The organism is Paraburkholderia sp. HD33-4 (genome assembly GCF_021390635.1).
Taxonomy (GTDB): Bacteria; Pseudomonadota; Gammaproteobacteria; order Burkholderiales; family Burkholderiaceae; genus Paraburkholderia.
This window is the reverse complement of record NZ_JAJEJS010000004.1, coordinates 114,528-229,870: the sequence shown is the minus strand read 5'-3', so window position 1 is coordinate 229,870 and position 115,343 is coordinate 114,528. Positions and strand designations below refer to the sequence as shown.

Below are 115,343 nucleotides of genomic sequence, written 5' to 3'. Positions count from 1 at the left end.
ATGCCCGGATCTCGGTAGCCGGCATCGCTTCGCCCTCTAAATGGTCGCCGCTTACGATTCGCTGCTACGCGGCGTGGCGGACAAGCACACCATCGAGGGCTCGATTACGATCGGCTCGACCGTTTCATCGATGGGCTTTCTCGCGGCCAACGTGATCCGGCTGAAAGTACCGTATCCAGGATTGAACGTGCGACTCACCCATGACAGCAGCCCCGAACTGGAGCGACAGGTGCGGGCCGGCGAGATCGATGCGGCGGTGATCATCAGCGAACCGCGCGTGACTACGCTGCCGGAATCGTGGGAGCGCCTTTATGAGGAACCGCTCGTACTGCTGGCAAACCCGGCGATCGCTCCAGCCGATGCGTCGGTCACGTCGCTGCTCAAGCGCTATCCGTTCATCGGCTTCGAGAAGGTGTCGATCACCGGCAGACATGTGATCAGTGTTTTGCGACGCCTGCGTGTCGACGTGAGCCCCGTGCTGGAGATGAACTCGATTGCCGCGATTGCCGATCTGGTGCGCCAGAACGTCGGCGTCTCGATCGTGCCGCGCCTGAGGCACGCCGCGTGGGAAGACGATCCTCAGTTGTCCGTCAAGCCGATTCCTGGTGAGACGTGGCGCCGGCACGTTGCATGGTATGAGTTCGGCCGTCAACCGCGGGCGACCGCGATCGTCAAGAACCAGTTGCTCGCGGCGCTGGCGGAATAGGATCGGTCATTGAAAATCGAACGCAGCATTGTGTGAAATAAAGTCCCGCGACTTTTCGTTAACGCCAAAGGATTGCCGAGACGATGAGCGCAAAGCCGTTTGCGCTTGGCCGGGACCGTATCGACCCGTTGCTGCAACAGAAAGCCAGGATCTGCCCGATGCCGCCCGCCGGGAAGCAGGCCGCTCAGGTCGAAAAGATGCGCAAACGGCCGAAACCAGACGGCCGCGGAGAAACTGGGTGCCGCTGGGGATCCGTTCATCGATACCGACATTCCGCCACTCGAGCAGGAAACCGCCGAGCGGCGAGGTAACAAGGTCCGCGCCGGCAGCGCGGCGTGTTCGGCCGGCGCCAGTATGGGCCGGCACTTTTTGGCTGGACTGCCAGCGCAAACGGTTCCTGGTGCCGAGCAGCTATCACCGGCCTTGATAGATGATGGATACGAGCGTGGCAGCCGCGGGCCTCGCGGCCGTCGTCGTATCTGTTGACGAGCAGCGGCCACCGGTGGTCGCCGGGCCCCTTCCATCTTCGCCGCAAGACATCCAGCAGGATGACGCCGCCGTATACTGCTGCATCGACGGCGCGCGGCGAGGAGCGTTCCATGGCCACTGACATCGAGGTTGACGATCAAGGGCGGCAACTGTTGCCGTTTCGCGAGTCGGTGCTGGCGATGCTGGGCGTCGCGTCGGTGTCAATGCTGATCGCGCTCGACCAAACCATCGTTGGCACCGCGATGCCGCGCATCGTCGCGGAGCTCAAGGGTTTCGACCTATATGCATGGGTCGCGACCGCCTACATGCTCGCGTCCGTCATCACGATCCCGATCTTCGGCCGTCTTGGCGATCTGTTCGGCCGCAAGCCTTTCATGCTGGCCGCCATCCTCGTCTTCACCCTTGCATCGGTGCTCTGCGGGGTGGCTACCACCATGTTGTTCCTCGTGCTCGCGCGCGGCCTGCAAGGCATTGGCGGCGGCATCATGATGGGAACGGTGTTCGCCTGTGTGGCCGACCTGTTCCCCGATCCGAGGCTGCGCCTGCGCTGGCTGGTGTTCGTCAGCTCGGCCTTCGGCCTGGCCAACATGGTCGGGCCGACGCTTGGCGGCTTGCTGACCCAGCATGGCGGCTGGCGGCTCGTGTTCTTCGTCAATGTGCCGGTGGGGGTCGTGGCGTTCTTCTTCGTGCGTAGTTTTCTGCCCCATCTGCGCCACGCCCGCGACGGCGCGCGACTGCATCTCGACTGGCTTGGCGCTTTCGTCGTCGCCGTAACGTTCAGTGCGCTGCAATTGACGATCGAGCTTCTGCCGAGACAAGGATGGACTACACCGACGATCGCGCTTGGCGCCATCGCACTGGTCTGTTCGTTGACGCTGTTTTTCTGGGAAAAACGCATGGGCTATCCGATCATCCCCGTCGACATGCTGCTCGACCGCAAGCTCGGTGTGCTCTTTGCGATGTCGGTGCTCGGTGGGTTCGCGCTGTTCTCGCTGGTTTTCTACGTGCCGTTGCTGTTTCAGGGCGGCTATGCAATGTCGCCACACGCCTCGGGCATGCTCATCACGCCGCTCCTTCTCGGGACGACGATCGGAAGCGTTGTGAACAACCGCCTGATCACGCGCATCCGGCGCGCCAACGCGGTGCTCTACATCGGCTTTGCGTTGTCCGCTTTCGCGAGTCTCGCGGTGATCGCCCTGCGAGGCAACGAGCCACATCTCGTGTGGATGGCGTGCATGGGCGCCAGCGGCCTGGGGTTAGGCCTCGTGGGAACGAGCCTCACGGTCTGCTCGCAGCAGATCGTCTCACGAGACCATCTCGGCGCTGCCACCGCGCTGCTGCAGTCGCTGCGTACGTTCGGCGGCATGCTGGGCACGGTGATGACAGGAGCGCTGCTCGGTCATCTGTACACGATGGGCGTGCGTCGCTCGCTGGATTCGTATGAGGCGACACAATGGTTCAAGTCGTTTGCCAGCCCTGAGCTACTGGTGGACCGCGCCGAGCAGGCCGCGCTCGTCAATCGCCTCGTAAGCGCTGGCCACGCGGGCGACGCGATGATCAGCTCGGCGCGCAGCGCGCTCGTCGATTCGATCCACGTAGGCCTCACTATTGCGTCTGTGGCTACGCTAGTCGGTCTGTGTCTCGCGTGGTTCGTGCCGCCGGTGCGGGTTGGCTATCCAGAGGTGCAGCCGCAAAACGGGTAACGAGAGGCGCATTTGCGTCGACTACTAGCTACCAGGTCGTGCGTTGGCTCGTGAGCATAAGACTACCCATCAGATCGAATTGTGCGCCGAACATTTTTCGTTGCGTTCCCTGCATCGTTGACAAACGCCCGCGAGAAACAGTCGCGCGCCGGGGATTGTCAACTTGTTAGCCTGCGCGCGACGGAACACGAAGTACGTAAGGATAGCTAACCTATTCGGCAAGACGCTCCAGCATCGGAGCGCTCGCCACGCTTTCCCAAGCCTCGAAGGCCTGGGTGCGTAGCGCCCGCTTTTGCTTTGCCTCGGTGTGGTAACGGCAATGCGTGAACAGATTGGCTACCTGATCGTGGACCGAAGCGAAGCGTTGCAGGTGACGCGCCGACTTGAAGCGGCGCATCACCTTCTCGCGCACCCGGGTCGGCTGGTGCGAGTTTTCTGCCCGGTTGTTCAGCCCCTTGTGCTGGCGGTGTTCGACGTTGATCCCCAGATCCCGGTTCGCCGCCGCGTAGCTCCTGAGCTTGTCGGTGATCAGTACAGGTGGGGCGCGCCCATGCTTCCTGAGCAACTTGCGCATCAGGCGCCTGGGTTGTGTCGCAATAACAGATATAGGATGAGAAAACTCCCACAAAGAGCAGGACTACTTACATTGCAAGAGAATAGAATTGATCGGCGACGGTCTTAGCGACGCCATCGTGACGCATCTGCCCCTTTCGGATCATGTGCATGATTTCGATGCCAGACAGGATGATGCGCGCGCACCGGAAATCCTTGAACCCCATCATCGGTTTGATGATGCGTTTGACGGCCCGGTGGTCCTGGTCGGGTAGCCGTACCGCATTGCTGCGATACGGCCCCCTAAGAACCGTACGTGCGCCTTTAGGAGCATACGGCTCAAGCCTCTACAAAGGCATCTATCGACACCCGGTGGTGCAACTGCTTTTTCAGGCGTATTACGGATTTCTACGGCAACTGAGATGGTGCACTTGAAGGTTGCTTGCTGCATCCGTCCCGCCGTCGGTTCGCTTCACAATATGCGTGACATCCCAGCGGGTGTCCAATGTGAGGGGCTGCTGACAGTTGGAACACATGCCATCTTGCCTTAGCCATACACGGTACAGCTTACGGCGACCTCGCGCTGAGTTCAGCATCTTCTGGCCCGATCGGGATTCGAAGTACCGCGCCCATTGAGGATCGTGCGGATTGGCGCCCGCCTTGATCTTGACATGCCGTTTTATCGGCGTGTCCGAGGCCTTCAGCAAGGTGACCTCTCTTGTCGTGCCATCCTCTTCTTTTTCTGTGGCGGCAAATACCCAGTCCCGGAGACCCTTGGCCTTGAAGTATTTGATTTTTATCCATCGGGCGCCTTTGTTAGGGTGCCGTCTTGCCGCCCATCGCCATAGCATTGACCAGACCTCGTGATCGACCCGATTGAAGGCTTTCTTGGCGACTGCATGGCTGTGGTAATTCGCCCATCCTCGCAAAACAGGATTGAGCAGCCTTATCAGGTTCGCCTGTTTAGCCGTCTTGTTGGCCTTGATGATTTCACGGACTTTGTCAAGATGTGCTTTGACGTTCGCTTTCGACGGTTTCATCAAGAGCTTTCCGTTGTACTTGCGAATGTTCCATCCGAGGAAATCAAACCCGTCCTTGATGTGCGTTATCCTGGTCTTTTCTGGCGACAGGACCAGCCCGCGTTTCGCCAGAAATTCTGTTACTGCCGGCCTGACCTCATGTTCCAGCCACTCTTTCGAACGGCCGGTGATAATGAAATCGTCCGCGTAACGCACCATGTTCACTTTCAGTCCTCTCTGCCGGGCTCGCGGGAATCTCTCCGCGAGCATCGCTTCGAGGCCATCAAGCGTCATGTTGGCTGCCACCGGTGAGATGATTCCCCCTTGCGGGGTGCCGGCGTCAGTGGGGAAGAGTTCGTTTTGATACACGTAGCCCGCTTTGAGCCACTTCTTTAGGATCACCTTGTCCGTAGGGATATTGGCGACCATCCAGTCGTGGGAAATTTTGTCGAAACAGCCTTGGATGTCGGCCTCCAGCACCCATTCCGCACTCGCCTTTTTCGCCAGGGAGATGAAGCATTGTCCTCCCGCGTCAGCAGTTGAGCGTTCCGGCCTGAACCCATAAGAGTTCGAGTCGGCAGTGGTTTCCGCAACCGGCTCCAGAGCAAGCAGATGCAACGCCTGCATCGCCCTGCAGCGCATCACGGGTATGCCGAGCGGCCTCGTCTTGCCGTTTTTCTTCGGAATCAACACTCTCCGAAGCGGAAGGGACGAGTAGCCCCGCCTCTTCAACGACATAATCGCGTTGGCCTTTGCCGCCGGTGTTTTCCACATTACCTTGTCCACACCGGGGGTGTTCCTGCCTTTGTTTTCAGTCACCCGCTTGACGGCTAATGCACGGCCGCTGAACGAGTGGGTCAGCAGCCATTGCAGGGCTTTCACCCTGTTATGGCGACCGGCCTGTACCGCCTTCACCATACGCGACTGCAGCCTTCTTACCTGACGTTGAACATCGGCCCAATTGATGCCGTCCCACGTCACGCCAGAAGGTGCACGCGCCCGTGTTGCTGCACTCATTTGCTTTCCTTCCGTATAGATGGTTCTGCAAACTCTCTGGTGAGGAGAGACCACGAGGAAGTCTGCCCGCTTTCGCGTCGGGTGATGTTGCAACCCGTATCCCGTCCATTACAGCCGGGCATTCGCTTTTTCCCCAATCCTGTGCCCGCACCGCCATGGGCAGACCTCGCAGCCTGCTGTCCCCGAAGGGAGCGATACGGGGTTTCCACGTTCCGCTTATGGAAGTACGTCGGGTTAGGTGCCTGCTCTGGGCCGGGAGGTATATGGGTCACGACCGCGTAATCGAAAGACGCTGTTCCCACCCTTGTAATTACCCACATCTTCGCCGCGAAACCTGGTAACCTGGCACACGTGGTGTCCCACGTGCAAGCGAGATGGCCGGCAAGCGACAGGCGGATGATCGGTCGTGGTTCGATCTGGAGGTCCAGGGGAGCGAATTCCCGGACACCAGGTTGCGCCGCCGTTTCGCCTCCCTGCTGGAAAAGCTTTGGGAGGGCATGGGGCAGACTATCCCGTTCGCGTGTCAAGACTGGGCTTCGACCAAGGCTGCCTACCGGTTTCTGTCAAACGACCGCGTGAGCGAACGCGAAATCCTGAGCGGTCATTTCCAGGCGAGCGCTGCACGTGTCAAGGCCACCGATGGACCGGTGCTCATCCTGCAGGACACGACCACGTTCTCGTACCAGAGGGAGCGCCCCGAACTCATCGGCTACACGGGCAAGACGTCTCTCGGAACGCGAAAGAATGGCCGGCGCCTGCAACAGCCGCTCACACAGTGCGGCATCCTGATGCATTCGAGTCTTGTTGTCACTGCGGATGGCTTGCCTCTTGGCCTGGCTGCGGTGAAGTTCTGGACGAGAAAGCAGTTCAAAGGGTCTTCGGAGCTCAAGCGCCATATTAATCCCACTCGCGTACCGATTGAGGAAAAGGAAAGCTGGCGCTGGCTGGAGAATATGCGCCAGTCGACTGAGCTTCTTGACGATCCTGTGCGCTGCATTCACATCGGTGACCGGGAAAGCGACAGTTACGAGCTGTTCTGCACAGCGTATGACCTGTGCACTCACTTCCTGGTGCGCACCTGCGTCGACAGGCTCGCGGGAAATGGCCAGCACACGATCTCCAAAGTCATGCAGCAGGTTCAAGTCAAGGGGCTGCATCGCGTCGAGCTTCGCGACGTGAAGGGGCGTCCGATGACCGCGACACTTGAGTTGCGGTACCAGCGAATGACTGTGCTGCCGCCCATCGGCAAGCAGAACCGCTATCCTGCGCTACAGCTGACAGTCCTTCACGCCCAGGAGCGCGACCCGCCGCCCGGGCGTCCGCGTATTGAATGGAAACTGATTACGAACCTGCCGGTCTGCTCTCGTGCCGAAGCAATCGAGAAGCTGGACTGGTATGCGATGCGCTGGAAAATCGAGACCTTTCACAAAATCCTCAAATCGGGCTGCAAGGCAGAGGAGTCCCGGCTTCGTACAGCGGATCGGCTAGCGAACCTGATTGCAGTCTTCTGCGTCCTAAGCTGGCGCATATTCTGGCTCACAATGCTCGCACGCACGGCACCGCAGGCTCCCGCCGAGCTGGCGTTTACACGCACCGAAATTGAACTGCTCGACCGCGTCGTTCATGACGCGTCTCACAACGCTCAGGCACCGCCACTTCTGCGCAACGTGATAAGGCTCGCTCAACTCGGCGGTTACCTTGCACGCGTCAGCGACCCTCCGCCAGGCAATACCGTGATGTGGCGCGGGATGCGACGCCTGACTGATATCCAGCTCGGCTATGAGCTCGCGCTAAAAAGAAGTGGGTAATTGCAAGGTTCCCACCTCCGGTACCGTTTTGGTTCGAGCGTATTAGCCATTTCCGCTCGTTCAACATAACGACCCTATTGCAGATTCAAATGTTTTCACCATACCGACTATCTGGCACTCATCCGGCTTATGGCTGCCAGAAGGGTACGCCTCTCGCGATTGATACCCCGCACCTTACGGCGCTTCGTTACGTTGTCAGAGCCGCTCTTGATTCAGGCTCCTAGATTCACCGGGTGACACCGGTGGTTCACTCCTTCTATACGGCGAGAAGGGCGAACAACTTCTGTAAGCGACTTCGTGTCGCACCTCGATGATGTTGTTCAGATACTTGTTCTGCCGGACCTTGACCGGTGTTGACCGTTCGGCGTTCAGCGCTTCGAGCGCGGCCAGGTTGGCGCCGCTTTTGTCCACGGTAATCGTCTCCAGTTCGCCGTTCCGGTCGATCGCCCTCTCGAAATAGCTGCGGGCCGCAGCCTTGTCACGTCGGGCACGCAGCAGGAAATCGACTGTCTTGCCAGCCTTGTCGACGGCACGGTACAGGTATTTCCATTGGCCTTTGACCTTGATGTAGGTCTCGTCCATCCTCCAGCTTTTTCCCACCTCGCGCTTGTGCCGGCGAAACGCCTTTTCAAACAGCGGCACGAGTTTGATCACCCAGCGGTGCACCGTTGAATGGTCCACGTCGACTCCGCGTTCGGCCATCATTTCTTCGAGGTTGCGCAGGCTCAGCGAATACGCTACGTACCATCGCACACACAGCAGGATCACATCCAGCGGGTAGTGCAGGCGTTTCAACACGTTACCAATGCCTGCGGGCACTGTCTTGCGCAGTGTCTTCTTCGTCGTGGCCATCATGTTCGCCATCGGTGTCGGACCGCAGATTTTACAGCAGGGCCTTATTGCGACACTTCCACCTGATGTCCCATTTCAATCAGCCGCCGGGCCCAATGCTGCGATCCGCTGCACGCTTCCATCCCGACAAGGCATTTCTCCCGATTCGCGAAATACTCGAGAAACGCTGTCCTCTTGATCGCCCGGTTCACAATCTCTCCGGTACCCGGATTCACCCAGTGGACCTGCATCACGTTCTTGGCAATGTCCACACCCACAATCGTATCCGCCATGACAGATCCCCTTGGGTTAGCTGAGCGACCAGTATGACCAGCCGGCTCGGTCGAAGGCTTTGCTCATAGCATCGCACCGGCCGCGCCAAGCCCGCGACTAGGTGGGGGCGTTCATGTCATTCAAATTGACTACCGGCGACATTAACGGATGAGCAAAACGCCCGAGTTTCTGTTTCCCGCACCGCGCTTCAATGACACCGGGTAGGAAACAGGCCGCCTGGAACTGTACGCTGGCGATCGCCGACGAAGGCCTGCCGCGCTGGCCGCGCAACCGAGATGAATGACGCCGGGTACTGGTTCAGTCATCTGCGACGTTTCAACATTTGGTACAGGACACAGTGGCACGGCATCAAGAGAAGTGGTGCCGGGCTTTAAAACTGTGTACTTCCGAGACACGCCACCGGTTCGGTAGCGTGTCTACGAAACCTCTCACGAATTGGACCCGGCGCTATGTGGCAAATTCGGTTGCCAAGGTTCGGTAAGTCGGTTCGTTGTCGCGGCATACATTGAAATCGACGCGTTTTCACTAAATTGGGAATCAGTTCGCGGTGCTCCAGTCAGTGCTCCCCAGTAGTAAACACAGAGAGCAAGAATAGAGACCACAAGCGTGTCGTATGGATGCGCAATCAGGCCAATACCGTCGAACGGCCCGAGATATGACGCCACCATCGTCAGCAGATAGTACCCAACAAGCCATAGCGAACTACGAATTTGCTGGCCGAACTTGAGATGACCCACGAATGCATTCCTCATCGCAACCAAATAAATCACATAGAGCACGACTTGCACGCCGAGCAACCAGGACAGGTTTTTCCAGCCAGTCCAGTAGACGATGAGAGTCGCCACGACGAAAGACAGAGGCCCCACGAAACCGAGCGCTCTTACTCGGAAGGGTCGGGCCATCTCCGGATGGCTTCTTCGCAACGCTGCTACTGAGACCGGAGCGACGGCGTAGCTCACGACCAGTGCTGCAGACACCACTGAAATCATTGCTTCCCACGACGGGAACGGCAGCGTCCAAAAGATTGAAAGCGCCAAAGTAAGCCACGTTGCCCGGCGCGGGATACCCGATTTCTCGTCGACCTTTGAAAATGCACGGAAGAACGTGCCCGAGTTCGACCACGCAAAGATTGCACGCGGGTTGGCGCCAAAGAAGATATTTCCACATCCGGAAGGCGATATCACGGCGTCAATCGCGACTATGACGCTCAACCACACGGCGCCGAGCAACATCGCAATGTCGTAAAAGGGAAGCGAAAGGCTCTGGCTAACCACGTGCCATCCCTTACCTACCAGCGACGTGGGAACTGCTCCAATGAAGGCAACCTGCAAGAGGATGTATAGCAAACCGGCGAGAACGATTGACGAAACCAGCGCAATAGGAATCGAACGCTGAGGATTTCGAACCTCACTCGCGACCGCAACAATGGGGGTGAGCCCGAGAAAGGCAAAAATCACGCCGCCCTTTGACACGGCTGCTTCCACTCCAGCGAAACCAGCGGGCGCGAATCCTGCGACGTGAAAATTCGCGGGCTTGAAGTAGACGAGCAAGGTTACGATGATTGTCGCCGGCACCACGAACTTGATGACCGTGACGATGTTGTTCGCCAATGCGAAGGTTCGCACGCTGAAAAAATTCAGTGCAAAGAACACCAGTATCAGAGCTAACTGAAGAAACCATCCCAGGGTGCTCGAGTTGCTGGTGCCGGGTATGTTGAGCGCAGGCCACCAGGCCGCCGCGTACTGTCGCGCGGCCACGACTTCCAGACCGACGATGCTCGACATGTAGATTGTCGTCATCAGACCTATAAGGTATGTCACCATTGGTCCGTGCGAGAGTTCGAGATAGCTGATTGCGCCACCTGGACTCGGAATTGCCGCACCTAGTTCGCAATAGACAACGCCAAGGCTCAGCACAGCAATTGCGGCAAGGACCCACGAGAAGATTCCCGCTGGACCTGCCATCGAAGCGACATTGCTCGCAGCAAACAACCACCCGGAACCGAAAACCGTACCAAAGCCTATTAGCGTCAAGTCGAAGGCCGTAAGGCTCTTCTTGAAATGAGCAGAATCTGACACTTACTTGTCTCCTTAGACCATTGTTATCACCAACCGCGTGGAGCATACGCGGGGGCAATATCGAGCCAACGCCGCTGTGCGACGTGTCTCACATAACCAATTCGCTTGATTGAGTATGGCGGCTGCTCCAACACCGCGGCAAACGAAGTATGGGGTTCGAAAATCGGCCTTCGATGGCTCTTGTCTGCAGGGAATCTTTATTGATAAAGCTGTGGAGACGGCGACATCGGTGTAATGCTGCACAGAAGCTGTAGCCTTCTCGAAAGAGCTTCTGTTGTACACATCTTCGTGTGGTCTTCAATTCTGCCGCTACGGTCTCCAAACTCCATGCGTACCCCGGAAGCCGAAACATCGCTTGCGTCAGGGCCAGTCCAAACCCTCGCGAATTCGCCGATAGCGCCGTGGCGAGCGACTCCCAGCCTGGCTGTGACCCGCGCGCGGGCATATCGACCTCAAGCTCGATAGTTCCCGCTACCGCTCCCGTATGGTCTGGAACGAGGTAGATGTGGAACAATTCCTCGGGCCTGATGCGAGCACTCTTGTCCTTCTCCAGAACCTGCCCGCCAAGGCCTCTTTGAATGTGGTGCGCTCCACGCTCGGCATGCCACTCCATCAAAAACGGAAAGCGTATGCCCTTCAGTTCGGCCGGCTGCGTGGATGAAAACTGATATGTCAACATTTTGGAATCGGCTCGACGGCGACCTAAAGACGACGACCGGCTCAAACGGACGTCCTAATGTGAAGTGCTCAGCAGACACCGTTTGAATCAGCCGGTCATACCATAGCCAGGGGTATTCCCAGTCGGTCAGACCCGATAGTTTCCGCCGTCACGGTCCAGCAGCCGCAGCAATGCCGTCCATTCGCGGTCGAGATGAACCGTGCCCAGGTACGCATAGTCGTCATGCTGCTTGGCTGCGTGCTCGCATACTTCCGGCGACGGGATAACGACTTTCTGGCCAGCCGAGAGTGTTGCGACCTGAATCTCGCAGGCCTTGTTGAGATAGTACATACGCGTGAACGCCTCAGCGACCGAGCGGCCCGTGGTGAGCAGTCCGTGATTGCGCAGAATGAGGTAGTCCTTCTTCCCAATCGACTTCACGATGCGTTCGCGCTCATCGAGTTCGAGCGAGATACCCTCGTACTCGTGGTACGCGACACGGTTATAAAATTGCATGCTGATTTGGTTCAAAGGTAGAAGCCCGCACTCCATTGCCGCTACAGCCATACCGTAGGTAGTATGAAGGTGGACGACGCACTCGACGTCGTGCCGCGCTTGGTGCAGCGCGCTGTGGATGGTGAAGCCTGCCGCATTTACCTCGAAGCGGTCATCGCCAATCGGATTGCCACTCACATCGATTTTCACCAGCGACGACGCGGTAATCTCGTCGAAGAACCAGCCGTGCGGATTGATGAGAAACTGGTCGTCGGTTCCTGGAACTCGCGCGGAAATATGTGTGTAAATCAGGTCCGTGAGCTGGAACTTCGCCGCAAGTCGATATGCGGCGGCCAGTTGTACGCGGGTTTCCCACTCTGCCTGCGATATGTTGCGCGGCTTTCGATTGATGTGCGGGTCGGTAGTGGAAATCATTTTTCGAGGTTCTCCGTGTTTGGGACTCGACGATTCACAAGTGTGCGCTGAGCGGTCGTCGAGGGTTATGAGTAGACGACTTGCTATCAGAGCGATGCAACAAGAGCAGGAACGAGTTCAAACAGGTCACCAACGACCCCGAAGTCCGCCACACCAAAGATAGGCGCCTCTGGGTCCTTGTTGATTGCAACGATGACCTTGCTGTCCTTCATACCGGCCAGATGTTGAATCGCCCCAGATATACCGACTGCCACGTACAATTGAGGGGCGACAATCTTTCCGGTCTGGCCTACCTGGTAGTCGTTCGGTACATAGCCAGCATCGACCGCCGCGCGCGACGCACCAAGGGCGGCGCCAAGCTTGTCGGCGAGAGGCTCGAGAAGCTTCGTATAATTCTCTGCGGTTCCAAGCCCCCGCCCGCCTGAGACGACAATCTTGGCGCTCGTCAGCTCTGGTCGGTCCAGCTTCGTGATTTCGCGGCGTATAAATTGCGAGACTTCCGCATCCGCCGCGGCCTCAATTCTCTCGACAGAAGCATTGCCGCCTTCTGCTGAGACTGGGTCAAAACCGGTCGCGCGCACAGTGACGACTTTGATGCGGTCGCTCGACTGCACTGTTGCAATCGCATTGCCTGCGTAGATTGGGCGCTCGAACGTATCGGCACTGCCGACGGCCGTAATGTCGCTAATCTGTGCGACGTCCAGATGCGCCGCAATGCGCGGTGCGATGTTCTTGCCGTAGGCCGTCGCCGGTGCGAATAGGTGCGAATAATCATTAACGATGTTCAACGCTGTGCGTTCGACATTCTCGGCGAGGCCATCTGCAAGCTGAGGCGCATCAGCCAGCAGCACTTTAGACACAGCCCCTATCTTCGAAGCAGCCTCTGCCGCGCCTTGCGCGTTCGAGCCAGCCACCAGAACATGAATCTCACCGCCTACCTGCGCAGCGGCCGCAATCGTATTCAACGTCGCGGGTTTAATCGACACGTTGTCGTGCTCCGCAATAACCAGAATTGTCATCTCGCGCATCTCCTTACAGCACTTTCGCTTGGGTCTTGAGCTTTTCGACAAGCGTCTTTACGTCAGGCACGATAATGCCGGTGCTACGCTTGGGCGGCTCGCAGACCTTCAATGTCTTCAGACGCGGCGCGACATCGACGCCGAGGTCAGTGGGCTTGATGGTTGTGAGGATTTTCTTCTTCGCCTTCATGATGCTGGGAAGCGTCACATACCGCGGCTCGTTCAAACGGAGGTCGGTTGTGACCACGGCGGGCAATTTGAGCGACAGGGTTTCAGAACCTCCGTCAACTTCGCGTGCAACCGTGACGCGGCCGTCGGCTACCGTCACCTTCGATGCGAATGTCGCCTGAGGCAGTCCAGTCAGCGCAGCAAGCATCTGACCTGTCTGGTTGGAGTCATCGTCGATGGCCTGCTTGCCGAGGATAATCAGGCCCGGCTTTTCCTGGTCAACAAGCGCTTTGAGAATCTTGGCAACCGCCAGCGGCTGCAAATCCTCAGTAGACTCGACCAGAATCCCGCGGTCCGCACCGATAGCCAATGCGGTACGCAGCGTTTCCTGGCACTGCGGCACCCCACAAGAGACCACGATTACCTCTGAGGCAATTCCTGCTTCCTTCAAGCGAACCGCCTCTTCGACGGCGATTTCACAAAAGGGGTTCATCGCCATCTTCACATTGGCGATGTCCACAGCGGTGCAATCCGACTTCACGCGGACCTTAACGTTGTAATCGACAACGCGCTTCACCGGTATAAGTACCTTCATCGTCTTTCCCTTGATATGTGTCTCACAAGCTGGCCAGGCGGGGTTGCGCGCAGCTTCAACGTCTGCGTGTTGCGCTCAGCTGATAGCTCGGTGCAGGTGGTCCAACCGGGTCCTTGCTGAGCTTTCGCGCTCAATGAGCACGCAAATCCGACCGCCACCAATCACTTCGTCGGCTCCGGAGCGGGTGGCAACCGTACGGCCTCATTTTTCGTCCAAAAAACAAAAAAATCCAGATTTTTCTGAAATTTCTTCGCGATTTCCTGGCCCTCCCTCCGGCGCCTATCCAGCGCCACCGGGTCAACCAATATCGGCGTTAGTCCTTATAAAACAGCGCTTTACAAGCCAATGCCGTTGATGAAGAATGCTGTCAAACGGCGAAAAAATTTTATCCGCTTGACTTCAGATTACGACGTCACTCATCATATGTCAACGAACAAAACCAAGGCCTCCGGCGACTTGAAGGCGCGGGGCTGGACGAAGACTGATATATCAACCGGGCGCCGCACCGCCCTCAGCAAAAATGTTCGTCTGTTATCGGGAATCCGCGTTGAGCAGTCGCTCGGCGCATGTCATGGTTTACAAGGAGAGTCATGGTGGCCAGTCACGACAAAGCACGAGTTGGTGTCGACATCGGTGGGACCTTCACCGATGTCGCGCTTGAACTTGGTGGAAGCCTCTTTTCCACGAAGGTGCTGACGGATTACGAGGCGCCCGAGCGCGCCATCATCAAAGGCATCAGCGTCGTTGCAGAGAAGGCCGGCATCGAGCTTGAGGACATTGGGGTCATCATCCACGGGACGACGCTTGCAACGAACGCGCTCATCGAGCGACGCGGCGCAAAGACTGCCTTCATCACCACCGAAGGCTTCCGAGATACCATCGAGATGAGGACCGAGAATCGGTTCGAGCAGTACGACCTGAACATCAAGCTGCCGCCGCCGCTCATAGAGCGCGCTGACCGCTTTACGCTCAGCGAGCGCATTGATGCGCAAGGCGGCGTGCTGCTCGCACCCACCGACGCGCAGATTCAGCTCATCGTCGAGCGCATCGAGAAGGGCGGGTTCGAAAGTGTCGCCATTGGCTTCATTCACGCCTATGTCAACGGTGCGCATGAGCGTCTGATGCGTGATGCAATCCTGAAGAGACTGCCGAACGTTTCGGTGTCCATCTCGAGCGAGGTGTCGCCCCAGATTCGCGAATTCGAGCGATTCAATACGGTCTGCGCAAACGCGTATGTTCGGCCCGTCATGAAGTCGTATCTGGACCGCCTTTTGGGCAAGGTTCGGGAAGCAGGAGCCGTTTGCCCCATTTTCATCATCCATTCTGGCGGCGGAATCGTTTCGGTCGAGAGCGCTTCCGAATTTCCTGTACGCCTGGTCGAGTCGGGCCCGGCGGGCGGTGCAATCTTCGCCGCGCACATCGCGGCCCGCTATGACCTCAACACGGTGCTGTCCTTCGACATGGGTGGCACGACCGCCAAAATCTGTCTCATTGACGACCTGACGCCCAAGACTGCCAACACATTCGAAGTCGCCCGCACCTATCGCTTCAAGAAAGGTAGCGGCATGCCCATCTCCATTCCGGTCGTCGAGATGGTCGAAATTGGTGCAGGCGGCGGCTCTATTGCGTCGCTCGACGTGATGCGCCAGATTCGCGTCGGCCCCCACAGCGCTGCATCGGAGCCGGGCCCCGCCTGTTATCAACGCGGGGGTACTCAGCCAACCGTCACGGACGCAGATTTGCTCCTGGGTCGCCTGGACCCGGCGAACTTCGCGGGCGGCTCCATTCCGCTATCGACGGACAACGCGGCGAGCGCAATGGTGTTAGAAGTCGGTGGCCCCATCAGCCTCAGCGCGGAAGAGACCGCATATGGCGTAGCCGAAGTCGTTGACGAGAACATGAGTAACGCCGCGCGGGTTCATGCAGTCGAAAGTGGAAAGGACATCGGCGATTACACGATGATTACCTTCGGCGGAGCGGGCCCGCTACACGCCGCGCGTCTCTGCGAAAAGAGCGGCATCAAAAAGTTTATCGTCCCGCCGGGCGCCGGAGTCGGCTCGGCTATCGGGTTCTTGCGCGCGCCCTTCGGATACGAAAGTGTTCGCAGCGTCAGCATGCGGTTCGCCAAGTTTGATGCCGAGGCGCTCAACGAAATCGTCGAGCAACTCACCGAGGAGAGCGTTCACTTCGCTCGGCAAGGTTCGGGCGACGCAGAGCCCATCGTCGAAATCAAGGCTTTCATGCGTTACGTCGGACAAGGCTGGGAGATTCCCGTCGCGCTTCCGCGTCGGCGCTTCACTGGTGATGACCGCAAAAACTTCGCCGAAACTTTCACGATGGCGTACACCCAGTTCTTCGGCCGCCCCATCGACGGGCTGGACATTGAAATTGTCAGTTGGGCGGTCAAAGCAAGCTCGCCCCTGCCCCCGGTCGAACGCCTCAAAATGGTGACTTCACGCGACGCGGCAAAAGTGAGTACGACGCGCAAAATTTTCGACGCCGCATTGAGCAGGTTCGTGGACGCTGCCATCGTTGAGCGTGGCAGCTTGAAAGTGGGCGAGACCGTGAGCGGCCCCGCCATCATTGTCGAGCCGGAAACGTCCACCCTCGTCACGTCATCGTTCAATGCGACGGTCCAACCCGACGGATGCCTTCTCGCGGTTTCGAAAGCACTGAACGCAGCAACTGCAAATCAGGAGTAACAGAATGTCACTCAGCAACCTTGACACCATCCACATGCAGGTCATGTGGAATCGTCTGATTTCCGTAGTCGAAGAACAGGCGATGGCCCTGATTCGTACCGCGTTCAGCACGAGCGTGCGTGAAGCGGGCGACTTGTCTGCGGGTATCTTCGACAAGCAAGGCCGTATGCTGGCCCAGGCTGTCACAGGCACACCCGGTCACGTGAATACGATGGCCGAAGCGGTCGAACACTTCATGAAGGACATCGGCGTCGAACGCATGTACGAGGGCGATGTGTACCTGACCAACGACCCCTGGAAAGGTACCGGCCACCTTCACGACTTCACTGTCGTGTCGCCATCGTTTCACAATGGCGAGCTGATTGGCTACTTTGCCAGTACCGCCCACGTGGTCGACATCGGCGGCCGAGGCTTTGGCCCGGACTCGCGCGAAGTGTACGAAGAAGGCCTCTTTGTGCCAATTATGAAGTTGATTGAGCGAGGCGAAGTCAATCGCGACCTGGTCAATATCCTTCGCCACAACGTTCGTGAAGCCGACAAGGTCATAGGCGACCTGTACGCCCTGGCCTCCTGTAACGAGACCGGTCACAAGCGTCTCATCGAGATGCTCAAGGAGTTCGACCTGAAGGACATCGAAGGCATCGGCGAATTTATTCTCGCGCGCAGTCGCGAAGCCACCCTCGAGCGCATCGCGGCACTGCCGAAGCAGACGCAGACAAACGAAATGACGCTGGATGGCTACGACACGCCGGTGAAGCTCAACGTTACGCTGACCATCGCAGACGACCACCTCCTCGCGGACTTTGCCGGTTCGTCGCCCGCGAGTCCTTTCGGCATCAACGTTCCGCTTCTCTATGCGAAGGCCTATGCCGGTTACGGCCTGAAATGCATCATCGCACCGGAAGTTCCCAACAATGCAGCCTCGCTGGAGCCCTTCCGCGTCCAGGCTCCGGAAGGTTGCATCCTGAATGCGCAGCACCCAAGTCCAGTGGCTGTTCGTCACGTTCTCGGGCACTTCGTTCCTGACCTGGTATTGGGCGCACTTCACAAGGTCGTTCCGAACCGCGCCCCTGCCGAAGGCTCTGGTGCCCTATGGAACCTCCATGTCAGCGCGCGTCCAGTGCGCGAAGACTCGGGGCTCAAGGGCAGCGAAATTCTGATGTTTAACAGCGGTGGCACTGGCGCCCGACCGGAACTGGATGGCTTGTCCGCAACGGCATTCCCGAGTGGCGTGCACGCGATGTCGGTCGAAGCGACCGAACAAGTTGGCCCGATTGTCGTGTGGCGAAAGGAGATGCGTTCGGGTTCGGGGGGTGCTGGTGAACATCGCGGCGGCCTCGGTCAAATCGTCGAAATCGGCCCGCGCGAAGGCTATCAGTTCCGCTTCAACGCGATGTTTGACCGCATCGACCACCCCGCTCGGGGACAGTCTGGTGGCCAACCGGGCCAAGCCGGAGCAGTCACGCTGTCTGACGGCACCAAGATGCGAGGCAAAGGTACGCAAGCGGTCGGCGAGCATGAGCGCGTGACACTTTCCCTGCCGGGCGGCGGCGGAGTCGGCTCACCTCAACAACGCTCGAAAGAGGCGTTGCTTCGTGACATCCGCAACGAATACATCTCCGAGGCGCAGCTTCGCGCGGACTATGGCTTGTCGTTGGACGAGCTCAACGCAGCCGCGGGTAGATAAGGAGAAACAGATGACAGCAATCAGCAAGCTTCCGTTCGAGAATATTCTCATTACCGGTGCCGCTGGCGCGCTGGGCACGGTGCTTCGTGAAGCACTGCGCCCCTATGCAAACAAGCTTACCCTGAGTGACCGCGCCTCGATGGGCGCGCAGCGCGAAAACGAGGCTCTTCACGAATGCGACCTCGCGAATTCCGATGCGGTCTTCGAAATGATGAAGGGCGTCGATATGGTGATTCACCTCGGGGGCGCCCCCCGGGAGAACACCTTCCAGGTCATCCTGGATTCGAACATCGTTGGCAGCTATAACGTCTATGAAGCCGCGCGCCAGTCCGGCGTCAAGCGCGTCGTCTACGCCAGTTCCGTCCACGCCATTGGCTTCTACGAGTCGGCGCAGACCATCGATGCGAATGTGCCCCAACGTCCGGACAGCCTTTATGGTGTAAGCAAAACGTTCGTCGAGAATCTGTCGCGCTACTACTACGACAAGTTTGGTCTCGAGTCGGTGTGCGTACGCATCGGTTCCTGCTTTCCTAAGCCCGTGGACCGTCGCATGCTCGCCACGTGGCTCTCGTATGACGATTTCGCGCGTCTTTGCATTCGCGCGTTGATGACACCAAGCGTTGGTCACATGATTGTGTACGGCAATTCGAACAACAGCGCGAACTTCTGGGACAACACAGAGGCAGCGTATCTCGGATACCGTCCGCAGGATTCAGCTGACGAGTTTGCTGCGGAAGTCTACGCGAATACGCCTTTGCCGGACCCGAAGCATCCCGCCGTCAAGTATCAAGGCGGTCAATTCGCGGCAGATGGCCACTACGAAGACCCGAAAGCCAACTAGGCGGCTCGGACCTAAACGTCTTTCCTGGACAGCATCAAGATGGCACAGCAAGCAGAAAAGTCCCACTATGACGTCGTCATAGTGGGCGGCGCAGTGGTCGGAAGCGCGACCGCGTACTTCCTCGCGAAGAACCCGGATTTTTCGGGTTCAGTCCTCGTCGTGGAGCGTGACTGGTCGTACGCCCAATCGGCAACAGCACTTTCGAGCGCCTCGATTCGGCATCAGTTTTCCAACCCGCTGAATATCAAGATTTCCCAGTTCGGCACAGAGTTCATCCGCAACTTCCATGAACTCGTCTCGGTCGACGGAGATGCACCTGAACTTGGTTTCAAGGAAAACGGGTACCTGTACCTGGGCGATGTGACGGGTGCGCCAATGTTTGAGCGCAACTATGAGACCCAACGCGCGAATGGCGCAGATGTCGTGCTGCTCGACCCGCGGAAGCTCGCTTCGCGCTTCCCCTGGCTTAACACCCATGGGCTGGTCAACGGTGTGTACGGGCAAACAGGCGAAGGCTGGTTCGACAGCTACGGCCTGCTCCAGGGCATGCGGAAGAAGGCACGCTCGTTGGGGGTTGAATACATCGAAAACGAAGTCATCGACATTCGACGCGAAGGCTCCAAGGTTACCGGCGTCGTCCTGAAGAGCGGCGAAGAGATTGGCTGCGGCGTTCTGGTCAATGCTGCAGGTACCCGCGGTCCCGCAGTGGCTCGCAAAGCCGGTCTCGAAATTCCCGTCGAGCCGCGGAAGCGATGTCTCTTCGTGTTCGACTGTCGCACTCCGCTCGAAGGCATCGTCCCGCTCACCATCGATACTACGGGCATTTTCTTCCGCCCGGAAGGCAAGTATTACCTCACCGGCTGCTACCCGGAGCCAGACCCCCTTGCCGATGTGGACGACTTCGACGTCATCCATTCGGAGTTCGAGGAAGTGATTTGGCCGGCGCTCGCTGAGCGCGTACCCGCTTTCGAGGCGATTAAGGTCGTGAGCTCATGGGCAGGACACTACGATTTCTGCATGCTGGACCACAACGCAGTCGTGGGCCCCCACGACGAAGTGACGAACTTTATGTTTGCCAACGGCTTCAGTGGCCATGGATTGCAGCAGTCTCCCGCTGTCGGCCGAGGCCTGAGTGAGCTGATTACCTACGGTCAATATCGGTCTCTCGACCTCACGCCTCTCGGATATCAGCGTGTGGTCGAAAACAAGCCCTTCCTTGAGGAAGGGGTCATCTAAACGGTCATAAGCGTCGCCCCCCTCCCCTTAAACAATGAAAGCTATCCAGTATCGAAACGCGTTGGTAACCGGTGCGTCTAGCGGCATTGGACGGGCCATCGCAAAGCGGCTCGTCGAGGACGGTCTGCATGTCTACGCCGTTGGGCGCGATGCAGGCGCACTCGACGAACTCGCAGCGGGAGGTGGCGTCACGCCCATTCCGCTCGACCTACGAGACCCCACTCCGTTACGGGAAGTCTTCGCCCGTACGGAGGTCGACGTCGTCGTGAACAACGCCGGCCTGTTGCCTGCTGTCAAGAAGTTCGATGCGTGTTCCACTGACGACATCGACAGCATGATTGATATCAATCTTCGCGCTCCGCTTCGTCTGGCCCATATGGCACTCGAAGGAATGATGCAGCGCAAGCGTGGACATCTCTTTTTCGTCGGGTCAAGCGCCGGACGATTTCCACATCCCAACACCGCGGTTTACGGTGCAACGAAGGCCGCAATCAGTATGTTCTGCGACTCCTTGCGCTGTGACTTGCTGGGCAGTCGCGTACGCGTAACCGAGATTGCTCCCGGCCGCGTTCAGACGAGTCTCTACCGCACCGCCCTCGGTGAACAGGTAGCCAGCGAAAAGCTGTATGACGGCTATCGCTCGATTCAACCGGAAGACATCGCGGAACTCATCTCGACGGCTCTTAGACTTCCGGACTCGGTGGACGTCTCAAGGCTTGAGGTATTTCCAACTGACCAGGCACCGGGCGGTTCTCAGATTGTCGCCGTAGAGGCGTAACCAGGTCATTTTGAGAGGTTAACTGGATGAAGAATCAGAGAGTGGTTATCGTAGGCGGCGCGACAGGGCTCGGCTTGACCATTGCCAAGCTGATGCTAGCGGACGGAGCCGAGCACATTGCGTTGATTGATAAAAATGGAGCACTGCTGACGGAAACTGTCGGCAACCTCAAGGCTCAAGGCCACAACGTGACTGGAGTCGAAGGTGACATTACGCGTCGTGAGACCGCTCACGCGGCCTTCGCGCAGGCACTGGATAGACTCGGACGGGTCGACTGTCTCATCAACAGCGCCGCCATCTATCCGCGCAAGCCGATACTCGAAATTTCCGACGACGATTGGGACATCGAGAACGCGGTCAATATCAAGGGCACTTACCATATGACCGTTGCGGCGATTTTGCATATGCGTAGCCGTCAGAAGGTTGAACCGCATATTGCTGGACGTATCGTCAATATCACATCCGTGGATGCCTTCAAGGCACATCCGCAGAACGCGCACTATGCGGCAACAAAAGCCGCCGTTGTCAGTTTGACCAAGTCCTTTGCTCAGGAAGTGGCCAAGGACGGGATTCTCGTCAATTCGGTTGCGCCTGCCGGATTTGCAACGGAGAAGGCAAAGGCGGCAGGCTTCCTCGGTGAACTTGCCGCCGCAAATCCGCTTGGTCGCGCGGCAGAGCCAGAGGAAATGGCTCAGTGGGTAGTCATGATGGCCAGTGCTCGGAACACCTATGCGACCGGCGAGAACGTTATCGTGAGCGGGGGCTACATCTACGCCTGATGCTGCTCGGACACATGCGCGCAGTCGCAGCGGGCGACTGTCGCCTCACTGTGATAATGTCGTAATATGTCATACGGCGCAGGTCTGACGGCCTGCGCCCCCGCGGCACACATTCGAAGGTCGCGGTGCAAATTGTCCGGTGTGAGGCACTCGTAATGACTTTGGACGCGGAAACATTACTCAAGAATGCGGCAAGCTCTGGAAAACGCCGGAGTCTGACTGAACTAGTCATCCAGGCCTTGAATGACAGAATCGAGCGGGGCGACTACCCTCCCGGCTCCAAGATGCCGACTGAACCAGAACTGTGCACAGAGTTCGGCGTGAGCCGCACTGTCATCCGGGAGGCCGTCGCATCGCTCAAGCTCGGTCGGAAACTCATCGCGAGACACGGAATCGGCGTCTTCGTTGCGGACGCGCCTGGACAATCTGATGGCTCCAGCTTCATCGACTCCACAACGTTGAACAACTCGATGCATGTGTTGGAGTTGCGCAGCGGTGTGGAAACAGAGTGTGCTGCCTATGCGGCCCAGCGACGGTCCGAAGCGCATCTGCGCGCGCTCAAGGAGGTCTACGCACGTATGGAGATAGTCGCGGTCGACGATGACGCCGAGTGCGCACGCGCTGACTTCGAGTTCCACCTAGCCGTTGCAACGTGCTCGGAAAATCCGCATTTTTCCTCTATTCTCAGGTCGCTCGGACAAGAAATCATCATCGACCTTCGCCTGAAGCACGGTAAAGCGAGTACGAAGGAGCGCAAGACCTACATCCGACGTATTCAGCGCGAACACGGGGACATTCTCGATGCCATCGAACGCCAGGATGTGAGCGGCGCTCGCCGGGCAATGAGAAAGCATCTCAACGAAAGCCTGGACCGCTACCACAACCTCACAAGCACCCGCGAAGCGCCTTGACCGACCTCAACACCGAAGCGCCAAATATATTCGCACCACCAAAGAGCGCAGCCATTTTAGCTGCGCTTTTTCGCTTTCAGTTGTTCGGCTGGTCTCCTCGCATCGGCCCTCCTGTCCGGTCTCTGCACGCGAGCAACGCGATGACGCCAATGGCTGCTGCAGCAATCAGATAGTAGGCCGGTATCAGGCGGTTTCCAGTTACTTGAATCAGCCAGGAGTTAATCATCGGAGCCGTTCCCGCGAATAAGGCCACGGACACGTTGTAGCTAATCGCCATCCCGGTAAAACGCACCCCTGTATTAAACAGGGAGGGAATCTTCGAGTAGATACACGACAGCAGCGCGGCAAGGCAAAAATTCAATCCCAGCAACGCCAGCAATCGCACAAGCTCATTGTCGACCGTCAGTATATTGAAGCAAGGAACAGCGAGCACCATCAGGGCGACGCTGCCCGAGAGCATCATCGCCTTGCGCCCGGTTCGGTCAGCCACCCATGCCAGAATCGGAATTGTGACAATGAGAAAGCCCTGCGAAACCAGTGCGATTGTAAATCCGGTGGCCGCCGTGAGCTTTAACGTACTGACCAAATAGGTCGGAATGTACGTCACCACGATGAACAACGTCACGTTCGTGACAATGATGATGCCGCTTGATTGCAGCAGCGCCGCCGAATGCGTCGAGACAAGTTCGCGGAAGCCGCCTTTTCGATGAGCCGCCTTGAACGCGGGCGTCTCGTCGAGGCGATAGCGAATGTAAAGTCCAACCGCGCCCAAGGGCAACGCAAGAAGGAACGGCAGGCGCCACGCCCATGCGTCAATCTGCTCCGGGCTGAATACGTGCGCAAGCACTGCGGCCACCAGAGCTCCAAAGCAAAAGCCACTCATACACCCGACTTCAATCCAGCTCGTGATGAGCGTACGGTTCCTGTCGGCGCAGTATTCAGCCACAAAGATAGCCGCCCCGCTCGCCTCGCCTCCGGCGGAGGCCCCCTGGAGCAACCTCAAGAACAGCAACAGAAGCGGGGACGCGACGCCAATCGTCCGATAGTCGGGAACCAGGCCGATGCCAAACGTGGCGAACGCCATCAGGATGATGGTTACGGTGAGAACGCTCTTTCGCCCGTATTTGTCGCCAATGGGCCCGAATATCACACCACCGAACGGACGCGCGAAGAAAGCAATGGCGAACGCAGCCAGCGACGCGATGAGTTGCGTGCCGGGCTCGCTCGCGGGGAAGAAGACCCTCCCCATGACCGCTGCCAGATAACCGTAGACCGAGAACTCAAACCATTCTACGAAGCTTCCTACGACAGATGCCAAGACGACCCGTCGGAGCTCATCCTTCCCAACCAGTCGCTGGGTGCTCGAGATGCTCGAACAGTGCACTCCTTTGAAAATCATCTAGCGGGCCTCCCACCGCCGCCCCATGGGGCGGCGGGGTAAAGTGAGTCTGCACGGAATCACTTAACCAGAAGGAGGCTGAAGTGAAATATAGCGGAATTGACCTGCATTCGAACAACAGCGTGGTGACCGTGATCGATGAAACGGACAGAGTGCTCGCCGAGAAGCGTCTGCCCAATGACCTGACGAAGATTCTGGCCTTGCTCGCGCCTTGGCAAGCGGAGCTGGCGGGCGTCGTGGTCGAATCGACCTTCAACTGGTACTGGCTCGTCGACGGCCTCCAGGCGGCGGGCTTCACGGTGCAGCTCGCGCACACTACCGCAATCAAGAAATACGACGGACTCAAGCACAGCGGAGATGAGACCGATGCGCGTTTCCTCGCTCACCTGCTGCGATTGGGAATTCTCCCCACGGGCACCGTCTTGCCGGCACAGCACCGCGCCGTGCGCGATCTGGCCAGGAAACGCATGCAACTGGTACGCAGCCGAACCAGCCACATCCTTGCGGTTGAGAACATTACAGCGCGTCAATACGGCAACCGGATCACGAGTAATCAGGTCAAGCGACTGGACGAACAAGCCATCAATCAAATGCACCTGCCAGACGACGTGGCACTTGCAGTTCGGGCAAACGTCGCGGTCGTCACAACGCTCTCCTCACAGATTGACGTCGTGGAAAAGCGTCTTAATGAAAAAGTTGCACCGAACCCTGACTACGCATTGCTGACCACCGTGCCCGGTATCGGCCAGATTCTGGCAACTGTGATCCTGCTGGAATCCGGGACCATCGAACGTTTCGCCAGCCCCGGCAACTTCGCCTCCTACGCGCGGTGCGTGGACAGCCAGCGCATGAGCAACGGAAAGAAGAAAGGCGAAGGCAATACGAAGAATGGGAATCCGTACCTGTCCTGGGCGTTCGTCGAGGCAGCCGGTTTCGCGCTGCGCTATTGCGACCCGGCAAGGCGATTCTACGAGCGCAAGAAGGCCCGAACTAATCCGGTTGTGGCACGCAAGGCCCTGGCACACAAGCTGGCCCGCGCATGTTTCCATATCCTAAAGGAGCACAAACCATTTGATGTGACGCGCTGCTTCACATAGTTCTGATGACGGCGGCCGGCAAGCCCTGCCGACCCATTGGTGCTACAACCTAGTCACTTGAATGGGATGTCGTGCCGCCGTCCCCGATGAGCACTCAAAGCGGATCGCCCGCAATGCGAACCAGCCACCGATTGGTCCCTCCGCGTTTGGGGGTAGCCCGTGCACTTGTGCAACCACATGGGCGCATTGCGGTACCAACGTTCTTCTGGGGCGGCATGCCCGCCAGGGCGAGGGGCAGCTTGCATCGCCACTCGCTTGATCCTCATGGGTGTGTGGCATCCCTCGCAGCCACGATTTGAAGAAACGGGCGCGCTCAGCTGCTGCCATCGGCATTCGGAAATTGCAACTGGCCGCTAGCGCAGCCATGTTGTCGGCTGCTCGCTTGACATTGGCCCGCTAATGGGTGTGGGCCGAGCGAGAGGTGTTCGGGGCGATGCCGCTGACGCTTGCTGGAGTTTCCATAGGGGGCTTTTGACAGCGCTATATGCACGAATGCACATGGGGGAGCTCGCGAAGAATGACATCCAGCCGAGCATCGGGGCGGAAAATGTGGGCACTCGTCAAACCTGGATGCGTCCGCACGATTCGAGACGCATCCGGTTGTCCTGCTACTTGAGCGGCTTACTTGGTGATGGGGTCAACCTTGTCGCCCACCGCGACCGCTTGTGGCACCCACTTACCGTCGACGACCTTATAGAAGGTTGCAGTCGGGTCTTTCATGTCTCCGTTGGGCAGGAACGCGATGCTTCCGGAGACACCTTCAAATGACACAGATTTGACGAACGGACCGTAGACTTTCGGGTCCGTGGAGTTCGCCTTAATCATTGCGTTGATGAGCACCCACGTTGCGTCGTACGCCGCAGGCGCATAGGCAACCACGCCTTCGTTGTACTTCTTCTTCATCTTCTCATCGAACTCGCGGCCAGTCTTCATTCTCGACAGGGGAATTCCATAGTCCCACGACGTCGCGCCTTCGGCGCTAGGGCCTGCCACCTTCAGGAACGTTTCGTTCTCGAAGCTGCCCCCGCCTGTTGATGTTCACGCAGAATTGACCCACTAAGGGGCGTAATTTTCATCGAATTTTGACCCACGTGATTGAATGTCCTGCTCAATCTTTGAGCAGGGGATACAGAGGTGATCACGGTGGGCATATTGGCCAAGATCAGGCGGATGTATTTCCGCGAGCAGGTCCCGCTGCGCGAGATTGCGAGGCGTACGGGCCTGTCCCGAAACACGGTGCGCAGCTGGCTGCGGCAGACCGATTCTGTCGAGCCGAAGTATCCAAAGCGCGTCAGTCCGAGCGTTGTTGACGAGTGGGCCGCACAGCTGACGGGCTGGCTGCGGGCGGACAGTCATCGCCCGAAGCGCGACCGGCGCACCGCGCGATTCATGTTCGAGGCGATCCGCGGCGAGGGTTACGCGGGCAGCTACGGCCGCGTCAGCGCGTTCGTGAGGCGCTGGCATGAGGAACAGGCCGAAGCGCCGCGCAGAAAGGCCTACGTGCCGCTCGCCTTCGAGCCCGGCGAAGCCTTCCAGTTCGACTGGAGCTGCGAATACGCCTTCATCGGCGGGCTGCGGCGGCGCCTCGAGGTTGCCCACGTCAAACTCAACGCCAGCCGCGCGTTCTGGCTCGTCGCCTATCCCACCCAGAGTCACGAGATGCTGTTCGACGCGCACGCCCGCGCATTCGCCGCATTCGGCGGTGTGCCCAGGCGCGGCATCTACGACAACATGAAGACCGCCGTGGACAAGGTTGGCCGCGGCAAGGAGCGCGCGGTCAACGCACGCTTCGAAGCGATGTGCAGCCACTATCTGTTCGAGCCAGAGTTCTGCAACCGGGCGGCAGGCTGGGAGAAAGGCATCGTCGAAAAGAATGTTCAGGACCGCCGACGGCAGATCTGGCACGAAGCGGCGCTACGGCGCTGGGAGACGCTGGAGATTCTGAACGAATGGGTCGCCGGCCAGTGTCGCGAAGCCTGGCACATGCGGCACCCGCAATGGCCCGAGCTGACAGTCGAGGACGTGTTGCAGGACGAGCGCACCCGGCTGATGCCCAACCCACGGCCGTTCGACGGCTACGTCGAGCAGACCCTGCGGGTTTCGTCGACCAGCCTGATCCACGTCCAGCGCAACCGCTACAGCGTGCCTACCGAGTACACGAACCAGCTGGTGAGCGTGCGCTGCTATCCGGCGTATCTCAGCGTCGTCGCCGACGCGCACGAGATCGCCCGCCACGAACGCAGCTTCGAGCGGCACATGACCTTTTACGACTGGCGACACTACATCACGCTGGTCGAGCGCAAACCCGGCGCACTGCGCAACGGTGCGCCCTTCATCACGATGCCGCAACCGCTGCAGCTATTGCAGCGGCACCTGCTCAAACACCCGGGCGGCGATCGCATCATGACGCAGGTGCTCGCCGCGGTGCGCGAACACGGACTCGATGCTGTGCTGCTCGCTGTGCAGGCTGCGCTGGATTCAGGGCGCCCCAGTGGGGAGCATGTCCTGAACGTGCTGAGCCGGCTGAAGGCGCCTGTCACGAGTGCCAGTCTCGCCACCACGAAACTCCAGCTCAAGGAAGAACCGGCGGCTGACGTGAATCGCTACGAGACGCTACGCGCCAACCCACCGGAGGATCGTCATGTCTAACGACATCATTGCCCAGCTCAAGGGCCTCAAACTGCACGGCATGGCGAGTACCTGGCCGGAGCTACTGGCACAGGCGCGTCACACTGACTTCGAGCCGGAGCGCTTCATGAAGCAGCTGTTGATGGCGGAAACCGCCGAACGGCAGGTCCGCTCGATCGCTTACCAGATGACCGCCGCACGCTTCCCGGCTCACCGCGACCTGAAAGGCTTCGACTTCGCACAGGCACAAGTTGATGAAGCGCTGATTCGTGAACTCAGCGAACTGTCGTTTCTCGCAAGCGCACACAACGTCGTGTTCATCGGCGGCCCCGGGCACGAGACATAATGCTCACCTCCCTATGTCATTGAAGATCAATGGATAATTGATTTGAGTTATCTGATTGCGGACGGTCCGCAGCTCGTCGCTCCAGATAATTGTCGACGTCCACCTGCTGGATGATCCATGGCGCACCCAGACAAGCCTGTGACGCCGGCAACCTCCCGACTCGAATCAGGCGGATGACGGTTGGCGCACTGATACCCAGCAGGGTGGCTACTTCTGTAACCGTCAGTTCGCGGCGCTCCTGCCGTTCGCCTTCGCGATATGCAGGGATTCGATGGTCCTTCCGCAGCGTGCAGATTCGCGCGGCGGTCCAGGTGTGGCCCTTCGCCGTCCGTTTGCCTAGTCGATTGATGACCGCCGCTACGCCTTGATCTGCCAACGTTCTCGCCAACGCGCGAACGATGTCTATCGTTGCGACATCGGTGGCCCAGCGATGCTCACCTGTGTGGTTCTTCTCGAACACGATCTCGGTGTGATCGCCTCCTTGCCAATGCACGAGTGCACGAATCGTGTCGTCCTGCTTTGTGGCAACGATCTCCTTGACGACCGTCCTAAGAATGCGTTTCTTGATCTCGACCGAACTGGCCGGGTGGTGCCATAGCCGGGGCAGGTCTTCACCGAGTCGCAGAAGTTCATCACGCGCGCCCGCACTCAGCGCCCTCGATGACTGTTCGCGCAGGAGGTCGAGTTCGGTCTGTATTTGCACCTGCGTCTTCAGCGTTTCATTCCACCGTCGCTCAAGTTCCGCCGCAACCAGCCGGTTCTCAGGATCAATCGCATCGTATTGCCGACGTGCTCGCGCAGCTTCATACCGCGCCTGTTCAAGTGCCAGCTCCTTGTGCCGCACGCGTTCGTCCTGCTCTGTTCGTGTACGTTCAATGGCCTCGAGTGATGCACGAATACCTAACGGTTGAAGTTGGCGCAAAACTTCTTCAGTAACGCGTTGATCAACACGAACCGCACCAAACGAAATGCAGCGAGGGCCACCATGATTGATCATGCTGCCCTGACAGTTGTACCGCGCGACGGTGCCTTTGGTGCCGGAATACGCAACGTGCAGCTTGCGCCCGCAGTGACCGCAACGAAGCAGTCCCGCCAGAAGCGAGCTCCCGCGCTTGACAGCGCCGCGGACCATGCTGCCCTTCATGTTCGCGTTATTGGTAATCAATTTGCGGTTCGCCTCGTACTCGTCCCAGCTAATGTAGCCCGCGTGGTGCTCGATGATCAAGGCCTGCCATTCCTCGCGCTGAAGGGGGTTGCCCGCAAACACTCGCTTGCGTCCGTTCACAATGCGAGCAATAGTCCGGGTCTTGCCAAACGCGTATGCGCCGCCATAAGTCGGATTCGTCAGGATGTGCAGAAGGGTGTTATAGACGGGAAGCTTCCATACAATGTGGCGACCGTCCGGGCCGTAGTTCACCGCGGGTAGCTCAATGCATTCCTGTCGAATCCATAGGAGGACCTGCCTGACGCTACCAAACTCGCGAAACTTCCGGAACGCCAGATCGAGCGCTTCCCGGACGCGGGTATCAGGATCCTTCTCGATACGATTTCCTTGTGCACGCACATAACCGATTGGCACCGACGTGAACAGTTCACCGCGTTTGGCTTTCTGATCAAGAGCCGCCTGTGAGCGTTGGCGAAACGTCGAAAGCTCCATCTCGGAAAGCGTGCCCTTCATGCCTAACAGGAGGCGATCGTTAGGCTGTCTCGGATCGTAAATTCCATCTTCGTCAATCAGCAGGCATCCTACAAGACGGCAGAATTCCAGAAGCGTGTGCCAGTCACGACCATTGCGCGCAAGACGCGAGGCTTCGATGCAGAATACGGCACCCACTTCGCCGCTGCACAGTGCCACCAATAGGCGCTCGAATCCGGGACGATGATTGCCAGAGCCGGAGCGACCCAGGTCGTCATCGATAACCGTCGCATCTGGCCAGCCAAGTCCGCGTGCGCGATCGGCAAGCCCGTATTGGCGCAACTGGCTCTCGCGATTGTGGTGGACCTGATCCAGCGTTGACTGACGGACGTACACGTATGCACGACGGGAAAGGTGTTCAGCGCCGATCTTGCTCATCACGCGCCTCCGCTTCGATGACGTCGATCAACGCGAACATCAGCAGCGCCAGTTGCGTCACCAGCTCGGCTTGCATCTCCTCTGATACTAACGCCTCCGGCACAGTTTCCTCGAACAGATCCTTCTGCCTCGTCATCTGGTTGCGCATCTTTGCCTCCCTCAGGTGTTACCGCCGCAAAGCACGATAACGCCGTGTCGACCAGGCGCAGAAGTTCGATCAGCACCGCATGAGGCAACTCCGGCTGGACGACGACAGACATGCGGGCAGCATCCTCGCCTGCCATCCACGGCGGAAGATGCGTCAGAGTGCCATCGGGCTGCCTGATAGTCAGATACGACTCGCCCCGGTAATTGTTCATCCCGATGACGGTTATCCGTTCACCGCAGCGAGGGTGAAACGGATAGCGGATGATCACATCATCGCAATGATGATGGGCAGTGTGTAGTGGGTTCGCCGGGCACTGGCAAGACGCACCTTGCCTCGGCAATCGGAATCGAGGCCGTACAGCGCCACGGCAAGCGTGTGCGTTACTTCTCAACTGTCGAGCTGACCAACGCCCTGGAGCAGGAGAAATCGGCGGGCAAACAAGGCCAGATCGCACACAAGCTGATGTACGTCGATCTGGTGATTCTCGATGAACTTGGCTATCTGCCGTTCAGCCAGACCGGTGGCGCATTGCTGTTCCACCTGCTGTCAAAGCTGTACGAGCATACGAGTGTCGCGATCACCACCAATCTCAGCTTCGGCGAGTGGGCAACGGTGTTCGGGGATGCAAAGATGACGACAGCGCTGCTGGACCGGGTTACGCATCATTGCCACATCGTCGAGACTGGCAACGAATCGTGGCGCTTCAGGACCAGTTCTGCCAAAGCGAAGGCAACGAGAAAAAGGGCAGCAAAACCGGCTGGAAACGAAGAGTTATCCACACCGGAATAGATGTACTACGCTGTCTCGAGGTGGGTCAAATTTAGATGAAAACGGTGGGTTAAGACTCCGTGAAAATCAACACGCCCAGCTCATCGACGGATCGAACTGCTCGGCAGTCCATGAACTCAAAGAGGTCAAATCGCCGACGCCTTTCGCATGTCCCACAATGTTGCCGAAACTGTGACGCTTAGTTCCGAGCATGCCGAGGCACCAGCGCGGCTTCGTTGCGAGGTTAATAAGGTTTGCAAGCGTAGGCTTCGGCGGTGCCGACAAACCATTTTTGATGTCCTTGTGGCGTTGCCCGATAATCTGTAAGTCCAGCGTGAGCATCAAAGCGCTACAGCGTGCTGCCCGGGCTCGTTCGATTAGCCGTGCGATGAAGTCTCGGTCACGCATCATATATAGCTGGAACCAGAACGGTTTGGTGGTACTCGCAGCCACGTCCTCAATTGAGCAGATACTCATCGTCGATAGAGTGAAAGGAACGCCGAATTTTTCTGCTGCGCGCGCGGCCAGAATCTCGCCGTCGGCATGTTGCATTCCGGTCAGCCCGGTCGGCGCGATTGCCACAGGCATCGCAACGTCTTGCCCAATCATCTGGGTACGTGTACTGCGGTCGGACATGTTGACTGCAACGCGCTGACGCAATTTGATGCGCTGAAAGTCGCTTTCATTTGCGCGATAGGTGCTCTCCGTCCACGATCCGCTGTCGACGTAGTCATAGAACATGCGCGGTACACGCCGCTCTGCGAGAATGCGCAAATCTTCAATACAGGTAATCGTGGACATGAACTTTCTCAAAGCGGCGATAGACAATGACGAACAGCTTCATGAAACCACTGGTCATTGCGCGAAATTTGGGACTGATGTCGCCCGTAGCTTGGACCGCGGATGCATGAGGAGGAAATCGGAGGCCGCGCCCGGTTAGCCGTCAGGTGTACAAGTGAACCAAGCGTCAGACAGCTAACTCTCCATCGACCTAGACATCGATAATATTCGGGGGGTGACCGGCATTAACGCCTTCTCCTAATGCGGCAATAAGATTCTCAGCAGCAAGATCTGCCATCCTACGGCGAGTGAATTCGCTTGCAGGAGCCATGTGGGGAGTCAGGACGACATTGTCCAGCGTGAGAAATCCTGGATTGAAGCGCGGCTCGTTCTCGAATACATCTAGTGCGGCCGCCCCTATCCGTTTGTCGATGAGGGCATCTAATAGGGCGTCGTCGTCTACGATGCCTCCTCGCCCTATATTCGTGATGGTTGCGGTGGGTTTCATTAGCTGTAACTCGCGTTCTGCGATAGTGTGATGAGTGTCGGGCGAGTATGGCAAAACTAGCAGTACATGATCGGCGTTTTTCAAAAGCTCGTCCTTTGCCACATATCGGGCGTTTACCTCTCGTTCCACTTCCACGGGACAGCGACTGCGGTTGTAATAGAGGACGTTCATGTTGAACCCGACGGCGCGCCTGGCTATCGCCCGTCCGATCCTTCCCATGCCGATGATGCCCAGCGTCGATCCGTGTACATCGCCACCGAGGAACATGTCGTACGACCAGCCAGACCATGCTCCTTTTCGAGTCCATCGGTCAGCTTCTGCAACGCGGCGGGCCGCGCACATCATCAGTGCCCAGCCGAAGTCCGCAACCGTCTCGTTGAGTACGTCCGGGGTGTTCGTGGCCACGATTCCACGTTCGCGCAATGCCGGCAGATCCAGATTGTTGTAGCCGACCGACATGTTGCTCACCGCTTTGAGAAGTGGCGCTCCAGCGATTGCTTCCGCGTCAACGCGCTCACCTGCCAGAAACACTCCATGGGCCCTTCCGAGGCGGTCGCAGAATTCCTCGCGGGTCAAATTTCGATCGTCGCTGTTCGCGTCGACCTCAAAATACTCGCTGAGTCTAGCGATCGTTTCCGGAAAAATGGCACGCGCAACAAAGACTTTCTTTTTCATCGGTATTCTCTTGCAAAGTAATTAGTCTAGCTATGCGGTTTAACCGACCCGTTTCGGAAGTCGCGCAAGGAAGAAGTAGATCAGCGCTCCAGCCACTGCGACCGCGGCACTTATGAGAAGCGCCCCGCTAAACGAGTGTGTTCGTTCCACGACAATACCCGTGATTGTTGGGGCAAAAGCGCCGCCGAAATACCCGCCGAAATTTTGAATGCTGCCAAGAGACGCGACCATTCGCGAGGGTACGGCCACGCTAACAAGCGACCATGCGCCGGCAATCGACACGTTCAGCGAGAACAACGCACCGGAAACGCAGAAGACTGCCATCGGAGTGCTCGCCGTGAAAGCCGCCGGCACGATAAAACATGCGCTCGCCAACATCCCCAAACAGATTGGGATGCGTCGACTCGCCCCCACACTGACACCATGCCGTGCGAGAAAATCGACAAAAAATCCGCCGCTGATGACGCCAACCGCACCGGCAAGGAAAGGGATGCTCGCGACCCATCCGGCGTGGGCAATGCTTAATCCCCGGTCGTGCTCGAGATACCCCGGCAGCCATGTGAGAAAAAGCCAGAACATGTAGATAATGCCGACGTAACCGAGGGTGATGCCCCACGTGACCCTCATGCCAAAGAGACTCTTCCAGTCAGCGAGCGTGAGCTTCTGGTGTGCGTCCGACGCGGGGATCTGCCCGTCGAGATAGACCAGTTCCTCATTCGTCAGATGTACGTCACGGCGGCTTCGGTAGGCGGCATACCAGACGGCCGCGACAACGATGCCCAGGACTCCCATCGCAACGAACATGTGCCGCCATCCAAAAGCGAGCAACAGGCCGGTCAGGATCGGTTGAGATATCGCCGGCCCGAGTGACGAGGACAGATTGAAGATTCCGGACGGAAGCCCACGTTCCTTGACGCTGAACCATTCACTGACAACCTTGGCACCGGCCGGGAACTGAGGCGCCTCGCCGAAGCCAAGCGCAATTCGCGCACCCATGATTGCGGCAAGACTGTGCATGAAACCTATGCATCCCTGCGCAATCGACCATACGAACAGCCCCACCCCCAAGGTTACGCGGGCCCCGAAACGGTCAAGAATCCCGCCTATTGGTAATTGAGCGAGAGCATAAGCCCACGAAAAGACTGACAAAAGAAGCCCCATTTGCGTGGGTGACAGCCCTAGCTCTGCACTGATCGAATGGTTGGCGATGGAAAGCGTGCTTCGATCGAGGTAGTTGACAAGGCCGGCGGCGACTAAAAGGCCGAGTGCGATCCACTGTGTGGTCCTCAGTCTTTTCGATTTCTGGACTCGCCCCACAGGCGGGTTGCCAGGCGTCGACAACGGTGTCCCTGAAATCGGTAAGTCTGGGATTGGGGGCAATGATGACTTCATTTCCGTTCGTCTCCTGTGTTTTATGTCGCCACTCAAGTCAGGCTCATTAAGCGTGGAACCTGATGCCCAATCAATCCTTTATTGGCATCGTCCGATGCTAAAAGCGCAAGGGTCGCGTCCAACGCACCCAGCCACCGTTCTCAGACCCACGCGACGCCTTGCTGGGCGGGACACGGCTCGACGCGCGAACGACCATCACATGCAGATTTGCTATCGCTCCCTCTGATAATCGGATTGTTTGGCTTTCACCTCGCATCTATATTGATCAGGCCGAATCACGATAGAACCTAGGAGACACGGAATGAAATTGGTACGTTTTGGACAGTCGGGCAGCGAAAAGCCAGGGATCATTGACCAGCAGGGGCGTATTCGCGACCTCTCCGCACACCTACCCGACATCGCGGGCAATTCGCTCTCAGTGCAGGCACTCCGCGAGCTTGCCGACATAGACCTGGAAACGCTGCCGTTCGCTCAGCCCGACGCACGTTTGGGGCCCTGTGTCGGTGCGATAGGCAAGATGATTTGCGTCGGACTCAACTACTCCGACCATGCGGCGGAGTCCGGTATGGCGGTCCCAACCGAACCGGTCCTGTTTATGAAGGCGACAAGCGCCATCGTCGGGCCCAACGACGACGTCCGCATTCCACCCGGTGCGAAGAAAGTCGACTGGGAAGTGGAACTCGGAGTAGTCATCGGCGAAGAGGCGCGCTATGTGAGTCGAGAAGACGCGCTCAAATACGTCGCCGGCTACTGCATCGTCAACGACGTATCTGAACGTGCATACCAGATTGAACGCGGCGGACAGTGGGACAAGGGCAAAGGCTGTGACACCTTCGGACCGGTCGGTCCGTGGCTGGTGACGCGAGACGAAGTTCCGGATCCTCAGTTGCTCGACATGTGGCTTGAAGTTGACGGGAAGCGATACCAGAACGGCAACACGCGCACGATGATCTTCGACGTTGCCACCCTCGTGTCGTACATCAGCCAGTTCATGAGCCTGCAGCCGGGCGATGTGATCTCGACGGGGACGCCCCCCGGTGTCGGGATGGGACAAAAGCCCGAGCCAATCTACCTCGCAGCCGGACAAACGATGCGGCTCGGCATCGCCGGCCTGGGAGAACAACAGCAGCGCACGATTGATACACCTGTGAAGGGGGAATGATGAATCAACTCGATCTGAATAACCGCGCCGTCGTTATCACCGGCGGTGCACGCGGAATCGGCTATGCGGTGGCTCAACGTGCGTTGCGTTCGGGTGCGTCCGTGGCCCTGTGGGACATCGACGGAGAACGTCTTGAGCGCAGTCGCGCCGAGCTCTCGGAACTTGGCCAGGTCTCGACGGAGATTGTCGAACTGACCCAGGAAGAATCTGTCGCCGCCGCGACGCAGAATACGATCGAACAGCATGGGTCCATCGATGTTCTGATTAATAGCGCAGGAATCACTGGTGGCAATGGCACGACCTGGGAACTGGCTCCGGAAGTCTGGCGTCGAGTCATCGATGTAAATCTCGTCGGCACCTATCTGACGTGTCGTGCGATCGTCCCGCAAATGCTAAAGCAAGGCTATGGCCGGATCGTCAACATCTCGTCCGTCGCAGGCAAGGAAGGTAATCCGAACGCGTCGCACTACAGCGCCTCAAAGGCGGGGATGATCGGGTTGACCAAGTCGCTGGCCAAAGAGCTTGCAACCAGGAACATCCTGGTCAACGCGGTAACGCCGGCAGCGGCAAAGACCGAGATCCTCGCGTCGATGACGCAACAACATATCGACTACATGTTGTCCAAGATTCCGATGAATCGCCTGTTGGAGCCTGACGAGGCCGCATCGCTGATCCTTTGGCTGTCCTCCGAAGACTGTGCATTCAGCACCGGCGCGGTCTTCGACCTGTCCGGCGGACGCACCACGTATTAGTTGCACTAAAACAGGCCTGTCCCGACAGGCCTGTTTCGATAGAACCGACGATCAAGCCGGTCAACACCAGGAGACGAAAGTGGACATCACCTTGCGGACGTCCGTCGAGGAGAAAGTCGTTAGCAAAGCAATGCGGCACATCCTGCCCTTCCTGCTGCTGATGTACGTTCTTTCTTTTCTCGACCGGGCAAATATTGGCTTCGCGCAGAGAGCGCTCCAGCAGGACACGGGCCTATCCGACGCCGCGTTCGCATTCGGCGCCGGCGTCTTCTTCGTTGGTTATGCGTTCCTGGAAGTGCCAAGCAATCTATTGTTGCATCGGTTCGGGGCGCGGGCGTGGATGTGCCGGATCATGGTCACGTGGGGCCTGGTTTCCGCAGCAATGTCGCTTGCGCACACCCCGACCATGTTCTATGTGTTGCGCTTCCTGCTCGGCGTAGCGGAAGCCGGCTTTTTCCCCGGCATCATTTATTACCTTACGACTTGGTTCCCACAGTCCGCGCGGGCACGCGCCGTCGGCCTCTTCTATTTCGGTGCGCCACTCGCGTTCATCTTTGGCAGCCCGCTCTCGGGGCTATTACTTGATCTCCATGGAGTCATGGGGCTCGCTGGCTGGCAATGGCTGTTTCTGGTCGAAGGGGGCTTGGCTTCAGCTGTGGGCGTGTGGTCGTACTGGTACCTTGACAATAAGCCCACGGACGCGCGCTGGCTCAGCCCGTCGGAGCGTGACGCCCTTGCCGCGGCCGTGGCACGTGACGCGCGTGACGCGGGAGCGCATAGCCCGCACAGCGTCCTCGCAGCATTGACGGACCGGCGTGTGCTTCTGCTGGGGTTCATCTACCTCCTGATCCAGATGAGTGTTTACGGGGTCATTTTCTTCCTCCCGCAGCAGGTCGCAGCTCTGCTGGGCACCAAGGTGGGTATCAAGGTTGGCCTCGTCACTGCCCTGCCCTGGGTATGTGCCGTTGCGGTCACCTGGGTTGTGCCCCGGCGCGCTGATCGCACCGGCGCTCACCGAACCTGGGCCGTGCTGCTTCTGATATTGGCCGGATTCGGTATTGGACTCTCGGGCGCGGTCCACAGTCCCCTGCTAGCGATGCTCGCATTGTGCTGTGCGGCAAGCGGCTTCATCGCGGCCCAGCCACTATTCTGGACCTTTCCGACGCAATATCTCGCGGGTGCGGCGGCCGCGGGAGGAATTGCCCTCATCAATTCACTTGGCAGTATCGGAGGTTTCCTGGCGCCGAGCTTGCGCACGGCCGCAGAGCGGTGGTTCGCGTCAAGCGCAGCAGGGCTTGCAGTGCTCGGATGCGTCAGCCTTCTAGCGGCGCTCTTTATCGCGTTCTTCGTTCGTCGCCCGCCAGTCCGTGTCACCAGCCCTTTAAACCAAGCGGTTAACCGCGCGCCATAACGGCGTCTTTATCAACGGAGCAACAACATGGCTATGCCCACCATTCGGCACGTGCGCGCCTTCATCGTTCGTGGAGGCGGCGCCGATTATCACGACCAGCCTGACGGTCACTGGATTGACGACCATATCTCAACGCCAATGTCGCGTTACCCCGAGTATCGACAGAGCCGACAAACGTTCGGCATCAATGTGCTCGGCACACTGGTCGTCGAGATCGAAGCGAGCGACGGCACCGTTGGATTTGCGGTAACCACCGGCGGCGAAATCGGGGCGTTTATTGTTGAAAAACATTTGGCACGGTTCCTCGAAGGTCAGCTTGTCACGGACATCGAGAAGATGTGGGATCAGATGTATTTCGCGACCCTCTATTACGGCCGCAAGGGCATCGTCTTGAACACGATTTCGGGCGTCGATCTCGCGCTTTGGGACTTGCTCGGGAAGGTGCGCAAGGAGCCCGTGTATCAACTGCTCGGCGGTCCGGTACGTGACGAGCTCCAGTTTTACGCGACCGGCGCGCGTCCCGACCTCGCGAAGGGGATGGGCTTTATCGGCGGGAAGATGCCGTTGCAGCACGGGCCGGCAGAAGGCGAAGAAGGACTGGCGAAAAACATCGCGAAACTCGCCGACATGCGCTCGAAAGTCGGCGACGATTTCTGGCTAATGTTCGATTGCTGGATGAGCCTCGATCTAACGTACGCGAAGCGCCTCGCGAATGCCGCGCACGAATACGGCCTCAAGTGGATAGAAGAGGCACTTCCTCCAGACGATTATTGGGGTTACGCGGACCTGCGCCGCTCTGTGCCGCGCGGCATGATGGTGTCGACTGGCGAACATGAGGCGACGCGCTGGGGCTTCCGCATGCTATTGGAGATGGGGTGCGCAGATCTGATCCAGCCGGACGTCGGCTGGTGCGGCGGCATTACCGAGCTCATCAAGATTTCGGCTCTCGCCGATGCGCATAACGTTCTGGTCGTGCCACACGGTTCGTCGGTGTACAGCTACCACTTCGTAGTCACGCGACACAACTCGCCGTTTGCTGAGTTCCTGATGATGGCGCCCAAAGCCGATGAGGTCGTGCCAATGTTCACGCCGCTGCTGCTCGATGAACCGGTGCCGGTGAACGGACGGATGAAGGTTCCGGAGACGCCGGGGTTCGGCGTGCGGCTCAATCCCGACTGCGCATTGGCGCGCCCCTATTCGCATTGAGGACGACATCGTGTTGCTCGAAAACAAGGTAGTAATCGTGACCGGCGGCTCGCGCGGTATAGGACGCGCGATCGCGATTGCATGCGCAAGAGAAGGCGCCGATATCGCACTGAATTATTGGGGCGACAACGACAAGTCGTATGGGCGGATCTCGGCGGTGGAGGAAGTCGTCGGCGAGATCGAGGCACTAGGGCGTCGCGTGATCGCAGTCGAAGGCAACGTAGCCCATCACGACACCGGTGTGCAGCTGGTAAAGCGCACTGTCGACGCTTTCGGCCATGTCGATGTGCTCGCAAGCAACGCTGGCATCTGCCCGTTCCACGCGTTTCTCGACATGCCCGCATCGCTTTACGAGACGACCGTCGCAGTGAACCTGAACGGAGCGTTCTTCGTAACGCAGGCAGTCGCGAACCAGATGAAACAGCAAGGTACGGGCGGCGCAATCGTCGCAACGAGCTCAATCAGTGCGCTCGTCGGGGGCGGCATGCAGACGCACTATACGCCCACCAAGGCGGGAGTCCATTCGCTCATGCAGTCGTGCGCGATCGCGCTTGGACCCTACGGCATCCGCTGTAATTCGGTGATGCCCGGCACGATCGCGACAGATCTGAACGCTGACGATCTGTCCGATAAGGCGAAGCGCGCCTATATGGAAAAGCGCATCCCACTTGGTCGTCTCGGCGAGCCTGACGACGTCGCGCAATGCGTGATATTCCTCGCCTCCGACCGCGCACGCTACGTCACAGGCGCGTCCATCCTCGTGGATGGTGGACTTTTCGTCAATTTGCAATGAACGAATTCGCCGAGTATTTACGCAAAAGAGCGATGAAGTATTCGGCGGGTTCGCTGAGCGTTTCGTTTTTGCGTCGTAGAAGGCCGAAACCCGCGAGACTCTTGCCGATCTCGACGGGCAGTTCAATCAGCAGTTCCGCGCGCAGGTAATCGCGCACCACGGATTCAGGCAGCATCGCGACGGCGTCGCTGTTTTGCAGCAGTTGCAGAGTGGCAAAGATCGACGCGCATTCGACCACGTTCGACGGCGTCGAAAGTCCGGCACCTGCGAGCTCGCTTTCGAAGAGCGCCCGCGCAGGGCTCGTAATTGGCTGAAGAATCCAGGGCCAGGCGGTCAGCGCGTCGAGAGTCATTACCACTTCTTCGGCAAGCGGATGTGAAGCGCGCACGACAAGCCGCATCGCTTCGCGCGCGAGTGGTTCGAAGTCGAAGTCGTTATGTTGCAAAGGTGTGGTGAGGCGTCCAAGCGCGAGATCGACATCGCGCCGGTGCAGCAGTTGCACGACCTGATCACTCGTTTCGCCGAGGATGCGTACGTTGAGAAGGGGGCGCTCCGCCTTGAGTTCAGAGACCGCCATCGCAAGGACGTCGGGCGCGGCGCCCATTATCGCACCCACGGTCAACTGGCCGTGACCGCCGCGCCGCTTGCTTTCGAGATCGGCGGCAAATCGGGTGAGGTCCGCGAGCGAACGACGTGCATAAGCGAGCGTGACCGCACCCAGAGCGGTCGGCAGCATACCGCGCGCGTTGCGCTCGAAGAGCAGGAAACCGAACGCTTCCTCGATGTCCGAGAGCATGCGGCTTGCGCTCGGCTGCGCGACGTTAATCGCATCAGCGGCCTGATGCAGATTTCGAGCCTCGTCGAGCGCCACCAGGAGGGCCAGGTGCTTGAATTTAAGCCGATTCACGAGTGCAAGATGAGCTTGGTTCTGATTCATTGCAGTCCCGTTCAAGCGATACGGTTTTGCGATTGACCAATCCCGCAATCGGATTGTGGTGCTATCGGTCCGCGAATTATAGTCTCAACACACAGAGCCTCAAAGAGGCGGTTTCGACTACCAAAAAGGCAGGCCCCGATGGAGACAATTGCGTTTCGGATGACCTTGAAGTCAGGGATGCGCGACGAATACGAGCGGCGCCATCGTGAGATATGGCCCGAACTCGCCGGCGCGCTGCGCGAAGCCGGCATCGGCGATTACTGGATCTTTCTCGACGAATCAAATGGACATCTGTTTGCGACGTTCAAGCGAGACGCAACACATTCGACCGATGCATTGCCCTCGCTTCCGGTCATGCGTAAATGGTGGATCTACATGGCTGAGTTGATGGTGACGAACCCGGACAATTCACCCGTCACCACGCCACTCGCGCCCGTCTTTCACCTTCCCTGAATTCTTTTTCAGGCACGAGGCGCCGGCAAGCAGGTTGTTCGCATCGAATTTTTCATTCAATGGTTTGGTCAGGTCGTCGACGTTGTGGCATGCGTACGCGTCGATTGTTGACGACGCACGCGACATCGAACGAAACACGCCGTTCCAGCGCAATGCGGAAAACGTCTACCGGATCTGAATACAAGCGGCACTGAAGGAGACACGTATGACAAACACACGACAATCGCCGTCCGGACTGTGGCATGCAAGCAGGTTATCGGAGCGCGTGCGCGCACTGATGGACGCAATGATTAACGACTTGTTCACGACTCCACTGTGCGTCGCGAGTGGCCTCCGCTTTTTCGGCGCGTTCGGCTATCTCATGAACGTCGGCAGAAACAGGCATCTTTCGAATGACGACCGCTCCACTTCCATTTCCGAGCGCAGCACCCCCTCACCGGTATGAACAGCATGTCCACCATTGCCAACGATCATTCCGTGATACGGCTGCATCTCAACGACGATGTCGTGATTGCGACGCGACAACTGATGTCCGGAGCGCGCATCGCGTCGGAAGGCTTGCTCGTGACCGGGCTGATTCCGCCCGGTCACAAGGTCGCGACGCGCGCGATTGCGAAGGGCGAACCCGTCAAGCGCTACAACCAGATTATCGGTGTTGCGTGCCAGGCGATTGCACGCGGTCAGCACGTGCACACGCACAACCTGGGCATGGCCGAGTTTGCACGCGAGCACGAATTCGGCGTCGACGTGCGGCCAACCGTGCCGGCCCGCGATCCGGCGCATTTCATGGGGATCCGCCGCGCCGACGGCCGCGTCGCGACGCGTAACTTCATCGGCGTGCTGACGAGCGTGAACTGCTCGGCGACGGTCGCGCGGGCAATCGCGGATCGCTTCCGGCGCGACGTGCATCCAGAAGAACTCGCACGCTTTCCGAACGTCGACGGCGTGGTCGCGCTGACTCACGGACTCGGCTGTGGAGTCGATACGCGCGGCGACGGGATGAAGATCCTGCGCCGCACGCTTGCGGGTTACGCGGCGCACCCGAACTTCGCGTCAGTGCTGTTCATCGGGCTGGGTTGCGAGGCGAATCAGATCGACGGCGTGCTCGAATCCGCTGGTCTCGCCGACAACACCGCCCATTTGCGCAGCTTTACGATCCAGGACAGCGGGGGCACGCGCAAGACCATCGAGCGCGGTGTGGCGATGGTGCGCGAGATGCTCGTCGACGCGAACCGCGCCGTGCGGGAAGAGGTGCCTGCGTCGTATCTGACGGTCGGGCTGCAATGCGGCGGCTCGGATGGCTACTCGGGCATTTCGGCGAATCCGGCATTGGGCGCGGCCGTCGACCGGGTCGTGCAGCATGGCGGTGCGGCGATCCTGTCGGAGACACCGGAAGTCTACGGCGCCGAACATCTGTTGACGCGCCGCGCGGTGAACCGCGAAGTCGCCGAAAAGCTGCTTGCGCGCATCGCGTGGTGGCAGAACTACTGTGAGCGCAACGGCGCAGCGCTCGACAACAATCCGTCGGCGGGCAATAAAGTTGGCGGACTGACGACGATCCTCGAGAAATCGCTCGGTGCAGTGGCCAAGGGCGGCACGACAAATCTCGTCGAAGTGTACGAATACGCGCAACCGATCCGCGCAAAGGGCTTCGTGTTCATGGATTCGCCAGGCTACGACCCGACGTCGGCAACGGGCCAGGTCGCGTCGGGTGCAAACCTCATCTGCTTTACGACAGGGCGCGGCTCGGCATACGGCTGCGCACCGTCGCCGTCACTGAAGCTCGCGACCAACACGTCACTGTGGGAGCGCCAGGAAGACGACATGGACTTCAACTGCGGCGGAGTCATTGATGGCACCGCGACCATCGATCAACTCGGCGAAGCGATTTTCCGCAGGATGCTGGATTGCGCGTCCGGCGCTGCATCGAAGAGCGAATTGCACGGATATGGACAGAATGAATTTGTGCCGTGGCAAGTGGGCGTGGTGACTTGATTGTCAATGTTTCAATCTGGAGAAGATGCAAGTCGATTGCGGATCACGCGTGACGCGTCATCGTATGTTCGTCGATGGGTCATCGGCGTCGCGCTACCGCGACATGGCGCGATGACATGCGCGCGCACGGCATGCGAGAACGTCGCCGTGAAGCAAGAACGCGCTAGATGGCGCAATGTGCGACGCCTTTACCAAATCTGAAAACAAGCTGTTTTGAAGGAGACATGTATGACGAACACACGACAACCGCGGTTGGAGTTGCGGCATGCGAGCAAGTCATTCGGGCGCGTTCAGGCGCTCGGGGACGCCAGCCTGGAGCTGTGGCCTGGCGAAGTGCATGCCCTGCTGGGCGAGAACGGTGCGGGCAAATCGACGCTCGTAAAGATACTCGCAGGAGTCCACGCACCGGATACCGGAGAATTGCTGGTGGACGGCGTCCCTCGCCAGTTTTCGAATCCGGCTGAGGCGCGGGACGCAGGACTTGCCGTGATCTATCAGGAGCCAACGCTGTTCGCCGATCTCTCGATCGCCGAGAACATCTTTATGGGTCGACAGCCGCGCGACAAGCTACGACGGATCCGTTACGACGAGATGAATCGCGAGGTAGATGCCCTGCTCTCGTCCCTAGGTGTGAATCTGCGTGCAGATCGGCTAGTGCGCGGGTTATCGATCGCGGACCAGCAGGTGATAGAGATCGCGAAGGCGTTGTCTCTTGATGCCAACGTGCTCATCATGGACGAGCCAACGGCCGCCCTGTCGCTGACCGAAGTCGAACGCCTCTTTGTAATTGTGCGCGCTCTGCGGGAGCGCGACGTAGCGATTCTCTTTATCACGCACAGGCTGGAGGAAGTCTTCGCGCTCACGCAGCGCATGACGATCATGCGTGACGGCGTCAAGGTGTTCGACGCCCTCACCGCCGACATGACCATCGATGCAATAGTAAGCAAAATGGTTGGCCGCGATCTCGACACGTTCTATCCGAAGGCTGATGTCACGCCGGGCGAAGTTCGGCTGGCCGTACGCGGACTCACCCGTCACGGCGTGTTCAAAGATATTTCGTTCGATGTTCACGCAGGAGAAATCGTCGCTCTGGCGGGACTCGTTGGCGCGGGACGCAGCGAAGTAGCGCGTGCGATCTTCGGCATTGATCCGGTCGACGCTGGCGAAGTGAAGATCGCGGGCCGGCAGCTTTCGCTGGGCAAACCAACTGCCGCCGTTCGGGCAGGCCTGGCTCTGGTGCCCGAAGATCGTCGGGCGCAAGGCCTCGCGCTCGAACTGAGCATCGCCCGCAATACATCCTTAACGGTACTCGGAAGGCTTGTGAAGCATGGCCTGATCTCGGCTCGCAGCGAATCCGCGCTCGCCGCCGACTGGGGGAAGCGTCTTCGCCTGAAAGCAAGTGATCTGGAAGCGCCGGTCGGCACCTTGTCTGGCGGCAACCAGCAGAAAGTCGTGCTCGGCAAGTGGCTCGCAACCGATCCAAAGGTATTGATCATCGATGAGCCCACACGCGGGATTGATGTCGGCGCGAAAGCAGAGGTATATCGAACGCTTGCCGAACTGGTACGAGAGGGAATGGCAGTGCTGATGATCTCGAGCGAGCTGCCCGAGGTACTCGGCATGGCCGACCGTGTGCTCGTTATGCACGAAGGCCGCATCAGCGCAGACATCGCGCGCGAGGATGCGAATGAGGAACGGGTGATGACCGCTGCACTAGGCGCATCGCCACACATCTTGGGGCGGGCAGCATGACACGACACACTCCCACAATGCCGGCGATGGGCCGGCCAGGCGTCTGGCGGCGTAATGTCGTTACCGGGCTCGCGAAGAGCCGTGAAGCGACGCTCTTCGTCGTCTTGCTCGCGCTGATTGGTGCAACGACCGCCGCGAAACCCGAGTTTTTCAATCTTCAGAACCTCCGAGACGTGTTGCTCAACGTCTCGATCATCAGCCTGCTCACGGCTGGCATGACAGTTCTGATGTTGATGCGGCACATCGATTTGTCGGTAGCGTCGGTTGTCGGGGTCAGTGCCTATGCGGTCGGCAGTCTTTTCCTGATGTTTCCGCAGATGCCCGTGATGGTGGCAATGCTTGCGGGCATAGGGATCGGTCTTGCAGCCGGAGCAATCAATGGCACGCTCGTTACTTACGGTCGGGTGCCGTCTCTGGTGGCAACCCTTTCAACGCTATACATTGTGCGCGGCGCCGATTACGCATGGGTTCATGGCGGCCAGATAAACGCAACGAGTCTGCCTGATGCCTTCGCGCAGATAGCGACTGGATCCTTATTCGGTGTGCCAAATCTCGTGCTGATCGCACTCGTCGTCCTTGTCGTACTAGCGATCTATCTGAAACAGTACCGTGGCGGCCGAGAGCATTACGCAATCGGCTCAAATCCCGAGGCCGCTCGTCTCGCAGGCATTCGAGTCGAACGACGGGTGATGATTGGATTTTTGTTATCAGGCGCTATCGCGGGATTTGCGGGGGTGTTGTGGCTCGCCCGTTTCGGCACCGTCGATGCGAGTACAGCAAAGGGGATCGAACTCCAGGTCGTGGCTGCAGCTGTCGTCGGAAGCGTCGCAATTACTGGTGGAGTTGGCACGATAATGGGCGCGACGCTCGGTGCGCTTGTGCTTGGCGTAATCAACATCGCTCTCGTGGTTCTGCGCGTGTCGCCCTTCTGGCAGCAGGCGATCCAAGGTGCGCTGATTGTTGTCGCAATCACGCTCGATACTGTTTTGGCACGTTCCGTCGCCAAACGCATGATGAGGAAACGCGATCATGGCTAAGCCCGATTCTGCACTCTCCACGACAAAGCGGCGTCATATGAAATGGGAAGCGATGCTCGCGATAGTGCTCCTCCTTTCTGTAGTCGGCGGCCGCATTCTCTCCCCGGTGTTTCTCTCCGGCGCAAACCTTTCGAATATGCTGGCCGACTTCACCGAAATCGCGCTTATCGGCCTGCCGATGACTCTGATCATCATTGCCGCCGAGATCGATTTGTCAGTTGCATCAGTCCTCGGCGCTTCAAGCGCGCTGATGGGGGTGCTATGGCACCTGGGTCTGCCGATGCCACTTGTCATCGCGATCGTCCTGGTTGCAGGCACACTCGCGGGTCTCTTGAATGGACTTGTCATCGTGCGCTTCAACCTGCCGTCGCTCGCCGTCACCATAGGCACGCTTGCCCTGTTTCGTGGACTCGCATATGTCCTGCTCGGGGATCAGGCCGTCGCGGATTTCCCCGCTTCGTACACGGCGTTCGGTATCGATACCATCCCGGGTACGTTTCTGCCAATGCCGTTCATTCTGGTCATCGTCGGTGCAATTGTATTCACCGTGTTGCTGCAGGCAACGCCTTTCGGCCGCAGTCTTTACGCGATTGGTTCAAATCCTGTGGCGGCGCAGTTCTCTGGGATCGAGGTGCTGAAAACCAAGCTGAAGCTCTTTATGTTCTCGGGTGCTATGGCCGCGCTCGCAGGCATTGTATTCACACTGCGTTTCACGAGTGCTCGCGGTGATAACGGCGAAGGGTTCGAACTCTCGGTGATAGCAGCGGTGCTATTCGGCGGTGTCAGCATCTTTGGCGGGCGGGGATCGATGATAGGCGTGTTGCTGTCCTTGCTTATCATTGGAGTGCTGCGCAATGCGCTGACTCTCGCCGACGTCTCGAGTGAAACGCTCACCATCGTCACCGGCGGCCTGCTGCTCTCGTCGGTGCTTATCCCGAATCTCGTCGCCCGCTGGCGGGCGGTCCGGGAGAAACGGCTCATGGCTCAAGCGCTGTGACACAGTTTTATAACTGGCGTGCGGATCATTTCGATCCGGAAAGCCGTGCGCCTCAATCAGGAGACGGAAAAATGTTCAGAACAATTCGATCGGTTCGTCCACCGGTCCTCGCATCAGCGCTGTTGGTCGCAAGTATTGCACTGGGTGCAGCGTTTCAGGTCGCCGCAGCTGACGTGAAGAGCGGGCTGAAGATCGCATTTGTACCGAAGCAGATCAACAACCCCTACGAAGTTATCGCGGACGACGGCGGCATGGCCGCCATCAAAGAGATGAACGGACAAGGCAAGGTAGTCGGGCCATCCGATGCCGGTGCGTCATCGCAAGTGTCATATATCAATACACTGATCACGCAGCGTCAGGACGCCATCGTGATAGCCGCGAACGATGCAAACGCCGTAGTGCCATATCTTAAAAAGGCAATGGCGCAAGGCATTAAGGTCGTCGCGTTTGATTCAGACACCGCACCGGATGGGCGTCAGGTCTTCGTAAATCAGGCGGACGCCGAGTCGATCGGACGTGGCCAGGTACAGTTGCTTTCCAAGTTGACCGGCGGTGAGGGCGAGTTCGCGATTCTTTCCGCCACGCCGAATGCGACGAACCAAAACACGTGGATAAAATGGATGCAGGAGGAGTTGAAAAAGCCCGAATATGCAAAGCTCAAACTCGTGAAGATCGCCTACGGCAACGACGACGATCAGAAATCTTTCGTTGAGACACAAGGCCTGTTGCAGGCGTATCCGAACCTCAAGGCAATCGTTGCGCCGACGTCAGTCGGGATTGCTGCCGCCGCGCGGTACATCTCCACGTCGCCGGCAAAAGGCAAGGTCACGGTGACCGGTCTCGGTACGCCGAACCAGATGCGCTCTTTTGTCAAGAATGGCACAGTAAAGGCGTTTCAATTGTGGGACCCGGGTCAACTGGGCTATCTCGCTGCGTATGCTGCGGCGAATCTCGCATCGGGCAAAATCACCGGCAAGGAAGGCGATTCGTTCGACGCTGGCAAGTTGGGAAAACGCACCGTCGGCAAGAACGGCGAAGTCATTCTTGGACCGCCGACAACCTTCGATGCCAGCAACATCGACAAATTTAACTTCTGATGCATGAACGGTCCCCGAATTTTCATGAAGCCTGTGGGCACCAGCGCGAGTTTCACTGCGAGTGAAATGAATCCAGCTTCGGCAAGGCTGATCGTGCCCCCCGTTGACCCGGCGTGTTTTTGGCCGGAATTATTATCGGCTCGGGGACCGTTGCTAACGTATACAGACGTGTCGGGGCAGCCTGCAAGCGAGCGTCCATTCCATTTGACGTGCGACGGTCCCTCACGCGCCATCGTGCGCGGCGACTGGACACCGGATAAACGCCGGCGACTGAGGCTCGATCGCCGCAGAACGCAGCAAAGTCGCCAGCCGATGCGAAGTCAAGTCTTCAGGCGGATCAACACTTGGAACGGCGACTCCGAGGCGTGGATACGAGTAACTAAGCCGTCAACAGCATTCAATGTCAAGAAACGAAGGGTCGGACAGCTGCAGCTATCGGCCCCTTCAATTCCGTCCACGGCTTGTTCGGCCTACGTCCTACCGCGCGATCCCATCGTGATGACCTGCGAACGCGGAACGGTCCACGAGCCTCAATGGCGATAAGTCATAGTATCACCATCGCGTTTAAAGGCTGGCGACAAACAGATTCGGATACGCCCTTTCGACAACGGCGCGATCGTGTAAGTGCACCGACGGTGACGTGGACTTCCGTCTCTTGCGATTCGCACTCTGTCGTGTATCTTTGACGGCCCACGCGCGGTAGCCAGCTCTGATGTGATCGACGACTCCCGCTACCCCGCGAGAGTTTTATGCCAATCTATGGTCCACCCCATTTTTGCAACCCTGATTTTCAATGTCGAGTTTGGCTTGCTTAAATCTATTCGGCGTCGTTGTGGGGATTGTTCCCCGCGCCATGATGAGATTCGCGCCTGACGATCCTTAACAGTGGATCGGCTTCGAAAAGCCTCTTGGGCATTCAGGTTCTTCGTCAGGCCGGTAGGCCGTTCACGTCATCAATTTTCAGTTGTCGCAAAACCAGTTGGATGCTTTGTAAGCAATGGTAAAGCTGTACGCGTTCAGAGTGGATGGCTTGAGAAGCCTGCGTCAAATGTGGTTTGGCGCGCAACAATGGCCCAGGCGGTCCGGGCCAGCCTGTTGGCCAGCGCACACGCCACCACGTTTGAATGCCGCTGCGCGAGCATTGCGCGAACGCAGTCTGCCAGGCGACCGGTCCGTTTCTCCAGGCCTCGCATGTAGGCTCGGGCGCACAGGACGAGCAGGCGCCTGACATTTTTGTCGCCGCGTCGGCTGATCCCGAGAAGATTGTTCTTGCCGCCCGTGCTGTATTGCCGGGGAACGAGCCCAACCGATGCCGCAAAATCGCGACTGCAGCCGTACTGCTTTGCGTCGCCCATTTTCGCGGCCAACGCGCTTGCAGTGACTGGGCCGACTCCCGGGATGCTCATCAGGCGCTGTCCAACCTCGTCCTCCGCGAACTGACGTGCGAGCTCCTGGTAAATCTCTGTTCCTCAAGGTACTTGAAGTGCCCGTGGAGGCGTTCGAGAATCGCAATTAGTCGGGGCGGCAGTTCCTGCATGGCGAGCACGGCCGGCAGACGTGCGACGGTGGCCGTGCCCACTGGCAGACTGATACCAAACTCAAGGAGAAAGCCATGCATCTGGTTGACGGCTTTGGTGCGCTCGCGCACCATCGATTCACGCACACGATGCAGCACCGAAAGAGTCTGTTGCGATTCCGTCTTCGGGGTTACGAATCTCATCGCTGGGCGTGATGATGCTTCGCAAATCGCCTCGGCGTCGACGAAATCATTTTTGTTTGACTTCACGAATGGCCTGACGAACTGCGGCGAGATCAGGCGCACCGTGTGCCCGAATTCGGCCAGCTTGCGGGCCATATGATGCGAACCGGCGCAGGCCTCCATAACGACGGTACAGGCATGGAATGTCGCGAAGAATTCGATCAGTTGTTTCCGGCTCATCTTTTTACGGAACACAGCGTTGCCTTTAGCGTCCTGTCCATGAAGGTGAAAGCTGTGTTTGCCCAGATCGATACCAACGAGCGTTACGTCGTCCATGAGCGTCTCCAGTTCGGTATGAACACGGCCAGCCTAACCTATCCGGTGGGGCGGGGTGGACCATCCCATTAGTGGGCAAGTCGTGATGCCCACGGCAAAGGAGCGTTCATCACATCATAGCCATTTTTCCTAGATCTCCAAGTTAAATATAGGACTGCGATATTATTTAAAAACTGCTGCCATCAAATCCGACCTTCTAACTTCGGTCGTTTTTCTTATGAGACATCTGCGACCAGCGAGCGCCCAACAAGCGGACTGTCCTGAACGGGACCCGACTCGCGCTTCTCGCGCGCAAACTACGGTGCACGGATGATCAGTTCACTTTGGCTTTGATTCCACGGGTTGCCGCCGCGACAACAGGGATGTCGGCTGCCTCAAGCCAACCCCCACAGACCGCTTCAAACGCTTCGTCGAACCCGCCTTCGCTTGCTGGCCTTGAGCTTGCCTTATGCTGCTCGCAAGACCATGCTCCAATATAACCAGTTAATTCTGTGGCCTGATGCTAATTTCTGAGGCTGGACGGCGGGTTGTTGAAACGAAACGATCGAAATCGCCGCACAGGCAGAACGAACGTTTCTCTCCTCGTTTTTGTTAGGGTTTCTGCCTAGAGCGACAAGCGGTGAATCGCGCAGCAACCTCCTACTGGATTGCAATGCTTCACACACGAGGGCGGGATACGACACCGTGTCTTCGGCTGGCGTCTATTGTTTTTGGGACACCCGCCGTGCATTGGGGGTATCTCGTACGAAGCTCGTCTGGTCGGTCGAGCGAATCCGCCCCGGCGCCCGAAAAAAGCTTAGCTTGCGAGCGCCATGGCGCTGTCCTCACGCGGGCGGCGCGACCTCGGCTTTGATCTCATGAAGGATGAAGGACGTATAGATTTCGCCGACGTGAGGCAGGCTGTTGATGTAATCCATCGAATACCTTCCATAAGCGTTGAGATCCTTCGCGACTACCAACAATTGATAGTCGTACTGTCCGGACATGCGATAGCAGGACAGCACTTCTGCCAGTGAGCGAACCGCCTTCTCGAAAGCGTCGGGCGCTGGCCTGGCAAGGCGATCAAGCTTCACGAAGACGGAGGCTTTAACAGCATAGCCCAGAGATTCTGCATTCACTTTTGCGTGGTAGCCACTAATCACACCCGCGTCTTCCAGTTGCTTGACGCGACGCCAACATGGCGATGCGGTTAGCGAGACACGTTCAGCCAGTTCCGCACTTGAAAGACGCGCCTCGTTCTGGAGCTCTCGAAGGATCTTGATGTCAATGACATCCAGCTTGGGAGGATGAGCTGAAAACTGTTTTTGCGTCATGTTCGTGTACATAAGACGTAGGTGAGACCGTGGATGAGCGTGCGACCCAGCGGCAGCCGCGCTTCAATAGATGTCGTTCGCGTGCGCGAAGAATTGAAATGTACGTTCCAAAAAAGTGGATTTCGAGCCTCAATGTTAGCAAACTTTCGCTTTATTGCAGCCGTATCATTTCACTCATGGTTCAGCCCCGCGCTCGCTTAATGATCGACCGCAACCGGGTAACTTGCGTGTATAGAACGTCAAGGCAGCGGTCGGCTTTAGGAACGCCTGAGGCGTCCGAGCCTTCTGACCGCGGTAAAGCCGCCGTTGTCGGACGGTCGCGTCATCAATACGTTCTCGGAGATTCCAGCATGTCCAATGCAGATAGCGCAGGCTCCTTCCCTGCAATTGCACGCTCAACCGTCCACAGCCTACGTGCCTCCAAGATTCGCGAGGCCGCCAATGCCGGGATGGGACGTGAAGGCGCCGTGCCTTTCTGGTTCGGCGAGCCGGATGTTCCTACGTCCGAGGAGATTCGCGTCGAGGCTATCCAGAGCCTCCAGAACGGCGAAACCTTCTACGTTCAGACGCTCGGTCAGCCACAACCACGCGACGACATCGCCGCATTCGTAAGTCGACTACACACGCCACGCTCAGCAGAACATGTTGCGGTGACTGGGGCGCCCTTCAGCTAGTGTCCCGAGTTAGAAGTTCGCAGTAAAACGTTGGGTGCAAAGCCCTCGCGCCGTCGCGGTTCACCAAGGCGCATTCGGATGATTTCGAAGCAGGGCAAACGCTTTTGGGCCAGGCCGTCGCTTGCAAATGGGCATGGCAGAACCGGGGAACGTAGTCGAAGGAAAGTCAGATGAACACTACTGAGATGTCTTTACGTTTGATGGTTGAGAAATGGTTTGCCGCAAATTTGACCACAACGTTGCGGGTAACACGGTTCAGCCACGCACGCTGCGCTTACGGACGATACGTGCGGGTCGAAGCGGCGCGGCGGGAGGGTGGTACGTTTGCACTCTGCTTCTTTCGACACGCAGATGGTGCGTGGCGTGTATTTCCGCCTGATCGAGGCCGCGCAAACCCTATGCCTTCTTTCGGTCTATTCAACCAGTACGTCGCCAATTGGTGAAGCGAAATACTGAATCGAATTTCTAACTCGGGACACTAGCCATGCACCTCCGAGGAATCGTGGTCGGCTTAACAAATTTCCTGGTCGACAGGGAGCTTGAAGTAAAGCGGTATCTTAATCGTGAGGATTAGGACGTTCTGTAACGAAGTACATCAATTAAATACATTTTGGCGTCCTGAACGGAAGGCCGAACAACCTACTAATGTTAGGAGACACACCATGATCCGCAAGCTTGCGACCACCGTAGCCATTTTACTTGTCAGCAGCGTCGCTGTCGCAGCCGACATTAATGTGGCCGCCAACACAGCCAATGTGCCGTTTGAGTTTCAAGACGCCTCAGGCAAGTTGGTTGGCTTCGAGATCGATCTGCTCAACACCATCGGAAAGCGCCTCAACAAGTCGATTGAATTTACGGAGATGCCGTTCAATAGCCTGTTCGCTGCGGTGCAGTCGGGGCGAGCAGATATCGCGATCGGCTCGATCACGATCACGCCAAAGCGCCTTGAATCGGTTTCGTTTACCCAGCCATTTTTTGATGCGAACCAATGTCTGACTGTCGGCAAAGCGAGCGGCATCAAGGGCGTCGAAGGTCTTGCCGGAAAGCAGGTCGCCGTCGTCACGGGTACCACTGGTGAAATGTGGGCGACGCAAAACGATGCCAAATACAAGTTCGGTGGGATCAGCCGATACGACGACAACGTGAGTCCGATGCTGGACATCGCTACGGGTCGCATCGGCGGTCTCGTACATGACTGCCCTATCGACGCGTACTACATCAAGGACAAACCTCAGTACGCGATCGTTGCCACCATCCCCACAAACGAACAGTTTGGGCTGATGCTTCGCAAGGGAAGTCCGCTGTTGCGAGATGTGGATACTGCAATTGCGAGGCTCAAGCAGGATGGTGAGCTTGCGCGTTTGTACACGAAATGGTTTGGATCCTCAGCGCCCACTGGTTCCAGCACCGTCACCGTCACCCAAAGTCCCCAGCCTTAATCTCGGGACATCGGAATTTTTGCCTAACGAACCGCGCGCACGACGCTCATTTCTCGTTGCGCGGGCGGTTCGCATCCTGTCGCGCATGAGACTGTATATGGACATTGTCACCACATTTTTCAACATCGACGTTCTGCGGAATGCTTTCTCACTGCTTCTGGAAGGCTTTGGTTTCACGATCCTGCTTGGCGCGGCGTGTCTGTTCTTTTCAGTCTTCGGCGGGCTTCTACTGGCGCTTTCAAGGATGTACGGCGCCCAGCCCTTGCGTATGCTGGCGATGGCCTACATTGATGTGTTCCGCGCCATACCTCTTCTCGTACTCCTCGTTCTTGTGTACTACGCCCTTCCTTTTGTAGGGATCCGGCTAAGCCCATTCTGGGCGGCTACAACAGCGCTATCTGGAGTAGCCGCGGCGTACATGGCCGAAACATTCCGCGCGGGGATCGAAGCCGTACCGTGGGGCCAATTTGAGGCCGCGCAAGCGTTAGGTTTCTCGTGGTCGAGGCTGATGGTCGATATCACGTTGCCACAGGCCATGCGCCTTGTGATCCCTCCCGCAACGGGAGTCGGTGTTGGCCTCATTAAGGATACCGCCCTTGCGTCGGTTGTCGCCATGCCAGATTTGCTCAAACAGGCTACCCAGGCTCAGGCCTTCTATGCTAATCCGTCTCCGTTAATTGGTGCTGCGATTCTATATCTCGCTCTCCTGTTGCCGCTGGTCCGTTTGGTCGGAGCGCTTGAGAAACGCCGCAAGCGTCGCCGGTAAAGCGAGTCTTTCCAAGTACAACACACGGAGGCAATCAAATGAGTCGAATTTATCAGATCGAGCCCGGTGCGCCGGCGATCGTCAGCATAAAAAACCTCAATAAGCATTATGGGCCTTTCCATGCGATTAAGAGTATCAACCTAACAGTGAAGCGCGGCGAAGTTCTTGCGCTGATCGGTCCCTCCGGGTCGGGAAAGTCCACACTGATTCGATGCATTAACCTGCTGGAGGAGTTCTCGTCCGGTAGCATCGTGGTGGATGGCGTGAACGTTGAAAAAGGGAAAAACCTGGCAAAGGTTCGAGCTGAAGTCGGCATGGTGTTCCAACAGTTCAACTTGTTCCCGCACATGACGACGCTGCGCAATGTCGCGATTGCACCGGTTCGAGTGCGCGGAGCTTCATGGGTGGAGGCTGAAGTTCGAGCAAAGCAGCTTCTAGAACGCGTTGGGCTGGGGGAGCACACCCACAAGTTTCCTGACCAGCTCTCAGGGGGTCAGCAGCAACGTGTCGCGATTGCCCGTTCGCTGGCGATGGAGCCGGCTGTCTTGCTGTTCGATGAGCCCACGTCGGCCCTTGACCCAGAAATGGTTGGCGAGGTTCTCGACGTCATCCAAAGCCTCGCCGCGACTGGCGTGACGATGCTGGTCGTGACCCACGAAATGGCATTTGCTCGGAAGGTGGCGGATCGCGTCATCTTCATGGAAAAGGGAGAGCTGATTGAGCAAGCACCTCCGGAGAATTTCTTTGACAACCCCCAGACTGAGCGCGCGAAAAACTTCCTTCGATCAATCGTTCGAACCCCTGCAGAGGTACCAGCAACCGGGGCGGGACTGTAAACCCGCAGCGACGTCAGCGAGTTGAATATGAATATAAAACCGACAGATGAGGCGGTCCTGATCGGGCTCGACTGGGGCACTTCGTCTCTGCGTGCCTATTTGTTCAATGCAAATGGCACTGTCCTCGATTCGAGGCAGTCGTCGCAGGGCATCATGCATTTGCGAAGGACAGCAATCGAAGGCGGGTTCGACGAAGCGTTCGAAGCGATCTGTGGAGATTGGCTCGACGTGGCCGACATCCCTGTTGTCGCGGCAGGAATGGTTGGAAGTGCTCAAGGTTGGCTAGAGGCACCATACGTCCCTGCGCCGGTAGACTGTGCGCCCCTCACGCGGGCATTGGAGACGCTCAAGACGGCGCGTGGGACAACTGTTTTCATCGTGCCTGGGATCATCCAGAACGGTCCCATGCCAAACGTAATGAGAGGTGAAGAAACTCAGATCTTCGGCGCATTCGCGGCTTATCCGGAACTTAAAGAAGCCAGGAGGACGTTGATTGGCTTGCCCGGCACACACGCGAAATGGGCCTTTACATTCGACGGGGAGTTACAGCGTTTTCTTACCTTTATGACGGGAGAGGTATTCGCAGTCCTGCGCGACTATACCATCCTAGGTCGCACGATGCACCCGTCCAGCAACAATCTGGACGCGGCGTTCCTGCGCGGCGTGGACACGGCCATACGACACAGTCATCTCGGGGTTCTAGCGACGATGTTCAGTGTGCGAACGCTCGGACTGACGGGAGAGATTGGGCCAGAACAGCAATCAGACTATCTGTCAGGCTTGCTCATTGGACACGAACTCTGTGGACTATCTCATCTTCTCGTTGAGGAAGAGTCGACGCTTAACGACTGGACCGTTGGACTGATAGGTGATGAACGACTCTGCCGTCGCTATCAGCTCGCACTTTCGCAGATGGGTTACGCCGACGTACGAATTCTGCAAAAGACGACTGAATATGGCCTTTTTCAAATAGCGTGGGATGCGGGTCTACTCGCTGCCCCGTCCGCGCAAGACTAAACACTCGGGAACTCGGCACATGACAATTACCTCGCACAGGTCGAACAGTACGACACTGAAAACTCGTTTCGGATCTGCCTTGGAGAGATTTCCGTTGATTGCGATCCTTCGCGGGATCAGTCCAAGTGAGGCGGCCAGCCACGCAAATGTTCTGTATCAGGCTGGATTTCGGATCATCGAGGTGCCGCTCAATTCCCCGAGACCGCTCAACAGCATCGCGGCAATCAGAGGATCTCTTCCAAACGATACAATCGTTGGTGCTGGCACGGTTCTGAACCAATCGGAAGTGAAAGACGTAAAGGAGGCAGGTGGCGAACTCATTGTGATGCCTCACAGCGACAAAGATGTCATTGCTGCCGCGAAGAAGCTTGAGATGACCACGGCGGCAGGAGTGGCTACACCGAGCGAAGCTTTCGCAGCGCTCAAGCACGGTGCAGACGTTATCAAGATGTTTCCATTTGAACAGTTGGGAGGACCGGTGTTGAAGGCTTGGCGCAGCGTCATGCCATCCGGCGTCGCACTTATTCCAGTTGGCGGCATCGGTCCCGAGGACTTAGCTGATTTGACGTCTGTTGGAGCGACCGGTTTCGGTTTGGGGTCTGGTCTGTACAAGGCAGGGCAAGATCTCGAAACGACAAGGATGAGGGCACTCGCATATAGCGCGTCGCTACGCGAGTTAATTTTTCGGAAGGACGAGGAATCGAAGCCAGCGTGAGCCGATCTTGCGGTCGCCCCTTTCTCCGTACGGGCGGTCGTAAGCAAGAGCAGCCCAGATGGTTAACGTCGCGATATCGCTGGTGAATCACGCGGAGAGTGACGCTGGGCTAGCGGACCTCTCGTCATGCATCGAAATCCTGCGCGAGGACGACCTTCAATTCGACCATGTTCGATTTGCGCTGTCACTAGCACGGTCGGATGCCCCACTTGGTGTTGAAATCGAATGCGTAATTTTCGACGACGGCTCGCGCGTTACGATTTCATAGTAGCGCTCCGGAGAGACAACTCGACGGTCGGCGGTCGCGCCCGCGTGTAAGGTTCACTCCCGATAAAACAACCGATGGAGAATGGACCGTGAGCCAAGAGTTGACCTTCACATCGCCAACCGTTGTACCTGGTGACGGTGTGCGCTTTTCTGCGTACGTTGTTGAACGCGCATTTCACGCTCTCCTGCTGTCAGTTGACGCGGCGTGCTCCAAGTTGGGACCAGTAAACACCGAACCGCGGCAACTACTCCTCGCGCTCAACGTGAATCTGCCTCGCATCGCTCGCGCCATTGACGCCAAAAAGTTGCCCTCTGACGGACGCACCGTGGTGCTGCATGCAAGGGATTTTGTCTGACGTACCTGTCGCCAGCGCCAGCAAACACTGCGTATCGCGGCCATTGGGAGCACGGCGTCGGCGGACTCACGGCTCTGAGTTCGTCTGTCAAACTGCCGTCCCGATGTTCGACGATGATGCAGCTGTGGAAACATCAGACTTCGAGGTTGCAGTCAATCAGCTAGCTGCGGCGGCCGACTTGCTTGCAGCAGGTGTTCCGATAGACGAGCACATGAGCGCACATCGGATGCGAGCATTCTTCCGACTGCAACAAGGGCGCTCTAGCGAGCCCGATATTTGGCGAACAGCCGACGACGAATTCTTCAAGTCGACCGCTCTGCCGCGCTCACCATAGCCGGCCGCGAAACAGTGACGGATTTACCCGGTGGATGCAACACACTGGAGGCTGCGTGCGCAGTGGTAGTGCTGCAAATGAAACAGCGACGCTGGATTTACTACACTGAAGCCCGAAAGGCATTCATGTGGCACCGTAGGCAGAAACGGTGAATCTCTGCAGAGGATTGCGCAAGCTTTTGATCGGAACCACCTGTCAGTACCGAAACAATGGCTTGACTATGCCGTCAGTCAGCGCAAACGCAAATACAAATGCATCGACGATGCCCTTGGCTGGAGCATAGAGTCTGAAGGATTCGACCAGCGATGTATCGGATTCTGGAGCGAGTCGACCAGCCCTTTCTCCTGACTCAGCCGGCCTATAGCTAACGCACACGCGACGCTTGCCGTTCGCGCAGTACGAACGCGTAACAGGGAGAAGTCTCGACGCTAAGGAAACGCTGATTTATTCGGCTCGGTGGTCATCGCTGGCGTAGCTGAGGACGTTATAGGAGGCAACTCACGGAACAGACTCACAATGATGAAGAGGCAGATCGGCTTCGCGGAAGCGGAAGTTGCAGGCAAGAAGCGAGTGACGAGGCGCCAACGCTTCCTGGCCGAGATGGAGAAGGTCGTTCCGTGGCAGCGTTTGCTGTTGGCAATCGAGCCGCACTATCCGAAGGGCACGCGAGGCCGCCCGCCGATTGGCCTGGAGCGCATGCTTCGAATCTACTTCCTGCAACAGTGGTATGGACTTTCGGACGAAGGACTGGAGGACGCGCTGTATGACAGCATCGCGCTGCGAGCCTTTGCCGGCATCGATCTGGCAGTCGAGAACGTGCCTGATGCAACCACGCTGTTGAAGTTCCGGCGCCTGCTGATCGAACACGAACTGACACGGAAGTTGTTCGACGAGATTGGCATCTCGCTCTGCGAGCGTGGGCTGATGATGAAGGAAGGCACGCTGGTTGACGCGACGATCATTGAAGCGCCGCCGTCGACCAAGAACGCACGGAAGAGTCGTGCCCCGGAAATGCATCAAACGAAGAAGGGAAACGAATGGCACTTTGGGATGAAAGCCCACGTGGGAGTCGATGCCGATTCGGGCCTGATCCACAGTGTGGTTGGCACGGCGGCCAACGTGTCGGATGTATCGCAAGCGCATGCCCTACTGCACGGACATGAGGAGCAGGCGTTCGCCGATGCGGGCTACATTGGCGTAGATAAGCGCAAGGAAATGGCGGGCAAGACCGTGAAGTGGCACGTCGCTGCCAAGCGGGGAAAAATCAAGGCGATGCAAGAGGGAGTGCTGAAGGACCTGGTGATCGCGCTTGAGCGAACCAAGGCGCAGATCCGTTCGCGGGTTGAGCATCCGTTTCATATCGTCAAGAACCTGTTTCACCATCGCAAGACACGATACAAGGGCTTGGCCAAGAACACCGCGCAACTGTTCAGCCTGTTCGCTCTGGCGAATCTGGTGATTGCGCGAAATCTGTTGCGAGCGGTCCATGGGAGCAATCCGTCATGCGTATGAAAAATGCGACCAGGGAGGCTCGTTTACGCGTCCCATTCACCGAATTGAGCGTCGAATCGCTTCGTCATCCAGAAAATTCGACGCCATCTCGCCTACAACTTGGGCAGGTGGTCCATTGATCAGCGTTTCCCTAACAACACCTGAGTCACCGAGCTTTGCGCGTCAGTCATGTGGGATCCTCCATCACACTACTATTTCGAATGAGCGAGCGTGTCACGAAGGGATATTTGAACCGCCTGCCCGACGCAAAAGGATCAACCCACCTTCGACCCGTCAAATCCAGTGTGCTGTTTTCTGCTGAAGCCCTATTTTAGACCTGCGCAATCACAAGCCGAAATTGCGGACACTCTCGAAACAAACTTTCCAAAAATAGTACGACAATCCCGTCCATACGGCAAAACTTCCCGAGGCCTACCCGCTACCATTCTACATGCGAGCCGTAATTTCGGTGGCGGAAATGTCATCGCGAACACGAGCCACAGGTGTGATCGACAGCGCATTCGACATTCTCGTTGCTCTAATACACGGTCTCAAATCTCTGAATGGGGCGAGAATTCGCAAATATCGAAATAAGGATTCGTCATGAATAGCACTCCGATTGTTTCCGACTATCCTTCTACTGCGCGTGCAAAAGTACACGAGCTTCAATCATCCAAAATCCGGGAGATTGCAAACGCGGCTATGGGACGGCCCAACGTTCTTCCTTTCTGGTTTGGAGAACCTGATGTCCCGACATCTGACGAAGTATGCGCTGCGGCAATCAGGAGCCTTGAGGCGCGTGAAACGTTCTATGTGCAGACGCTCGGCCTACCGGAACTCCGCGAGCAGGTTGCGACCTACGTTAGCAACCTTCATAGTCCACGGTCAGTCGAGAATGTAGCCGTCACGGGATCTGGGACGTCCTCGCTGATGCTTGCGCTCCAATCTATCGTTGATGTGGGCGATCGTCTAGTTGCGGTTGTTCCGCTGTGGCCGAACTTGTTGGAAATGCCCCGGGTGTTGGGTGCGCACGTTACGACGGTTAGCCTTGATTTTTCTGCGGCAGGATGGCAACTAAATCTTGAAAGACTCATTGACGCCTTGATTCCTGGTACCAAGGCACTTCTTCTCAACTCGCCAGGAAATCCGACGGGATGGGTCTTGCTTCCCGAGGAGCGCAACGCCCTGCTAGAGCACTGCCGCAAGCATGGAATTTGGATTATTTCGGACGACGTATACGAGCGAATTTACTACGAAGGCAATGTTTCCCCGACGTTTCTTGATGTAGCCGACCCTGAAGATCGTGTCATAAGCTGCAACTCATTCTCGAAGGCATGGCGGATGACTGGCTGGCGCGTAGGCTGGATTGTGGTTCCCAAAACAATGGGAACCGACATCGGTAAGCTTATCGAGTTCAATAACGGCGGAGTTCCAGCATTTGTGCAACGCGGTGCCCTCCATGCAATGGCAAGAGGAGAAGCCGATGTTGCTAGTACTGTTGCACGACTTAAGACGTCTCGAGATCAACTCGCCGAAGGACTAGCCTCCATGCCGCGTGTTCAGACACCTCCGGCGGCTAAAGGGGCTATGTACACACTGTTCAAGGTTGACGGAATGACAGATAGCTTGGCGTTCGCGAAGGACTTGATCGATAAGGTGGGATTGGGCCTTGCACCCGGCTCTGCTTTTGGCGCTGAAGGCGAGGGTTACCTCAGGTGGTGTTTTGCAAGCAGTAAGCAACGAATTGACGATGGGCTCGACCGGTTCCGCCGTTACTTGATGACTTGATGCGATAAGGTCGTGAGTAAAACGAAACGGTTCTATGGATCTAAACATAATTAAGGTATTCTGCAATGCTGGATTCACAGACATCGTTTCACTTTCTGTGTCGCTGACTTTATTGTGGGCGAGTATGGTTTGCTCGAGTGAAGTCGGCCAACGCTCTTTCAGTTCGTCCTAGGCTCCCTCCACGTCTTCTGGCAGCGGCGTACTCTCGACCTTCTCCGCAAGGCGATCAATAGGAGTGCCCCCCTCCCAGAGAGCCGTGGGGGCGACGCCTGAACCGCCCCGGGAATCGCGGAGGCTGGTTGGTTTGTTTAAGTTGATACGGGCGCAGCAGCGGTACTACTGAGTTGCCTGTAGTAGTTGCCTCAGCTTCAGCGGGCGGGATATAGCCGAGCGGTTCCATGAGCCTATGATGGTTAAACTAGGCCACCCATTCCAGCGCCGCCAGTTCGACGGATTCTCGCGTGTGCACGGTGCACGACGATGAATCAGTTCGGCCTTGTACAGGCCGCTGATCGTTTCCGCCAGCGCGTTATCGTAGCTGTCTCCCCGGCTCCCGACCGACGGTTCGATACCTGCTTCGGCCAGCCGTTCGCTGTAGCGAATGCTGACGTATTGCGAACCCCGGTCGGAGTGGTAGATCAACGTCCCGTCATTTCCCGGCGGGCGAGCGTACAGCGCCTGTTCAGGTGCATCCAGAACAAAGTCCGTAGTCATCGACGAGCTGACGCGCCAGCCGACGATGCGGCGGGCGAACACGTCGATCACAAAGGCCACATACAGCCAGCCCTGCCACCTCGAAACGTACGTGAAATCAGAAACCCAGAGCTGGTTCGGACGGTCTGCCTTGAACTGACGGTTGACCCGGTCCAGCGGGCGCGGAGCCAACACCTTGGGAACGGTCGTGCGTACTCGCTTGCCGCTAATCACGCCGCACAATCCTTGTTGCCTCATCAGACGTTCGACAGTGCAACGTGCCACCATGATACCGTCCCGGTTCATCTGCTTCCAGACCTTGTCCGCGCCGTAGACCCGCATGTTGTCCTGCCAGACACGCTTGATCTGCGTCCGCAAAAGCTCATCACGTTTCGCGCGGGCACAGCGCCGCGACGGATCGCGAAGCTGTGCGGCATGACGTCGGTAGCCCGACGGGGCAATCCGCAGGACCTTGCAGGTCGGCTCGACCCCGAAGGTGTCGCGATGCTGATCGATAAAGGCCTTCAGGACTTCAAGCGGCGGTCGAGCTCCGCCTGGGCGAAAAATGCGCTCGCCAGCTTCAGGATCTCATTGGCAGGACGCAGTTCCTTGACCTCGCGCTCCAGTGCCTTGAGGCGTTCGCGTTCCGACGTGGTCGCGCCCTCGCGCTCGCCGCTATCGACCTCTTCTCGTTTGACCCACCCCAGCAATGTCTGGCTCTTGCAGCCGATCTTGGGGGCGATGGATTCGATTGCCGCCCACTATCACGGATATTCGCCGCGATGCTCCCGCACCATGCGGACGGCACGTTCCCGGACTTCAGCAGAAAATTTGTTCGACTTGTTCATGGCTCCATTTTCTCAAGAGTTGGAGCCTCCACCAAATCCGGGGCGGTTCATGTCTGAGCGCCCCGATCCTACGCGCCACCAGTGAGCGATCCCACACGCCTCGCGAGCGAGTCGACCGGCGGGACACCGTGCCAGATGCGTGATCAAGTCGTCACAGACGAACTGGTTATCCACGATGTCACCGGCTTGAGCGCCAACCGGTCAGCTGGAACACTCCTTTGCGATACAAGTCCATATGTCGTAGCATTCATCTTGGGGCCTCCGTTCCTAGCTCTCTTCCGCGGAGGAAGGACGGGATCCATTCTATCTTGTTGTACTTGCAAATCAGGAAGGTTCCGAAATGGATAGTTCCCTTTGTAACTTAGATCGCTTCGACCACGAGATCCTGCTGGCTCTACAGGCAGACGCCAGGCTATCGAGTGCCGAACTATCGGAGAAGGTCAATCTAACAACTTCGCCCTGCTGGCGCCGCGTCAAACGACTTGAATCGCTTGGCGTGATAACGGGATACCACGCCCGAGTCGACCTGAAGCGGCTTGGCTATGAAGTGACAGCATTGGTTATGGTCGCATTGCTTCAAAAGTCAACGGAGCAGATGAAAACATTCGAATCGGAGGTTTGTTGTTTGCCAGAAGTTGTGTCGTGCTACAACATATCCGGACCCTATGACTACCAACTTACAATCGTTGCCAAAACGCTTTCTTTAGCGGGCGAATTCCTGCGCCAGCATGTTAACGGCTGCGCAAGCGTCAAAGAAGTGTTCACGTCGTTCGTTGTAAATGAGGTAAAGGCTCCAGTATGTCCGCCTGCTTGAGGGAAACACGGGCGGTTCATAATATTTACCCGCTTATCGACTGACGTTTCGCCATTTGCAACTCACTCACCAAGATATGCGGCGCGCACTTTCGGATCATCAAGCATCTGCTTCGCGTCGCCCGACATCGTGACCAGACCCGAATCCATCACGTAGCCGCGGTTCGCCGCATGCAACGCGAGGCGCGCGTTCTGCTCGACCAGCATCACGGTGATGCCTTCCTTCGAGATCTCGCGCACCACTTCGAAGATCTTCTCGACCATGATCGGCGACAGACCCATCGACGGTTCGTCGAGCAGCAACAGCTTCGGCTTGCTGATGATCGCGCGCGCCATCGCCAGCATCTGCTGTTCTCCGCCCGAGAGCGTGCCGGCATACTGCGTCGCACGTTCCTTCAGGCGCGGGAAGAAGCCGAACATGCGATCGACGTCCGCCTTGATGCCATCCGTGTCGTTGCGCAGATACGCGCCCATCTGCATATTCTCGACGATCGACATGCGCGCAAAGATGCCGCGCCCTTCCGGCACCATCGCGAGACCGCGCTTGAGCAGTTCGTGTGCCGGGACGCCCTTGATCGACTGGCCCATGTATTCGATGTCGCCCGCCGAATACGGCTTCAGACCCGTGATGGCCTTCATCGTCGTGGTCTTGCCCGCACCGTTCGCGCCAATCAGCGTCACCAGTTCGCCCTGCGCGATTTCGAGGTCGATGCCCTTGACTGCCTGGATGCCGCCGTAATTGACCTGCAGGCCCTTGATTTTCAACATTGCCGTAACCATTAGTGGACCCCCGCACCCAGATAAGCTTCAATCACCTTCGGATCCTTCTGCACGTCTTGCGGCAGACCGTGCGCAATCACCTTGCCGTAGTCGAGCACCGTCATCTGGTTGCACAGACCCATAACGAGTTTCACGTCGTGTTCGATCAGCAGGATTGTCTTGCCGTCCGAGCGGATCTTGTCGAGCAGCTTGGTCAGCTCGACCTTTTCCGTTGCGTTCATGCCGGCAGCCGGTTCGTCCAGCGCGAGCAGTTTCGGATCCGTAGCCAGCGCGCGCGCGATTTCCAGACGGCGCTGGTGACCGTACGACAGATTGCGCGACGTATAGTCCGCGTACTGCGCAATGCCGACGTACTCCAGCAGTTCAATTGCGCGCTCCTTGATCTCGCGCTCTTCCTTGCGCTCGGCCGGCGTCTGGAACACTGCGCCCAGCAGGCCGTGCTTCGTGCGCACGTGACGGCCGACCATCACGTTTTCCAGAGCGGTCATCCCGCCGAACAGACGGATGTTCTGAAACGTACGCGCAATCCCCGCCTTCGCTACCTGGTAGACCGCAGTCGGCGTATAGTTATCTCCATCGAGCTTGAACGCGCCCGAATCCGGCGTATACAGGCCCGTGATCACGTTGAAGAAAGTCGTCTTGCCGGCGCCGTTCGGGCCGATCAGGCCGTAGATCTGGCCGGACTTGATTTCGAGGCCCACGTCGGACAGCGCCTGCAGGCCGCCGAAGCGCTTGTTGACGCCCTTGACGGACAGTCGAATGTTATCGCTCATAGTTATTCACCTCGTCCGTTAAGCCCGTACCGGCTTCTTGCTGCTACGCTTCGACAGTTTCGCGATCTTGTCTTCGTGCTTCGGCGACGGCCACAAGCCTTCCGAGCGGTACAGCATGATCAGCACCATCGCGAGTGCGTAGACCAGCTGACGGATCACTTCCGTGTCGACGATTTCATGGCCGAAGATCGCGTTTTGCAGCGGGCCCATCGTCGAACGCAGGAATTCCGGCAGCACCGCGAGCAGCACCGCGCCCAGAATCACGCCCGGAATGTGGCCCATACCGCCCAGCACCACGCACGCCAGCACCACGATCGACTCCGGCAGCGTGAACGATTCCGGCGACACGAAGCCCTGGAACGAACCGAACATCGCGCCCGACAGGCCGCCGAACGACGCGCCCATCGCGAAGGCCAGCAGCTTCACGTTGCGGGTGTTGATGCCCATGGCCTTGGCGGCGATTTCGTCTTCGCGGATCGCGGCCCATGCACGGCCGATACGCGAGTGCTGCAAACGCGTACACACCCAGATCACCAGCAGCGCGGCCAGCACGAACAGGTAGTAGTACGAGTACACCGACGGGAACTGGAGGCCGAACAGCGAGTGCGTCTGCGAGAGGCTGAAGCCGCCCACCTGCACCGGATCGATCCCCGTGATCCCCTTCGGGCCGTTGGTGATGTTCACCGGGCGGTCGAGGTTGTTCAGGAAGATCCGTACGATTTCCCCGAAGCCCAACGTCACGATGGCGAGGTAGTCGCCACGCAGACGCAACGTCGGTGCGCCGAGAATCACGCCGAAGAACGCGGCGACTCCCATCGCGCAGGGCACGATGATCAGGAACGGCACGTGCAGCCCGCCCGGCGCGAGATGCGTGATCCACTCGAACTGCGACGCGAGGTGCGGCGAGGAGAGCAGCGCGGACGTGTAGGCGCCGACCGCGTAGAACGCGATGTAGCCCAGATCCAGCAGGCCGGCAAAGCCGACCACCACGTTCAGGCCGAGCGCGAGCATCACGTACAGCATTGCGAAGTCGAGCACGCGGACCCAGTAGTTGCCGCCGGCCGCGCCGATGATCATCGGGGCCGCGATCACGAAGATGGCCGTGATGATGCCAACGGTCAGCGTCTTCGCCAGATTTTTCTCAGGGATGAGCGTCGTGGACGGCTCGATCGGTTGAATTGAGGTCATGTCTATTTCTCCCTGTATCAGGCGCGATCCGCAACGCGTTCGCCGAGCAGGCCCGACGGACGGAACACCAGCACGATGATCAGCACGATGAACGCAAACACGTCCTGATAGTTGCTGCCGAATACGCCACCCGTCAGGTTGCCGATGTAGCCGGCGCCCAACTGTTCGATCAGGCCGAGGATCACCCCGCCCACCATTGCGCCGCCGAGGTTGCCGATGCCGCCCAGTACCGCCGCGGTAAAGGCCTTCAGGCCGGGAATGAAGCCCATATAGAAGTGTGCGTTGCCGTATTCCGACGCGATCATCACGCCGGCCAGTGCGGCCAGCGCCGAGCCGATCATGAAGGTGGCCGAAATCACGAAGTTCGGATTCACGCCCATCAGGCTGGCGACGCCCGGATTCTCCGCGATCGCACGCATCGCGCGCCCGAGCTTGGTCTTGTGCACGAGCAGCAGCAGACCTGCCATCACCAGGAACGCCACCACGATGATCACGATTTCAGTCATCGAGATCACGGCGCCCGGCGTCGTGTCGGTGGCCTTGATCACGTTGATCGGGTCGGTGGGCAACAGCTGCGGGAACGGCAGCGGATTGCGCGACCAGATCATCATCGCGAGCGTCTGCAGCAGGATCGAGACACCGATCGCGGTGATCAGTGGCGCGAGACGCGGCGCGCGCCGCAACGGCCGGTAGGCCACGCGCTCGATCGTGTAGCCGACCACCGAGCAGACCACTGCTGCGATGAACAACGCGATGACGAGCGTCAGCGCATTGCCGAGGCCCGGAAAGTGGTTCTGCAGCACACCTATGGCGGAGAGCGCAACCATCGCGCCCACCATCAACACATCGCCGTGAGCGAAGTTGATGATGCCCAGAATGCCGTAAACCATGGTGTAGCCCAGTGCGATGATGGCGTAGACGCTGCCAAGCACCAGTCCGTTGAGGACCTGCTGGATGAAAATATCCATTTAATGCTCCTTAGCCCGCGCTTCTACCCGAAATTCAGATTTCCCAGCGACAAAGGAACTATTCGCATAGTGGCGGCGTCTTGTGTATGAAAGAAGGGAGTCATTGCACCCGGTTGAGCGCAAGGCCGCCAGGAAATCATGTAGCGATCTTGCACTCACTTCAGTCGAGGGTTCTCTTCTGAAAACTAGCCAGTTATGGACCGCCGGCAGTTCGTGCAAACATGTTTTATTTCTTCGATTGAGCACCAACGCGTATATTCGATCCCGACCGTACTGAGACACTTACATTTTAAGCACGTCGACAAGAGTCTTCTTCTTATCCTTAAACGTGTAAATCGAGATGCTGGTTTGTTTCAAATCTCCATTGGGAAAGAACGAAATATTCCCAATTACGCCACTGTACTGCGTCGATGGCATCTCCGCGAGAATCTTCGCAGGATCCGTTGAGCGTGCTCGCTTCATTGCGTCCACGACAACATAGACGGCGTCATACGCAAACGGCGCATAGCTCAAAATCGGTTGTTTAAACTTCTCCTCGAATTTCCTCTTGAACTCCTTCCCACCGGGCATCATGTCCAAGGGTAGGCCTGCTTCGGAACACGTTAGATTCTTCGACGCATCCCCAGTGCTCTCCCCCATTGTTTCCATACACATTCCATCGCCAGAAAGAATCTTTGCGCGAAGCCCCAGTTGCGCCGCCTGCTTCACCATGAGCATACCGGACGCATCACTGCCTCCATACATGATTACGTCCGGATTCTCGCCCTTTATCTTCGTAAGGATGCCTCTAAAATCAAGGGTTTTGTCCGTGGAAGCATCTCTGGAGACCACCTTGATATCGTGGATCTTGGCAGATTTCGCAACTTGGTCGGCCAAGCCTTGTCCATATGCGGTTGCATCGTCAATGATCGCCATTGTCTTTGCTCCCATATGTTTCGCGGCATATTCAGCCAGCGCCGGGCCCTGCTGAGCATCGGTTCCGATCATTCGGTAGGTTGTCTTGAAACCTTGCTGAGTGTATGCAGGATTGGTCGCCGAGGGTGAAATCTCGATAATGCCCGCGTCTCGGTAGATTTGTGACGCGGCTATTGAGGTGCCGGAGGACTGGTGGCCAATAACCGCAACCACCTTTTCGTCGACGAGCATTTGTGCGATCTGTGTCGCTGTTCGTGGGTCCTGGGCGTCGTCCTCCTGAAGGAGATCAAGAACAACCTTTTTCCCGCCAACGACAAGGCCCTTTGCGTTGATTTCTTCAACGGCCAATTTGGCGCCATTTTCCGAATCCCGGCCTTGGTGAGCTACCCCCCCGGTCAGCGGAGCAGCGGCACCCAACTTCACGGTCACGGTCTCTTGAGCACAGACAAGCGACGAGGCATCAATAATCAGTGACAGCAACAAAATCGATGTGTTTCTTACGGCACAATTCTTCATGACGAAACTCCGATAGGTATCTAGTTTACTCCGCTAGCAGCGTTCAAATGCACTAATTCTCCATGGGTTTTCGCTGTGGACAAATTTGATGAATCAGGTCCGTAGTCAGATAGCGGGCTGACCCGTACTCCAGACCGGAAATATCGGATTGACTAGGAGCGACCGCGCACTCGCGTTCTAACCCACGTTTCTATGACGATAGTAGTCGTCTATGCACATGAAGCAGCTTTACACCCTGCAGCCAGTCAGTGATCGGAAGCCGGGTCATTTTCCCAACTTCAGATTCCCTTCCCCGCAAAATTCCGACTCCATTTTGAATAAAAGGGTTTCCAAGCCCGCGTCAAAAATATCTTGCGCGAGGGAAAACGAAGTCAACGACACACCCGTTGACCGGGGCCCTTGGTGCCAGCAACTGGTATTTATTTCATCGTCCCATCCCCTCTCCTAAGATAGACATCCACACCACTAGACGAGCCTACTTGCAGTCCTATGATCAGGCAAATGCGACGGACGTTCGCCAGGGGACTGCTGGGTGCAACCTGTGAGCCGAGTAATCGCAGAGTGCAGCGGCGCCCGGACCGCCTCTTTGCCGACCTATCCGGACATAGAAACCAGCGCGCAATAGGTCTACGGTGTATCGAGCGTTTCCCATCAATGTGAAGACTATATGTGGACGAATTTGCGAAGCTTTGCCCATTTGGACCCTGCAAGCGCCTCGCAGCGACAAAAATTCCAGTAAGCCACTGTTTCGACGAAACATCTATTTCGACCGCTTGAGACAAACATACGTATCGGCTTTATTCACGGCACTAGCTAGTTTGGACGGACACGAGCCGTTGATTAAGGCTGTCGTCGGATGAAGTGGGCAACAGCAGAAATGTGCTGCTGCGCGAAACGGTAGCGCTCGAACTCGTCCTGGAAGAACGACTTGAGCGACGCGTTCGGCAACACCCGCGTATCAACCTTCGAAGTCAACACATCGTGAGGAACCTCCGCGAAACCTTCAAACAAGCCCAAACCGACTAATGAATAAAGCGCAGCGCCAGCAGAGGAGTCGGCGTGAGATATAGGGGTGACTGGGCAGTCAAAGACGTTGGCAACGGTTTGTGTCCACAGATCGCTGTGAGCGCCGCCCCCTACGATCTTGACCTCATCGAGATGCACGCCTTCGGCCTCTAGCACTCTCGCGGCATCGCGCAATGAATAGGCGGTTCCTTCATAGACGGCTCGGGCCATGTCACTTTTTGTTGAGTGCAGGCTAAGACCGGTAAACGAGGCTCGCAACTCACCGTCCCAATACGGACAGCGCTCACCTGAGAGATACGGATGAAACATCACGCCGCTGGAACCAGGTGACGACTTCGCAGCCAGAACGGACCATTCATTGAAATCGGGAATCTCCTTCTCTGACGTTAGCGATCTGCGCGCCCACGCAACGGCCGACGCACAAGTATTTGTGCCTGCTTGTGACAGCCAAAAGGGTCCATCACAGTACGGATAAGAGATCAGATTGCGCCTGGCTAGGGCCGGGTCGGCAATTACATGAATGCCGCCCGCACTTGCCAAGCGGATAACAAACTGACTGGAAGTGCGGACACCTGCGGCAAACGTCTCTGCGGTGCTATCCATCGACCCGTTGAAGACACGGGCTTTCTCCGAGATGCCAAGGATCTGCGCACCCCAGTTGGTGATCGTCCCAATCTCATCCCCGGTCGGCACAATCTCAGGAAGGACGGAAACGTCAAGATCGATCAGATCACAAAGCTGCTTTGACCATGTCCCGTGATCGACATCCATTAGCATCGCAGATACCGCAGCCGACGGATCAGTGACCATCCTTCCGGTCAACAGAAAGCCAATATAGTCCTTTGACAGAAGAACATAGCGAGTCTCGCGCATTACCTGTGGCTCTTTTTTCCGAAGCCACGCGAGATGCGCCAGCGACCACGTCGACGTTGGCCAATTGTTCGAGAGACGCAAGACTTCGTCACCGGCGTTGTCCGCTATTTCTTTGGCCTCGCGGGCGGAACGCTGATCGCTCCATAGAATCGCATTCCTCAATACTTTCTTTTCTGAATCGAGCAATACTGCGATGTGTGCCGCGCTCGTGATCGCCAGGCCCCTTGCATTTTTTCCCATAAGCCCAAGGCTCGAGACCAGCTTTTTCGACGCTTTGCCGAGGGCCGCAATCCAATGAGAAGGGTCCTGTTCAGCCCACGATGGTTGGGGAAAAACAGTCGGGTAAGACTCGGTTTCGGTACCAAGGATTCGCCCGGACACGTCCAGGGCACATACTTTGCACGAACTCGAGCCCAGGTCTAGCCCTAGGACAAAGGCTTCAGATGCACGATCCATGGGAGTGGGTCTCACGCTTTGCTCTGAGTGGTTCGCTTCATTGCTTTGAGAAGTGAAGCAGAGAGGTCGCCGCCAGCTTTCTTGAGCAGGCCCTGATCATGGCTGATTAAATAGAAAGCCGGGGCAAGCTCTTCCACCGTGGCGATGTCAGAGACTTCGCCGATTGCGGTACCAACGGGTACATTCGCCTTTCTCCCTGCATTGATGACTTTTGCTAGTGCCTGTTTAATCTCAGGACCATTGCGCTCACATCCCATGTCGTAGGCAAGGTCCGAGGTCCCGATTAGGCACATGCCCACTCCGGGGACTGCCAGAATTTCGGCCGCGTTTTGCACCGCCTCCTGAGTTTCAATCATGACAACCAGCAAGATTTGATTGTTCGCGTGTGTGGCGTAGTCGTCCCCAAAAATAATGGGGGCCGAACCGCCTTTGGAGCGCTTGCCATCGGGCGCATAAAACGCTGCACGTACCGCCCTCTCCGCATCGTCTCGGGAGTTGATCATCGGCACCACAACGCCCAAAACCCCTGCGTCCAAAAGATCATTGATCGCCCCCGGTGCGTTATCCGCAACGCGTCCCAATGGAACTGTGCCTGTCGCTGCGATAGCGCGGACGCTATCGGTCGCCGACGCTTTATTGAACTCGCCGTGCTGCAAATCGACCATCAGGAAGTCAAAATTCGACCGCGCAAGGATTTCGGTCACCCGCGTCGAACCGCACATCAGGGTGATGCCCGCAAAGGGCGTTTTGTCGGAAAGCAGGTCGAGCAGCTTGTTTTTCATCGCAAAATCCTCTTGTCGCCAAATAGCTGTTATTTGGCGACAAATTAGAACATGCAGGAATGTACGTCAACTCAGTACTAACCCTGTAGTCGACTATGTGTGGTCCCGCGATCCGCTGTAAGCTATGATTTTGCGTCAACAGGCCGATTGGCCTATCAGTTGGACTACCTGCACCACAGGCCAGCCGGCTTGCAGCAAGATCAATTCGCTTATACGAAGAAGCAGCCTCACCCAATCCAGCAAGTGCCCCAAGCAACGCTTAGATACAGTTGGATCAGCTACGCAAGGGCTTTGCCGGCTAATTATCGTGGTTTCGTGATGGAAACAAGTATGGAAGACACCTTGGACGACGTCGATCTTCTTACAAAGTTGAAGAGGCATTTGATCGGCGCAGGGCTCAAACCGGGTGACAAGATCGAGACCGAGACGGAACTCGCGGCTCGCTTTGGTGTTTCGCGGCACCACGTGCGTCAAGTGCTCGCAGTGATGGTCCAAGCCGGGATACTTGATCGGGCTCCAAGGCGCGGCACCGTGATTCGCGATTTCGATTCTGTCACGCTCAGCGACCACATCCGCTTTCAATTCGAAGTCGCTCAGTTTGACATTGCAGAATTCAAAGAAGCGCGGGCCGTCATTGAACGAGCAATAATACCCTTGGTGGTGCGAAGAATTACTCCAGCACAATTAGACAAAGTCGAAGAAACGATCGAAAAGATGTTAGAGAACGTGGATCACCCGGAGGTCGCGGATTCTTACGATCTAGCCTTCCATCTCTCGCTCCTTGAAGCGTCCGGCAATCACGTGCTACAAGCATTCTCCGGAGTCTTATCAACTCTTTTCAAGAGTGCTGATTATCGCCGCAGATATTGGAATCAAGAACGAATTCTCAGGATCGCGGCGGAGCACCGTGCGTTATTGGACGCAATCAGGATGGGCGACACCGCAGCGGCCATAGCGGCGCTCGATAACCACCTCAAGTCGTCGCAGATTGGTATTTCCAGCTAGGACCGAAGGCCACGAAGTACAGTACCTGGTTCTGTTGCAATAAGGCGGTCCGCTATGATGTGTGGCGTTGTCAGTTCGTGAATCGCTGAGTCGCCGACCGTTCTGAACGACCAAGTCACAGACTGTAGAGAGGGCAAGAGACTGCGCAGTTCTGAGAGACCGAGCGTCGTTCCGTGAGCTAGCGACCGCAGCGGAGGGGGTTACCGGGTGTTGCGTGCACCTCGCGCAGCGCGAGTCGGAGCCACGTTCCGACGATGGGCGCGATACGCAGATGACGCCGCGCGTGCGCCTCGATCGGACCGAATGCGATGTCTGTCTCTTTGCGGTAGTCCATTGAATTCAGCCGGAGTCTCCCACCTATTCTTTGTGCCAGTGATCGCCGTCCATGATCAACTTCATTTGCATCTTCATGTGGTCCTGACCTTGAACGGTTCTGTCGCAGCAAGACAGTCTGATATGCTGAAGCTATGAAAATCTGAAGCGGCGAGAGCGATGAAGGAAGGTCTGAACGTGACACTCCGGCGGGTGCTCAAACGCCTGCATTATCCGCTGGACGGGCGATACTTGTACCGGGCCGTGGACAAGGACGGCGCCACGGTAGATTTCCTGCTGCGCGCTCATCGTGACAAGGTCGCGGCGCGCCGGTACTTCGAGAAGGCGATCAGGCACAACGGCGAGCCCGGTACGGTAACCATCGACAAAAGCGGAGCCAACCTGGCGGCGCTCGAGAGCATTAACGCCGGCCGGGAGCAGCCCATCAAGGTTCGTCAGGCGAAGTACCTGAACAACATCGTGGAAGTGCGACACGAAGTCGCTTACAGAAGTTGTTCGCCCCTCTCGCCGTATAGAAGGAGTGAACCACCGGTGTCACCCGGTGAATCTAGGAGCCTGAATCAAGAGCGGCTCTGACAACGTAACGAAGCGCCGTAAGGTGCGGGGTATCAATCGCGAGAGGCGTACCCTTCTGGCAGCCATAAGCCGGATGAGTGCCAGATAGTCGGTATGGTGAAAACATTTGAATCTGCAATAGGGTCGTTATGTTGAACGAGCGGAAATGGCTAATACGCTCGAACCAAAACGGTACCGGAGGTGGGAACAGCGTCTTTCGATTACGCGTTCGTGACCCATATACCTCCCGGCCCAGAGCAGGCACCTAACCCGGCGTACTTCCATAAGCGGAACGTGGAAATCCCGTATCGCTCCCTTCGGGGACAGCAGGCTGCGAGGTCTGCCCATGGCGGTGCGGGCACAGGATTGGGGAAAAAGCGAATGCCCGGCTGTAATGGACGGGATACGGGTTGCAACATCACCCGACGCGAAAGCGGGCAGACTTCCTCGTGGTCTCTCCTCACCAGAGAGTTTGCAGAACCATCTATACGGAAGGAAAGCAAATGAGTGCAGCAACACGGGCGCGTGCACCTTCTGGCGTGACGTGGGACGGCATCAATTGGGCCGATGTTCAACGTCAGGTAAGAAGGCTGCAGTCGCGTATGGTGAAGGCGGTACAGGCCGGCCGCCATAACAGGGTGAAAGCCCTGCAATGGCTGCTGACCCACTCGTTCAGCGGCCGTGCACTCGCCGTGAAGCGGGTGACTGAAAACAAAGGCAGGAATACCCCCGGTGTGGACAAGGTAACGTGGAAAACACCGGCGGCAAAGGCCAACGCGATTGTGTCGTTGAAGAGGCGGGGATACTCGCCCCTTCCGCTTCGGAGAGTGTTGATTCCGAAGAAAAACGGCAAGACGAGGCCGCTCGGCATACCCGTGATGCGCTGCAGGGCGATGCAGGCGTTGCATCTGCTTGCTCTGGAGCCGGTTGCAGAAACCACTGCCGACCCGAACTCTTATGGGTTCAGGCCGGAACGCTCAACTGCTGACGCGGGAGGACAATGCTTCATCTCCCTGGCGAAAAAGGCGAGTGCGGAATGGGTGCTGGAGGCCGACATCCAAGGCTGTTTCGACAAAATTTCCCACGACTGGATGGTCGCCAATATCCCTACGGACAAGGTGATCCTAAAGAAGTGGCTCAAAGCGGGCTACGTGTATCAAAACGAACTCTTCCCCACTGACGCCGGCACCCCGCAAGGGGGAATCATCTCACCGGTGGCAGCCAACATGACGCTTGATGGCCTCGAAGCGATGCTCGCGGAGAGATTCCCGCGAGCCCGGCAGAGAGGACTGAAAGTGAACATGGTGCGTTACGCGGACGATTTCATTATCACCGGCCGTTCGAAAGAGTGGCTGGAACATGAGGTCAGGCCGGCAGTAACAGAATTTCTGGCGAAACGCGGGCTGGTCCTGTCGCCAGAAAAGACCAGGATAACGCACATCAAGGACGGGTTTGATTTCCTCGGATGGAACATTCGCAAGTACAACGGAAAGCTCTTGATGAAACCGTCGAAAGCGAACGTCAAAGCACATCTTGACAAAGTCCGTGAAATCATCAAGGCCAACAAGACGGCTAAACAGGCGAACCTGATAAGGCTGCTCAATCCTGTTTTGCGAGGATGGGCGAATTACCACAGCCATGCAGTCGCCAAGAAAGCCTTCAATCGGGTCGATCACGAGGTCTGGTCAATGCTATGGCGATGGGCGGCAAGACGGCACCCTAACAAAGGCGCCCGATGGATAAAAATCAAATACTTCAAGGCCAAGGGTCTCCGGGACTGGGTATTTGCCGCCACAGAAAAAGAAGAGGATGGCACGACAAGAGAGGTCACCTTGCTGAAGGCCTCGGACACGCCGATAAAACGGCATGTCAAGATCAAGGCGGGCGCCAATCCGCACGATCCTCAATGGGCGCGGTACTTCGAATCCCGATCGGGCCAGAAGATGCTGAACTCAGCGCGAGGTCGCCGTAAGCTGTACCGTGTATGGCTAAGGCAAGATGGCATGTGTTCCAACTGTCAGCAGCCCCTCACATTGGACACCCGCTGGGATGTCACGCATATTGTGAAGCGAACCGACGGCGGGACGGATGCAGCAAGCAACCTTCAAGTGCACCATCTCAGTTGCCGTAGAAATCCGTAATACGCCTGAAAAAGCAGTTGCACCACCGGGTGTCGATAGATGCCTTTGTAGAGGCTTGAGCCGTATGCTCCTAAAGGCGCACGTACGGTTCTTAGGGGGCCGTATCGCAGCAATGCGGTACGGCTACCCGACCAGGATCATCGGGCGGTCGAACGCCGGACGCGACCCATGATGGGCTTCAAGGATTTCCAATGTGCTCGCATTCTGCTCGGAGGCATAGAGTTGATGCATATGATCGCCAAGGGGCAAATGCAGACCGACGGTCTGAACCAGACACCTGCCAACCAATTTTACTCGCTTGCCAAATAAGGAATCCTATTTGCTAAGGAGCGCCGCTCCTCGCAACTCCTTATTGCGACAAAACCATTCATGATCGTGCGGCAGCGGAAAAGTCGGTACATGTCCTCGAGATTCGTGAGCCTCGCGCCGGTGCCCTGGTCGCGCGAATCCGCAATGAACCGGTACGCCTGAACATCAACGGCAAGAATGGACTCGCGTGTCTGACCAAGATGCAGGAATTGCCGAAGCACATCGCGCTGCGTCCGCTGCCGGGCTTGCCGGTGATTGGTGACTCCAAGATTGGCGGGCCTATCTACTGCGCGCCTCACTCTATCGCAAACAACTCGCCGCACGCTTCGACGTGTGGCATCGCTTCACTGAGATTACCCGAGATCCGTCCGCTTTCTGAGCAAAGGCGCGTCCTCTTCGCTATTGCGTCGCAAACGCTTTAACGTGACAATCTATGGTCACCCCCGTTTTTGCAACCTCGATTTTCGAAGTGGTGATGGCTTGCTTCAATCTATCCGGCGTCCTTGTGGAGATAGCTCTCCGCGCCACGATGAGAGTCGCGCCTGACAATCCTAAAAACGCCGGCGGCTTCGCAAGCCATGTCACGTTACAGGTTGTTTGTCGGGCCGGTGTGCCGTTCACGTCATCAAATTTCAACGGTCGCAAAACCAGGTGGTCAGACTTCGGTATGGCAGAATCCTGGCACTGCATTCAGGCCGGCATCGCGGCCAGTCCCTGATCAAATTCCGTGTGGTGAACGGCGAGCGCCCAGGCGGTGCGGGCAAGCTTGTTCGCAAGCGCGCAGGCAACGACGTTCGAATGACGTCGCATCAGCATGGCACGAGTCCACTCGGCCAGGCGGCCGGTTTGTCGCTCCAGTCGCATCATGTAGGATCTCGCGCATTGGACTAGCAACCTGCGCACACTCTTGTCCCCTCGCTGATATGACTTTTATATGAACACCTCCCTTTTGCGAGGCTATTGTGTGCTCCGACGTCACCTAGGTTTGGCTGCGGCTTTATATTCGGCCTCGTTGCAGCCTGACAGGCTGCGGGCCCCGATGAAATCCGCTGACTTGCCCCTCATTTCCCGTAAGAGCTCGACGCTCCGAGTCATATGCAGGTTTAGCAAGTCACGGTCTAACCTGGCTCGTCATCACACTCAATTGCCAACGCAACCTTTCTGTTCGAGTTGTCTTCCCATAGTGGAGGCGCTCTCCGTGTGGTCTGGGGCGCGGTTCACGCAGGTTTCACGCTCATGAAGCCCGCTTCGTATGGCCGATCATGGGCAAGTATCGCCCAGATTGTCCGGGCCATCTTGTTTGCCAACGCTACAAGTACTACGTTGGGCGGTCGCCGCTTCCCGAGACGTTCGACCCACGCTCCTGGGTCCTTCGAGTTATAGAGCACCCCGCGAGCGCCGTGAATCAGAAGGGTTCGCAGATAGGTATCGCCCCTCTTGCTGATTCCCAGCAGGACCACCTTGCCGCCGGAGCCCGTTTGTCGGGGTACCAAGCCGAGCCAGGCCGCGAATTCGCGGCCTGATCTGAACGACTTTGGGTCTCCCATGGTCGCAACCGCCGCGGTCGCCGTGAGCAGGCCTACGCCGGGTATGGCAGCAATGCTCTTGCTCGCCTTGTCCTCTTTCATCCACGCCCGCAAACGTCGCTCGATCGTGGCAATCTGTTCATCAAGTTTGTTCAAGCCGTTCCACTGCTCTCTGAGTGTGTCGATCAGTACTGCCGGCAATCGCTCGGCGACTGTTGCCAGCACCATTGGCATGGCCTTATCGAGCGCACAGCGACCTTTTCCCATCACCTCGCCGTATTCGGCGAGCAAACCCCGCAGACAGTTCACTTGCATTGTGCGGAACTTGACTAGTTGTTGCCGCATGCGATGCAGCGCCAGCACGGCCTGCTGACCTTCGGTCTTCACGGAAACCGCTTTCCCCGGCTGCTGCACTGCAAGCCAGATGGCACGCGCATCGGCCGGGTCGCTTTTGTTGCCGATATTGAAGGCTTTAACGAATCTGGCCGCCATCAGCTTCACCTGGTGACCCATCTTCGCAAGCTGTCTCGCCCAGTGGTGCGCTCCGCCACATGCCTCCATACCGATCAAACAAGGTTCTCGGTTTGCGAAATGCTCGAGGAACTTTGCTCGCTTGACACGTTTGCTGACGATCTCACCGGAATTCGGGTCGATCCAGTGCACCTGAAAGATGTTTTTGGCAATGTCCACTCCCACTGGCGTGAGTTTCATAACATCCTCCGATTGATGATCGGTTACCGTCGCAAGAATCCACCGCGCTTCGTAGCTTCGACGGTAGGTGGGAGGCGTTCATTCCATTTCCCGGTGTCAATCGGGATCGATTTTTCAAGATCTCTTTCATGGTTAGAGCAAATTTCCTGAGGGCGGCGTAGCAGTAAATCTCGACGGTGGATCAAGCTGATATTCGCGGGTTGGTTACCGCATTACAGAGGTCCGTCTCATGAGCCTGCCGCTTCCTTACTACGCAAGTCGACTTATGCCGTTGCCAAACGAGGTCGCGGATTACTCGAATACCGGGCTGCGCCGCCTTCAGGAAACTCTTGATATCTGTATTTTTCTACCGTACTCCCCTTCGTTCAGACCGCTTGCCCGTCAGGCGGCAGAGCGAGCGACATACCCAGTCGACCGACGTCCCAGATGAAGCCGGCCAGCTCACGGGCAACAGCAATAATGGCGACATGCGCGGTTTTCCCTCTGGTGACGAGCTTGCGATACCGTCGGCACAGCCTTAGCTGCGCGTCCCAGGCACGATCAACTATTGGCTTGGGTAGACTTTCATGCCGGCGCTGGATGTCGATGCTTACACGTGCAGGATGCCGGTAGCTCCATGCGGATTCAACCAGCAGCTTACGTGCGTAGCTGTTGCCGGTCTTGGTAATGCTTCCCTGCCGTCTTTTTCCACCTGAGGAATGCTCAGAAGGCGTTACTCCAATCCACGCCATCAGTTGTCGGGGATGTTCGAAGCGTCTCAGATCGCCAAGTTCGGACACGAGACCAATTGCCGACGTGAAGTTGATCCCACGCATGGCCTGCAAGGCAAGTACGACCGGATAAAACCGCCAGCTAATCACGGCTTCGCGTAATGCCTGCTCAAGCCGCTCGCATTGCGCGAGCCGGTCCTCGATCGTGCGCCGGTGTTCATTGAACGCCAGTTGCTGCCAGGCACTGTCAAACGAGAATGTACTAACCCAACGTCTGTGCGTCGGCCCCCAGTTGGGCCGCCCGAGATAATGGACGCCGTGGGCGAGGAGAAACGATTTGAGCCGGCAGCGTGCTGCTTTCAGGTCTTCCCTAGCAGCCGACCAGGCGCGGGCCAGATCGCGAAACGCTTCGTCTTCAACCGTCGGTACATGTACGGCCGACAGATCGCCAGCGCGCAGCGAGCGTACCAGCTTGATCGCGTCGCGGCGATCTGTCTTAACGCGATCACCCGGCTTGCGTGGAATGAGCGATGGAGCGCAAACCATGCAGTCGAAACCTTTATCCAACAATCGTCTGTACAGGCCGTAGCCGCAAGGGCCAGCCTCATAGACAAAACGGATGTGCCGCGCCTTCGACTGCAGCTTTTTGCAGAGCCGGTCAACGTCAATGTGCATTGTGCCGATCTTGCCGAACAGTTCCACTTCGGCCATCCCGATCGAGTAGGCAACCGTAATCGAATCCTTATGCACATCCAACCCCACGTACAACGTGTTACCGTCTTCCATGCTAGCCTCCGTGCCGGAACGAGACCGTTGAATGGCGGTTCCGTCGCCACTCAATGCGGCTCTGGCAGCAATGCTAACCCGCGCTTATATCCGCACGGCGGCTAGCCTCGCCTCACGGGAGTCATACTGACTTGCTGATACCGAGCAGATTGGGCCGCCCGCCGGTACTGTACTGACGTGGTACGAGGCCGATCGACGCTGCAAAGTCCCGGCTGCACCCATACTGCTTGCCGTCTCCCATCTCGGCCGCCAGCAGACTGGCCGTGACCGGACCCACCCCAGGAATCGTCAGTAGACGTTGGCCAAGATCGTCATCGGCCAGTTGCCGTGCGAGGTCCTTGTCGAGTTCACCGATCTGTTCACTGAGGTACTTGAAGTGGGCATGCAGACGTTCAAGGACCGCAATTAGGCGTGGTGGTAGCGGTTGCTCTGCCAGTACGGCAGGCAGGCGTCTGATCACGGCCTGCCCGATCGGCAGGCTGATGCCAAATTCGAGCAGAAATCCGTGAATCTGATTGATAACCTTCACGCGATCGTGCACGAGCGATTCACGGACCCGATGCAAGGCAGAAAGCGTTTGCTGTGATTCAGTCTTCGGTGTGACGAACCGCATGGCGGGTCGCGTTGCCGCTTCGCAGATTGCCTCAGCGTCCACGAAATCGTTCTTGTTACTTTTAACAATGGGATGCACGAACTGCGGTGAGATGAGTTTGACATCGTGTCCAGACATGGCCAGCTTGCGGGCCATGTGATGTGCGCCCGCACACGCTTCCATCACCACGGTACAGGCATGAAACGAAGCAAGGAATTCGATGAGCTGCCTGCGCGTTACTTTCCTGCGAAACACCATGTTGCCACGCCGGTCCTGCCCGTGCAGGTGAAATGAGTGCTTGCCCAGATCGATCCCAATCAGCGTTACGTCTTGCATGATGGCCTCCCTCAGGAAGGTACCCCGCCAGCGTAACCTGCTCGACGGGTGGGGGTGACCATTTCATTACGCCCGTCTGAGACAAAGCAGCTTCGTTGCGGTGCTCATGATCGTGCGACCTCGACGCCGTTGGTCGACCGGGCGAGGCTGACTTCCCCCAGATAAATGCTTTCGCCCAATTGCATTAGCGCCAGGCTTTGCCGAGGGCCTGACGGATTTCGAGTGGGTACAGGCCACTTCCCATGGCGAGACCTTCGAACCGGAAATCGCCGAGACCATCCGAGATGTCAGAGCAGTGACTGAATTGCTTCAGTCTACGACGGTCGCGCGGCGCCGAACATGCCGCCGACATGCGCGTTGCCGTTTCGCGCACCCCACTTCGAGCGATGGCTCGACCGAGGTCCGGCAAAGCCATCACGACCAGTGCGGCCTGATTTGGAAAAAAATCGGTGCTGGTTGATCTACGTCAATTGCGCCGTATCCGTGAAGAAGATACTGATCGCCACGGACTCACCGTTCGGAGAAAGATCATGGTCCAACTTATGAAAGCTGCCGTCGTTCACGAATTCGGCGCTCCGCTCTCTATCGAAGGGGTCCCCGTCCCGACACCCGGGCGGGGACAGATTCTCGTCAACATCAAGGCGTCCGGGGTGTGTCATACGGATCTGCACGCGGCTGAAGGCGACTGGCCGATCAGGCCGACACTGCCCTTCATTCCCGGCCACGAAGGTGTCGGTTATGTCGCCGCCGTCGGCGAAAACGTCACTCATGTCAAGGAAGGCGATCGCGTCGGCGTGCCGTGGCTGTATACCGCGTGCGGTCATTGCGAGCATTGCCTCGGAGGATGGGAAACGCTGTGCCATGAGCAGCAGAATACCGGCTACTCGGTCAACGGCGCTTACGCCGAGTACGTTCTGGCTGATCCTAACTACGTTGGCCATCTGCCTTCGTCCGTTTCGTTCGAAGATATCGCACCGATCCTCTGCGCCGGCGTGACCGTGTACAAAGGCATTCGCATGACGGACACGCGGCCTGGTCAATGGATCACTATCTCAGGAATCGGGGGCCTGGGTCACGTTGCGGTTCAATACGCGATTGCAATGGGCCTGCGCGTGGCAGCGGTCGACATATCCGCCGACAAGCTTGCTCTCGCCCGCGAACTCGGCGCAACGCTCACGTTCGACGCTTCGCAATGCGACGCTGCGGCGGCGATTCAGAAGGAAATCGGTGGGACGCATGGCGTACTCGTCACAGCGGTATCGCGCAGCGCTTTCGCTCAGGCACTTGGCATGGTGCGCCGGGGCGGAACTGTCGCCCTCAATGGACTGCCGCCGGGTGACTTCCCTCTACCAATCTTCTCGACCGTGCTCAATGGCATTACCGTGCGAGGTTCTATCGTTGGTACTCGCAAGGACTTGCAGGAATCCCTCGAATTCGCTGCGCAAGGCCGCGTTCGCGCTCGGATCCATCTCGATCTGCTGGACAATATCAATCATGTTTTCGCCGAATTGAAGAATGGTCGCGTCGATGGCCGCATCGTGCTGAAGCTCGATTGAACGGCGCAATCGACAAACAAATAGAATGGACGCGAACGCCAGAGCGGATCGAGTCCTTTCCACATATGACGCGTAGAAGGATCCTTTCGGGGCAGACCGTGAAAGAGGTCCGGACGGACCCACGACGTCATCGGAGCGAAGTAATGGCTCAGGTAACGGGTTCAGAAGTGCGTGACAGGCATCCCTTTGGCTCAACAGGACACTCGCGGAGCCTGTCAGAAATTTTGTGTTCAAGGCATAACATGTATCCAAAGAAGCATGTATGCCAAGCAAACCAAGAGCAGGGTCTGCGCGCGGCCCGAGCTGCCGCCAATACCAAAGGAGCTCATCGATCAGTCCGTGAAGGGACCGATGACGGCGGAGGCGGACAAGCGGCCTCGATTCCTTCAAGAAGGCGCTGATCGAGCGCGCGCCGTCGCTCGGGATACGCATGTATCGCTCATCGACCGTGCGGCGTCATGGTCATGCGCCAGCCGTTCGATGCGAAGACCATCGGGCCGCGACATCAGGTGTCCCCTCAAGCTCTGCAGCGGTCGAGCCGCACCGCGACCACCATCACCGCGGCGAATGATCCGTCGGCGCTCCAAAATGGTATGCCGGGGGTGCTTTCACGTTGAATTGTTCGCGACGCAATAGCGAAGACGACACACCTTTGTTCAAAAATCGGACGGATCTTGGGTGGCCTTAGTGAAACGGTGCCAGGCGGGGAAGCGTTCGGCGAGCCGTTTGCGATAGAGGGAGGCGCGCTGAAAGTGTCACTTGAGCGCGAAGTGCTGCGGATCATGGAAAGCGGGACGGACTATCTATATAGAACCGAAGCTCGATAAGAAAGTCTGTGTGCATTCAGGATCGCGGAAGCCGTGCATGCGTCGCTCGCGTTCGCGGGTGGGCAGATGACCGTTTTCAGCACGGTTATAAGTCCGCGCGCTGGCTTTGACGAAGACGTGCTTGACGTTAGCCAGCGCGGGAATCTCGGTTATCGCGCCCGGACAGCCAGCGTAGCTGGTCGGTCAGGATCTTGCGCGGCGCTCAGCACACGAGGCAAGCACGCGCTTGAAAAACCGCTTCGCCGCAGCCTTTCGCGGCGCCGCCATAGCAGGATATCGAGTTCAGCACCGTGCTGATCGACGGCGCGTCACAACAGGTGAGCTCACTGACGCTTGACCGAACAACGCCTACGCGGTGGGGAGAAGCACAAGATGGCGAACTTAGGGCGTCGATCCCCGCACGGCCCCGGGTGCTTGCTGCGCCTGCCATGCCGCGACCGCCCGATCCAGATTGAAGAACATCCGGTCGCGCCCGAGTGTCTCGCCGAGCGGTGAACGCTGCACCATTGCCAGTACGCCCGGGTTGAGACCCACGAGCCAGAGCGTTATGCCTTGCTTGCGCAGCTCCTTTTCCGCTTCCGTCAGCATCTTGAGCGCCGTGTACTCGAGGTCAAATACGGCGCGCAGATGGAGCACGACGATCCGGGGATGAGTTTGCTCGATCAGCGTACGGATCTTCTCGCCGATATGCGTGGCGTTGGCAAAAAAAATGCGCCCTTCCGGCCTCAACAACAGGAGGTCGGGAAAAGCCTCATCGTCGGGGTGCTCCGCGGATACAGGGCGGAACACGTTCGTGCCAGGCTTGCGGCGCAGCACATATACCGGTGGATCGGACGTCTGGTGAGCGAGCGCCAGCAGCGACACGACAATGGCGACGAGGATGCCCGGCAGGGTTCCGAAAAGCACGACGCCGCAGACCGCAACCAGCGCCCACACGAACTCCGTGCGCCGCACAGCGACAATCGCGCGAAATTCCGAGGGCTTGATCAGGCCGATCGAATAAACGATAACAACCGCTGCCAGCGTGGCGTGCGGCATCAGTCCGATGAAGGGCGCAAGCAGCAGCATCGTGCCCAGTGTGACGGCAGCCGTGACCAGTTCGGCAAGCTGGCTGCGGGCGCCCACAAGACGGTTCACGGCGGTCTGGGTCGTTCCTCCGCCCGCCGGCATGGAGCCCAGCAGCGCGCCTCCCACATTGGCAAAACCGATCGCCAGCAATTCCCGATTCGCCTGTGGCGCAGGTTCTCCGCTCTCAACGAACGCTCGCCCGGCCGCGATCGTTTCGGTAAAGCTCATTAGCGCAATGCCCGCGGCAGCTGGCCCAAGCGACGCCACAAGCGACAGGTCTGGCATGGTGACGGAAGGGAAGCCCGTCGGCACATGGCCGACAATGTCAACCCCGTGAAACTGCAGGCCGAGCAGGCTCACGCTGGCGATCCCGCACGCTACCGCGATTAGCGGCGCGGGGGCCCGTGGAAAGAAATGCTCGATTGCCACTAGAATGCCAACCGTAATCGCGCCCACAACGACTGTCGCCACTGACGCGTGCGGAATACCCATGACCGTGGCCAGCACGTTGTGAAAAAACGACCCCTTGGGAAAGTGAATGCCGAGCAGCTTCGGCAACTGGTCCAGCACGATGACGACCGCGACACCGGCCTTAAATCCGGTCAGCACAGGATCGGAAATAAAGTCGGCAACGAATCCGAACCGCAGGAGCGCGGCTAGCGCGAGGATGGCTCCGACCAGTAACGTCAGCGTTGCAGAGGCTCTAAGCAGGTCTGCCGTCCCTCCATCGGGGACCACCCGGGCGAGGGTCGCTGCGGCGAGGATGGCGATCGTTGCGCTGGTGCTCACGCTGAGCGGCCGCGACGATCCCAGGAACGCATAGATCACCATCGGAAGGAAGGCCGTATACAGCCCGACCTGCACGGGCAGCCCCGCGACAGTCGCGTATGCCAGGGCCTTCGGAAGAACGACCGCCGCAGCGGTCACCCCGGCAATGATATCGGGCTTGAGCCACTCCTTCTGATAGTCGCGGACCCACTCAAGCACCGGGATGCGAAAGCCGCCAGCGAAATGTGTTGATGAATCGTGTCCCATAATCACGCGGACTCCCTATTGTCATCAAATCCCCAGACGGTGTGCGCAGGTCGTTCCACTGATACCGGATGCGTCTGCGAATCTGACGCCGGAGGAGACCGTGGCATCGTCGACAGAGGGAGCGTTGCCCTCTTCAAGCGGGCATGTAGCCTGCGCAGCCTCTTACACTATGATTCATCCCGCCTCGCCGATAACGGACCTCCATCTTGCGTTGGGGCTCGCGCGCTTGCGCGCCGCATGCTCCGCTTCGGTCTGGTCGGAGCATGCGAACGTAAAGGTAGCGATGGCCTCGTCGAAGACGGCGCTCTTGCCGGGATATCCGCTGATCCCGGAGGGTCCCCCGGAGCGCGTGAGGGGATACTGGACCATGTGCCTTTGACGCAACGGAGATCAGGTTCGGCAGTCGCCACTCGTCGACTCCCAGCAAGATGGACCGGGTCCAGGCCGTTGCCAGGTGGCTGACAGCTACCGCGCAGGTTGCGCGGACACTTCTTACGAAGATTCTTGCACGCCTTGCGAGGCCCCGCACCCGAAAGATAGTCTGTGACGCCGGGAAGGGGCCCACATCCGGCCTGCTCGCCTCCGCCAACGGGCTGCACAGCGTGTCCACTCGTAAGGTCGCCTCCTGTGTGAAACTTCCTTCCTGACGGGCAGTGAGCAGGTCCAAAACGTCACCGCGACCAGTCGGGCGCCCATGCCGTACGTTACCCGCCATGAGGCCAGCCGGTGAAGCGTGACCGCGCCAGGACAGGCGGCGGACCACCCTCAGATCGCGCTTGTCGAGCACCCGCTTCATGTTCGTTTCGGCCGCTGCGCATTGGTCTGCCCGACCATGGCCTGCGCAACGATGTCGTTCTGGTCGATGACGGTCGACGCGCCAGCCCTTTGGAGCAACATTCTGCGCAGATCACTTTCACCTGACACCACGATCTGGAGCCCCGGGTTGAGCATGTGCGCCACCAGCGTGATCTCCAGATTGCTGTTCGGATCGTGGCCGGTCACGAACAGTGCACTCGCGGTACTCAGCCTGGCACGCTCGAGTACGTCGTCGAACGAATTCTGATCGCCCAGGATGACCATGTATCCCAGTCCGGACGCTTTTTCGGCCTGCTTTGCGTCGGTTTCCAGCACGAGCACGGTCGCTCCCGTATCTCGCAGACGGGCGGCGACCAGGTGGCCGACCGAACCAAACGGGCAGACCGCGACATGGTTGGTCAGCGTTTCCAGCTTGCGCTCCATTGCCCTGTTCTCCCAGAAAACCATCACGTCGTCGCCCGACAGCATCCCGGTCAACTGGCGCAACGCATAACCGGCAACTACCACCGTTGCAAGTATGGCGACGAGCATGAATACCTTCTGGTCCGGATTGAAGTCCGAGAAATCGCCCAAGGTCGTGACAAGATTGACCGCATCCCAGAAGGCCGTAAACATTTTTGTGGTCAACGGCGCATCAGAATGGTCGAGCAACCCAATCCCCAGCGTCGATCCCAGCAGCACCATAAACAGCAGCGCAACCGCCAGGTGCGCGCGGCGCCGCCATTCCTTGATACGCAGCCCGCCAAGCCGGGGTTCTTCGATCCGGTACATCCCGATCGTTCCTCGAATCCGTTCTTCGAATCGCAGTTCGAATTGTTCGGTGGAAGCACACTCTCCACCCCGTCCTACGTTCCCGATTACATCATGTCATTCCCGCACAAGCGCAACTGGACCTTAGTCCCGCGCGTAGACGTGTCATGGAGCGCATCCGAGCGCGCGTCATCGGCATGTTCAACCGGTGTTTGGCTATCCCCGTTCCCCGCCGGATGCCATGCGGCATTGCTCAGATTGTCTTAGGCACGCCGGAGTGCAACACGGCGGAACAAATGCTCCCGCATTTCCTTGCCAGGCCCATGGGTCCGCTTGCGAACCCATGGGGCGAGCCGACCGGTGAGGAAAGATCTAGCGGTCAGATTTGGCCTTTGGCTTCGCAGGCGATTTTCGGGCGTGTTCCTCGCTGGCCTGCGCGGCGACGGGCACGAACCTGTACGGATAGTCCGGTTCGCGGTAGTCTCCCGGATTCTGCCGCCGCGGCAATTTCACGTGTTCTCGCGGCACGCTCTCGTAAGGCACCTTGCTAAGCAGGTGGCTGATGATGCTCAGTCGGGCACGCTTTTTGTCGTCCGAGCGTACGATGTACCATGGTGAAAGTTCGGTGTCAGTCTTCGCGAACATTTCGTCACGCGCCTTCGAATAGTCGTACCAGCGCCGAAATGATTCGAGGTCCATCGGCGAGAGCTTCCAGACCTTGCGCTCATCGTGAATGCGGGCTTCGAGGCGCCGGGTCTGCTCCTCGGGGCTCACCTCCAGCCAGTACTTGACCAGGATAACACCCGAATCAATGACGGCCCGCTCGACGAGCGGCGTCGCAAACAGGAACTCCTGCACTTCGCGTTCTGTGCAGAATCCCATCACGCGCTCAACGCCCGCGCGGTTGTACCAGCTGCGGTCGAAAATCACAACCTCGCCGGCCGCCGGCAGGTGCGGAACATAGCGTTGTATGTACATCTGGCTCTTTTCGCGGTCGGTGGGCGCGGGCAGCGCGATCACCCGGAAAATGCGCGGGCTAACGCGCTCGGTGATCGCCTTGATTGTGCCGCCCTTGCCCGCGCCGTCGCGCCCCTCGAACACGATGCAGATCTTCGCGCCGCTATGCACGACCCATTCCTGCATCTTGACCAATTCGCCGTGGAGCCGGCGCAGCTCCTTCAGGTACGTATTGTTGCCGAGCTTGCCCTTGGGCTTCGAATCGCCGTTCTTCGCTTCTTTCGGAGTGTCGTACATTGCTTCTCTCCCTGAAAATGCGCCTATCCCGCGCATCTGCGCACCCTCTCGCAATCGCGTCGTCCCCAAGCGTCCGCCTATGCGACCGGCGACAGCGACGTAGAACCAGATCAACCCGACTACATCGTATGAGACGGGCGCCACGAGCCTGCCAAACGCCGGCATGTACCCAGCGAGCGCTGCTTTCTCTCTCACATTCCGCTGGTTTGGTTTGCAGGTTGTCACATGACCGAATTGAATTGATTGATATAAATCAAACGCTTCACGATGCCCTGACCTATACATCGCGAGCCTGGTCGACTGAACCGTGCCTCCCGAATTCTCCGGAGCAAGTAAAGGCTGCTACAGGAGGTCTGCAACCACGATGCTCAGGCTTGCCGACGAGATCGGGTAGATGTAGCTCGGCTCTTCTTTACCATTGGCAGTGGCGTACGTGACGGACGAGGCGGTACGTCGGGTGCAGGACGAAGCGTCCACTACACGGCGCGACTTGGACGCGCTGATCGTCGATGCCCATCGTCAGCTCGACGGCAATGGTGGGTGCGCTCAGTCGCGCTTACGGACGCCGTTCGCACGGTGCACCAGGTGGAGACTCTGCTCGCCTCGCTAAATGGTCTGGCCGAGCTGCGCTCGCAGTTCCGCGGCGACCTCGAAGCCGTCCTGCGCGGGAGGTCCAGACAGGTTGCAGGCGGCCAGTGCGCACATTGCGGCGCCGCAGAACACCGTGCCGCGACCCTGAGGAAATCGCCTCTCCAGGCATAAATGCGCGGCAGCTCTGCCATAGTCGCGCTCGACGCCGGACACCTGCAGCAAGCCTTACCGCAATAAAACCTTGAGGGTTGCATCGATCTTCCCGCAGCGCGTCTTCGGCGATCAGGCCGTTGGAGCTCTTCGCGACGGTCGACAGCCCCATGCCTTGCGCCATGCTGATTTGCCGGTAGGATGAGAAGCCGTGTAAATGCTATTCAAAGATCGCTTTCGTCGTGCCGTTGCCGGGCCAGTCGCGGATGGTCGATTCAATGGAACAGGGCATCGATCGCCTCGTCAGGTCGTGATCTCCGGAGCGGGATGGCGGCGCATCAGCACACGCGCGACTGGCCTGCGGGGGTTCCCGCTCAGGCGGAGTCCGTCTTCCGGGTTGTCAGCGGGGGTAGCGCGGCGAAGCGTCCCTGTCGTTTTCCATGCCAGGCCGAAATTGCCTCGGCAATATCCTGGGTGTCGAAGATGGCGCTCTGCAGCAAGGCCATATGTCGCAAAGATTCGGACGTACTATGATCGCGCGCGAAGTTGATCGCAGCCTTGCACCCGGCAACAGCCAGCGGTGACTTTGACGCGATGGCTCGGGCCAGCTCCATCGCGTGTCGGAGCAGCGCCTCGGCATCGGGCAACACCGCATTCACCAGGCCGACTGCCAATGCACGCTCGGCGCTCAACCGCTCACCGGTGTAGGCCATCTGGCGAGCCACGCCGGCGGGAATGATCTTCGGCAGGCGCTGGAGCACACCGAGGTCAGCCGTCATGCCGATCTGGGTTTCCTGTAGTGCGAAGAATGCATCGGTCGTACAAGTGCGAATGTCGCACGCGACAGCGAGATCGAGGCCCGCGCCAATGCAGCCGCCCTGAATTGCGCAGATGACGGGAAACCGGAGCTGATCGAGCGTATCCAGGCAATCCATCAGATTCGTCAACGCGTGCTGGAAGCTCGACCGGGCCCGTGCACTGCTGTTGTCAAACCCATCCGTCGTGCCGGCGAACACGTCGAGCGCCATGCCGGCCGAAAAATGCTTTCCGGTGGAACTGATAACGAGGGCACGGGTGTCGCCCGCATCATCGAGCGCCAGCACGGCGTTACGCAACCCTGTGAAGAAGGGCGGCCCCATCGTATTGAGCCGGTCGGCCCGGTTCAGCTGGAGATGTGCGATGCCGGATTCGCTGCTGATGTGAAAGTATTCGTTATGCATGGATAGTCTCGGGAAGTCTGTTGTGAGTCAGCGGTGATTTTTCCAGTCAGTAGCCAATGGACGACTGATGCCATTCGAGTTCCCTGATTCGCCCAGCCAGTCGTGTTGCCGAATGCCGGCGGCGTCAGTTTTGCAATGCGCTCGATGGCCTCACGCACCTGTGCCGAATCCGGGGCGCGCCTCTCCGACGTGCCCTCGCGATGAAACAGCCTGGCCAGAATGCTCATGGGCGCCTCTTCGCGACTCAACCTTCCCTATCCGGCAGGATGTGCGCAGTGATCGTGTGGTCCTTCCAGAACATGTTGTGAATCCTCGACTGGAGCAGGTTTAGTGCCTCTGAAGAGAGATTGTTGAACCTGAGCAGCGCGATGGGTCGTCCGATTCCCGCGGGCACGCGCTCGATCGAATCGAACGACGGGAATCCGTACCTCTGCAGGAACTCACTGATTTCCTCGTCCGCGACGCTTTCATCGACATTACCCAGTAAAAGCTCAGCCATGGTGTTTCCTCTCAGAAGCCAAATCAGGCCATGATGTTGACGCCGCCGTCGACATACAGCGTTTCGCCGGAGACCCGCCGCGCGTAGGGAGTGGCGAGAAACGCACAGGTGTAGCCGACGTCCATGATGTCAACCAGCTCGCCGAGCGGCGCGCGCGCGGCCGCCTCGTTCAGGAGCAGGTCGAAGTCCTTGAGGCCGGAGGCCGCCCGCGTCTTGAGCGGACCCGGCGAGACCGCATGTACGCGAACGCCCTTCGGTCCGAGCTCATAGGCGAGGTAGCGCGCGCAGGCTTCGAGCGCGGCCTTCACTGGCCCCATCACGCTATAGTTCGGCACGACCTTGTTGGCACCGTAATAGCTCATCGTGAGCAGCGTGCCGCCCTGGTCCATGAGCGGCGCGGCAAGCGCCGCCATGCGCACGAACGAATGACACGATATGTCCATCGCGCGTGCAAAGCCCTCGCCCGAGCACTGCAGCAGGCCGCCTTGCAGGTCGTCTTTCGGTGCCCACGCGATCGAGTGAAGCAGGATGTCTAGCCGTCCCCATCGCTGCCGGATCTCCTCGAATACAGCCTCAAGCTGCGCCGCGTTGCCGACGTCGAGCGGCAGGAACAGCTGTGCTTCCAGCTCGCTCGCCAACGGCTCGACATGCGGCTTTGTTTTTTCCGTGGCGTAGGTAATGGCCAGGTCGGCGCCGAGTTCGCGAAACGCCTTCGCACAACCATATGCAATCGAGTGTTCGTTGGCGACGCCGGTGATCAGCGCTTTCATATTGGCAAGTACCGGACGTGCTGGCTCGGCGCGTTCAGGCGACATGATGTTCCTCCTTCATTCGACGGCTTCGCGCGTATGGCGCGCTATCATCAGTTCTTCGTTGGTCGGTATGACCCATACCGGTACCCGACTCGACGCTGCGGAGATGAGGGGCCCGCCCTTGCCGTTCGCTCCGGCGTCGAGCTCCGCGCCAAGCCACGCCGCGCGGCGCACCACGCCCTCGCGAATCGCCGCCGCATGCTCGCCGATTCCGGCCGTGAAAACCAGGGCATCGATGCCGTCCATGGCCGCGGCAAGCGAGCCGAGCTCGCGCGATATGCGGTACACGTAGAGCTCGATTGCGAAACGGGCGCGAGGATCATCGCTCGCGAGCAGCGCCCTCATATCGCTCGATATGCCGGATACGCCAAGCAGCCCCGATTGGCGATAGAGCAGATCCTCAACTGCACGCGCGTCCATCCCGAGTTCTTCCATCAGGTAAAGCACCACGCCCGGGTCCAGGTTGCCGCAGCGCGTGCCCATAGGCAGTCCGTCCACGGCGGTGAAGCCCATCGTGCTCGCGATGCTTTTGCCCGCTACGAGGGCACACATGCTCGCGCCATTGCCAAGGTGCGCGACGACGGTGCGTCCGCTTGCCGCCTTCGGCGCGACATTGGGCAACACACTCGCGATGTACTCGTAGGACAGCCCATGAAAGCCGTAGCGGCGCACGCCCTGGCCGGTGATCGACACGGGGAGCGCGAACGCCTGGGCCACCTCCGGCTGCGTGTGATGGAAAGCCGTGTCGAAGCACGCCACCTGGGGCACATCCGGCTGCAGTTCGTCGAGGATGCGTATGGGCGTCAGGTTGTGCGGCTGGTGCAGCGGTGCGAGGGGCGTAAGCTTCTCCAGTTCGTCCACTATCGCGGGCGTGACTCGCACCGGACCGCTGAAGCTCTGGCCGCCGTGCACGACGCGATGGCCGACCGCGACAAGCTTATGCCCTTCGCGGTGCTCGCTCAGGAACGCGCCAATCTGCTCAAGTCCTTCGCGATGATCCCGCTCGTCGCCGTCGCTCCATTCTCTCGCATGGTGCTCGCCGTGGCGGTCGACGGCTTCGAACCGCGCGGTGGCCGTGTACAGGCCGTCGACCTGGCCATGCGCGACCACTTCGAGCGCGTCGCCCTGCTCTTCGAATGCGGAGAACTTGATGCTCGACGAGCCTGCATTCAGAACCAGAATCACATCTGCCATGGCGTCACCCGACGATCTTTGCGGCTTCGCGCCGCGCGGTGGCGACGAGCGCCGCCACCGCGCACGACGCGAGCCGCGTAATGAGCGAATCCGCACGGCTCGTCAGGATAATCGGCACGCGCGCGCCAAGCACGATGCCTGCCGCGTCGGCGCCCGCGAGAAACGACAGGCTCTTGGCGAGCATGTTGCCCGCTTCGAGGTCCGGCACATTGAGAACATTGGCCCGCCCGGCCACAGGCGAACTGATCTGCTTGATGCGCGCGGCATCGGGGTCGATAGCGTTATCGAGCGCGAGCGGGCCGTCGACGAGTGCACCCGTGATCTGGCGCCGGTCCACCATCTTGCACAGCGCGGCGGCTTCGATGGTCGAAGGCACTTTCGGGTTAACCGTCTCCATTGCCGAAAGGATCGCCACGCGTACCTCCGGAAACTGGAGCGCGTGCGCCAGGTCGATCGCGTTCTGCAGGATGTCTGCCTTGTCCTCCAGCGTCGGTGCGATGTTCACGGCGGCGTCGGTTACGATCAGCGGGTCCGCGTGTGCGGGCACGTCCATGACGAAGCAGTGGCTGACGCGCCGACCAGTGCGCAACCCCGCATCGCGCCGGACTACCGCGGCCATCAGCTCGTCGGTGTGAAGGCTGCCTTTCATCAGCGCTTCAGCCTTGCCCTCGCGCACCAGCTGCGCGGCCGCGGCTGCTGAAGCCTCACTGAACGGCGCGTCGACGATCTGATAATCGCTGATTGAAAGCTCGCACTCTGCGGCAACCGATTCGATGCGCGCGCGCGGCCCGACGAGGATCGGCACGATCAGACCTTTTTGCGCCGCTTCCACTGCGCCTTCCAGCGAGCTCCTGTCGCATGGATGGGCGACGGCCGTGGGCATCGGCGCCAGCATCTGGCAATGGGCAATGAGCCGGTGATACTTCGCGTGTTTGGGTTCCATCGATGGTTCCATTTCAAAGAAGACGGGCGCGCTCACGACGGCGTATGCTCCAGCACCGCAACAGGCCGCGTTGCGGGCGCGCCGAGCACCGCGCGAATGCGTTGCAACGCCTCCCATTGCTGTGCGGTCGGCGTCACGCTTTGCACGCGCGGATCGGCTAGCAGGCTGTCAAGCAACGTCAGCAGACGCTTGCGGTCTTTGGGTTTGACGAGCAGCGCCGGAAGCGTCGCGATGGCCTGCTGCGGCTCATAAGTCGCGATGAGCTCCTGTTCGCCGCGAATGCGCCGCCACTGATCGGGTGGCATGCTGGGCAGATACCCGGCGTAGGCTTCCACCAGTTCATGTTGTGTCGCAAGCCGCGCGAGCGGCAAAGGCTCCCCGCTGCGCCCAAGCAGGAAAGCTGCGCGCGCGACCGCTTCGTCGTAGCCGCCCTGTCCAATCGATGCGAGCGCCTCCTTCACGAAAGGCAGTTCGCGCGGGTTGGTAACCATGGATGCGGTGGCCTCGCGATCGCGATGCCGGTCCGCGAAATGGAGCAGGAAGGGGTTGGTGTAGACGCTGAAGAACAACGACTCGGCGCTGGCATCGCGCATCGCCCTGTAGTAGTCGAGCGAGGCGCTGATGATCTCCGAGCCGCGATGTTCGAGCTTGCGCCAAGGCCCGATATCGTCGGCATGCTGCCGGTTGGCCTTGGCTGCGTTGGCCGCCGGGCGCAGCCAGGCAAGCCACGGATTCAGGTCCGAAAATGCCCAGCGCTGGAAGCGTAGCGGATGAAAATCGCGCAGGAACCGCGCAGTGGTCTCGTTCGACGTCCACTGCACGTAGGGCTGCACGAGCAGTTCATAGGCGCGCTGGTTGAATTCGGAAAGCTCGGCGACGGCCTCGAAGGGCTTTTCGTCCTCGCGCCTGAACCGGTTGAAACGCTGCGCGATCTCCTCAAGACGATGTTCAACAAATGTCACTTCGTATACGACCTTCCCGTCGGCGCCGTTCACCTCGTCGATCAGCATCGCGTAGAGTCCCGGCGCGAGCGTCTCGATTGCCTCGAGCACGTTGACGATCTGCGCATGCTCTTTCTTCGCCACCTTGCCCGACACGAAAACGCCAAGATGTCCGGCATCCTCGTCCATCAGTCCGATGATGACCTGGCCGCGCGCCTTGATTTCCTCGGTGCTGCCATAGAGGTCGGCCACCCAGTTGAACGCCTGCTGCGGCGGCGTGATGTTGTCGCCCATCGAGGCGAACAGGATGATCGGCGAGCGGATATCCCGCAGATCGAACGCCTTGCCTGACACGCCGCGCACTTCGCCCGACCAGAGCCTGTTACCGATGAACAGATTGCGCGTGATCCATTCGATCTCTTCGCGGTTCATCAGGTAGTAGCCGCCCCACCAGCGCTCGAACTCGAGGAAGCGCGGCGGCTCCGTGTCGATGTTGTCGTACACGCGGTAGTACTTGTCCCACAACGTGTTGGCCGGGTTCAGGTACTCGAAGTTCTGCACGAGAAATGCGCCGTCGAACTTGCCGTTGCCGAGATCGGAAGAAAACGACGCGAGCCACGTGCCGCCCAGTATCCCGCCTGCATAGCGCATCGGATTGTCGCCTGCGCCTTCGCTCCAGGCGCCGCTCCAGTACGACATGGGCGCGCCGTTGATGACGATGGGGCCAGTGTCTTCCGCCGACGAACTCGCCAACATCATCGCGGCCCAGCCGCCCTGGCAGTTGCCGATGATCGCCGGCTTCGGACTGTCGGGATGCAGCGAGCGCACTTTCCTGACGAACTCCTGTTCGGCGGCGCATACGTCCAGCAGTGTCTGGCCGGGTTCGGGGTTCTGGAAGAACACGACAAAGTACACGGGGTGCCCCGCGCGCAGCGCGACGCCGACCTGCGAATCGTCCTTGAAGCCGCCAATGCCCGGGCCGTGACCCGCGCGCGGATCGATGATCAGATAGGGCCGTTTTTTTTCGTCGACGATCACGCCTTCGGGCGGCTTGATGTACAGCAGCGCATAATTGACAGGGCGCGCGAAATGCCTGGCGTCGAGCACGACGTCATAGTCGAAATGGAGCGCGGGCTTGAGGTCCTGCGCAGTGCGTTCGACGTATTGCGTGCCGCGCTCGCGCATCGTATCCCAGAACAGGAGCGAGCGCTGCGCGACGTCGACGGCGTAATGCCATGCGCTCAGGGGATTGAGTTGCGCTGCGAACAGGTTGTGATCGCGGCCGGCGTCGCCGTCGACGGCTGCGCGCAACCGTTTCCCGTATTGCTCCAGAGCGTTCTGCGTGCGCTTTTCCAGCACGTGCGCGATATTCCCGGCAATTTCCTGACTGCGGGCCAATTGCGTGGCTGCATCCATGACACCATCCTCCTTCCGACATTGATTGAGGCCGCGCCAGCGGCCGCCCCGATGTCTGCTCGCGGGCTCGACCGTGCGCGCGCACCGATACGCATGCAACTCTTGCAAGATACTCGCGAGGCATTGACCTGTTTTGACGTAGATCAATTTCATTGATGATTCAATCACTAATGATCAAATAATACACTTACGGCGATGGAGCAACGGCTCCGACTGACGCGTGGATAGCCTGCGAAAGGAGTCGGGCGGTTGCTTCGTTTCAGCGATAGCTGTAGCGCGATTCACTCCGACGCGCCTGTCGAAGGAAACGGACTATGCCAGTCCATCCAGTCGTATGAGTCGTTCTGATGCGCCCATGCCCAGGTTCTTACCGGAGTGGGAATGATCACCCCGACGACATGGTTCGACGCCAAAACCGCGTCGCTCCGATCACTCGTACCGCTTCGGTGATCGATAATCCGGAAATTCGTGTGGTCGTAAAACATGGTTATCTCCTTTGACAGCTTGACATACACAACTTCTGGCGCCGACCGCACGAAACCGAAGGGCCCTGTCGGGGCGCCCCGTTCTGACGATCGGCAGACTGAGCACGGAACAGCGCGTTATCCTGGGCAATTGCTTTCAGTTTCATCGCGCTGGACGCCTGTCACGGATATCGTCGACGCCCGCGTGATGATCGGCTTGCTGCATTTGTTCCGGTTGTGGCCACAATACGCACGAAAAAAATCCTGCAAGCACGGTTCGCGTCACGTCGTCACTCGCCGTCTCCGGATCGCACATTCTGGAAAGCTGCACGCCATCGCACAGGCTCACCAGGCCGAGCGCGAGCGCGTCCGGCTGCAGGGCCAATGGCCTGCCGTCGCGCTCCGACAACCTGCTGACGTACGCGCTGATCTGCTTGAGCTTTTCATGCCGGAACGCGTTAAAGCGCTCCTGAAACCAGGCGTCCCGACAGGCGAGTAGTTTTGCTTCGACCCAAAGCAGAAAAAGATCTTGATCACCAGAATCCCGGCTGTAGTACGCGATCGCGCGCGCCTTCGTTTCCGCGGGCGTGCCGCCCTTTACCATGACCGCCTGCAGCTTCGCCAGCACGCTATCGTGGTCCCGGCGAAGCAACTCAAGCAGCAGGTCCGGCTTACCGTGGAAGTTCGAGTAGAACGCGCCCCGCGTGTAGCCGGCGGCCTTGGCGATGTCCTCGACGCTTGCGGCCAATCCCTTTTCGAGGAAAATCTTGCGCGCAGCGCCGAGCAGGCGCTCTCGCGTTTGCTCCCTGCGCTGTGCGTGTGTCAGGCGTTCCCGTTTCATGGCATACCGTACCGATCAGATCGCTATCTGCGCCGCCATCACACGCACGCACGTGTCAGATGGCGGCTTGCGCAATATTCATTGCACAAAGGATTTGACAAGGACACGCCCCAACCCGGCAGTTCCCGCACACCTGGGGGTCGATTCTTCACTGGAACTGCTGCGCCCGCAGCAAATCAAATTCGGCGCGGCAAACGTCGCTGAACCGGCCGAGGATGTCGATCGAACCGTCGGCGAGCATCTCGCGCAGTTGAAGGAACGTCCTTTTCGGGGCGTGGTACGTATCCGCAATCTTCCGGCCAACCTGATCGGCTTCTCGCGCAACCTCTGTCGAGGATTGGACACGTATACGGCTTATCTTCGCGAACAGACTGACGAGAGCAGCAAGGTCCGGCTCATCGTGCTGAAGTGCGTGGACATAGCAATGCGACGCCTCCTCAATGAACTCGTTATAGAGGTCCTGCCGGCGGACGCGATCGTGCGCAAGCCACTCTGCCTTGGCCTGCGTTCGTTGCGTGACAACGGATGTCAGGCCAGCGATCGATGCGCCGAACAGTGCCGCCATTGCTGATAGGAGCGTTGCGTTCACCAGGTTGCCTCGACGAGCTCCACCAGCCTACCGAAAATGAGGCGGTCCCGGACATTCGAAGACGAAAGAATGCCGTCGGTCGGCGATGTCCACGAACTCACCTGGCACACCGGCTCGAGGTGACGTCTACCAGCGCTCCCAAGTGAGTCGAGCGAAGCCCGCACCGCGGGCGCAAGGCGAGTGTCCCCTGAGCGGACGAACCGCTGAGTGACTTCAACGGCCTTGCGCCAGGTGCACCGGGGAGTGAGTAAAGCGACGAACGGCCTGACGCCATGGCTGCCAATGACCCGATATCGAGGGCTCTGCCCGATCGGTTCTCGCGTGACTCCAGCGCGCACACGTGCCCGCTGTTGCGATACCTGCATGATGTTCCCCGCAATGTCCGACTACGCGCCAGCCGCGTGGCTGCGTCCATCACACCGCCCTCCATCGTGAGAGCGGTTACGCCTTCATAGTGATATTAGACTCAATATTGATCGTTATGTCAACATGCGCAATAAAATCTCCATTGACGTGAACGCAGACGGCGGAAACGTCATACCGAACAGCGGAATGACCCGACGTGGAAGCGTCTCCCCCCACCACACCCATCACAGGCATCGAAACGGGCGCGAGTCGAAGCGGACGTCCGCAGCCCGGTGCTGCAAAAGACGCCAGTCGCTGGTGCTTCGCGTTGCGTATCGCCATGGAATATCAGACCGACCCGCATCCAGCCGACCAAGGTCCTGCCTGCCTGCCCGGCCCGGTCGGGCGAGCCTCGCTCTGTCCTGTCCCGTCCATGTGGGCGGCGCCCTTCCCATCTGCGGTCCAGCCAAACTCCCGCGGAGCGTAGCCCGCAGCCAACTTTAGAATGTGTAGACGAGGTTCAGGTGCGTGTGGAGCGGATTCGTACCAGTGTGCAGCTTCGTCACGCCGTGCGTACGCATGCCATTCAATGCGCCGGTCGTCGGCGTGGTCGACTTCGGGATAAAAGCTCAAGTTGGTGGAGACTGCTGTCGTCGGCGTGACGCAAGGCGGGCATCACCAGGCACGATCTCATGGAGCGTGGGACCAACGAGCATGACGCCGAACTCGACGTGCCGGTGCAAGAGCGGCGCGGCAACGCTGCGGCAACGCGCCTGTTCCGGCGGGTGCGGGGTTCAAACCCGGCGCCGCGCCGGATCGTTACCGACCAGCTGTGCAGTTATCCGGCGGCAAAGGCTATCCCCGAGCTCGCTCAGGTAAAGCACGTTTTGTCAAAGCGGCCGCACGCGTGACCAACCGCGCCGAGAACAACCGGATGGGGCCGAAGTATGAGAGTAACGCCTGCGTGCGATGGGTCGCGACAGCCGCGCATCTGGCGGTCGTGCCTGCGGATCGGGTGGCGGCTCCAGACGCGGATGAATGTGGCATGTCATTACGCCCTGGTTAACGAAAGCTTGCCATATGGCATGGCTGGACTGTCCCTTCCGGAGTCGAGATAGCTATTTGATAAGGATAACTACGCTTTAGCCACAGGTAGTCTACGCTCGTCAACTTGACAGAGCCCCGGTAGGAAGCAGGATCGCGCGCCCTTTCCTGTGCCGGGCGGCGTGCTCGAACGCCAGGTCTGCACTGGCAAAAGGCACCGAGACGCCGACGGACAGTGTCAGCGCGCCCCTCGCGAGGAACTGGTGCAGCATGTCGAGAGCGCCTTCGTCCGGTTGGAACACGATCCAGCGGTAGCGGGCGCCCTTTGCGCTGGCCAGCGATTGCATAAACCGCCAGTCCTGGCGTGAACGCCAGGCTCCCGACAGAAGACCGCAACGGTCGATGTTTCCCAGCAGGGGATGAACGGTCGTAACGTATCCCAGGGCTCCCTGCCGGAGGTGGCCAAGAAGGGTTGCCTCATCTTCCCAGGCGCCGAAATTCAGGCCGGCATCGAAATGATCGGGCAGTTCCTCCAGGCGGCAGCGGGTTCTGTCCCATACTGCTGTCGCGCCGAGATTCCGGCAGAGTTCGATATTTGCCGTGCTGCAGATGGCGGTGACTGAAGCCCCCCAGGCCGCAAGGATCTGAAGCGCCAACTGGCCGAGCCCCCCCGATGCACCGTGTACCAGCACCTTCTGGCCTTTTGCATTGCCTTCATTGATCCCAGCGCCGCGGAGCGCCAGCCAGAGCGTGGTAAAAGTATAGGGAAAAGCCGCCAGTGCCGTGGAGGCAAGACCATCGACCGCCGGCCGCACCAGGCGGGCGTCCACCGTCAGGTGCGTCGCATGCGCACCGCCTTTCCTGCCGGTAGGCACCAACCCCATGACCCTGTCGCCCGGTCCACACTGGCCGACACCGGCGCCGACGGAAACGATCTCTCCGGCAAAGTCGTTGCCGAGGACCAGAGGAAACTTTCCTGCCCCCTTGAGGCTCAGCAGACGCTGGCCGTACCCCCTGGCGCGCTTGACGTCGATGGGATTGACTGAAGTGGCCTCGACCCGGACCAGAACCTCGCCTTTTCCGGGTCGTGGCATCGCGGTCCTTCGGGTCTCCAGTCGGATGAGGTCCGCTGGTCTCAGGCAAAGCAGCTTCGTTGCAGTGCTCATGATGGCGCGACCTCGACGCCGTTCGTCGACTGGACAAGCCTGACTTCGCCCAGATAAACGCTTTCGCCCAGTTCGCATTTGCGCCAGGCGTTGCCGTGGGCATGACGGATTTCGACCCGGTAGAGCCCGCTTCCCTTCGCGAGACCGTCGAACCGGAAATCGCCGAAGCCGTCTGAAACAGTTTCGGCCATCTTCTGATTGCCGACGTACAGCACGACGACCGCATCGGTGACGCACTCGACCACGTCTCCCATTCGGGTGCTGACGCTTCCGCCGATGAAGCAGGTTTCCCAGCGCTCGAGGCCGCTGTACCACACGCGCGGCTTTGTACCCAGGTTGGGCCGCAATACCTTGAGTCCCTCGCGCCGGGCCTTCTCGGCCATCGCTGCGTCATCGAGCCTGAGCGTCTCGAACACTTCAGTGGGGCACGATTGCTGGCAACGCGGCTGGGGCCACCCCTGGTCGAGCAGGTGGGCATCGAAGATCCAGGTCTGCGGCAGTTGCAGTTCATCGTTCCAGACGATCGCCTTGTACGGGCAGGACTTCACGATATCCTTCCGGCCCCGCGCCTTGTCCGGATCGATGATGACGATGCCGTCGGCGCGCTTGCGAATGGCATCACCGCCCACCCGCATGCACGGCGCTTCATCGCAGTGGTTGCACATCACCGGCAGATAGGTGCTCTCGACCATATGCGCGTCGCCCTGAACACGGCGCAGGATGCGCACGGGACTGTCGGCATTGGCCGCGGCGGGTGCGGCATAACCGGGGAAGTCGTTGCCGACGTGCTCGTCCCGCGCGGCAATGACGCAGTTCTGACAGTTCTCGCAACGCCCGACCTTGATAACCAGATTCCACTTGCTCATTCCATGTTCCTCACGCTGCGCGGCCGAGCATGAACGCCTCGGCACCTCGCCACTTTTCGACCTGCACCAGGCAGGAGTTGGGGCTCATGCTGCTCGTGCCGGCGGTTTGAGAACGGTCGGGAGTCAGCATATTCATGCAGCCGCCGATTTCGACGCACTCGCCGTCGATCTCGATCAGTTTGAATTCGGCGCTCGCCTCGTACGACTTGACCACTCCCGCGTTGACCAGCGGCGAGACGTCGGCCGCGCAGATCACTGCGCCCCGGTCGTTGTAAACCTTGACGAGGTCGCGATGGGCAATGCCTCGAATGGTTGCGTCTGCCCTACTCAGCCTCAGTAGCCAGAAGCGGTGCCCGCCGATCAGCGCGCGATGGTCCTCGATGCTGTTAACCGCGGAATTCTTGCCGTCGCTATGGGTGTGGAAGCTGTAACGGCTGTGAGTGGCAATCAACTGCAGCGGATAACGCTGAACGAGGTCCGAGCGCAGCCCCTCCCACGAGGGGATATATCGGTTGAGCGCTGGCCGCTCGGGATTGTCCGCAGTGTGCCGCTTCAGCAACTCGGGCACGAACTCCAGCTTGCCGCTCGGCGTCTGCAGGCCCATGCCGAACTTGTCGGCGAACTGGGACGGCAGCGGATGCGGTTCGTGAAGGTCTTTCCGCCGGCCCTCCGCGAACCAGCGCATGTCCACCGGGTGGCGCAACTCGGGCTTCTCTGGCGGCACGACGAAATAGCCCTTGCGACAGAACTCGCGCCACGAAATGTGATCGGGCAGATCCGAAGAGTCAAAGACCCGCTTGACCCAGTCCAGTTCGCTGCATCCCTCGGTGAACACCCCGCCCAGGCCCAGCCGGGTCAGGATGGCGGTGAAGATGTCGTAGTCCGAGCGGGACTCGCCCAAAGGCTCGATGCACTTGTGCTGGAGCGTCATCATACGATGATTGACCGTGCTGAATCCATGGTGCGCATAGCCACCGGAGTTCGACCATTCGCCGATGTCCCAGCGCTCCAGCGCAGTGCACGCAGGCAGGATGAGGTCGGCAAACTGGGCCTCGCCCTCCATCCAGATCGACTGGTTGACCACGCACTCGATGCTGGGGTGCCGGTAGGCGTCGGCCCAGCGCCCGGAATTTGTCACCGTGCTGAATGCGGACCCGCCGTAGCGATAGATCATGTGGATCGGCGAATACCCGGGCATCGGGTAGCTGTACGGCGCGAACTGGGCTTCCTGCGACATGCCGTCCCAGAGGTAGCCCGTGGCATGGCCGTTGATGATGGCGTCGGGAAGTTGCTGCCGCGGGACCATCTGCCTGACGGGATTCATGGTCAGGATGTGCGGCATACGCTGGTAATTGTTGACCGCATTGGCGGTCCACGCCAGGTCGCCGGAAATGCCGCCGTCCGCGTAGCCGGGGAAATAGAAATGGAGGTCATGGGGAACACCGACTTCAAGGCAGCCGAAATTGACCCCCGGCTTACCCCAGCCCTGCATCGCCATCATCATGATCATGCATCGCGCCCATTGGGCTCCGGTCGCGCCACGGCCCGCACCACCGAATCCCGCACCGGTCATCCCGACGGCGAGATGCACCTTCCTGTTTCCCCACAGGCGCGCAAGCGCACGGACGTCCCTGGCAGGCACCCCGGTCTCGCTCTCCTGCCACTCGGGCGTCCTGGGAACCCCGTCGGTTTCGCCCAGAAGATAGGCCTTCCAGTCGTCGAACCCGGTCGTGCGGGTGGCAACGTAATCCTTGTCGTACAAGTCCTCCACGGCCCACACGTACATGATGGCGGTGGCAAGCGCAGCGTCAGTCTGCGGTCGGACGGGAATCCAGCGGCCGCCCAGCAACTGGGCAGTGGGATTGCAGTGCGGGTCGATATGAACGAACTCGATGCCGAGTTCCTTGGCCCACAGGCGCCGCGGCGTTCCCTCGAAGCCTGCATAGGCCCCGTTGGTGCTTTCGGGATCGCAGGACCAGAAGACGATCATCTCCGCTTCCTTGAGGCAATCCTCGACGCCGCCATAGCCGGATGGCACGCCGATGCGCATCGAGTTGCCGAAATGATGCATGGCGCCCCAGTACCAGCCTTCCCAGCTGTCCGGATTGGCGGCGACCCGGGTGAAGCCGATCAGGTTGGCAAAGCGCGTCAGCGCGCTGAGGTAGTAGCCCACATTGCCCCACTGGTGATGGGACGACATGGGGAAGGTGATGGAACCGGGACCGTGAACGCGCTTCTGCCGGTTGATTTCCTTCGCGACAATGTCCAGCGCCTCGTCCCAGCTGATACGCACATAGCCTGATTTGCCCCGGTTCTGGGGATTGCGTTCGCCGTCAGGGTCGAAATCGACCCGCTTCATGGGATGAAGGATGCGCTTGTCGGAGTAGACCAGTGACTTGAGCGTCAAGGCGTGGGGCGCGACCAGGCCACGCCGTGGCGGGCTGAAGCGGCGTCCGCGTGCCTCGATCACCCAGCTAGGCGCATCCGTGCTGTCCAGATCGATGGGGGTCACCCGCACCACACGGTCGTCCTTGACATAGACGAACAGAGGGCCGCCGTTGGTGCAGGTGGTGTAGCGGCGGGTGCCGTCGCGCAGGGGCGTGCCCATCGGCAGGCCGACGGTCTGCATCATGCTCAGGGTTTGCAATAGCCAGACCAGCAGTTCGTCCTCGCCCTCGGTGACTACCTTGAAGTTCTTCGCGGCGTGGATGATTTCGCCCTGATCCGGCCTGGGCGACAGGAACTTCAGGGCGGTGGCCACGTCCTTGAAGGCCAGGCGCACGTCGGGGCGCCGATGCCTGCCGGCGCGCGACCGGACGCGCCCGTTCCTGAACGTGATGACGCGACCGATGCTTTCATCCATGAGTCCGAGCCACGCCACGAGATCCCGCTCCTTCAGGCGATCACGATAGGCGGGAAAGCGGCGTGCCGTCAGGTCAAGGACCTTGGGTAAGGCAAAGAGAATGGTCTTGAGAACCTGTCGTTTCATTATCCGATCCAAAGGGAAGCTTTGCTGCGCAAGCGGTGGCATGAGGGCACGACTGACCGCTTCCCCGAGCGTGCGAACAGCACGGGCGAGCTGTCATGCCCGGCTGTGGGTTAGCGACCGGGGAACGCCGGACTCCATTGCAGAAGGATGGGCCACCATATGTCGTATCCCATGTCGTTGATGAGCATTCAAACCTCCCGGTTGGCGCGCCCGTGACTTGTGCACGCTAGAACGTATAGGCGACGTTCACGAAGACGTTAAGGGGATTAAGCCGAAGCGTCGACGTTGAAACGACCTGCGTTCCCGTTGCGGTCTGACCGTTTAACGTAAGGCGGGTCTTCACAGGTATGTAACCGATGGAGGTCCCGACCGACCAGTGTTTGGTAATTGCGTAATTTGCCCCGATCTCGAATACGGGGTTCCACGAAGAACTGAGTTCCGCGTGTGCCGAACCGCCTGGTCCGAGGCTGTCAGTAACAAACTGGCCATTGGAAATCCGGACCTGGGTGAACCACGTATAGTTCACGCCCAGACCGACGAATGGGCGGACTTTCGACTCGGCTGAAAACAGGTGGTATCGAAGTTCGACGGCGGGCGGCATCGGTTTTGTCGAGCCGAGGTTGCCATACTTCTGTAGTGTCCCGTCGCCAACCAGATTTACTTTGATCGGCAGACCAAATAGCATGGCGACACCGATGTTGTCCGTGACGTAGTACTCAGTGGTAATTCCCACCGTATCCGAAGAAGTCGGATGCGCCCCACTACCGGGTAGCTGCTGATTCACCGTTACGCCGCCAATGCTTTGCACGGTTAGAGGCGATGCGTCGCCCTGTGGCGCAATGTGAAGCCATCCCGTCGACAGTGTGACACTTCCGGCCGATTGCGCATTGGCATAGTCGGTAAGCGCGGCCGAGCAGATACAAGCCGCCATTCCGGCGGTGCTGATTATTCGCCTGTAATTCTTCACGTGTCGTCTCCTGTCTCGGTGTCTGGAAATTTTTATGAACCGGGGTGCATGCCGTGAAACCAATCCGCACTCCGGCCCGGAGGGTTGTGTCGTTCTCCATAGTTCTTCGTCCGGCTATGAAGATCAACGGTGCGATCTGTTACGTAGTCATACTAAATAAGTAAATGACTGTACCGATATTTCGACCACGTTTATCTCGTTTCGAACTCGTTTTGTAAAAACGCTTTCGAGTGATTTTTGGGGTTCCGTCTACACCGTACCCGCTGGTGGCGAGATCTAAGGCGTCCAGTTACCTCTACTCTCTCCGTTCCGTACAGGTACTGATACAGCTTGCCCTCAATCGCCATGCCCGCTAGTAAGCGCGCATCGCAAGGCGCTCAGCCTCGGGCGGGAACACACACCACGCACCGTCGCGGTGCCGGAAGAAAAATAGTCCAACCGGGCCTGTCGGTAGCATCAGTTCGATACGCACATGGTGTTTCCGATTCGAGCCCGCATGACCGAATCGCGTAACCCGAACCGGCGCCGCAGAAGTTGGACCGAGCCATTTTTCAACAAGCGAACGCAAGGATCTTTCCGAGGTAGTACGCATTCTCTTTCCCATCAAAATCGTTTTGAGCTCTTGACTCATGCCACCGGCGTCTCGGGTACGGTACCGGCCCCTTGCACGTGACTCACGTTCCCGCCAACGTCTTTGCTCCTGTTACCTTGGCCTGCCAGGCACCCCGATCGCTTCCTGACTGTCAGGATTGTTCGGTGGCTTCGCGGCAGCCGAGACCGAAAATGCGAACGGAAAGCGTCCGAGCGCGGAAGTCGCCAATGCTTCCAGCGCAGGGTCCGGAAGGTCGACGTGCAGTGAAATCCCGCGCGAGCTGTCTTCAATGATGCTAACGGTTGCATCCCCGACGCCGGCCGCGACGAGTGCCGTCTTAAGCGCGTCTTCCGTTTCGCGCCGTCTCAGCGCCGGCTTGAATATCTTGCCGACGCCCGTCAGTGGCATCGCATCCACGATCCGTATTCCCTTTGGACACGCGGCACGCTCGTTGATCTCGTGACGCAGGAACTCCACGAGTTCCGCTTCGGTTGCGGTGGTGCCTGGTTTTAGCTGGACATAGGCGACCGGCAATTCACCCGCGTGCATATCGGGGCGACCCACGGCTGCGGCAATCTGGACTGCGGGATGGCGGTGAAGGGGTTCCTCGATTGCCGCAGGGTCGATGTTGTGTCCGCCACGGATAATCAGCTCCTTCTTCCGGCCGGTGAGCCAGAAATAACCGTCGGCGTCGCAACGGCCGATGTCTCCGGTATTGAGCCAGCGGCCGCCGTCACCCAGTTCCATCCAGATCCCGTGATTCTGTTCCGGCCTCGCATAGCCGCTGAACACGTTGGGACCGGAAATCACCAGCTGGCCCGGTTCGTTCACAGCGCAGTCACGCACGTACCGTCCGGTTTCGTCGACGACCACGGCCTTCATCGCCTGACCGGGCAGAGGCAGGCCGATGGAACCGGGCCGCCGTTCGCCAAGCGGCGGATTGGCGCTGCTGATGCAGGTGCCTTCCGTGAGGCCGTAGCCCTCGAGAATCCTGATTCCGGTGCGAGCCTGAAAAGCACGCAGCAACTCCGCGGGCATCGGCGCGGCGCCGCAAAGCGCATATTCGAGCGAGCTGACGTCGCAGCCACCGATCGGCACGTCCAGTAGCGACCCGTAAAGCGTCGGCACGCCGCTGAAGAAATTGACACGATAGCGTTCCACGATCTGCCAGAAGCGCGCGACAACGCGCTCTGCGCGATATCCCTGCGGCGTACCGAGCACGACATGGGCGCCGCGCGAAAACGGCAGCAGTCCCGTCACCATCGCTGCATTGACGTGAAAAAGCGGCAATCCGCAAAACATCGTCTTCCCGGGTCCCACGCTGTCGCCGAAAAACTGGCCCGCGCTCCATGCATTTGCCACCTCGTTGCCGTGCCGGCGCATGGCGATCTTCGGCAGACCGGTCGTGCCGCCTGTGCAAAAGAAGGAGGACACGTCGTCGGCTTTCATCTGGTACCTGGCGGTGAGCGAGGTGCTGGATTCGTATGCGATTGCCGGGTTGAAGTCGTGGACGACGAGGCGCGCTGGAATGTCGCGTGGCACGTCACCGCCATCGAGCGGCCTCGGGCATTCGACGCGTTGACGGTTCAAAGCCGTCGCTCGCCGTTCCCCCGTCACATGTTCGGCGAGATCGACGAGCACGACGTGTTTGAGCGACGGAATGTCGTCGAGGATCGAATGGACTTTTTGCCAGAGGTCTGTGCCCGGAAATGGCGCGAGCGTAACAAGCACGGTTGCACCTGACGCGTTGAGCAGCTCGCCGATCGCCGCGGCTTCGAGCAGCGGGTTGATTGCGCAGACAATTCCGACGGCCTCTGCACCCCAGATCACAAAATGTGTTTCTGGCAGATTGGGCAGCACGTACGCGACGACAGAGCCGCGCTGCACACCGAGCCGCGAAAACATGTTCGCGGTGCGGGTGATGTCGCGCAGCAGCTCGGCATATGTCCAGCACTCGGGATTCGCGTAGTAGTCGTCGACTGTCGCGAAGAACGATAGAGCGGGCGCCGATGGATCGATGGCCGCGCCCCGGCAGATCATCTCGTACGTGTTCGTGGGGAGATCCGCGGGTTGTCCGTGCGCTTCCATAGCACGGACGTCCTGGATGTTCGCGACGCCTTTCATGGTGCCTCTGCGACTACGCGGTTCTGCTGCACGCCCAGATTGATCGAGCGGTCGTAGCTGATGATGCTCGCCTCCACGACGTCCCCCACCTGCAGATACTGCGTTCGTTCGGCCTGCAGATTCAGGAAGAGACGCCACTTTTCCGCTTCAGGCAACTGAGCGGCGGCGCGCTGCTTGTCGGGTGACGGAATGATTAACGCGCAACCGGACGGCGTGCCGGTCGCGAGCAGGTCGCCTGTGTGCAGGTCCTGTACGCCTGAGAGCTCGGTCAGCGTCTCCGCGGGACCATAGACGAGGGCCGCCGTGGTGTCGTTCTGCCGGACGGTTCCATTGACCGTCAGCGTCAGTACGAGCTCGCCCAGCTTCGCAATTTCTTCCTTCTGCAGCAGACACAGATACGGGCCGACAGGGCCGAACGTCCGATAACTCTTGCCCTTGTAGAACTGCATCTGCGGAATCTGTATGTCGCGCGCCGAGTAATCATTCACGATCACCGCGCCCGCGACAAATTCGTGGAGATTCTCGTCCGTCACCGTTACGCGGGAGGTGATGTCCCGTCTGAGGACAAGACCGAGTTCGATTTCGTAATCGAGTAATCGCACCTGCTCCGGCTTCACGAGCGGCGAGTCGGCCGCAACGATGCAACTCGTCGCCTTCGTGAAGATCATGTTGAACTTCTTCGCATCCGGGTCCATGCCGGATTCGATCATATGCTGGCGATAGTTCGCTCCCTGGCAGATGAACTGCTGATTCGCGGTCACCGGCGACAGCCATTGCACCTGCGACTCGGGAATCGTCGGGCCGTCCAGCAACAGCAGCCGTTCGACCGGGTTCGCCTCGATGAATGCGGCGGTCGATCTGAACTCGCCAGGTATCGGCGTGATTGCGCCATGGGCAACAACGCCCCACTGGGCGCGACCATCATGCAGGTAATGCAGAACGTGAACTGGCATTTCTAATCTCCGGATTCGATGAACATGTGTCGCTTCAGGCGAAAATTCGGGCGAGTGTCCTCAGCTTGGCCAGCGTGAGGTCGGGGCTGCGGCGCAGGTTGCGAACCAGTCCGGCGATGCTCACAGGCGTCAATTTCGGCTTCGTGAAGCTGCGCGGCATCGTCGGTCCCCACTGCGCCATCGCGTCGCGGCTCACCGCATGGATTCCGGTCGGCGCGTCCGCAGTGAACAGGTCGCCGTCGCAGTAGTGTTCGTGCTTGTCGCCCCACGGGTCCAGCCAGTAGTCGAAGATCTGACTGCCGAGGATATGCCGGCCGATCCCCCAGGCGTGGGTCCAGCCGCTGTCGCGGAGAATGCGCTGCCCCATGCCGACCGCGTCTGCGTCGATGAGCTCATAAGCGCTGTGGCTGTATTTCGCGACAAATCCCTGAGCGAGCGCAAGCGTGTGATGGTCGGCGGGCTCGCCACCCAGATCGAGGCGCATGAAGGCGACAGCGGGAGAGCCGTCGGGAAGCACCTGTACGTCGCTCGGAATGAAGCCGAAGTGCTGCGTGTACCACGCGCAGGTTTTCTGATAGTCGGCGAGTTCGAGCACCACGTGCCCGAGTCGGACGATCTCCGGCGCGTGGCCGGGCGGTCGCTGGGTCCCGTTGACGCGGACCGTGGCATCGACGGAGTTGAAGGGCAACGGCAGCCGGTGAGGCAAGCTCGACGCCGGCGTCTGGCCCCAGAGCGCATCGACACGAAAACCTGAAGGATCGGTCAGCCTCACCACGAAGCCGCCGCCCGGCAACGACGAACGCTCGACCCCCGCCGCGCCCGGCAGTTTTTGCAGCGCGACCAGCTCGAGCCAGCTGCCGACCTGCAAGCCGAACCCCACGAACCGCGATTTCGGCGCCTTGCGAACGACATAGCAAAAGTGCGAAGCGCCCGTGCCGCGCAAAAGTAATGAAGCTTCATCACGCAAGACCGTCTGCAGCCCGAAGTCGTTGAGAAAACGTTCGGCTTTTCCGAGGTCGGGCCGATCGAACATCAGATAGGCCAATGCCGTCGCTTTCGCCGTCGGATTGGGATGACGCGCCGGCTGTTCAGTCGACAATTCCGGTGCGGCACCGTTTTCGGTGGTCGTCTCCATAGTCTCTCCATCTGTTTCGTTAGACCGGCGTCCGGCGCCGTTAATGACATTAAACTCATCGCTGATCGTTTTGTCAATATAGAGATTCCAATCTATACTGTGTAAAACACCACATGTGAATCGATGATGACGACCACAATCAATCGCCGGCCCCCAAAAAACTCGCCACCCGCGGCGCCCTCGCCGGCCCCCGTCGCCGACGAACGGGAGCCGCGCGGTGCGCGCCGCAAACGTGAAACCCGCGTCCGTCTGCTCGATGCCGCGCTGAGGCTGATGGCCGAGAGGGGCATGGAAGGCGTCGCGATCAACGAAATCACCGAGGCCGCCGATGTCGGCTTCGGCTCCTTCTACAATCACTTCGAGTCGAAGGAGGCGATCTATTCGACGCTCGTCGACAATGTGTTCGAGGAATTCGCGGACATGCTCGATCGCCTCGCGGGCGGCATTTCGGACCCCGCGGAGGTCGTGGCGGTGTCGGTTCGTCACACCATCCTGCGTGCGCGGCATGACCCGGTCTGGGGACGATTCCTGATTCGCGAAGGTTTCTCCGCGGGCACGTTGAGTCGCGGGCTAGGTCAGCGGCTGCTGCGCGACATCGGTAACGGTATCGACGCAAAGCGATTCGTCGTCGCCGACCCTTTGATTGGATTTCTGGCGGTGGGCGGCACGGTACTGTCGGCGATCGCGGCCGAACTGAACTACGTCGCGCCGGGCGCAGCTGCAGCGGGCCTCCTCGAAGAACTCGGCTTCGACGGCGGGCACCTTCCTGAGCGTACGGCGGCCATGTTGCTGCAGACACTTGGGCTCAAGCGCGCGGAAGCGGAAAAGGTCGCGGCGCGTCCGCTGCCCACCGTCGAGGAAACAGTGGACGAATAGTGACGACAAGCGGGTGCGCGCCGCGTCCGGCGCACATGGGCGCCGAACCGCGACCCGCATCGACCGTCACTCGACGACGTCCGGCAAAGCTTCGCTCGGCGCCTGCCGGGCAACGAACCCGGCGTCCGTTGATCGGGCGACATCGGGACAGGACAACGCGCCCGGTGCGCTGCTGCGCGACGCGCGCGCAGCGCTGAACGGGGCGTCCGCCGGGTTCGCGGCGAGAGCCCGGACCGCCTGGGCGATCTGGGCGGCGATGATGGCGATCGCGCGCCGGTGCCCGTCGACGATCGCCTGATAGCCGTCCGACACAGGTTCGCTTAACACGCTGTGGCAGGTTAGTGCACCGCCGCCATCTGACTTGCGCACGCTCCACACAACGTCGATCAGCACATGGGAGCGAGGCCACGATTCGAAACGCTCGACCTCCGCGGCGATCTGATAGACGGGAATGTCCGTGCCCTTCGCCGACGCGCCGCGCCCGCCGGTGTCGGCCTGCCGGCTAACGCCGGCAATGAGCGCGGAGCGTATCTCGTCCGCAAGCGACGAAGCCCATCGGTCGTCCTCCAGCACTTTTACCTGCTCCGCGTCGACCTGCACGACAAGCTGACTTCTCGCGACGGCGGCAGGCACTTTCACAGGCCGCACGTCGATGCGCCAGGCAGCGGTTGCGCTACTGCTCGCGAACGTCGCCGGTGCATCGGTTGCGAGCGTATAGAAGCGCGCTGACGGCGAAGCGCACGCCGTCAGAAAGACAAGGCCCGCGACGGCCACTGTGCGCGGCAGCGCACGTAGCGGCAAGCGTGAGATCCGGATCATGGCTGGTCTCCTTTCTTGCCGAACAGCAGCGCTTGCGGATGGCGCTCGAGGTAATCAGCGAGTGCATTGAGCGACTGCAAGGTACGTGTCAATTCCTGCATCGCATCCTGAATGTCGGACTGCATCGGAGCGGCCTGGTGCAGCGTCGTCTCGGCGGTACTGAAGGTCTTCTGTGCGGCCGCCAGGGTGTCACGCGCTTGCGGCACGACCTCCGTGTCCATATGACCGAACAGCTTGTTGGCGTTTTCGAGCGCGCCGTTCAGGTTGGCGCCGATCTTGTCGAACGGAACCTGGTTCAGCTTTCGGGCGATGTCCGCGACCTGCACCTGCAGCTCGTCGAGCGTATTCGGCACGGTCGGCAGTTCGATCGGATTGCGGCTCACATCGACGCTCGCGCGAGGCGCTTTCGGGAACATATCCAGCGCGAGATAAAGCTGGCCGGTCAGCAGGCTGCCAGTGCGCAACTGTCCGCGCAGCCCCTCCGTTACGAGATGCTGAAGCAACTCGTGACCGCCCGGCGTGTTGGGGTCGGGCAGCGCGTCGCTGGTGCGTCGGCTCAGGCGGTCGGGATAAAGCGCCATCGACACTTTCATGCTGAAGCTCTTCTGCGTTTCGCTGTATTCGATACCGATGCCGGTCACCTGCCCCAGCACGATCCCGCGAAGGTCCACCGGCGCGCCGACGGACAATCCCCTGAGCGACTGGTCGAATCGCATCACCACATTGAGAGGCTGGCCGTCAGGCTCGCGCATCGCGTCCTGCTCGTCGGCCGCGAGCCGGAACCCGGCCTTGTCGGCCGCCGGCGGTCCGCCGTCCTGACCGACAGGTGTCTGAAACGCCAGCCCGCCGACCACGACGGTCGCGAGAGACTGCGTATTGAGCTTCAGACCGTTCGAATCGAGACGCAGATCGACGCCGCTTGCATGCCACCATCGCGTATGGGTCCCGACATACTGATCGAACGGAGCATTGACGAACACATTGACGATCACGCCGTCGCCGTGAGGGTCGAGCGAAAAGCCGACCACCTGCCCTGCCTGGATACGATGGTAGAAAACCGGGGCGCCGATATCGATCGAGCCGAGCGATTCGCCGCGCAGCGTGTACTGATGTCCCCGTTGCCCCGTCGTGACAATGGGCGGGTTTTCCAGTCCGACAAAGTCGCTTTGCGTGCCGGTCGAGCGCCCGATATCCGCGCCGATGTAGGCGCCTGATAGCAAGGTACCGAGGCCCGAAATCCCGTTTGCTCCGACACGCGGACGCACGACCCAGTACCGTGTGCCTTGCGTCGCGAACTTCGCGGCGTCCTTGCCGAGCTGGATGCTCACGATCACTCGTCGCAGATCCTTCGACAGCGTGATGGCTTGCACCGAGCCGATGTCCACGTCCTTGTACCTGACCTTGGTCTTGCCCGCCTCCATGCCTTCCGCGTTATCGAAGGTGACGGTGATGACGGGCCCTTTTTCGGCGACCGATTTCGCCACGAGCGCAATGCCGATCAATGCGCAGATCAGCGGTACTAACCATATCAGGGAGGGCAGTCGGCGTTTATGCGGCCGAAGTTCGGGGCTGGGCAGATTGGGAAGATGCATCGTTCGGGAGCTGTTTCAGAGAGTCCGGTTTGTTGAGAGGCAGCGCTGAGATCAACGCGCGTTTCGTCGATTGGTCGGCGCGCGCCGCTTGCCCGCATCGCCGTTGTCCCAGATGAGCCGTGGATCGAACTGATGCGACGCGAGCATCGTGAGAATCACCACCGCCGCAAAAGCGAGCGCGGCCGGTCCCGCCGTGATGACCGCAAAAGAGCCGAAATGCACCAGTGTGACCGTCAGTGCGACGACGAACACATCGAGCATCGACCAGCGGCCGATACGCTCGACCAGGCGATAGAGCGCGGTGCATTCGCGAGGCCGCCAGGCCGGCTCGCGACGGGCCGACAGCGTGAGAAGCGTGAGAACTGCCAGCTTGAGTATCGGTACGAGAACGCTCGCGACAAACACCACGACGGCGAGCGGCCAGTCGCCCGAGGTCCAGAAGTACGCGACGCCGCCCAGGATCGTGTCGTCCTCGGAGCGGCCGAGCGACGACGCATGCATGATCGGCAGCAGATTGGCCGGGATGTAGGCGAACACGGCGGCGAGCAGCAGACTGGTGGTTCGCGTCAGGCTGTCCGGACGGCGTTGGTGCAGGGGGTGCCCGCATCGCCAGCAGCGCTGGTGCGTCCGGCCTTCCGCGTGCGCCTGAACCAGACCGCAAGCATGGCAGCAGACCAGTCCAGCGTGCCGTGCGGTCGGGGCCGACGAACTCGTCCATTCGCGCGCTGGCTGCGGCCGCATCAAGCGCTCACGTCGGTCTCCGACCCTGGACCAGCGGATGCCCGTCGTCCGGTCAGACGTGAGCCGCTCATGGACCGCCCACAGCCGGCCGGGATCGAATGAGGCAACGACGGCCAGCATCCCGGTCAACCCGGCCAGTGCAAACAGGCCTGGCCCCGCGATCACGTCGGCGATGCTGACCATCTTCACGATCGTCACGAGCACGCCGAGCATGAATACCTCGACCATGCACCACGGACGCACCAGTTGCACGACGCGCATCGCCCGGTTGAAACGGGGCGGCAGCCTGCCGATGCGAAGCGGCACCAGCAGATACAGGAAGGCACTCACCTCGATCAGCGGAAAGAGTATCGATGCACAGAACACCATCGCCGCGACCGCGCGCATATTGCCTGACCAGAGCGAGCGCACGGCGCCGATGAGCGTCGCTTCGGAGGTCATGCCGTTGGCATGCAGCTCGATCACCGGGAACGCCTGCGCGATGCAGAACGTAATCAACGCCGCGAGCGTCACGGCGCAGATGCGGTCGAGGGAACCACCGCCAGCACCCGCCAATGCGGTCAGCTTCGCTGCGCATCGCGTGCAGCGTGCCGCGCGCGCTCCGACGACCGCAGGCTTGCGAAACAGCAGATCGCATTCGTGGCAGGCAATCAGTCTGCGATAGTCCATGCTCGTCATACGCGCGCGATCATTGCGTCGACGCTGCCGTCTGCTGGGCCAGGGGCAGCTCCCCCATCGCCTGGAACAACGCCGCGGTGTCACTCATGCGCTGACCCGCCGCGCGTACGGCGCCGAGCTCAGCGTTGAGATAGCGCGACTCGCTGGCGTGAGCCGCCGTCGACGGCAGCGAACCCAGGCGATGGCGCGATGCGGCATCGTCGAACCCGGCGTGCGCAGCGTCCGCGGCCATGGCCGCCGACGCGAGCGTTTGCGCATCGTTATCCAGCGCGGCCAGCGAGTTCGCGACATCCTGGAACGCGGAGAGCACGGTCGCCTTGTAGTGCAGCACGGCGGCGTCGTACGCATCGATCGACGCGCGACGCTGCGCGAACAGCGCACCGCCATGGAAGATCGGCTGCGACAGCCCGGCGCCGAGCGCCCACAGGCCGCCCGCGCCGGAGAATACCGTCGGCCAGCTGAAGCCGCCGCGGCCCATCGAGGCGGTGAGCGACAGGCTCGGGAAAAGCTGCGCCGTCGCGGCGCCCACGTCGGCAGCGGCGGCCTTGACGGCGGCGTCCGCTGCCTGAATGTCCGGGCGCGAACGCAACAGGTCCGACGGCACCGCAACAGGCAC

At 59.0% G+C, this 115,343-nt stretch carries 83 protein-coding genes, 19 pseudogenes and 1 other annotated feature (1 of these 103 only partly in view); of the genes and pseudogenes, 48 read left to right on the top strand and 54 right to left on the bottom strand.

All coding sequences use genetic code 11. The annotated features are described in order from the left end of the window. Positions 1–40: 40 nt before the first annotated feature. Entirely contained in the window at positions 41–706 is a 666-nt protein-coding gene (locus L0U84_RS42960) for a LysR substrate-binding domain-containing protein (RefSeq protein ID WP_233860203.1), read from the top strand. A gap of 599 nt (positions 707–1,305) precedes the next feature. After that, on the top strand, positions 1,306–2,898 hold the full coding sequence (locus L0U84_RS42955; protein ID WP_233860201.1) for an MFS transporter: 1,593 nt from the start codon (positions 1,306–1,308) through the stop codon (positions 2,896–2,898). Between the two features lie 211 nt (positions 2,899–3,109). On the opposite strand, the pseudogene L0U84_RS42950 reads toward L0U84_RS42955, so the two are convergent. The 3 genes and pseudogenes from L0U84_RS42950 to ltrA (L0U84_RS42940) all read right to left on the bottom strand — a co-directional run. Further along, positions 3,110–3,481 (bottom strand): annotated as a pseudogene (locus L0U84_RS42950) (DDE-type integrase/transposase/recombinase); the annotation flags it as partial. A gap of 58 nt (positions 3,482–3,539) precedes the next feature. Continuing rightward, positions 3,540–3,719: pseudogene (locus L0U84_RS42945) on the bottom strand (IS6 family transposase); the annotation flags it as partial. A gap of 129 nt (positions 3,720–3,848) precedes the next feature. After that, positions 3,849–5,486 (bottom strand): group II intron reverse transcriptase/maturase, encoded by a 1,638-nt coding sequence (ltrA, locus tag L0U84_RS42940; protein ID WP_233860200.1) that lies wholly within the window; start codon positions 5,484–5,486, stop codon positions 3,849–3,851. Positions 5,487–5,860: 374 nt separating this feature from the next. Here ltrA (L0U84_RS42940) and L0U84_RS42935 point away from each other — a divergent pair, with 374 nt between their 5' ends. After that, entirely contained in the window at positions 5,861–7,294 is a 1,434-nt protein-coding gene (locus tag L0U84_RS42935; RefSeq protein WP_233860199.1) for an IS4 family transposase, read from the top strand. A gap of 255 nt (positions 7,295–7,549) precedes the next feature. Here L0U84_RS42935 and L0U84_RS42930 read toward each other — a convergent pair. The 3 genes and pseudogenes from L0U84_RS42930 to L0U84_RS42920 form a co-directional block, all read right to left on the bottom strand. Continuing rightward, positions 7,550–8,146, bottom strand: a pseudogene (locus tag L0U84_RS42930) (IS6 family transposase); the annotation flags it as partial. Positions 8,147–8,199: 53 nt separating this feature from the next. Then, a pseudogene (locus tag L0U84_RS42925) lies at positions 8,200–8,418 on the bottom strand (IS110 family transposase); the annotation flags it as partial. A 429-nt stretch (positions 8,419–8,847) separates the two neighbouring features. Next, positions 8,848–10,497 (bottom strand): APC family permease, encoded by a 1,650-nt coding sequence (locus L0U84_RS42920; protein WP_233860198.1) that lies wholly within the window; start codon positions 10,495–10,497, stop codon positions 8,848–8,850. A 505-nt stretch (positions 10,498–11,002) separates the two neighbouring features. On the opposite strand from L0U84_RS42920, the gene L0U84_RS42915 reads away from it, so the two are divergent. Beyond that, positions 11,003–11,158 carry a hypothetical protein gene (locus L0U84_RS42915; RefSeq protein ID WP_233860197.1) on the top strand — a complete coding sequence of 52 codons (156 nt, stop codon included), beginning with the start codon at positions 11,003–11,005 and terminating at the stop codon, positions 11,156–11,158. A gap of 144 nt (positions 11,159–11,302) precedes the next feature. On the opposite strand, the gene L0U84_RS42910 is transcribed toward L0U84_RS42915, so the two are convergent. The 3 genes from L0U84_RS42910 to L0U84_RS42900 form a co-directional block, all read right to left on the bottom strand. Then, positions 11,303–12,085 (bottom strand): class II aldolase/adducin family protein, encoded by a 783-nt coding sequence (locus L0U84_RS42910; protein ID WP_233860196.1) that lies wholly within the window; start codon positions 12,083–12,085, stop codon positions 11,303–11,305. An 86-nt stretch (positions 12,086–12,171) separates the two neighbouring features. Next, entirely contained in the window at positions 12,172–13,104 is a 933-nt protein-coding gene (locus L0U84_RS42905) for an electron transfer flavoprotein subunit alpha/FixB family protein (RefSeq protein WP_233860195.1), read from the bottom strand. 13 nt (positions 13,105–13,117) lie between these two features. Further along, complete coding sequence (locus L0U84_RS42900) at positions 13,118–13,867, bottom strand: electron transfer flavoprotein subunit beta/FixA family protein (protein WP_233860194.1); 750 nt, start codon at positions 13,865–13,867, stop codon at positions 13,118–13,120. Between the two features lie 590 nt (positions 13,868–14,457). On the opposite strand from L0U84_RS42900, the gene L0U84_RS42895 reads away from it, so the two are divergent. The 7 genes from L0U84_RS42895 (at position 14,458) to L0U84_RS42865 (ending at position 22,801) form a co-directional block, all read left to right on the top strand. Further along, complete coding sequence (locus L0U84_RS42895; protein ID WP_233860191.1) at positions 14,458–16,569, top strand: hydantoinase/oxoprolinase family protein; 2,112 nt, start codon at positions 14,458–14,460, stop codon at positions 16,567–16,569. Positions 16,570–16,573: 4 nt separating this feature from the next. Further along, entirely contained in the window at positions 16,574–18,256 is a 1,683-nt protein-coding gene (locus tag L0U84_RS42890) for a hydantoinase B/oxoprolinase family protein (RefSeq protein WP_233860189.1), read from the top strand. Positions 18,257–18,266: 10 nt separating this feature from the next. Next, entirely contained in the window at positions 18,267–19,097 is an 831-nt protein-coding gene (locus L0U84_RS42885; protein WP_233860187.1) for an NAD-dependent epimerase/dehydratase family protein, read from the top strand. A gap of 39 nt (positions 19,098–19,136) precedes the next feature. Further along, on the top strand, positions 19,137–20,333 hold the full coding sequence (locus L0U84_RS42880) for an NAD(P)/FAD-dependent oxidoreductase (RefSeq protein WP_233860185.1): 1,197 nt from the start codon (positions 19,137–19,139) through the stop codon (positions 20,331–20,333). A 34-nt stretch (positions 20,334–20,367) separates the two neighbouring features. Beyond that, on the top strand, positions 20,368–21,111 hold the full coding sequence (locus L0U84_RS42875; RefSeq protein ID WP_233860183.1) for an SDR family oxidoreductase: 744 nt from the start codon (positions 20,368–20,370) through the stop codon (positions 21,109–21,111). A gap of 26 nt (positions 21,112–21,137) precedes the next feature. Next, positions 21,138–21,890, top strand: coding sequence for an SDR family NAD(P)-dependent oxidoreductase (locus L0U84_RS42870; RefSeq protein WP_233860181.1), 753 nt, complete (start codon positions 21,138–21,140; stop codon positions 21,888–21,890). A gap of 155 nt (positions 21,891–22,045) precedes the next feature. Beyond that, positions 22,046–22,801, top strand: coding sequence for a FadR/GntR family transcriptional regulator (locus tag L0U84_RS42865; protein ID WP_233860179.1), 756 nt, complete (start codon positions 22,046–22,048; stop codon positions 22,799–22,801). 76 nt (positions 22,802–22,877) lie between these two features. On the opposite strand, the gene L0U84_RS42860 is transcribed toward L0U84_RS42865, so the two are convergent. Then, on the bottom strand, positions 22,878–24,119 hold the full coding sequence (locus L0U84_RS42860; RefSeq protein ID WP_233860177.1) for an MFS transporter: 1,242 nt from the start codon (positions 24,117–24,119) through the stop codon (positions 22,878–22,880). A 164-nt stretch (positions 24,120–24,283) separates the two neighbouring features. On the opposite strand from L0U84_RS42860, the gene L0U84_RS42855 reads away from it, so the two are divergent. After that, complete coding sequence (locus L0U84_RS42855) at positions 24,284–25,297, top strand: IS110 family transposase (protein ID WP_233860175.1); 1,014 nt, start codon at positions 24,284–24,286, stop codon at positions 25,295–25,297. Positions 25,298–25,918: 621 nt separating this feature from the next. Here the strand turns inward: L0U84_RS42855 and L0U84_RS42850 are convergent. Further along, positions 25,919–26,230, bottom strand: coding sequence for a hypothetical protein (locus L0U84_RS42850; RefSeq protein ID WP_326491257.1), 312 nt, complete (start codon positions 26,228–26,230; stop codon positions 25,919–25,921). A 237-nt stretch (positions 26,231–26,467) separates the two neighbouring features. On the opposite strand from L0U84_RS42850, the gene istA reads away from it, so the two are divergent. Next, positions 26,468–27,946, top strand: coding sequence for an IS21 family transposase (gene istA / locus L0U84_RS42845; protein ID WP_267939715.1), 1,479 nt, complete (start codon positions 26,468–26,470; stop codon positions 27,944–27,946). After that, a pseudogene (locus tag L0U84_RS42840) lies at positions 27,939–28,259 on the top strand (ATP-binding protein); the annotation flags it as partial. The gene istA and the pseudogene L0U84_RS42840, both read left to right, overlap by 8 nt. Before the next feature lie 28 nt (positions 28,260–28,287). Here the strand turns inward: L0U84_RS42840 and L0U84_RS42835 are convergent. Together L0U84_RS42835 and L0U84_RS42830 are read right to left on the bottom strand one after the other, a co-directional pair. Continuing rightward, a complete protein-coding gene (locus L0U84_RS42835; RefSeq protein ID WP_233845960.1) occupies positions 28,288–30,345 on the bottom strand; it encodes a recombinase family protein in 2,058 nt (685 codons plus the stop codon). Then, on the bottom strand, positions 30,326–30,493 hold the full coding sequence (locus L0U84_RS42830) for a hypothetical protein (RefSeq protein ID WP_011493047.1): 168 nt from the start codon (positions 30,491–30,493) through the stop codon (positions 30,326–30,328). The genes L0U84_RS42835 and L0U84_RS42830 overlap by 20 nt, the downstream gene beginning before the upstream one ends. 294 nt (positions 30,494–30,787) lie before the next feature. Between L0U84_RS42830 and L0U84_RS42825 the strand changes: the two are divergent. Beyond that, positions 30,788–31,282: pseudogene (locus L0U84_RS42825) on the top strand (ATP-binding protein); the annotation flags it as partial. A 75-nt stretch (positions 31,283–31,357) separates the two neighbouring features. Here the strand turns inward: L0U84_RS42825 and L0U84_RS42820 are convergent. From L0U84_RS42820 to L0U84_RS42810, 3 genes and pseudogenes are all read right to left on the bottom strand, one after another. Beyond that, positions 31,358–32,062 (bottom strand): annotated as a pseudogene (locus L0U84_RS42820) (alpha-hydroxy acid oxidase); the annotation flags it as partial. 190 nt (positions 32,063–32,252) lie between these two features. Continuing rightward, a complete protein-coding gene (locus tag L0U84_RS42815; RefSeq protein ID WP_233860171.1) occupies positions 32,253–33,224 on the bottom strand; it encodes a 2-hydroxyacid dehydrogenase in 972 nt (323 codons plus the stop codon). Positions 33,225–33,263: 39 nt separating this feature from the next. Continuing rightward, complete coding sequence (locus L0U84_RS42810; RefSeq protein ID WP_233860169.1) at positions 33,264–34,616, bottom strand: MFS transporter; 1,353 nt, start codon at positions 34,614–34,616, stop codon at positions 33,264–33,266. Between the two features lie 301 nt (positions 34,617–34,917). On the opposite strand from L0U84_RS42810, the gene L0U84_RS42805 reads away from it, so the two are divergent. From L0U84_RS42805 to L0U84_RS42785, 5 genes are all read left to right on the top strand, one after another. After that, positions 34,918–35,778 (top strand): fumarylacetoacetate hydrolase family protein, encoded by an 861-nt coding sequence (locus L0U84_RS42805; protein WP_233860167.1) that lies wholly within the window; start codon positions 34,918–34,920, stop codon positions 35,776–35,778. After that, on the top strand, positions 35,778–36,530 hold the full coding sequence (locus L0U84_RS42800; RefSeq protein ID WP_233860389.1) for an SDR family NAD(P)-dependent oxidoreductase: 753 nt from the start codon (positions 35,778–35,780) through the stop codon (positions 36,528–36,530). Before L0U84_RS42805 ends, L0U84_RS42800 begins: the two co-directional genes overlap by 1 nt. A 130-nt stretch (positions 36,531–36,660) precedes the next feature. Continuing rightward, on the top strand, positions 36,661–37,941 hold the full coding sequence (locus L0U84_RS42795) for an MFS transporter (RefSeq protein WP_233860388.1): 1,281 nt from the start codon (positions 36,661–36,663) through the stop codon (positions 37,939–37,941). 27 nt (positions 37,942–37,968) lie between these two features. Next, positions 37,969–39,147, top strand: a complete 1,179-nt coding sequence (gene rhmD, locus L0U84_RS42790; RefSeq protein WP_233860165.1) for an L-rhamnonate dehydratase — start codon at positions 37,969–37,971, stop codon at positions 39,145–39,147. A gap of 10 nt (positions 39,148–39,157) precedes the next feature. Then, positions 39,158–39,940, top strand: coding sequence for an SDR family NAD(P)-dependent oxidoreductase (locus L0U84_RS42785; protein WP_233860163.1), 783 nt, complete (start codon positions 39,158–39,160; stop codon positions 39,938–39,940). Here L0U84_RS42785 and L0U84_RS42780 read toward each other — a convergent pair. Then, the gene (locus tag L0U84_RS42780; RefSeq protein ID WP_233860161.1) at positions 39,927–40,877 is read right to left on the bottom strand and encodes a LysR family transcriptional regulator; all 951 of its coding nucleotides are present in this window, start codon (positions 40,875–40,877) and stop codon (positions 39,927–39,929) included. The genes L0U84_RS42785 and L0U84_RS42780 overlap by 14 nt on opposite strands. A gap of 138 nt (positions 40,878–41,015) precedes the next feature. On the opposite strand from L0U84_RS42780, the gene L0U84_RS42775 reads away from it, so the two are divergent. From L0U84_RS42775 to rhaS, 6 genes are all read left to right on the top strand, one after another. Further along, on the top strand, positions 41,016–41,330 hold the full coding sequence (locus tag L0U84_RS42775; RefSeq protein WP_233860159.1) for an L-rhamnose mutarotase: 315 nt from the start codon (positions 41,016–41,018) through the stop codon (positions 41,328–41,330). Positions 41,331–41,780: 450 nt separating this feature from the next. After that, positions 41,781–43,325, top strand: coding sequence for a UxaA family hydrolase (locus L0U84_RS42770; RefSeq protein WP_442794138.1), 1,545 nt, complete (start codon positions 41,781–41,783; stop codon positions 43,323–43,325). A gap of 228 nt (positions 43,326–43,553) precedes the next feature. Then, entirely contained in the window at positions 43,554–45,077 is a 1,524-nt protein-coding gene (locus L0U84_RS42765) for a sugar ABC transporter ATP-binding protein (protein ID WP_233860155.1), read from the top strand. Further along, positions 45,074–46,114, top strand: a complete 1,041-nt coding sequence (locus tag L0U84_RS42760) for an ABC transporter permease (protein WP_442794137.1) — start codon at positions 45,074–45,076, stop codon at positions 46,112–46,114. Before L0U84_RS42765 ends, L0U84_RS42760 begins: the two co-directional genes overlap by 4 nt. After that, the gene (locus tag L0U84_RS42755; RefSeq protein ID WP_233860152.1) at positions 46,107–47,111 is read left to right on the top strand and encodes an ABC transporter permease; all 1,005 of its coding nucleotides are present in this window, start codon (positions 46,107–46,109) and stop codon (positions 47,109–47,111) included. Before L0U84_RS42760 ends, L0U84_RS42755 begins: the two co-directional genes overlap by 8 nt. 71 nt (positions 47,112–47,182) lie before the next feature. Further along, the gene (rhaS, locus tag L0U84_RS42750) at positions 47,183–48,208 is read left to right on the top strand and encodes a rhamnose ABC transporter substrate-binding protein (protein ID WP_233860151.1); all 1,026 of its coding nucleotides are present in this window, start codon (positions 47,183–47,185) and stop codon (positions 48,206–48,208) included. A 1,016-nt stretch (positions 48,209–49,224) separates the two neighbouring features. Here rhaS and L0U84_RS42745 read toward each other — a convergent pair. After that, a pseudogene (locus L0U84_RS42745) lies at positions 49,225–50,243 on the bottom strand (IS110 family transposase). 824 nt (positions 50,244–51,067) lie between these two features. Further along, the gene (locus L0U84_RS42740; protein WP_233860150.1) at positions 51,068–51,556 is read right to left on the bottom strand and encodes an Lrp/AsnC family transcriptional regulator; all 489 of its coding nucleotides are present in this window, start codon (positions 51,554–51,556) and stop codon (positions 51,068–51,070) included. Positions 51,557–51,906: 350 nt separating this feature from the next. Between L0U84_RS42740 and L0U84_RS42735 the strand changes: the two genes are divergently transcribed. The 11 genes and pseudogenes from L0U84_RS42735 to L0U84_RS42685 all read left to right on the top strand — a co-directional run bounded on the left by L0U84_RS42735 (position 51,907) and on the right by L0U84_RS42685 (position 61,239). Continuing rightward, the gene (locus tag L0U84_RS42735; protein WP_233860149.1) at positions 51,907–52,230 is read left to right on the top strand and encodes a hypothetical protein; all 324 of its coding nucleotides are present in this window, start codon (positions 51,907–51,909) and stop codon (positions 52,228–52,230) included. Positions 52,231–52,892: 662 nt separating this feature from the next. Then, a complete protein-coding gene (locus L0U84_RS42730) occupies positions 52,893–53,669 on the top strand; it encodes an ABC transporter substrate-binding protein (protein WP_233860148.1) in 777 nt (258 codons plus the stop codon). Between the two features lie 97 nt (positions 53,670–53,766). Beyond that, positions 53,767–54,435, top strand: a complete 669-nt coding sequence (locus L0U84_RS42725) for an amino acid ABC transporter permease (protein WP_233860147.1) — start codon at positions 53,767–53,769, stop codon at positions 54,433–54,435. 38 nt (positions 54,436–54,473) lie between these two features. Next, positions 54,474–55,271, top strand: coding sequence for an amino acid ABC transporter ATP-binding protein (locus tag L0U84_RS42720; RefSeq protein ID WP_267940230.1), 798 nt, complete (start codon positions 54,474–54,476; stop codon positions 55,269–55,271). 27 nt (positions 55,272–55,298) lie between these two features. After that, positions 55,299–56,288 carry a 2-dehydro-3-deoxygalactonokinase gene (locus L0U84_RS42715; RefSeq protein ID WP_233860145.1) on the top strand — a complete coding sequence of 330 codons (990 nt, stop codon included), beginning with the start codon at positions 55,299–55,301 and terminating at the stop codon, positions 56,286–56,288. 19 nt (positions 56,289–56,307) lie between these two features. Then, positions 56,308–57,003, top strand: coding sequence for a 2-dehydro-3-deoxy-6-phosphogalactonate aldolase (locus tag L0U84_RS42710; RefSeq protein WP_233860144.1), 696 nt, complete (start codon positions 56,308–56,310; stop codon positions 57,001–57,003). Between the two features lie 356 nt (positions 57,004–57,359). After that, positions 57,360–57,626 carry a hypothetical protein gene (locus L0U84_RS42705; protein ID WP_233860143.1) on the top strand — a complete coding sequence of 89 codons (267 nt, stop codon included), beginning with the start codon at positions 57,360–57,362 and terminating at the stop codon, positions 57,624–57,626. A gap of 103 nt (positions 57,627–57,729) precedes the next feature. Next, on the top strand, positions 57,730–57,960 hold the full coding sequence (locus L0U84_RS42700) for a hypothetical protein (RefSeq protein ID WP_233860142.1): 231 nt from the start codon (positions 57,730–57,732) through the stop codon (positions 57,958–57,960). 207 nt (positions 57,961–58,167) lie between these two features. Beyond that, positions 58,168–58,328 (top strand): annotated as a pseudogene (locus L0U84_RS42695) (IS5/IS1182 family transposase); the annotation flags it as partial. 151 nt (positions 58,329–58,479) lie between these two features. Beyond that, complete coding sequence (locus L0U84_RS42690) at positions 58,480–59,472, top strand: IS5 family transposase (protein ID WP_233860386.1); 993 nt, start codon at positions 58,480–58,482, stop codon at positions 59,470–59,472. Positions 59,473–60,054: 582 nt separating this feature from the next. Beyond that, the gene (locus L0U84_RS42685; RefSeq protein WP_233860141.1) at positions 60,055–61,239 is read left to right on the top strand and encodes a pyridoxal phosphate-dependent aminotransferase; all 1,185 of its coding nucleotides are present in this window, start codon (positions 60,055–60,057) and stop codon (positions 61,237–61,239) included. Between the two features lie 308 nt (positions 61,240–61,547). On the opposite strand, the pseudogene L0U84_RS42680 reads toward L0U84_RS42685, so the two are convergent. Beyond that, a pseudogene (locus tag L0U84_RS42680) lies at positions 61,548–62,780 on the bottom strand (IS3 family transposase). Next, positions 62,386–62,502, bottom strand: a sequence feature (AL1L pseudoknot). (Overlaps the previous pseudogene by 117 nt.) A 340-nt stretch (positions 62,781–63,120) precedes the next feature. Between L0U84_RS42680 and L0U84_RS42675 the strand changes: the two are divergent. Further along, entirely contained in the window at positions 63,121–63,594 is a 474-nt protein-coding gene (locus tag L0U84_RS42675) for an Lrp/AsnC family transcriptional regulator (RefSeq protein ID WP_233860140.1), read from the top strand. 62 nt (positions 63,595–63,656) lie between these two features. Here the strand turns inward: L0U84_RS42675 and L0U84_RS42670 are convergent, their stop codons facing one another. The 7 genes from L0U84_RS42670 to L0U84_RS42640 all read right to left on the bottom strand — a co-directional run bounded on the left by L0U84_RS42670 (position 63,657) and on the right by L0U84_RS42640 (position 71,870). Next, positions 63,657–64,373 (bottom strand): ABC transporter ATP-binding protein, encoded by a 717-nt coding sequence (locus L0U84_RS42670; RefSeq protein WP_233860139.1) that lies wholly within the window; start codon positions 64,371–64,373, stop codon positions 63,657–63,659. Further along, a complete protein-coding gene (locus L0U84_RS42665) occupies positions 64,373–65,146 on the bottom strand; it encodes an ABC transporter ATP-binding protein (RefSeq protein ID WP_233860138.1) in 774 nt (257 codons plus the stop codon). The genes L0U84_RS42670 and L0U84_RS42665 overlap by 1 nt, the downstream gene beginning before the upstream one ends. 18 nt (positions 65,147–65,164) lie before the next feature. Further along, positions 65,165–66,334 carry an ABC transporter permease subunit gene (locus tag L0U84_RS42660; protein WP_233860136.1) on the bottom strand — a complete coding sequence of 390 codons (1,170 nt, stop codon included), beginning with the start codon at positions 66,332–66,334 and terminating at the stop codon, positions 65,165–65,167. A gap of 17 nt (positions 66,335–66,351) precedes the next feature. Beyond that, positions 66,352–67,302 carry a branched-chain amino acid ABC transporter permease gene (locus L0U84_RS42655; RefSeq protein ID WP_233860134.1) on the bottom strand — a complete coding sequence of 317 codons (951 nt, stop codon included), beginning with the start codon at positions 67,300–67,302 and terminating at the stop codon, positions 66,352–66,354. 282 nt (positions 67,303–67,584) lie between these two features. Beyond that, positions 67,585–68,733 (bottom strand): branched-chain amino acid ABC transporter substrate-binding protein, encoded by a 1,149-nt coding sequence (locus L0U84_RS42650; protein ID WP_233860132.1) that lies wholly within the window; start codon positions 68,731–68,733, stop codon positions 67,585–67,587. Between the two features lie 840 nt (positions 68,734–69,573). After that, positions 69,574–71,088: a xylulokinase gene (locus tag L0U84_RS42645; protein ID WP_233860130.1), complete on the bottom strand. Its 1,515-nt coding sequence runs from the start codon at positions 71,086–71,088 to the stop codon at positions 69,574–69,576. A gap of 11 nt (positions 71,089–71,099) precedes the next feature. Next, a complete protein-coding gene (locus L0U84_RS42640) occupies positions 71,100–71,870 on the bottom strand; it encodes an HpcH/HpaI aldolase family protein (RefSeq protein ID WP_233860128.1) in 771 nt (256 codons plus the stop codon). A 330-nt stretch (positions 71,871–72,200) separates the two neighbouring features. Between L0U84_RS42640 and L0U84_RS42635 the strand changes: the two genes are divergently transcribed. From L0U84_RS42635 to L0U84_RS42620, 4 genes and pseudogenes are all read left to right on the top strand, one after another. After that, positions 72,201–72,875 (top strand): FadR/GntR family transcriptional regulator, encoded by a 675-nt coding sequence (locus tag L0U84_RS42635; RefSeq protein WP_233860126.1) that lies wholly within the window; start codon positions 72,201–72,203, stop codon positions 72,873–72,875. Positions 72,876–73,433: 558 nt separating this feature from the next. After that, positions 73,434–73,724 (top strand): annotated as a pseudogene (locus L0U84_RS42630) (DDE-type integrase/transposase/recombinase); the annotation flags it as partial. A 542-nt stretch (positions 73,725–74,266) separates the two neighbouring features. After that, positions 74,267–75,904 carry a group II intron reverse transcriptase/maturase gene (ltrA, locus tag L0U84_RS42625; protein ID WP_233860124.1) on the top strand — a complete coding sequence of 546 codons (1,638 nt, stop codon included), beginning with the start codon at positions 74,267–74,269 and terminating at the stop codon, positions 75,902–75,904. A gap of 102 nt (positions 75,905–76,006) precedes the next feature. Further along, positions 76,007–76,213, top strand: a pseudogene (locus L0U84_RS42620) (IS6 family transposase); the annotation flags it as partial. 56 nt (positions 76,214–76,269) lie between these two features. On the opposite strand, the pseudogene sdhB reads toward L0U84_RS42620, so the two are convergent. Continuing rightward, a pseudogene (gene sdhB, locus L0U84_RS42615) lies at positions 76,270–76,377 on the bottom strand (succinate dehydrogenase iron-sulfur subunit); the annotation flags it as partial. Here sdhB and L0U84_RS42610 point away from each other — a divergent pair. Then, a pseudogene (locus L0U84_RS42610) lies at positions 76,372–76,476 on the top strand (2Fe-2S iron-sulfur cluster-binding protein); the annotation flags it as partial. The pseudogenes sdhB and L0U84_RS42610 sit on opposite strands and share 6 nt — an antisense overlap. Positions 76,477–76,487: 11 nt before the next feature. Next, positions 76,488–76,592 (top strand): annotated as a pseudogene (locus tag L0U84_RS42605) (IS6 family transposase); the annotation flags it as partial. A gap of 311 nt (positions 76,593–76,903) precedes the next feature. On the opposite strand, the pseudogene L0U84_RS42600 reads toward L0U84_RS42605, so the two are convergent. The 4 genes and pseudogenes from L0U84_RS42600 to L0U84_RS42585 all read right to left on the bottom strand — a co-directional run. Further along, positions 76,904–77,134: pseudogene (locus tag L0U84_RS42600) on the bottom strand (IS110 family transposase); the annotation flags it as partial. Between the two features lie 296 nt (positions 77,135–77,430). Then, a complete protein-coding gene (locus tag L0U84_RS42595) occupies positions 77,431–78,450 on the bottom strand; it encodes an IS110 family transposase (RefSeq protein WP_233860122.1) in 1,020 nt (339 codons plus the stop codon). A 365-nt stretch (positions 78,451–78,815) separates the two neighbouring features. Beyond that, entirely contained in the window at positions 78,816–79,946 is a 1,131-nt protein-coding gene (locus tag L0U84_RS42590) for an IS110 family transposase (RefSeq protein WP_233860120.1), read from the bottom strand. Between the two features lie 130 nt (positions 79,947–80,076). Continuing rightward, positions 80,077–80,874: pseudogene (locus tag L0U84_RS42585) on the bottom strand (IS110 family transposase); the annotation flags it as partial. A 530-nt stretch (positions 80,875–81,404) separates the two neighbouring features. Here L0U84_RS42585 and adhP point away from each other — a divergent pair. Continuing rightward, positions 81,405–82,430: an alcohol dehydrogenase AdhP gene (adhP, locus tag L0U84_RS42580; RefSeq protein WP_233860385.1), complete on the top strand. Its 1,026-nt coding sequence runs from the start codon at positions 81,405–81,407 to the stop codon at positions 82,428–82,430. 656 nt (positions 82,431–83,086) lie between these two features. On the opposite strand, the pseudogene L0U84_RS44135 reads toward adhP, so the two are convergent. The 11 genes and pseudogenes from L0U84_RS44135 to L0U84_RS42530 form a co-directional block, all read right to left on the bottom strand. Beyond that, positions 83,087–83,565, bottom strand: a pseudogene (locus L0U84_RS44135) (DDE-type integrase/transposase/recombinase); the annotation flags it as partial. A 73-nt stretch (positions 83,566–83,638) separates the two neighbouring features. Then, complete coding sequence (locus tag L0U84_RS42575) at positions 83,639–85,360, bottom strand: SulP family inorganic anion transporter (RefSeq protein ID WP_233860118.1); 1,722 nt, start codon at positions 85,358–85,360, stop codon at positions 83,639–83,641. Positions 85,361–86,152: 792 nt separating this feature from the next. Continuing rightward, complete coding sequence (locus L0U84_RS42570) at positions 86,153–86,947, bottom strand: potassium channel family protein (RefSeq protein ID WP_233860116.1); 795 nt, start codon at positions 86,945–86,947, stop codon at positions 86,153–86,155. A gap of 351 nt (positions 86,948–87,298) precedes the next feature. Continuing rightward, positions 87,299–88,180 (bottom strand): polyphosphate kinase 2, encoded by an 882-nt coding sequence (gene ppk2 / locus L0U84_RS42565; protein ID WP_233860384.1) that lies wholly within the window; start codon positions 88,178–88,180, stop codon positions 87,299–87,301. 1,115 nt (positions 88,181–89,295) lie between these two features. Further along, positions 89,296–90,141 (bottom strand): enoyl-CoA hydratase-related protein, encoded by an 846-nt coding sequence (locus L0U84_RS42560; protein ID WP_233860114.1) that lies wholly within the window; start codon positions 90,139–90,141, stop codon positions 89,296–89,298. A gap of 244 nt (positions 90,142–90,385) precedes the next feature. Continuing rightward, positions 90,386–90,640, bottom strand: coding sequence for an RNA-binding protein (locus L0U84_RS42555; RefSeq protein ID WP_233860112.1), 255 nt, complete (start codon positions 90,638–90,640; stop codon positions 90,386–90,388). Positions 90,641–90,663: 23 nt separating this feature from the next. Next, entirely contained in the window at positions 90,664–91,455 is a 792-nt protein-coding gene (gene fabI, locus L0U84_RS42550) for an enoyl-ACP reductase FabI (RefSeq protein WP_233860111.1), read from the bottom strand. A 12-nt stretch (positions 91,456–91,467) separates the two neighbouring features. Then, entirely contained in the window at positions 91,468–92,646 is a 1,179-nt protein-coding gene (locus L0U84_RS42545; RefSeq protein WP_233860110.1) for an acetate/propionate family kinase, read from the bottom strand. A gap of 4 nt (positions 92,647–92,650) precedes the next feature. Beyond that, on the bottom strand, positions 92,651–93,589 hold the full coding sequence (locus tag L0U84_RS42540) for a phosphate acetyltransferase (RefSeq protein ID WP_233860109.1): 939 nt from the start codon (positions 93,587–93,589) through the stop codon (positions 92,651–92,653). Between the two features lie 32 nt (positions 93,590–93,621). Beyond that, positions 93,622–95,946 carry a DUF3141 domain-containing protein gene (locus tag L0U84_RS42535; protein ID WP_233860108.1) on the bottom strand — a complete coding sequence of 775 codons (2,325 nt, stop codon included), beginning with the start codon at positions 95,944–95,946 and terminating at the stop codon, positions 93,622–93,624. Between the two features lie 627 nt (positions 95,947–96,573). Then, entirely contained in the window at positions 96,574–97,251 is a 678-nt protein-coding gene (locus L0U84_RS42530; RefSeq protein WP_233860107.1) for a TetR/AcrR family transcriptional regulator, read from the bottom strand. On the opposite strand from L0U84_RS42530, the gene L0U84_RS42525 reads away from it, so the two are divergent. Both L0U84_RS42525 and L0U84_RS42520 read left to right on the top strand, forming a co-directional pair. Then, on the top strand, positions 97,250–97,822 hold the full coding sequence (locus L0U84_RS42525) for a hypothetical protein (protein ID WP_233860106.1): 573 nt from the start codon (positions 97,250–97,252) through the stop codon (positions 97,820–97,822). The genes L0U84_RS42530 and L0U84_RS42525 overlap by 2 nt on opposite strands. Positions 97,823–98,889: 1,067 nt before the next feature. Next, positions 98,890–99,116: pseudogene (locus L0U84_RS42520) on the top strand (DDE-type integrase/transposase/recombinase); the annotation flags it as partial. A gap of 235 nt (positions 99,117–99,351) precedes the next feature. Here L0U84_RS42520 and L0U84_RS42515 read toward each other — a convergent pair. The 7 genes from L0U84_RS42515 to L0U84_RS42480 all read right to left on the bottom strand — a co-directional run bounded on the left by L0U84_RS42515 (position 99,352) and on the right by L0U84_RS42480 (position 110,021). After that, on the bottom strand, positions 99,352–100,395 hold the full coding sequence (locus L0U84_RS42515) for an alcohol dehydrogenase catalytic domain-containing protein (RefSeq protein ID WP_233860104.1): 1,044 nt from the start codon (positions 100,393–100,395) through the stop codon (positions 99,352–99,354). Further along, positions 100,392–101,261, bottom strand: a complete 870-nt coding sequence (locus L0U84_RS42510) for a 4Fe-4S dicluster domain-containing protein (RefSeq protein ID WP_233860103.1) — start codon at positions 101,259–101,261, stop codon at positions 100,392–100,394. The genes L0U84_RS42515 and L0U84_RS42510 overlap by 4 nt, the downstream gene beginning before the upstream one ends. A gap of 10 nt (positions 101,262–101,271) precedes the next feature. Further along, entirely contained in the window at positions 101,272–104,250 is a 2,979-nt protein-coding gene (locus L0U84_RS42505) for a molybdopterin-dependent oxidoreductase (protein WP_233860102.1), read from the bottom strand. 226 nt (positions 104,251–104,476) lie between these two features. Beyond that, positions 104,477–105,181, bottom strand: coding sequence for an OmpW/AlkL family protein (locus tag L0U84_RS42500; RefSeq protein ID WP_233860383.1), 705 nt, complete (start codon positions 105,179–105,181; stop codon positions 104,477–104,479). Positions 105,182–105,920: 739 nt separating this feature from the next. Further along, positions 105,921–107,933, bottom strand: a complete 2,013-nt coding sequence (locus L0U84_RS42490; protein WP_233860101.1) for an acyl-CoA synthetase — start codon at positions 107,931–107,933, stop codon at positions 105,921–105,923. Further along, the gene (locus L0U84_RS42485; protein WP_233860100.1) at positions 107,930–108,886 is read right to left on the bottom strand and encodes a fumarylacetoacetate hydrolase family protein; all 957 of its coding nucleotides are present in this window, start codon (positions 108,884–108,886) and stop codon (positions 107,930–107,932) included. The genes L0U84_RS42490 and L0U84_RS42485 overlap by 4 nt, the downstream gene beginning before the upstream one ends. 34 nt (positions 108,887–108,920) lie before the next feature. Beyond that, entirely contained in the window at positions 108,921–110,021 is a 1,101-nt protein-coding gene (locus L0U84_RS42480) for a VOC family protein (RefSeq protein WP_233860099.1), read from the bottom strand. 126 nt (positions 110,022–110,147) lie between these two features. Here L0U84_RS42480 and L0U84_RS42475 point away from each other — a divergent pair, with 126 nt between their 5' ends. Further along, positions 110,148–110,897, top strand: a complete 750-nt coding sequence (locus tag L0U84_RS42475) for a TetR/AcrR family transcriptional regulator (protein ID WP_233860381.1) — start codon at positions 110,148–110,150, stop codon at positions 110,895–110,897. 66 nt (positions 110,898–110,963) lie between these two features. On the opposite strand, the gene L0U84_RS42470 is transcribed toward L0U84_RS42475, so the two are convergent. The 4 genes in view from L0U84_RS42470 to L0U84_RS42455 are tightly spaced (at most 51 nt apart) and all read right to left on the bottom strand, a layout consistent with a single transcriptional unit that may run on beyond the window. Continuing rightward, positions 110,964–111,671 (bottom strand): PqiC family protein, encoded by a 708-nt coding sequence (locus L0U84_RS42470; RefSeq protein WP_233860098.1) that lies wholly within the window; start codon positions 111,669–111,671, stop codon positions 110,964–110,966. Positions 111,672–111,712: 41 nt separating this feature from the next. Beyond that, the gene (locus L0U84_RS42465; protein WP_233860096.1) at positions 111,713–113,308 is read right to left on the bottom strand and encodes a PqiB family protein; all 1,596 of its coding nucleotides are present in this window, start codon (positions 113,306–113,308) and stop codon (positions 111,713–111,715) included. A gap of 51 nt (positions 113,309–113,359) precedes the next feature. Then, a complete protein-coding gene (locus tag L0U84_RS42460; protein WP_233860094.1) occupies positions 113,360–114,718 on the bottom strand; it encodes a paraquat-inducible protein A in 1,359 nt (452 codons plus the stop codon). 19 nt (positions 114,719–114,737) lie between these two features. Beyond that, on the bottom strand, positions 114,738–115,343 hold the 3' end of the coding sequence (locus L0U84_RS42455) for an efflux transporter outer membrane subunit (RefSeq protein WP_233860093.1). Its footprint extends 858 nt past the window's final position; 606 of the gene's 1,464 nt are visible here — the last part of the coding sequence; the start codon falls outside the window, past its right edge — the gene reads right to left on this strand; it ends in the stop codon at positions 114,738–114,740.

Bases quoted from the DNA above. Each gene is read 5' to 3' on its own strand.
- L0U84_RS42960 (WP_233860203.1), top strand. From the start codon at position 41: ATGGTCGCCGCTTACGATTCGCTGCTACGCGGCGTGGCGGACAAGCAC.
- L0U84_RS42955 (WP_233860201.1), top strand. From the start codon at position 1,306: ATGGCCACTGACATCGAGGTTGACGATCAAGGGCGGCAACTGTTGCCG.
- ltrA (WP_233860200.1), bottom strand. From the start codon at position 5,486: ATGAGTGCAGCAACACGGGCGCGTGCACCTTCTGGCGTGACGTGGGAC.
- L0U84_RS42935 (WP_233860199.1), top strand. From the start codon at position 5,861: ATGGCCGGCAAGCGACAGGCGGATGATCGGTCGTGGTTCGATCTGGAG.
- L0U84_RS42910 (WP_233860196.1), bottom strand. From the start codon at position 12,085: ATGATTTCCACTACCGACCCGCACATCAATCGAAAGCCGCGCAACATA.
- L0U84_RS42905 (WP_233860195.1), bottom strand. From the start codon at position 13,104: ATGACAATTCTGGTTATTGCGGAGCACGACAACGTGTCGATTAAACCC.
- L0U84_RS42900 (WP_233860194.1), bottom strand. From the start codon at position 13,867: ATGAAGGTACTTATACCGGTGAAGCGCGTTGTCGATTACAACGTTAAG.
- L0U84_RS42895 (WP_233860191.1), top strand. From the start codon at position 14,458: ATGGTGGCCAGTCACGACAAAGCACGAGTTGGTGTCGACATCGGTGGG.
- L0U84_RS42890 (WP_233860189.1), top strand. From the start codon at position 16,574: ATGTCACTCAGCAACCTTGACACCATCCACATGCAGGTCATGTGGAAT.
- L0U84_RS42885 (WP_233860187.1), top strand. From the start codon at position 18,267: ATGACAGCAATCAGCAAGCTTCCGTTCGAGAATATTCTCATTACCGGT.
- L0U84_RS42880 (WP_233860185.1), top strand. From the start codon at position 19,137: ATGGCACAGCAAGCAGAAAAGTCCCACTATGACGTCGTCATAGTGGGC.
- L0U84_RS42875 (WP_233860183.1), top strand. From the start codon at position 20,368: ATGAAAGCTATCCAGTATCGAAACGCGTTGGTAACCGGTGCGTCTAGC.
- L0U84_RS42870 (WP_233860181.1), top strand. From the start codon at position 21,138: ATGAAGAATCAGAGAGTGGTTATCGTAGGCGGCGCGACAGGGCTCGGC.
- L0U84_RS42865 (WP_233860179.1), top strand. From the start codon at position 22,046: ATGACTTTGGACGCGGAAACATTACTCAAGAATGCGGCAAGCTCTGGA.
- L0U84_RS42850 (WP_326491257.1), bottom strand. From the start codon at position 26,230: ATGAAGACTGGCCGCGAGTTCGATGAGAAGATGAAGAAGAAGTACAAC.
- istA (WP_267939715.1), top strand. From the start codon at position 26,468: ATGTATTTCCGCGAGCAGGTCCCGCTGCGCGAGATTGCGAGGCGTACG.
- L0U84_RS42835 (WP_233845960.1), bottom strand. From the start codon at position 30,345: ATGAGCAAGATCGGCGCTGAACACCTTTCCCGTCGTGCATACGTGTAC.
- L0U84_RS42830 (WP_011493047.1), bottom strand. From the start codon at position 30,493: ATGCGCAACCAGATGACGAGGCAGAAGGATCTGTTCGAGGAAACTGTG.
- L0U84_RS42815 (WP_233860171.1), bottom strand. From the start codon at position 33,224: ATGAAAAAGAAAGTCTTTGTTGCGCGTGCCATTTTTCCGGAAACGATC.
- L0U84_RS42810 (WP_233860169.1), bottom strand. From the start codon at position 34,616: ATGAAGTCATCATTGCCCCCAATCCCAGACTTACCGATTTCAGGGACA.
- L0U84_RS42805 (WP_233860167.1), top strand. From the start codon at position 34,918: ATGAAATTGGTACGTTTTGGACAGTCGGGCAGCGAAAAGCCAGGGATC.
- L0U84_RS42800 (WP_233860389.1), top strand. From the start codon at position 35,778: ATGAATCAACTCGATCTGAATAACCGCGCCGTCGTTATCACCGGCGGT.
- L0U84_RS42795 (WP_233860388.1), top strand. From the start codon at position 36,661: ATGCGGCACATCCTGCCCTTCCTGCTGCTGATGTACGTTCTTTCTTTT.
- rhmD (WP_233860165.1), top strand. From the start codon at position 37,969: ATGGCTATGCCCACCATTCGGCACGTGCGCGCCTTCATCGTTCGTGGA.
- L0U84_RS42780 (WP_233860161.1), bottom strand. From the start codon at position 40,877: ATGAATCAGAACCAAGCTCATCTTGCACTCGTGAATCGGCTTAAATTC.
- L0U84_RS42775 (WP_233860159.1), top strand. From the start codon at position 41,016: ATGGAGACAATTGCGTTTCGGATGACCTTGAAGTCAGGGATGCGCGAC.
- L0U84_RS42770 (WP_442794138.1), top strand. From the start codon at position 41,781: ATGTCCACCATTGCCAACGATCATTCCGTGATACGGCTGCATCTCAAC.
- L0U84_RS42765 (WP_233860155.1), top strand. From the start codon at position 43,554: ATGACGAACACACGACAACCGCGGTTGGAGTTGCGGCATGCGAGCAAG.
- L0U84_RS42760 (WP_442794137.1), top strand. From the start codon at position 45,074: ATGACACGACACACTCCCACAATGCCGGCGATGGGCCGGCCAGGCGTC.
- L0U84_RS42755 (WP_233860152.1), top strand. From the start codon at position 46,107: ATGGCTAAGCCCGATTCTGCACTCTCCACGACAAAGCGGCGTCATATG.
- rhaS (WP_233860151.1), top strand. From the start codon at position 47,183: ATGTTCAGAACAATTCGATCGGTTCGTCCACCGGTCCTCGCATCAGCG.
- L0U84_RS42740 (WP_233860150.1), bottom strand. From the start codon at position 51,556: ATGACGCAAAAACAGTTTTCAGCTCATCCTCCCAAGCTGGATGTCATT.
- L0U84_RS42735 (WP_233860149.1), top strand. From the start codon at position 51,907: ATGTCCAATGCAGATAGCGCAGGCTCCTTCCCTGCAATTGCACGCTCA.
- L0U84_RS42730 (WP_233860148.1), top strand. From the start codon at position 52,893: ATGATCCGCAAGCTTGCGACCACCGTAGCCATTTTACTTGTCAGCAGC.
- L0U84_RS42725 (WP_233860147.1), top strand. From the start codon at position 53,767: ATGGACATTGTCACCACATTTTTCAACATCGACGTTCTGCGGAATGCT.
- L0U84_RS42720 (WP_267940230.1), top strand. From the start codon at position 54,474: ATGAGTCGAATTTATCAGATCGAGCCCGGTGCGCCGGCGATCGTCAGC.
- L0U84_RS42715 (WP_233860145.1), top strand. From the start codon at position 55,299: ATGAATATAAAACCGACAGATGAGGCGGTCCTGATCGGGCTCGACTGG.
- L0U84_RS42710 (WP_233860144.1), top strand. From the start codon at position 56,308: ATGACAATTACCTCGCACAGGTCGAACAGTACGACACTGAAAACTCGT.
- L0U84_RS42700 (WP_233860142.1), top strand. From the start codon at position 57,730: ATGTTCGACGATGATGCAGCTGTGGAAACATCAGACTTCGAGGTTGCA.
- L0U84_RS42690 (WP_233860386.1), top strand. From the start codon at position 58,480: ATGAAGAGGCAGATCGGCTTCGCGGAAGCGGAAGTTGCAGGCAAGAAG.
- L0U84_RS42685 (WP_233860141.1), top strand. From the start codon at position 60,055: ATGAATAGCACTCCGATTGTTTCCGACTATCCTTCTACTGCGCGTGCA.
- L0U84_RS42675 (WP_233860140.1), top strand. From the start codon at position 63,121: ATGGATAGTTCCCTTTGTAACTTAGATCGCTTCGACCACGAGATCCTG.
- L0U84_RS42670 (WP_233860139.1), bottom strand. From the start codon at position 64,373: ATGGTTACGGCAATGTTGAAAATCAAGGGCCTGCAGGTCAATTACGGC.
- L0U84_RS42665 (WP_233860138.1), bottom strand. From the start codon at position 65,146: ATGAGCGATAACATTCGACTGTCCGTCAAGGGCGTCAACAAGCGCTTC.
- L0U84_RS42660 (WP_233860136.1), bottom strand. From the start codon at position 66,334: ATGACCTCAATTCAACCGATCGAGCCGTCCACGACGCTCATCCCTGAG.
- L0U84_RS42655 (WP_233860134.1), bottom strand. From the start codon at position 67,302: ATGGATATTTTCATCCAGCAGGTCCTCAACGGACTGGTGCTTGGCAGC.
- L0U84_RS42650 (WP_233860132.1), bottom strand. From the start codon at position 68,733: ATGAAGAATTGTGCCGTAAGAAACACATCGATTTTGTTGCTGTCACTG.
- L0U84_RS42645 (WP_233860130.1), bottom strand. From the start codon at position 71,088: ATGGATCGTGCATCTGAAGCCTTTGTCCTAGGGCTAGACCTGGGCTCG.
- L0U84_RS42640 (WP_233860128.1), bottom strand. From the start codon at position 71,870: ATGAAAAACAAGCTGCTCGACCTGCTTTCCGACAAAACGCCCTTTGCG.
- L0U84_RS42635 (WP_233860126.1), top strand. From the start codon at position 72,201: ATGGAAGACACCTTGGACGACGTCGATCTTCTTACAAAGTTGAAGAGG.
- ltrA (WP_233860124.1), top strand. From the start codon at position 74,267: ATGAGTGCAGCAACACGGGCGCGTGCACCTTCTGGCGTGACGTGGGAC.
- L0U84_RS42595 (WP_233860122.1), bottom strand. From the start codon at position 78,450: ATGAAACTCACGCCAGTGGGAGTGGACATTGCCAAAAACATCTTTCAG.
- L0U84_RS42590 (WP_233860120.1), bottom strand. From the start codon at position 79,946: ATGGAAGACGGTAACACGTTGTACGTGGGGTTGGATGTGCATAAGGAT.
- adhP (WP_233860385.1), top strand. From the start codon at position 81,405: ATGGTCCAACTTATGAAAGCTGCCGTCGTTCACGAATTCGGCGCTCCG.
- L0U84_RS42575 (WP_233860118.1), bottom strand. From the start codon at position 85,360: ATGGGACACGATTCATCAACACATTTCGCTGGCGGCTTTCGCATCCCG.
- L0U84_RS42570 (WP_233860116.1), bottom strand. From the start codon at position 86,947: ATGTACCGGATCGAAGAACCCCGGCTTGGCGGGCTGCGTATCAAGGAA.
- ppk2 (WP_233860384.1), bottom strand. From the start codon at position 88,180: ATGTACGACACTCCGAAAGAAGCGAAGAACGGCGATTCGAAGCCCAAG.
- L0U84_RS42560 (WP_233860114.1), bottom strand. From the start codon at position 90,141: ATGCATAACGAATACTTTCACATCAGCAGCGAATCCGGCATCGCACAT.
- L0U84_RS42555 (WP_233860112.1), bottom strand. From the start codon at position 90,640: ATGGCTGAGCTTTTACTGGGTAATGTCGATGAAAGCGTCGCGGACGAG.
- fabI (WP_233860111.1), bottom strand. From the start codon at position 91,455: ATGTCGCCTGAACGCGCCGAGCCAGCACGTCCGGTACTTGCCAATATG.
- L0U84_RS42545 (WP_233860110.1), bottom strand. From the start codon at position 92,646: ATGGCAGATGTGATTCTGGTTCTGAATGCAGGCTCGTCGAGCATCAAG.
- L0U84_RS42540 (WP_233860109.1), bottom strand. From the start codon at position 93,589: ATGGAACCCAAACACGCGAAGTATCACCGGCTCATTGCCCATTGCCAG.
- L0U84_RS42535 (WP_233860108.1), bottom strand. From the start codon at position 95,946: ATGGATGCAGCCACGCAATTGGCCCGCAGTCAGGAAATTGCCGGGAAT.
- L0U84_RS42525 (WP_233860106.1), top strand. From the start codon at position 97,250: ATGGCATACCGTACCGATCAGATCGCTATCTGCGCCGCCATCACACGC.
- L0U84_RS42530 (WP_233860107.1), bottom strand. From the start codon at position 97,251: ATGAAACGGGAACGCCTGACACACGCACAGCGCAGGGAGCAAACGCGA.
- L0U84_RS42515 (WP_233860104.1), bottom strand. From the start codon at position 100,395: ATGAGCACTGCAACGAAGCTGCTTTGCCTGAGACCAGCGGACCTCATC.
- L0U84_RS42510 (WP_233860103.1), bottom strand. From the start codon at position 101,261: ATGAGCAAGTGGAATCTGGTTATCAAGGTCGGGCGTTGCGAGAACTGT.
- L0U84_RS42505 (WP_233860102.1), bottom strand. From the start codon at position 104,250: ATGAAACGACAGGTTCTCAAGACCATTCTCTTTGCCTTACCCAAGGTC.
- L0U84_RS42500 (WP_233860383.1), bottom strand. From the start codon at position 105,181: ATGGCGGCTTGTATCTGCTCGGCCGCGCTTACCGACTATGCCAATGCG.
- L0U84_RS42490 (WP_233860101.1), bottom strand. From the start codon at position 107,933: ATGAAAGGCGTCGCGAACATCCAGGACGTCCGTGCTATGGAAGCGCAC.
- L0U84_RS42485 (WP_233860100.1), bottom strand. From the start codon at position 108,886: ATGCCAGTTCACGTTCTGCATTACCTGCATGATGGTCGCGCCCAGTGG.
- L0U84_RS42480 (WP_233860099.1), bottom strand. From the start codon at position 110,021: ATGGAGACGACCACCGAAAACGGTGCCGCACCGGAATTGTCGACTGAA.
- L0U84_RS42475 (WP_233860381.1), top strand. From the start codon at position 110,148: ATGACGACCACAATCAATCGCCGGCCCCCAAAAAACTCGCCACCCGCG.
- L0U84_RS42465 (WP_233860096.1), bottom strand. From the start codon at position 113,308: ATGCATCTTCCCAATCTGCCCAGCCCCGAACTTCGGCCGCATAAACGC.
- L0U84_RS42460 (WP_233860094.1), bottom strand. From the start codon at position 114,718: ATGGACTATCGCAGACTGATTGCCTGCCACGAATGCGATCTGCTGTTT.